We start from the raw sequence: 112,671 nt of genomic DNA on the forward strand, positions 1-112,671 counted from the left end.
CTGAAATGGCGGCGGCTCGATCCCTGTCTCTATCCAAGGCCCTGAGTTCTCGAATGGAACGCCCTATTCGCAACACAAGCGTGAGGCCACAACCCGCCACCAAGAACGGGATCCCCCCATGCCACACGGCAAGGCCAAACTGAGCCAAGAGACAGCCCAAGCCAATCCAGGCCAAGCGATCCGTTTGCCCACAGGGACCCACCGATTGCACGCTGCCACCAGCCACCAAGCCCAACAGCCCAAACATCTGTACCCAACTGGTTAAGAGCAATAACGCCAACATCCAGGTGGGATCCCCGTGGGGCCACAGAGCCAAGATGATCAACAGATCTGTAAATTCTCCTGGCAAGCGGTTCAGGTAAGCACCAAGCTTCGAGGTTTTGCCAAACTCCTCTGCCACCAATCCATCCAGAGTGTTGATCACCATGCGCCCTAGAATACACAGCAGCGCCCCCATCCACCACCCCTGCCAAAGGCAGTAGGCAGCCCCCAACCCTGGCCCAAACGCCAGCACTGACAAAGCATTGGGGGAGAGATTCTGCAATCCCGGCATCCGGCGCAACAGCCGCCGCAACAGGTACTTAGTTTGGTAAAGGCCAAGATCAGGCTTGACGGAGGGGGAGGTCATGGGAGTTCTCCACTGAGGAAAGGGTTGAAGGTAAAACAGAATCCGCTTGGATTAGGCCAATTCTTGCTGCAGCCGCGCCAACAGAGGCTCCACATCCATGCCCGCATAGGCTTCAAAAAAATGGATCTGCAGGGATCCCCCAGGTCGCCAAAAACGTCGCCCTACCGGCCAAGCCCGCTCCGTACCTTCTAAGCGCACCGGCACGATTCGCCAGCCGGTTCGTACCAGCAACTTCAGCAACCCCACCTGTACTTCAGTGCGCTTGCGACTGCCACTGGGGTAGAAGAGAATCCAATTCTTTTGGGGGGCCTGGAGCCGTTCGTACCAGGAGCGCAGGGAGGTTTTCTGTTCTCGGTCGAACGCTACCGCCTGACACAACAAGGAAGCCGCCAAAGCTCGATCCAAACGGTTAAAAAAGTAGTCTTGCGCCGCCAGCACCACCACCCGCTGCCGTTCACGGCCAGGCAAAGCTGCCAAGAGAGTCAACGTATCCAGGTGAGAGCGATGATTGGCCACCAACGCCACCCGATCCCCGGTGGGGATCCGCCCCGTCACCTGTAGCCGATAGTTGAGGCGCAACAAGAGTACCCCCAACCAGCGGCCCAACCAGCGGCAATTTTCCCAGGTGATATCGGGCACTCTCGGATACCGCCCCAACCGCTTTACCAGGGGCTCCCCTACATCCGGCAGAGGGGAATATTGAAATTTCATGGCCGCCTCCACTGTGTCGAGAGGATCCCTAAAGACCAGAGTCTTTCTGGGATCCCTACCGCTATTGCTATCACGCCGAGCCGGAAACAACCTGTGAGCGGAGGACAGTCGCCAAACTGGTCAGGGGGTGTAGATTATCGTTTTTGTTGCCGGAGCTTGCGCAATTCTTCTTCCACCTCCAGTTGATGAAATTGTTTTTCCAAATCATCCCAGGTATCGTTGGACTTCCCCCAGTTGCCAAAACCAAAATCCTGGCTGTTGGAACTTTGGGCTTGGGTGGCTTTCACCTCTTGTAGCTTGGTCTTCACCTCTTGGCGACGCTGTCGAATTTGCGGCAGCAATGCCTCCATTTGTTGGATTTTCTCTTTCAGGGTTTTCATCTGGTTCCACAACTGGCTGCCTTTTTGCAGCAGTTCTGCCTCTCGCCTTTGGGCTCCTTGGGCCAGATCCGGACGATTGGCCCGTTGGGCTTTTTCAATGCGGAAGTGCCAGGTTTTAATTTCTTCTCCCAGGTTGAGAATGCTCTTTTGCAGAGCTTGTTCTTGGGCGTGGCTCTCTTGTAGCAGTCGCAGAGTATCGGACTCCTGCTGACGAAGCTGCTCTTCTAAGGCTTGTAGCTCGATTTCGGGGTGGGCCCTGAGAAATTCCTCCAAACGGGTTTCCAAAAATCGGATTAGATCGTCGAATAGTCCCATTGGCGGATCCCTTTGCCCCTGCCCTCAGTTGCGTTCAGGGTAGCCTAAGCTGGCTCCTTCCAGATAGATCTACCCCATAGATCTATCCCGATTCGAACAAACTTTATTGGGGATCCCTGTACCCCTCTCAACCCAACAAACGCCCATCTCCAACCCGAATAATGCGCTGGGCGGCCTGGGCCACTTCAATGCCGTGGGTGACCATGGCGATCGTCATCCCCTGCCGGTGCAGGTCGGCGAAAATGTTCAGCACCTCTTGGCTGGTATGGCTATCCAGAGCACCCGTCGGTTCATCCGCCAGAAGTAGGCGCGGGTGATTCACAATGGCGCGAGCGATAGCCACCCGCTGCTGTTGACCCCCGGAGAGTTGGGCCGGACGCTGATGCAGTTTGCTCCCTAACCCCACCTGTTCTAGAGCTTGCGTGGCCCGCTGCCGTTGCTCTGGTTCTGGGATGCCGCTATAAGCCAGGGGCAGCATTACATTTTCCAGGGCAGTTAAGACGGGGAGCAGATGAAACTGCTGAAAGACAAAGCCAATTTTTTGATTGCGAATTTGCGCCAGCTCCTGATCCGACAGGGTAGATACCTCCACCCCATCCAGCCAGTAGCGGCCAGAACTGGGCTGATCCAAACAACCGATCAGGTTCATCAGGGTGGATTTGCCCGAGCCCGATGGCCCCATAATGGCGCAATATTCCCCAGGCTCGATCACCAAGTCGATATCGTAAAGGGCTTGGAAACTGCCCTCTGGCAGCAGATAGATCTTATTCACCCCGACCATCTGCACAACGGGGGAGCGGATTTCACGGCGGGCGGGGGCGGAGAGTTCGGTGAGGCGCTCTAGGGATCCCACAGATCCAGCTCGACCGTTTGCGAAGTGTTCTTGCTCAAACATGGTTGCCTTCGCTGTTTGGCCCATTCTAGCGTTGGGGTTATTTCCCGCCGCTGCGCTTTTGTTCCGGAAGCAGCTAACCGGAAGAGTAGATCTCCTCAGGCTGATGGTAGGGACAGGTTCCCTGGGGATCCACCCTTAAGCGGTAGAGAGGAGAGCGTTCTTGATCGCAGCGAAAGGCTGGGGTTTGGGAGGTCAAGATCTGGCGGGCAAAGCGGCAACTCTGGCATTTCATGCCACTTTTTGCAGAGCTTTTTGCAGAGATAGAAGAGCCGGCTGGGCGCGGCACGGATGTTCCTCCTGGGGGGGATGGGGTCTCTGCCGGACGAATCAATTCCCGGGGCGAAAGACCGCGTAGCACCAGTTCGGATCCCTGCCAACGGGCTTCCACTAAGCCGGTATCGGCCCAGGCCAGCCAACGGGGATCCTCGAGCAGCTGGGCGGGCAAACGCACCTGCACCCCGGCAATCGAGCGAGCAGCGGTGTGATCCTGCCACACTTCTTCCACCTCCCCTTCGTAACGCACCGCCGGATCCCCGATCTCAGCAGAAGTGCTGCTCTTGAGATTAGCCAGATCAGCTCCCTTGAGCGGGGTTTGCAGGCGTCCATCCGGAAACTCCAGCCCATGTCCAGGCTGCGGGCAATGGACATGGTAGCGGTTGCACAGCTCCGGTAGATCCGCCAAATCCTGGGCCTGCTTAGGGCTGCCGTGGATCAGGACCAAATGTTGCGGTCGAAAGGTATGAATGATCTGGGTGAGGTGCCCGACATCGTTGTGGCTGTGCCAGGTCATGGATTCCACTTGGATGCGGGAACGCAACAAAGCGGGCCAACGCTCAAACGGGGTGGCCAGTTCCACCTCCGGCAGTTGCACCAGCAAACAGGAGCGCTGCGGTTGCGCCAACAGTCTCGACCAGATCGGCTCCCAAGACTCTGGCCCAGCATCGGCATCGCACAGCAACAAGCCCTGCGGCAGAGGATCCGCCTCCGTCAGGGGCTGTACCTGAGGTTGCAGGCGCAATTCCCAAAACAAAGGCTGGTAGGTGGCAAAATTTTGCACCGGCTCCGGCATCTGGGGGAGCAACCGTTCGTAGAGATCACAGCCTGCGGCCAACCCTGGAGCCACCCACACCATCAGCTCCTTCGGGGATTGGGTAAAGCGGTGATGGGCCTTCAACAGAAAGATCAGCTCCTGCCCTAACCCCAACACAGGCAGAGGAAGTAACACCGTTTGCCCCGCTTCCAGAGCACTGAGCAGCCGCTCCACCAAACGATTTTCCAGGTGGCGACGGGCGGGATGCCGGGTGGCCCCTAGCGAGGCTTCCATCAGCAGCAGATCCGGCTGCCAATGGCGCAATGCCGTCAAATCGAAGCCAGGGGCAAAACGGGTGGAAGCCAACGAACAGTCGCCGCTATAAACACAGGTTTGGGCGGGGGTAGTTTGGGTATTTTGCAACAGCGTCGCTGCTGCCCCCGGCAGGTGTCCTGCGGAAAAAAAAGTGAGCATCAGATGGGGCAAAATTTCCCGCGCCTGGCCGAGGGGCAGAGCTCGAAAGGGGGGGAAACGCACTTCGCGGTCATAACCGAGCCATATCCCACGCTCCCACAGCCCCGTGGCCAAATGGGCCGTAACTGGAGTGGCATAAAGGGGTACTTGCGGGTAGCGACGATGAAAGACAGGCAGACCCTGCAAATGGTCAAAATGGGCATGGCTACAGATGACAGCATCCGGGATCCCTGGCAAGGCTTTCAGGAGAACCGAGCCGGGCAACCCGCAATCTAGTAACACACGATGGGATCCCAGCTCTAACCAATAGGCACAACCCTGCTGGTGGGGATCCGTACCCAGCGGGATCAGTCGAAGGGGGGGGCGTTCTGGCTCCACAGTTGTGTTGTTCTTAATCTACGAGACCACACTCAAACCCAGCAAGCGATGCCAGGAATTCTGGCTAGGGATCCCCTTCGGTACCAACAGGTGTGTCGCCCTCAAGAGTCGATCTACCCATACTTCAGCATAGCTTTTGCTACCCGACCGTTTCCATGACGACAATACAGCCCTTTCATCTCGCACAGGGTACATCTCGCTACGCACCATCACCTGATTACTCTCTGTCCAGGGCACAAGCATTGGAGTAAGCAACCCGCGTAAGCTGTCGTGCAGGATTGCAGCAGCCAAGTTGTGAAGATTTTTGGAAGATTACGAGATCTGCTTCTGATGGGGGAACTTGCAGGGATCCCTGTAGTCGTGAGTAGTTTAGACTGTTTCACCTGTTCTTTCAGAGACGCGGTATGACCTTATTGAAACGACGGAAAACCTTGCTTGGCCTAGCCCTAGGTTCTGTAGCGGCGGCTGGGGTATGGTTGGAGCCCAGTTGGGTACAGGCTCAAGCCCGTGAAACCCTCACCATGGGCACCTCCCCCGACTACCCTCCCTATGAGTACTACGACACCTCCAGCGGCCAAGAGCAGATTGTGGGTTTTGATATCGATATTGCCAACTACATTGCCGAAGAACTGGGTTTTAACCTGCGGGTTGTGGGTATGGATTTCAGCGGCCTCATCCCTGCTTTACAAGCCAATCGGGTCGATTTTGTTATGGCGGGGATGACCCCCACCGAAGAACGCAAACAAAACGTCGATTTCTCGGATGTCTATTTCGTGGCCCAAAACACGATCATCGCCAGGGCCGGCAGCAACCTTGCCACCCCTGCCGATCTGGCCGGCAAGCGAGTTGGAGTGCAGTTGGGCACCATTCAAGAGGAAGAAGCCAAAGGGTATGCGGAAGCGGATCCCAGCATCGATGTGCGCTCTCTGAATAAAATTGGCGAAATTATTCAGGAGATCAAAGCGGGCCGTTTGGATGCCGCCATCATCGAAGATACGGTAGCGGCTGGGTTTGCCGCTTCTAACCCTGATTTGGAGTTCAATGTCATTCCAGAAGCGGATCCGGATGCCCCGCGGGGTTCGGCCATTGCCTTTCCAAAGGGATCCCCTCGCGTGGCCGACTTCAACCGCGTTTTGGCGGGGATGGAAGCCAGCGGCAAAATGGATGAACTAATCCTGAAATGGTTTGGGGAAGATTCTCCGGCGTTGGCAGCCGAGTAGGGAGCTGCCAGATCAAAACGCTCTTCCGGTTTCATCAGAACGGAGAGAGGTTTGGCCAAAAGTAGCAATCAACACGGTAATCTTTAGGGACTTCCTTAGGATGATGCGGGGCTGTTTTGCCTTTGTCCTGGGGAGTCCCTTTGGATGTTTAGGGGCGAGTCGGTTGAGGAAAAAGAGGGGTAAGACTGTGTGGGAAGCTACTTTTCCAGGTTCTGAGGTTTGAGATGAATCTCGATTTTTCTCAAATCCAGGGGGATATCCCGTTTATCGTGGCCGGGATCCGTGTCACCCTGCAATTTACGCTTTTGTCGGTGATCTTCGGCTTTGCTTGGGGGACGGTTCTCTCTCTGTTCAAGATCTCCAACATCCCCCCTCTGCGTTGGTTTGCGGTGGCCTATACCTCGGTTTTTCGCGGTACACCCCTGATTTTGCAGCTCACCTTGATTTACTTTGCTACGCCGCAACTGCTTAACTACGACATTTCTCCCCTGCAAGCTGGGGTGCTCACCTTCAGCCTCAACTCCGGCGCTTACACCTCCGAAACCATTCGCGGCGGCATTTTGGCTGTAGACAGGGGGCAATGGGATGCGGCGGCCTCGCTGGGTGTGCCCTACCGCCAGATGATGTTGGATCTGATTTTTCCACAAGCCCTGAAAAACATTCTTCCGGCCCTCGTGAATGAAAGTATTGCGCTGCTCAAAGATTCGGCCTTGGTTTCGGTGATCAGCGTCACGGATGTGATGCGGCGGGCGCAAATCGTGGCAGCAGGCAAGTTTCTTTATTTTGAACCTTTGATTGTGGCTGGGATCATCTACTATCTGCTGGTGATCAGCCTGACCTGGGTTGCCCAACAGTTTGAACGGAGGTTACGGGCCAGTGATTAAAGTTCAGGATCTCCACAAAAAATTTGGTGCTTTGCACGTGCTCAAGGGCATTAGCACCGAAATTCCCTTGGGATCCGTAGTGGCGATCATCGGCCCTTCAGGTTGCGGAAAATCTACCTTTTTGCGCTGTATCAATCGGTTAGAAGTGCCTACCTCCGGCCACATTACCATTAATGGTACCGATATCACGGATCCCAGTACCGACATCCTCAAGGTGCGGCAGCGGGTGGGCATGGTTTTCCAGCACTTCAACATCTTTCCCCACATGACGGTGTTGCAAAACCTTATCTATGCCCCCCTGAAGGTGAAGAAAGTTCCCAAGGATCAAGCCCTAGCCAAAGCACATGAATTGCTGGATCGAGTGGGCCTCTCGGACAAAGCCGATGTCTATCCTTCCCGGCTCTCAGGGGGACAAAAGCAACGGGTGGCGATTGCCCGCTCCCTGGCTATGGAACCGCAAGTGATGCTCTTCGATGAACCTACGTCAGCTTTGGATCCGGAGATGGTACGGGAGGTATTGGATGTGATGAAATCCTTGGCTCAGTCTCACATGACGATGGCCATCGTCACCCATGAGATGGGGTTTGCCCGTGAGGTGGCGGATCGCATTTGTTTCTTCGACAGTGGCCTTTTGGTGGAAGATGCCCCCCCGGCAGAGTTCTTCAGCAACCCCCAGAGCGAACGGGCCAAGCAGTTCCTGGAAAAAATGCTCTAAGTGAAACTGTTCTGGGTATAACTGTTCTGGAGTGCTAATCCTCTGTCAAGCTCGAGACCGGGTCTGCAACCTCTTCAGGGGGGGTGGCCGCTCTTCTGCGGGAGAATTGCAACCTAGCAAAATCGTGATCGTCGGGGCGCACCGTCAGGATCAACAGGTTGTAAACCGCCCAAAGCAAGCCAAGTACAAACCCAGCCCAAGCGGGATCCCAAGAGCCCAAAAGACGAACGGATCCCACCCCGATGGCCAAGAGGGTGAGCAGAATGGCCAAGGCTTGCGGCCCTAACGACAATTGTGACGGCTTTTCTGGATCGGGGATCACCCCTTGCAGCGATTGCACCAGAGCCTGAATGGACTGAAAAAACTGGCTGCCCGTCTGTCGTTCCGACTGCCAAGCGGCTCTCCAAAGAGAGGGAGGGAAAGCAAGGAACCAACTGAAACGACCCAGTAACACATAGGGTAAGAACCACGCGAAGAATTCTCCGTCAAATGCAGGTACAGGTGTCCAGCCTGTCCACAGATAAGCTATCGGCACCGCCAGATAGGCGATCTCCGCCACCCCGCCCGCGCCCCAGAGGGTCAGCCATAGGTATTGAAACTGCTGCTGCTGGCTGGTTTGCCCTCTCCAAAAGGGGTTTTCCTTGAGGGCAGAAAACAAAGCCAAGAGAGCAATGCGTCGATTGCGCAGGGGTAGTAGAGCTCCTGTCACCTGGGTTTCTCTCACCAAATGGGATACCCACCCCTGCCGATGAAGCTGACACCCCAATCGCACCGGTTTGCAAGAGTCTAGGTCGGGGATCCCTTCCAGGGCTTGCCGCCGTATTAAGCAGCCGGATCCCAACAATGGTGCTGCCTGGTAACCTCGGGATCCCACTGCCAAAACCTGCTGCAACGGGTGAACAGCCCTTGGCTGGCCGAGGGTGCGCAGCATCACCTGTACAAAGCCCGTGCGGTTGGCGATGGGAGCACGCTCCGGTGAGTCGTAAAAGAGAGGCAAGGCTTGAAACAGCAAGCTTGGATCGGGAAACTGGCCCGGATCCAAGAGCAGAAAATAGTCTCCTTTTACCCGCCCCAACTGCAGAACGTAGGCCAAGGGATCCACCGCTGGATTTGGACAAGCCCAATACTCGCAGGGAACAGCCCGAGCTACCTTGGCCATCGCCTCATCTTCGGCCAGATCGACCACGTGAACGAACAGCCGATCCCACGGGTAATTCAGGCGCAGAGCTGCCAGTGCCGTTTGTCGAGTTGCCTCCACAGAATCCCAGCGGCGCATCACCAGCACATCCACCCGCGGCATCTGGAAGAATGCTTGTTGAAACACCTCTGGCACAGGCAGATGACTTAACTGATGGAGAAAGCGACTCAAGAAAAAAGCAACAGCCGCTAACCAGACGAACAGCTCCGCACACCAAAAGAGAAAGGATCCGAAACCCGTCAATCCTGCCGTTAGCCGCCAAAAGAGATACATCACCCCAGCAATGAGGTGAAGCAGACCTACAGAACGAAACAGATGCACCCGCATCGGCCCCAAATCTCGCACAATCCTGTTGTACTGACCTGCTTGACCTGTAGAGATTCCCACTCCCACTTTTTTGGTTCAGCACTGGGGACAGGAGATACCCAGGAGATACTTCATTCTGAAGTATCTCCACATGACCTGAAACATAACCTGAAACAGAGGAAAACCACCTCCCCCACAGCTCACTCAACAGCAGCCTCAGCCGGATAGACGCTGACTTTCTGCCGACGCTTGCCGTAGCGCTCAAAGGTAACAATGCCACTCACCACAGAAAACAGAGTGTCATCCCCACCGATGCGTACATTGGTTCCAGGGTGAAACTTGGTTCCCCGCTGCCGCACCAAAATATGGCCAGGATGAACCAGCTCACCCCCGTAGCGCTTTACCCCTAGCCGTTTGGCATTGGAGTCACGACCGTTGCGGGTACTGCCTGTTCCTTTCTTGTGAGCCATAATGCCTCCTAATGCAACTGTGTCTTACAGGTTCACTGGAAATCAGAGGAAATTAAACGAAATCAACATCGTGTGTGCGAAGTCTGGAGCTCATTCCCCATCCTCAGGGATCCCTGCTACTTCCCCTTCCACAGAGGTTGTCGGTTCTGCCGTGGGTTCTTCCGTCGCCAAAGAAACCCCATTCAGCTCAATAGACTCGATCAACACCCGGGTCAGTTCTTGCCGATGTCCCTTTTTCTTGCGGGTCTTTTTTTTCGGCTTCATTTTGTAAACGATGACTTTGGTGCCGCGCCGATGGTGCAAGATCCGAGCTTTGACAACTGCCTCCGAGACATAGGGATGTCCCAAAGTCACCTGCCCCTCATGGTTCACCAGCAACACCTGAGACAAATCCAAAGCGCTATCTTCGTCAGTCTCGGGTAAGCGCTCTATATCGTAAAAACGCCCTGGCTCAACCCAAAGCTGCTTGCCACCGGTTTCGACAATCGCATAAGTCATGGTTTCTCCTCGCCGTACAGGTGCCCACTTGCGGGTCTTGGAACCTGATCCGAGCGTTTACAGCGATCTCTAATGCTAACGGAAAGGTGGATGCCCTGTCACTCCATCTTTGGTTTTTGGACAGCCACCAAGCTGCGCTAAGCTGTGGAGGTTAGTTAGCCCACTTGAGTCATGGATGCAGCTGAAATTGCCGCTTTGAAAGACCGCATCAAACTGATCCGGGAGCGCCGACCGACGGTGGCTAAGCTTTTGGAAAAACCCAATCTGGGTAGTTTGCGCGTGGATGTCAACCAAGCCCTAGAAGAGATTGACGAGTTGCTCTATGAGTTCGACCAAACCTTCGGCGCTGAAAGCTAGCCGTTGATGAGCTGTTGCAGTTGCGCCAGTACCTCAGCGCTATGACGAGAGGGATGCACGATGGGGTCAATCTCCCGCAGGATCCCTTCTCGGTCAATTAAGAATGTGTTGCGCAGGGCCACATCCCCCATCCACGAGCCATAGGCTTGGCTAACCTGACCATTTGGATCCGACAGCAATGGGAACTGTAGTCCCTCTGCCGAACAGAACCGTTCGTGGGAGTCTACCGAGTCGGCACTGATGCCCACAATTTGTGCCCCCATCGCCCGGAACTTGGGCAGATCCTGCTGAAAGCGGCGGGCTTCGATGGTGCAACCTGAGGTGAAATCGCGGGGGTAAAAGTACAAAACTACCCAGTCTCCCCGAAAATCTGCCAGATGACGTAACCGCCCCGTTTGATCCGCCAACTCGAACTCGGGTGCAGGGAAGCCGATTTGAGGCAAAGGGGTGGTTCCCCACTGAGCCCAGGCAGGTTGAACAACACCGAGACCCACGAGCAACCCAACAAGGCTCAACCACCGCCAAATCATGCGCCACCCTTTGACTATCACCTGAACACCTCTTTGGGGAATCTTCTATCTAGTTTACATAACTTTACGATGTTGATTCAGGACAGCCACTTACAGAGCAACAATTGGGGGGACACCCCCAGCCACCGCCACAGTCGGTCGGTGCGCTCGATCGGGGTGTAACGAAGTTGGGAATACAGTTGCCGGGCGGGAAGATTGTCTTCTAAAACGTGCAGATGTAAACGGCGATAGCCCCACACCTGAACCACCCCTTCAGCGCTGAGCAAAAGCTGACGAGCTATCCCTCGCCGCCGCCAACGGGGCAATACCGCCAAATTGGAAAGGTAAGGGTACTTCCCATGGGCCATGACTCGCAGGGAGATTTCTACGATGCCCACCACACGGGATCCGACCGAAGCCGCCAAACAGCAGTAGTAGGGATCCCTTGAGCCCAGACGCAAGCGCAAATCCTCGCGAATGCCCAGCTTGCGAATTCGGTAGATCCAGCGTTGCAGCCCTTGGGGTGGATGGAAAACCTGAGTGAGCACCTCCGCCAACGGCTCCAAATCACTCGGTGCAGCCGGATAAACCACAAGAGAAGGTAACACAGACTGGGAAGAGGCACTCAATCATCAACCCTATGCATCTTCTTATTCTCGCAAACAACCCGCCAACAATCCCACAAACAATTAAGTGGCGACAATCCAAACGGGGCCGCCACTTGCTTGATAGACTTTGACCAGTCTGAGATTATCAATAGAACTCAAACTCAAGGAGAAAAACCTCCCGACATGATGCGAACTAACCGCATCCAGGTTTTATTTAGTTTTTCTAGCCCGGAACTGCTCCAAATGATCCAAATGAATTGGCTCAACTATTTAGCCGATAAACAATAGTCTGGCGAACTCAGTCTCTGGCCTAATGCTTATGAGCACTGGTTTCTGATGCCAGAAGCCAAGATCTAAGGCTTACGATGAACTCTCTAAATCGCTAACGTGACAGGCTGAGCCATCGATGCGATAGATATCATCTGTGATCGGTTGGTAACCGACCTCGACCAGATCTGACTTGGCAGGAGTAAACACGCGGATAATTGCTCTAGCAATCTTTGAGAGAAAGGCAAACATAGAAACCTCCTCAAGACGAGAGTGGAACCATGAATTGCTAAAGCCCGCAGCTCTTAACCACACTGAACACAGATCCCGATTCACCAGAGTCTGCAGGTTGAGGGCACCTGAACCCGATCATGGGCTTCCCAATTGTTAATCGATCATGAATGGAGACTCGAAATAGTCGCTTGAGTTTACTGAACTGGCACAACCGCTTGTCATCGCTTGTCAGCTATAGAATGGAGCGATCTCTTGTCCAAAGCGGCTCACTGCAACAAACCCCGCTGCTATCTGATTTAACTCCCATGTCCTATTTACAGGAAAACCTGTGCAAGTACCAGATGCCCTGGTTGGCGAGACAGTCACGTTCTGGAAAAGTCTGTCGTAGTAACGGATCGGAAGTTTGGATCAAAGCGTTGGCCGACAGAGAATTTTGGATTTGACCAAAGCGCAGAGTGATGTCTCGCGTTTGAAATGAAGCTGAGATATTATCCCCCTTCCTTGAATCACCACATCTCTACTTTAACCTGCGGCTAACCTCTGTACAACGCCTGGCAACTGTTCTTAATAAGCCAGATCATTCCTTTAATTTGCCTTTTTATCTTGTTTCATTTAGAGGTTTCATCTCCTTTTAAGGTGAGACAAAGCTGTTTTGCCCAGCAAAAGTAGCCTGTTTTCCTTGGGGAAAACAAGCCGACTGCAACACAAATTTGAGCAAAATACAGGAGCCTTCTTAACCTCTTCCTTGGCCCTAGATGACTTGCTAGATGACTTATCCGCTAGAAGATAACTAGAAGATGTCTTTGCACTTGTCTTTGTATTTATCTTAGGAAATGAGTCCCCTCCCCTGTCCAGCCCGGAGGTTAAGAAAACCTTAATTCCGTTGCCGTGAGCGCAGAATCAGTAAGGAAAAATAGGGTGGTTGGTAATCGGCGAGCCCCTCTAGGGTGGGAAAAAGAGCTTGTTGAGGCCATCCGGCCCAAACCACTAAGCTTGCCTGATCTAGCCAGGACTTTTCTGCGAGCCACTGCCAAACCTGCGGGTAAACAGGGGCCACTTTCATGAGCACCACCACCTCTGCCCAGGCGCACGCCTGCTCCAAGTCGCTGAGGGCAAACATGGCAGGCAAAATCGCCAATTTCTCGGATCCCATCACCAATGGGGATCCCAACAGGGCGGCGGCAGCTAGAGGAGAAGATACCCCTGGAATCGCCTGAACAGATAAGTTCGGGATCCGCTCTCGCAGGGCCTGGGCGACATAGGCGAAGGTGCTGTAGAGGCCGACATCCCCCGCACAGACAAAAGCGACATCTTCTCCTTGTTCTAGGGGTGGGGCCAGTTGCTCGGCAGCAGCCATCCAGGCAGCTTGTAACTGAGCCGAGTGGGTGACAAAGGGCAGGTGGAGGGAGAGCAGGGTTTGTTCCGGTTGCAGCCATGAGCGAACAATTTGAAAAGCTAGGCCCGGCTGACCGGCGGCACCTTGCGGGCAGGCCAACCATTTCACGGAGCGGAGGAGTTTGGCTCCTTTAACCGTAAGCCAATCGGGATCCCCAGCTCCAGCGCTAATGCCCCAAAAAGTTCCCAGTCCCATCCCCGCTTCAACAACCTAAGGGAATAGCAAACTTAGGCAGGCTCTGCATTGTCGGTGCCTGCTGCGGTCAGGTGGTCTAGGGCTTCTTGTAGAGAGCTGCGCAACGAGAGGAACTTCTCCAATCGCACCAGTTTCACGGTTTGGGTGACGCGGGCATTACTCACCACCTGGAAAATACCGGAGTGGCTCTGCACTAGCTTGGCCAACTGTACCAAAGCACCCACACCGGAGCTATCCACAAAGTCGATCCCTGTCAAATCCAAGATGATGTTGGGGGATCCCTCTTCCAAATACTTGGTGACGACTTTACGAAAGATGGGTTCAGAAAAGGCATCCAGAAGGCCGGTCAGGTGAAAGACCTGGCAGTTTTCCAGTGCTTCGTGGCTGCCGCGTAAACTGACCGTTAAAGACAGTGGTTCCGGAATGGCTCTTCTCCTTTTAATAATCTCGACAGAGGGGTACGCTCTGGATCCCGGCTGTGCAGGCCGGATCTCCGGCGTGGTGATAGCTTAACATCCTGCTTCACCTAAATTATCGCCACAAGTGGCATTCTGTTTTCCCTTCGGCCCCGTGGCAAGCCCAGAGTCCTTGAGTAGGATGGGAGCAACTTGTGTTGCGCAACAGTAACACAGATAGAGTTGCCGGATTGGAATAGAGACCTTATGTAGGATCCCCGTGTGAGGAGGGGCGAGCCGTTGGGTGAAGATCAGTGGGATAAGGACGTGCAGCAGCGACGACTCAACCTAACTTGGGTGGGGGCAGGTTTGGGTCTTGGCCTGACGGCGGCTTCTTTCGGGGCGGTGTGGGGTGCCAGTGCTTACATCCAAGGGCAGTTGTTGCCTCAGGTAGAAGAGACCTTATCGCAGGCGTTGCGGCGACAGGTGGAGTTGGGGGAGGTCACCTTCCTCGCCCCTTGGCAGGTGAGCTTGGGAGAAAGCCGGATTGAGCATTTGGCCACGATAGGTTCCATCGACCTCAGCCCTGATTTCTGGACTTGGGTACAAACGGGGGAATGGGTGCTGAACCTCACCCTTGATCAACCGCAACTGCTGATGATGGAAACCTTGGATCGCGGTTGGGCGGATATTCAGTTTCAACTGCCGCAGCCTGAGGGGGAGGGATCCCTGCCCATTCAGGGCTTGAATGTTCATCTGCGGCGGGGATCTCTGACGGCCATCCCGTTGGTGGGGGAACGGCGACAGTTTGATCAACTGCAGGCCCAGGCGCAGATTTGGTTGGCCGGGGAGCCGCAAGCTCCAGCAGAGCAAAAGGACTCCGTCCCGCTGCCGCCAACGGGAGGGCGAGCCAGTTTCCAGCTTTCCGCAAGATTGCAATCGCCGGATACTTCGGGCGGCCATCCGGTACGCCTTAGGGGGGTGGCGGATTTTCCCCAGGCTTCCGGTTCGGTTTGGGTTTCATCTCGGAGTGTACCGCTGGATTTGCTGCCCAGCCTCTTACCCCAGGTGCCTCTAACCGATGTGCAAGGGAATGCCGGTTTGGAGTTGGAGGTGGCTTGGGGTCGGGATCAACCGCTAGACCTGACAGGACAAGCTCGCCTGCAACAGGCCCGCCTTGGGCTGGAGATGTTGCCTCATCCTTTTGAGGAAGTGAGTGGTTCTGTCCGGTTTACTTTGCAAGGACTGGATCTGGAGCAGGTGAGCGGTACCTTCGGCCAACTGCCCTTCCGGGATCTGAATGGCCCGATTCGCTTCGGTGCTGAAGGGTTCGATTTACGGGCAGACCTTCCCCAGGCCAGCTTGGCGCAGGTACAACAAACTTTCGATTTTGACCTGCCCGTGGATGTGGAGGCGGTGCTGGGGGGATCCCTGACGGTGGGGGGATCCCTGACGCAGCCAGAAATCCGGGGTCAGCTTCAGGCGCAGGCTCCTGGGCGGGTGGATCGGATCCCGTTGCCGCAGTACGGTTTGGATTTTCGGTTTGCCAACCAGACTTTAGCCTTTGAGCGGATCGACTTGGCAGCTGCTGGTGGACGCATTCAAGGTTCCGGTCAGCTCCAACTAGGCCTGCGTCCCGCTGACGCGAAGGGATCCCGACTGGAGGGCTTGTTTCAACTTCAGGTGAGGGGGGCGGATGCCGAGCAGGTGGTGGGCTGGTATGGGGGCAGCTTGCCGCGCTCGGTGGGGCAGGTGTCCGGGCAGGTGGAGGTGGCTCTGATGGGATCCCAGCCACGGATCCAAGGGACTTGGGAGGCCACCGGGGGAGAGATTGCTGGCACGGGGCAAGTGCAGATTCTGCGTGCCCTGGAACCTGGGGCACTGCCGGATACCCGCGGCTGGGTGGTGGAGATTCCGCAGGCGATGTTAAGGCTGGGGGAGGGGCAGGCAGCACTGTCGGGGCAGTGGGCGCAGGGGCAAATTCAGGCGCAAGTGGCTCCGCAAAATCTCCCCTTGTCTTTCTTCAACCCAGAGTTGGCAGGATCTCTCTCGGGGGATATTACGGCTCAGGTGAACACGGCTGAAATAACGGCATCGAGTGTCTTGGCGGCATTGCGGGCAGAAGGATCTGTAGCCCTTTCTCAACCTCTAGGCGACATCAAGGGGCAGGTGGCCTGGGATGGATCCGGCTTGGTGATTGAGCGCGGAGAAGCGCTGGGGCTGGCAACAGTGCAAGGGCGGATCCCGGTGGATCCCGAAACCCTCCAGGTGGGATCCCTAGATTTGGCTGTGCAGGCAGATGAGGTTTCGCTGGCTCAGATCCCGGGTGTACCCGACCCGGTGCAGGGGGTTCTGCAGGGTTCCGGTCGAGTACAGGGATCCCTGGATGATTTGCAGGTGCAGGGGGATGCTCAGCTACGGGGCCTGACTCTGGGGGGGATCGGCTTTGAGGATATGGCGGGGCCTTTTCGCTGGTCTAGGCAAGGGACAGAGGTGGCTTTGCAGGGGCAAAGAGACCAGTTGGCGCTGAGTTTGGATCCCCAGTTTCAACCGCTGCAGTTCCGGGTGCGCCGGGGAGAAGCGGAGGCAATCGGTCAGCGACAGGAAGACCTTCTGCAGGTAGGGGTGAACCAGTTGCCCTTGCCCCTGGTGGCTGGGTGGGTGGCAGAAGGGCCTTTGGCCAGCTTGGAAGGGATCCTCAGCGGCGATCTGGCCATCAACCTCAGGAATCGCGCTGTACAAGGGCGAGCCTCCGTCGCGGATCTGCGCTTAGCAGGCATTGAGGCGCAAGGGTTCTCTCTGGATTTCGACTATCGGGTGGATCGCCTTACCGTCACTCAAGCGCGGTTGGATTTGTTCGAGAGCACCTACACCGCTAGCGGTACGCTGCGTCTGCCGGAAGCCCCCCTCCTGGCCCGCTTGGATCCCAGCCGCGAAACCCCTGTGCCTCAGATCGAACTGCAGATCAGTACCACCCAAGGCCGCCTGGAAGATATCATCTCCACCTTTAAGTGGCGGCAATGGAGCGATCTGACCCGCCGCGGCTTCCAGTTACCCCCCCTGCGTCCTGCGTCGGTGTTGGAGAGCGAACCGGTAGGTTTACCAGAACACCCTCTGGTGGAGCAGTTACAGTACTATGCTCAGGTTTTGGCCACCCACCTGGAAACCTTGGCCAGCCGCATGGATCCCTTGATTCCGCCCCCCAGCAGCTTGCGGGGTGAATTCCAGGCCAGTGTCACCCTTGCCGGTGGGCTCAACCAGCCCAGTGTCAGCTTTCAACTGGATGGACAGAATTGGCAAGCGGAAGAGTTTGGGATAGAGAACCTCACCGCTAGCGGCAGTTTTGCCGATGGGGCCGTGATGTTGGAGCCGCTGCTGTTGCGCAGTGGAGAACGGCAGGCCAGCTTCTCCGGCACTTTGGGCCTGAACGAACAGTCGGGATCCCTGCAAATTCAGGGCTTGCCCCTGACCTTGGTGGATCGCTTCTTGCCGGATGAGCTGGAGCTAGAGGGGGATCTGAACCTAGATGTGGAATTGGCGGGTAACCTGCGGGATCCCCATGCCACCGGATCCCTGACGGTGTTGAATGCCCAGATCAACCGGGTGCCGCTGCGGGAGGTAGGGGGCCAATTTGACTACAATCAAGGGCAGTTGCGCTTCAATAGCACCCTCTTGGCCAATGGGGACGAGCCAATCCGCATGGTTGGTTTTGTGCCCTACACCCTCCCCTTTGCTGAGGTTCGGGCCGAATCCGATCAGATCGATCTCACTTTACAAGCCCAAAATGGCGGTCTGCGGCTGATCAACCTCTTCACCGATCAAGTGCACTGGGAAGGGGGACAAAGCCAACTGGAGCTGGCTATCCAGGGCACTTTGCGAGAACCCAGCCTGCGGGGAAATCTCAGCGTCAGCGAAGGGATCCTCAGCTTTGCCGCCCTACCGGAGCCGATCACCAATCTGACGGGGCAAATCGCCTTCAATCTGAACCAACTGGAGGTGCAAGAGCTAAGTGGACAATTCAGCCAGGGATCCCTCCTGGTTAATGGCATTTTGCCCACCAACTCCCGCGGGGCGCTGCAATCGGGGGAAGGGTTCCAACCCTTGAGCTTGCAATTGCAAGGGATCAACCTTACCTTGCCCAATCTCTACAGGGGTCACCTGGAAGGGGAAGTGGTGGTGGCGGGCTTGCTGTTGCAACCTCTGATCGAGGGCCGCTTGCAAGTATCGGAGGGGATTGTGGATGTTAGTCCCCGCAATGGTGCTACCCCAGAAGGGATCCCGTCGGATCCACCCACCTGGCAGCCCCGCCTGAATGGGCTGGAACTGGCCTTGGGATCCGGTATTCAAATTCTGCGTCGCAATCTATTTGAATTCAACGCCTCTGGCAACCTACGCCTTTTCGGCACCCCCCAAGATTTGCGCCCGGCGGGCACCATCACCCTGGAGCGAGGCCGGGTCGCCTTACCCATCGCCGCCTTTCGCTTGGATCGCTCCCGACCCAACATGGCTGTCTTTGATTTGGATAATGGGTTGGATCCCTTCTTGGATCTGCGCTTAGTGACTCAGGCGACCGAGGTTTACCGTTTCCCGCAGGATATCTCCCCCTTCGACAACAACCGCAACGTATTGGGATCCCAGCAGAGCATCGATATTTTTGCCACGGTGAATGGCCGGGCCAGCGAGCTAGGCGAAGCGGATCCCCGCAATGGCATTTTGGCCCTCTCCAGTAGCCCCAGTCGCTCGCCAGAAGAGATCGTCGCCCTCCTGGGGGGAACGGCTTTGGCCCGTCTGAATGCGGAAGTGGGGGTGGCGGGCTTGGCGGGAACCGCGCTTCTGAACGACCTGCAAGAAGCCTTGGGTGATACCTTAGGTCTGGATGAAATTCGCCTCAGCCCTGTCCCCCAAATCGATACTCGCGCTCCCAATCGCTCTTCGGTGGGGCTGGCTCTAGAAGTAGCCAAAGATCTTGGCTCCACCATGTCCGTATCGGTGCAGCGGAACCTGACGGATCCCTTCCAGCCCACCCGCTACAGCACCCGCTATCGACTGAATGAGCAAACCCTCACCCGTGCCAGTACAGATCTAGAGGGCAACAATGTCATTTCTGTAGAATTTGAGACCCGCTTCTAATAAGGATCCTTCCCTGGGCCTGACCATTCAAGGCTAGAATGCAAACCGACTCTAAGTTTTGTAACGACCGTGGGATCAGGGATCCCTGGTGCGGTTTCACCTGTTGAAACTTAAGGGGTGAATCCCCAGGGTTGGACAGAACACTGAGTCAGTGACCGGAAGATCGAGGAATGGTGATGATGGTACTGGGTTGGGGATTAAGCCTACTGGGTCTGGCGCTGCTGAGCGGGATCGGCCTCTATCTGCTCAGTGCCCGCCCCTACCAATCGGCGGATTCGGTGGCCAACTCCTACGACCAATGGACCGAAGACGGCATTCTGGAGTTTTACTGGGGAGAACACATTCATCTGGGCCACTATGGATCCCCGCCGCAACCCAAAGACTTCTTGGAGGCTAAAGCAGATTTTGTCCACGAGATGGTGCGCTGGGCTGGATTGGATCAGCTGCCCGCTGGAACACGGGTGTTGGATGTGGGCTGTGGGATCGGGGGTAGCAGCCGCATTCTGGCCCGTGACTATGGCTTTTCGGTGACCGGGATCACGATCAGCCCCCAGCAGGTGAAACGGGCGCAAGAGCTCACCCCCCCAGGGTTGGATGTGCAGTTTTTGGTGGAAGATGCCCTGGCTATGTCTTTCCCAGACGGTAGTTTTGATGTGGTTTGGTCGATCGAAGCCGGCCCCCACATGCCAGACAAGGCTCTATTTGCCAGAGAGCTGTTACGGGTGCTCAAACCGGGCGGCATTCTGGCCGTGGCGGATTGGAACCAACGGGATGACCGACAACAGCCTCTGAACGGATGGGAACGTCTGGTGATGCGACAGCTGTTGGATCAGTGGTCTCATCCAGCTTTTGCCAGCATTGAAGGCTTTGCAGAACTGTTAGCTGCAACCGGATGGGTGGCAGGTGAGGTGATCACCGCCGATTGGACAGAACCGACATTGCCCTCCTGGCTGGACTCGATTTGGCAAGGGATCCGGCGGCCCCAGGGTTTTCTGCGCTATGGCTTGGCGGGATTCCTGAAATCTGTTCGGGAAGTACCCACGTTGTTGCTGATGCGCTTGGCCTTTGGAGTCGGCCTGTGCCGGTTTGGCATGTTTCGAGCAGTGCGGGCCAAGGCCTCTCCCCATTCCCAGGCAAACTCTGCCAGCTTGGCAACCCCCCTCTAAGAAATCCCCGGCATCTTTCCCGACAGTACCCCCATGCACTCCAAAACTTCCCATCGTCTTCTGGTCTGTACCACCTTCGGCTCTACCTGGGTCAATGGCCAGCGACAGGGCAAAAGCCGGGGGGAAACACTTTGGGATCATCTGCAAACCCAGCTGGATTGCCTTGACCCGGCCATTCAGATACATCCGGTGGAGTGCATGAGTGCCTGTAGCCACGCCTGTGTCATCGCCTTGGCTGCCCCACAGAAAACCACCTACGTGTTTGGGGATCTCTCCCTTGAGGACGATGAGAGCATTTTCGCTACAGCAGCCCTCTACGCCAGCAAAACCGACGGCATCCTGCCCTGGGCGGATCGCCCACACTCAAAAAGGGGGTTATTGCCCGCATCCCGGCCCTGGGTTAAAAGCCTGGACACCCAGAGCTGGATACCTAGAAACGATGCCGCGGATCCCGGCTTAACGGTTTTCCGAGTAAGGGATCCCGTTTTTACTGCAGGTAGGGGGTTACATCTTCCCCCTGCTCAGCCAGAAATGACAAAGCCCGAAACCGTAAGCCCGCCACTTGGTCGTACAGGGGGTTGAGCTTGCACATGGGAGGAATGTGCATAACTTTGTGGCCAAATAGCACTACATCTCGCTCAAAGGGACACTGAGCAGGGATCCACTGACAAACCAAGTGAGCTAAATGGGGATCCCGGATTTTAAAGTTGTCGATCATGGTTCGAATCGGTCGTAACGGGGCCTGCAACCAGTCACGTAGGCGAACCGTCGACTTGAGGCGCAAAGAAGTCATGGAAACAGTCAGCTCCTGAGGAGCTTTGCGAGCACGTTGCAAGGAAATTGTTGTGGAACCCATAGGTCTTCACCTCACACCCTGAAGGAGCACCACTCCTTCTGAATTGGCTAGTCGCTACGTAAAGAATCGATAGATCTCTGTATCAAGGGAAACATTGATTACATCCCCTCTCTTAGTTTGCCCCTCCCAATCGAAAACTGGCTTGTGTAAAACAAAATCTCCGACCAATGTTGTAGAGCTACACATTTTGTCTTCAAAAGTTAATATGTAACGATAACTACAAAAACCTCCTGAGGCGCTCGGTTGTCGGGACTTTGTCTGGGGAGATGTGTCGGTACGTTACCCTCCCTATTCCTGTTATAGAATTTACCGCTGGCTTCAAGCCAGGGGGATCCTCGCAGTTGAGGTTACAGCCTTTTCCAGCAATACATACTACAGCCGATGCAGGCCAACCCCTTGTCCGACAAAAATTTCTTCTTGACCTTGTGTCGTGCCTGAGGTTGGAAAAGGCTGTACCTTGACTCGCTTAGGAAGGAATTTTCTCTTGATCAAAGTTGGTTTACTACAGTCGTTACGGAGCATAACGATTGTCCAATTCCACCGAAGGGGCGTTCTAGAATTCCAAGGGAGATTCCAGTCGGGATCCCAGTTCTACCCCCTTGCTTGGGAGCCTCCCCATGAAATTGGCCTATTGGATGTATGCTGGCCCTGCCCACATCGGCACCCTCAGGGTGGCCAGCTCCTTCAAAAACGTTCATAGCATCATGCATGCTCCCCTCGGAGATGACTATTTCAATGTGATGCGTTCCATGCTGGAGCGGGAGCGAGACTTTACCCCTGTTACTACCAGTGTGGTTGACCGGCATGTGTTGGCGCGGGGATCCGACGAAAAAGTCATCAACAACATCACCCGCAAAGATGGTGAAGAACAGCCGGATTTGATCGTTCTCACCCCCACCTGTACCTCCAGCATCTTGCAGGAAGATTTGAACCACTTCGTCCAGCAGGCCCAGTTGGTCAGTCGCTCCGATGTGTTGCTAGCGGATGTGAACCATTACCGTGTCAACGAATTGCAGGCAGCGGATCGCACTCTCAAGCAGATTGTCGAGTTCTACATCACCAAAGCCCGCAAAAATGGGGAACTAAGCGACTCTCCTTTCAAGACTGAACGCCCCTCCTGCAATATTCTTGGCATTTCCAGCCTTGGGTTTCACAATGCCCACGACCTGCGAGAGCTGAAAGTGTTGCTGCGGGATCTCGGCATTGACCTCAACCTGGTGATCCCGGAAGGGGCCAGCGTGCATGAGCTCAAACACCTCGGGCGGGCCTGGTTTAATGTAGTGCCCTATCGCGAACTGGGGCCACTGGCGGCTCATTACCTACAAGAACAATTTGGCACCCCGTTTATTGATACTTGCCCGATGGGAGTCGTGGAAACCGCCCGCTTCATTCGCCAGGCACAAAAAATCCTAAATGAGCAAGGGATCCTGGTCGATTATGAACCCTACATTCAGGAGCAAACCCTGCATGTTTCTCAGGCCGCTTGGTTCTCTCGATCCATCGACTGTCAGAATCTAACCGGCAAAAAAGCGGTGGTCTTCGGGGATTCCACCCACGCTGCGGCGATCACCAAAATTTTGGCCCGTGAGATGGGGATCCATGTGGTTTGGGCGGGTAGCTATTGCACCTACGATGCCGAGTGGTTCCAAGCGGAAGTTGGCGAGTATTGTGACCAGATTCTGATGACCGATGATCACACTCGCGTTGGGGATGCCATTGCCCAAGCAGAACCGGCGGCAATTTTTGGTACTCAGATGGAACGCCATGTTGGCAAGCGTTTGCGCACCCCTTGTGGCGTTATCTCAGCCCCTATTCATGTGCAGGATTTCCCGATTGGCTACAAACCCTTTTTGGGCTATGAAGGCACCAACCAGATTGCCGACTTAATTTACAACTCCTTTACCCTCGGCATGGAGGATCACCTACTGGAGATCTTTGGTGGCCACGATACCAAAGAAGTAATCCACAAGGGCCTAAGTGCCGATTCCGACATCAACTGGACTCGAGAAGCCCAGATGGAGCTGAACAAGGTACCCGGTTTTGTGCGGGGTAAGGTGAAACGCAACACCGAGAAATTTGCCCGTGAACGGGGTTTGACCGAGATCAGCGTGGAAGTGATGTACGCTGCCAAAGAGGCTGCCGGGGCCTAATTGGTGCGCACCACTACCCGCACGGGATCTGACAGACTTACCACAGGCGGATTGCTATAGCTGCTGCCTACCTGCAAAAAAACCGTGAAGGAAGCAGGCAAACTCGGCTGCTGAGTGGGCTCCTGCGGCAGAAGACTGACACCGTTGCTGCTGCTCGACCCACAGCCAGCCAAAATCAGGCCTAATCCTAACCCAATTGCGAGCTTACTCATCATTAACCTCACTATTAACTTCACTGCAAAACCACTTGAAAACCGATTGACCCACTCACCCCCGCCGGGATCCCATCGGGCAGAGTCACCACCACCGCTCCGTTGCGATTGGTTCCCTGACAAGCGGCAGGAACGGGTTGCCCAGCCGGGATGAACTGTGTTGTGAAATCTCGGCTGGCCACCCCAGCGATTATCACTTGGGTACTCGCCTGCAGCGGCAGTTGCGGTGAGCTGAAGGCCAGTCCCTCCGGCACCAGCACACACACTTGCACCGGAACCCGAATTGGCCCACCCAAGTTGCGAAAATCAAAGACTACCCCCCGCAACTGGTTGGCCTGCACCTCCAAAGTCGGGATCCCCTCTTGCCGGGTTTCTTGCACAATCAACCGGGCAGGATCCCAAACCAAACGACCCGCCGGGGGACGGTTGGGGGATTCTGGGGTCGGGGTGGGAGTTGGTTCAGGGGTCGGGGTAGCTGTGGGTGTCGGGGTGGGAGTTGGTTCAGGGGTCGGGGTAGCTGTGGGCGTCGGTGTCGGGATTGGCGTGGGTGTGGGCTCGGGTGTCGGGGTGGGAGTTGGTTCAGGGGTCGGGGTAGCTGTGGGCGTCGGTGTCGGCTCGGGTTCTGTCAGAGCACTTTCAAAGGCCCCGATATCGCAGGTGGTGCTAGCCGGCTGGGGACGAGTCACCCCTCTTTGGTCGAGGTTATTGATAGGGGCTGCTGCACAGATACCAGGGTCTGCGGCCTCTAGGGCGGGGCTATTGGCTACCAAGGCCAGGGTCAGAACCGGTGTTCCCGGCAGAACCCCAGCAAAGATCGTGGTGCCATTGGCAGCTAGGGTGGTCTGCAGAACCGTGGAAATAGCCCCAGTTGGCACAATGTTCCCTGCCACGGGGCAACCACCAGCATTGCCACTGACGCCAAAGACATTCTTGCTGCCGCTGATGCTGCCGGAACATTCTTCATTGCCGGCAGAACCCGTGTTGCCAGCGATAATACTGTTGTTCACCGTCGCTGCGGTAACGGCACGGATCCCGCCGCCGCCGAAGTTTGCGCTATTGCCACTCAGGGTGCTGTTGCTCACCGTTGCGGTATTGGCACGGATCCCGCCGCCATCGAAGTTTGCGCTATTGCCACTCAGGGTGCTGTTGCTCACCGTCGCGGTAACGGCAAAGATCCCGCCGCCATAACTGCCTGCGCTATTGCCACTCAGGGTGCTGTTGCTCACCGTCGCGGTAACGGCAATGATCCCGCCGCCATCGAAGTTTGCGCTATTGCCACTCAGGGTGCTGTTGCTCACCGTCGCGGTAACGGCAATGATCCCGCCGCCATCGTCTCCTGCGCTATTGCCACTCAGGGTGCTGTTGCTCACCGTTGCGGTATAGGCACGGATCCCGCCGCCATCGTCTCCTGCGCTATTGCCACTCAGGGTGCTGTTGCTCACCGTTGCGGTATAGGCATAGATCCCGCCGCCATCGTCTCCTGCGCTATTGCCACTCAGGGTGCTGTTGCTCACCGTTGCGGTATAGGCATAGATCCCGCCGCCCACGTCTCCTGCGCTATTGCCACTCAGGGTGCTGTTGCTCACCGTCAGGGTGGTGCCGCTACCTGCCCGGATGCCACCACCGTCGCCAGCAGTGTTTCCATTGCTGATGGTCAGTCCCTCAATCTCTACACTGAGGTTATTCCCAATATCAAACACCCGAACTAAATTATTCCCACTTACCTCTAGGTCGGTTGCTCCTGGCCCGTCAATCACCACATCTTCAGTAATCGTCGGTAAGGCAGTGACCAGGGTAATGATTCCTGTGACGCTGAAATCGATGGTGTCAACAGTAGGAAGAGAATCCCCTGCTGTGCAGCCTTGCACTGCGGCATTGGTATTGGCCGCTTCGATGGCATCCCGCAGCGTACACTGCCCGGCTACAGAGCCTTGATCCAGGCTGTTCACCGTGATCGTTGCCGCCTCTGCCATTCCCGCCCACAGCACCAGTGTCGCCAGCGGGGATCCAAGCAGGAGCAACATTTTCCACCATCTGGCTAGCTGTCGCCGGTGAGACAGGGCTGGCCTGCCCGCAGAGAAAATCATTAGAACCACTCCTCACTCAGGGTTAAAATTTGGCAAAACTTTGCTGCCGCAACGTTTCACTGCCTCAAGATGAAGAGCATCTCTAGGTTTGTATTTCACAAGGAGCAACAAACTTGCCGTTTCAATTTGAACCTGAGGTGCAAAATATCAACAATTGGCTCATTTGGCAACCGGCACCCTCGACATGGATACCTCGCTCTGTCACGGCTACCCTTTTCCAGCATTATCTGAGGCAGCAGATTCAGGTCAATCCCTTGTCCATAAGGTTTTTTGCGTAGCTCAAGGGCCTGTGTGAAGCCGGAAAAGGCTGTCAGTCATCAAAGTTATTGGATTGTCATTTGATTGTGTTCCCCCCATTCTTGTTATGCAAACCGCTGCCCCCCCCCGACCTACCCTGCTCACGATTACCCCCATTTGGAAAGATGGGATCCTCTATGGCTGTGGTCTGTTGGGATTGGGGCTGCTCATGCTCCACACCAGCGGGGAGATGAATGCAGCAACTGCGCCAGTATCGGGCTGGTTTTTGCCGGCGGTTTTGCTGGCCACCCTGCTTGGGGGAATGGGGTGTTGGGGCTTGGGCCGACGGGGGCAGGGCTGGGGGCCTCCCTTGCTGATTTTGTTGTTGGGGCTGGTACTGACGCAAACCTTGCTGGTGGGCTATCGGGTACCACCGGGGTTGATGCCAACCCCAACGCGGGTAGTACGGGCAATGTGGATGGCGCGGGCTGCCCTAATGCGGGATGCGGTGCAAACTTTTGTTCGACAAGCGTTGGTGGGGTTTGGCCTGGGGGTGGGATCCGGGCTATTGCTGGGGGGGATCTTGGCTCGTTTTCAGAAGATCGAGCAAGGAGTTTTGCCCTATTTGGCGGCCCTCTCTAGCATTCCCATCCCGGCTTTGGCCCCGGTGATGGTGGGGGCTTTTGGCATCGACTGGCCTTCAAAGGCAGCAGTGGTTGCGGTGGTGGTGCTGTTTCCGGTGGTAATCAACACGGTGCGAGGGTTGCGTTCGGTGGATGCGAGCCAATTGGATTTGATGCGCTCTTACGGAGCCAGTGCTGGGCAAGTGTTTTGGCAGGTGCGGATCCCGCAGGCTTTGCCCTATGTGTTTAATGCCCTGAAGTTGGCGATGACGCTGGCGATGATCGGGGCGATTGTCGGGGAATTTTTTGCAGCACCAGGATTTGGCCTGGGGTTTCGCATCAAGATCGAGGCGGCCCGCTTTAATTTCGACATTGTTTGGGCCGCGATCCTTTATGCCACTGTCATCAGCACCCTGGCCTATGGGTTGATTTTAAGGATCGAAAAGCGCCTTACCTTTTGGCACAGTTCCATTCGCTCTGAGGGGCATTGACGCTTCTGGTGACTCCCGCTCTACAACGTGGCGGGGCTTGTCCACACCAAAAGGGCGATCACCCCATCCCAAGCCAACAAAAGCAGAGCAAAAAAGCCCAAAAGCGCATACATCCAAGGCTGTACATAGGGGCGCAGGCTATCCACTTGTATTCCGGTGTGGCGCTGAACTTCAGCCAACAGACGCTTGAACCCAGCTACCCGCATGGGCAACAGCACACAATCTCCAGCTTGAGTGACCCAGTAGTAAACTACCCCCCCCTGACTGGTGGATCTCGGCTCTATCCGTTCCACATCAGACCACTGCACTTGCCATTCTTGCCGCAAAAAAGCAGGCACCCAAGCGGGATAAGTGGCTCGCATTCCCTGGTCATCTACATTGACTTGTTGACTGAGGGATCCTAGTAGCAAGCCCCACCCTATCAGCAGCGCCACCAGCAGGGATCCCACCCAAACGGGATCCGCCTGTCGGGAGAGCAACATGGGCAGTGGCAGCACCAAAGCCCAATAGAGCGCTTGAATGGTATAGCGAATTAACGGGGATAGAGGAAAGCCCATGGCCGAGGGAGAAAGCTGCCTTTGCTAGCTTAGCCAACCCGAGTAGACCTGTTGTGGAAGCTGAGGGTTGATCGCCAGGCATACCCCGGATCAACCCCGCAAAAGAACCCAGCACGGATGTCGAGCAGGTTTGCTCATACCCGATGGGATGCCTGAGTTAAGTTGGTTGGGCAGCAGCTCTTTATCTATTCTCCGTCGGGATCCAAATTTCCTTTCTGATTTTCTGATACTTCATCTGATACCCCACTTGGACATCCCACCATGACCACCTTTTACCGCGCCACTGTTCAAGCCGGTGCCCGCACCCTGCCCGGCCATTACTATGTCTCTCCCAGTCGTTTTGAGGCGGAGATCGAGCAGATTTTTTATCGAGAATGGTTCTGCGTGGGGCGCAGCGCCGATCTGGCTCAGCCGGGGGATTTCTTGCAGGTACAGGTACTGGGCGAAAGTCTGATTTTGGTGCGGGATCCCCAAGCTCAGGCCCATGCCTTTTTTAATCACTGTCGCCATCGCGGCACCCGTCTGTGTAGCGAACCGCAAGGGCATTTTTCGGATGGGATCCCCTGCCCCTATCATGCCTGGCGATATGGGTTGGATGGACATCTGTTGGCGGCCCCACAAATGCAGGAGGTGGAAGATTTTCGTCGGGAAGACTATCCCCTCCACTCAGCCGCCCTGGTGGAATGGGAGGGATTTATCTGGGTGAATCTCAGCCGCGATCCCCAACCTTTTAGCGAGACTTTTGCCCCGTTACAGAGGCGCTTTCGGGAATGGAACTTGTCCGCTTTGCGACGAGGATACCGCATCGAATACGACATTCACGCCAATTGGAAATTGCTGTTTGAGAACTATTCGGAGTGCTACCATTGCCCCCTGATTCATCCGGAATTGGCCCGTCTTTCTCCAGCCCGCAGCGGACGGAATGACCTGATGGAAGGCCCTTTTTTGGGGGGGTACATGTTGCTCAACCCGGATGTCACCAGCCTGAATATGAGCGGCCAACGCACCTTGCCCCTGATCTCCACTGTGGAGGATGAGAACCAAAAGCGGGCCTACTACTACACCCTCATGCCCAACCTGTTCTTGAGCTTGCAGCCCGATTACGTCATGACCCATACCCTTTGGCCTCAAGGGCCGGATCGGACGCGATTGGTCTGTGATTGGCTGTTTGAACCGGAGACTTTGGCCCAAGAACACTTTGATCCGAGCGAGGTGATCGAACTGTGGGATCGCACCAACCGACAAGACTGGCACCTCTGTGAGCTGACCCAGCAAGGGGTGGGATCCCGTGCCTACGAGGCCGGACCCCTCTCTCATGCGGAGGGGTTGATCCAAGCTTTTGGGCGGGAGTATCGCCGCCAGATGCAGGAGTAGCCCATCCCTCTTGAGGGTAAAGCAGCGTACAGTGTTGGCACACGGCTACCTATGTCGATCTTTTGGGGAGGTATCGGATGACCCATAGCAGCTACCAAGATGGCATCGAAGCGGTTCAAGCTGGGGACTTCCAGGCGGCCATTCAAGCGTTTCGGCAGGTGCTCGCCTCCGACCCCACCCACACCGAAGCTCGCTACAACCTGGCCTGGGTACTGGGCATGAGCGGTTATCTGGATCCTGCTCTGGCGGAGCTCGAAGCGGTTTTGGCAGCAGATCCCAACCACCCAGAAGCCCACTACAACCGGGGGGCACTCCTTTTGCAAAAAGCCCAGTTGGAAGCGGGTATGGATGGGCAAATGGATATCCCCACCCTGCAGCAGGCGGAAGCAGCCTTTCAGGCGGTGATGCGGTTGGATCCCTCCGATCAACGGGCCTATGCCTTTCTCAACTTGGTGAAACGGGCCATTCGCAATTACCAGAAGGACTCTGCAGCGGCATCTAACCCATCTAACCGTAGTGTTCCGTAAACCCTTTCACCAGCGCCTCTATCGGAGCAATGCTGGGATCCCCTAGCTCGCCTTCTGCTTCTTGAGAGACCTGCTGCACCACTTCGGGGGGAAGCTGAAGCTTAGCCACCAACTGCTGGAAGGCATCCAACTCTTCCAGATTCACCACAGGTTCTTCCGGGCTGCGGGCACTGGCGGCAATCACCAGATAGCCCAACTTGAGGATCATACGCTTTTCGGCCTCATCGCTAATCTTGGGCAACACTTCATCCAACGGGATCCGCTGGACAAAGTACTCCCGGATTTGTTTGGCCAAGCTAGCCTGCTGACTGGGATCCGGAGCAAAATGTTGGGACAGTTGCTGGGCCATCAGCTCCACTTCGTCAACCTCTAGGGCACCATCTGACCAGGCCATGGCCGTGACGGCTCGTAAGAGATTCATTTGTTTGGGGGTAATGCCGGGCGGGGGGGGAGTGGGCATTGCATCCTCCTGAAAAGCTCACCTGCCAGTGTAGGAGGGGATCCCTGCCGGTGCTCATTAAATTTGTTGTCTAGTGGGGGCTGGTGGTGTCCTTGCTTCTGAAGACTCCGTGCTACCAGTCGGATGGGCTCTGGCATAGGGTGGGCATCTCAGCATACGATGGAAAGCTGAATACCTGATGGTTGCAGAAAACTCCATACGCGGTCTGTCCCTAACAGCCTTGGAGAGGTGTCCGAGCGGTTTAAGGAAGCAGTCTTGAAAACTGTCGTGGTTCACGCCACCGTGGGTTCGAATCCCACCCTCTCCGTATCATTCGTTGTGGCTTACGACGCTTTTTTTCTGGCCAGATTGGAGGTTCCCAAGGCCTCACCCCAGAGATGGGATCCGCTGCAAATCAGATGAGCCCCCATCTATTCTAAGGGCATCTCCGCTTGAGAAAGCGCTACCGCGAGATCCATAGGATTAAAACGGTTCATCGCTATAGGTAACCCCTCTCGTAGGCAGCACTCTACAGCTTCGACAGCCGTATTCAACACCTGCTCCAATACCTCCTTCTCCTGCGGGCTAAACCCTCCTAACACATGCCCGACCACATCTTTCGAGCCCTTAGGTTTACCAACTCCCAGGCGCAGCCGCGGGAAGGATTCACCCCCCAGGTGCTGAATTAGCGACTTCATGCCGTTGTGCCCCCCGGCAGAACCGGATCCCCGCAAGCGCAAGCGCCCCAAAGGCAGATCCATATCGTCATACAGAATCAGCACCGAGTCGGGATCCAATTTGTACCAATCCAAGACTGCTCTGACCGATTGGCCGGAACGATTCATATAGGTTTCGGGTTTGAGTAGGCGTCGCTTTCCCCCTAAGGCAAACCCTTCGCCATAGATCCCTTGAAATCGTTTTTCCGTAGCTAAGGGGATCCCCCAGCGTTGTGCCAGCCGATCCACCACCATAAAGCCGCAGTTGTGGCGCGTGTCCGCGTATTGAGCACCAGGGTTGCCCAAGCCAACGATGAGTTGTGGGGCAACCGACTCTGTAGAAGTGGGATTGACCTGGGTCACAGATTTCCTCCCGTCCTCGGGCTAAAGTGAGGCATCAGTGTTATTTTTGTTGCTTCGCACGGTTCAGAAACCTAACTAAGCTGGGTAGGGCCACAGTGAGGCTCCCTGCATCGGCGCCATTGACTCCACTGCCGTTCTATTGTGAACCGATTCTGACCAGAGAACTAGTCATGCACAGCCTGCACACCAATCCGAGTATTCACCCCAGCGGAACCGAGGCGGAGCCACTAGGAGCCAGCGGCGGGAATGCGCTGCACATGAGCCATCGCCTGATCCAAGTGGGCATTGCCCTCTCTTCCGAAACGGATTTGGGGCGGCTGCTGGAGCTAATCGTGCAACAGGCCAAAGAACTGACCCGTTGTGATGGCGGTAGCCTTTTCATCCGCGAGGGAGAAGAACTGCGCTTTTTTGTGGTCAGCCGCAATGAAGATCTGCGGGATCTGCGGATGCCTTTGAGCCCTTCCAGCATTGCTGGCTATGTGGTGCTGACGGGGGAAAGTCTGAATTTGCCCGATGTTTACGAGTTGCCCCCCCACTTGCCCTACGCTTTTAACCGCCAGGTGGATCAACAAACCGGATATCGCACCCGCTCTCTGCTCACTGTGCCGATGCGGGATCCCTCAGGGCAGGTGATCGGGGCTTTGCAGCTGTTGAACCGCCTCAAACCCAATCACCCCAACCCTTTGGAGCCCGGCCAAGTGGCGGAGTGGAGCCAGCCCTTTTCTGGCCTAGAGGCCAGTGTAGCGGAATCTCTGGCTTCACAGGCGGCGGTGGCCTATCAAAACGTACAATTGCGCGAAGAACTGAAATCCGCCCATTTTGAGACGATCTTCTGCTTATCTCTAGCGGCGGAATACCGGGATCAAGATACCTCTTTTCACCTGAAGCGGATGAGCAACTACTCCCGCATCATCGCCAAACATTTGGGTCTTTCTAGCCGTGAGCAAGAGCTGATTTTCTATGCCAGCCCCATGCACGATGTCGGCAAAATCGGGATCCCGGATGCCATTTTGCTCAAGCCAGGTCGCTTTACCCCGGAAGAACGGCTGATCATGAACCGACATCCGGAAATTGGCTACGAAATTCTCAGCAAATCCGATTCGGAACTGATGAAAAAAAGCGCCATTATCGCTCTCACCCACCACGAGAAGTTCGATGGCAGCGGCTATCCGCGTGGGCTGAAGGGAGAAGACATTCCCCTGGAAGGGCGGATTGTTGCCTTGGCAGATGTATTCGATGCCTTGGCTAGCCGTCGCCCCTACAAAGAAGCCTGGGACTTAGTGGATATTTTTCAGTTGGTGGAAGAAAGTACGGGCAGCCATTTTGATCCACAAGTGGTGGCGGCTTTTGACCGAGGCCGCAGCGAAATTCTGGAGATCTACCATCGCTATCAAGAGCACAGCTGAGAATTCCAGCGTTTTGTTTTCCGAGCCTTGAAGAAGAACCCCTGAAGCTGGTTTTCCGCCAAATGTCGTAGCCAGATAGCTCCAAGGCAAGGCAAACTGAAGGTGTTGGCTCATCCGTACTGGACTGACCAATAAATGTGTTGCCCTACACATTATATATCCAATGGATGCAGAGGATCCCTGCAATGGCTGCCCTGATCAATCCCCCGACTCTGTCTGTCAATGCCAAGCTGCGCGATCTGAGTTTGATCGATTTTCAGGTCAGCGAGTCTACCCCCTGTGAAAACATCGTCCGTCGCCTAGAGGACGACAGCAGCCTTTCGGGGGTGATCGTGGTGGATAGTCTGTCGCGGGTGCAGGGGATGTTGACTCGCCGCGCCATTTTGGAGTGGATGCTCAGCAAACCCTACGGGCTGGATGTCTTTCTGAAGCGACCCATCAGCTCCATGGTGGAGTTTCATCAGCGGGGGTTTTTGCTGCTGCCTGGAGATAGCGATGTGATCGAGGCGGCCAGCCGGGCTTTCCAAAGGCCGGAAGAAACCATCTACGACCCGGTGGTGGTGCAACTGGGATCCCATGAATACCGCCTCTTGGATGTGCCTGTGTTGTTGGTCGCACAAGCCCAAGTGCATCTGGCCACCCAGCAGAAACTGCGGGAACAGCAGCAGGAAATGCAGTTGGTGTTGGTGGCCCTCGAACAGGAAAAAAATCGTAGCCTGCAATATGCCCAGGATCTGGAGCGGCAAAAAGCCGAGATCCTCAGCCAAAATCTGGCCCTAGAGGTAGAACGTCGCCAAGCCCAGGAACGTTCGGAAGAGTTGGCCCGCCTCAATGCCCGCATTCTTGAAATTAGCGCGGTGCTCTCCGAAAAAGGCCAATCCACCTTTGCCGCTACCTTCGAGGGAGTAGAAGCCGTCCGCAGTCTCACGGGAGAGATCACCGCCAGCAGTCAGGAATTGTCCCGCGAGCTGAGAGAGATTGGCACCATCGTCGATTTGATCGTAGAAGTGGCCGGGTATATTCGCCTACTCTCCTTTAATGCCGCTGTAGAGGCCAATCGCAGCAGCAGCAGTGTCGGCGGGTTTGGGGCCATTGCGCAGGAAATTCGCAAATTGGCGGGGCGTACCACCGAAGCCAGCAACCGCATTCGCAGCCTGGCAGAGCGCATTCAACGCAAGAGCCAATCAACGCTGCAGTCGGCCCAGGCAAGCTCTGAGGTAGTGCAGTCTCTCTATCAGCAGGCCCAGTCAGCCCAGTCAGCTCTAGAGCAGTTACAAACCTTGTTGGAACGAGCCCAGGATTAGCCTTTGGCAATACGGAAGCCCTGCTGAAGGCGGCAATAGGCCTGAAAATCAGCTTGTGATCAACCTTTTTCGTTAAGCGGATCCACCCAACGGCCATCGGCTTTGATCAGCTCGATCAGCTCTTTCACCCCATCCGCCTCCGGTACCTTTTTCACCTCTTCTTTGCCGCGGTAGAGGGAGATGAAGCCAGGATTTTTGCCAACGTAGCCATAGTCGGCATCGGCCATTTCTCCGGGGCCATTGACGATGCAGCCCATCACCGCAATATCCAGACCCACCAGATGCTGGGTGGCGGCGCGAACCTTGTGCAGCACCTCCTCTAGGTTGAACAGCGTCCGACCACAGGAAGGGCAAGCCACATACTCCACCATCGTTTTGCGCAGGTTCAGGGCCTGCAAAATGCTGTAGGCAACTGGAATCTCTTTTTCCGGCGCTTCTGTCAGAGAAACGCGAATGGTATCGCCAATCCCTTCGGCCAAGAGGGTGCCGATCCCCACCGCCGACTTGATCCGGCCATACTCCCCATCGCCCGCCTCGGTCACCCCCAGGTGGAAGGGATAGTTCAAGCCGAGAGAGTCAAAACGCTGGGCCGCTAGACGATAGGCCGCCAGCATCACCTGCGGACGAGAAGCCTTAAAAGAGAGAACCAAATTGTGAAAGTCTTGTTCTGCGCAGAGCTGGGCAAATTCTAGGGCCGATTCCACCATGCCCTCGGGTGTATCTCCGTAGGTGAACAGCATGCGCTCCGCCAGGGATCCGTGGTTGACCCCGATGCGCATCGCTTTGTTCTGATCTTTAAGGGTTTGCACCAAGGGGGTGAAGGTTTCGCGGATCTTGTTGCGGATGGCCTCAAATTCAGCTTGGGTGTATTCGGTGCGACCGGGCTGAGGTTTTTCAAAGACAAACAGGCCCGGATTGATGCGCACCTTATCGACGTATTTGGAGACTTCCAGCGCAATTTTGACGCCATTGTGATGGACATCCGCCACCAAGGGCACCGGCTTGTAGGTTTGGCGCAACTTGTCCCGAATCGTTTCCATCGCTTTGGCGTGAGCCATGCTTGGGGTGGTCACCCGCACAATTTCGGATCCGGCTTCGTGCAGACGGCGGATCCCGGCTACAGCCGCTTCGATGTCGAGGGTATCTTCGTTGATCATGGATTGCACCACCACTGGGTGCTGACTGCCAATCAACACATCGGCTACCGCCACAGTTCGAGTCGGGCGACGGGGGTAAACAGGTTCTGGGTAAGGCTGCTGAGCAGAGGCGATGGGCCGATCCAGGGTTTGCATGGCTTGCTTGGGGCTAAGAAGGGCTACTCTAGCTTGATTGTAGGCGGAAATTGCCGCAGAGCCGGGCGGGAGGTGCTGTCATAAAACCCTGTCACGAAACCCTGAATATCTCCGCCCGATCTCCTTTTTGGCTGGCCTCTTTATCCAATTCGGCGGGATCCCAAATGATGTGGTGATGTCCATCACTGGCGGTTCGCGGGATGGGGCATAGCCTGTACAGAAGGGGAAAGATTCCTGCCCAGACAGCGGCACTTTTACCCATCCATATTTTGGAGTGTCAGGGGTATGGTTAGGGTCTGTCAAGGATTGGGGGTGGTGGGGGTGTTGCTCGGATCCCTGGCGCTATGGGAGTTGGGGGGATTGGCTCAAGGAGGGGCGGTGGACTGTCCACTTCAGATCCGGTCTGCTGCAGAATTGGCGAATCTGTCTTGGGGGGTGAAAGACCAGGCTGCTAGGGGCTTCGACTCAGCTCGGGATAAGCACTGAGGGGTTCAACGCCGATTATTTCGACGGGATCCCCAATTTTTAGCCCTTTGCCCGCCTCTGTTCTCGGGATCCAGGTATTCAGCCCGAGGCGATAAAAGTGATCAAAACGGCTAAGTTCAGCCCACTTGGGCAAGGTTTTCTGCCGCTGAGTGATGAAGTGCTTTTGAAAGCCGAGATAGGAAGCGCCCGTGATCGGATCGCGGGTGGGCACCACACAGCGGGCACAGGGGTTGATACCCAACAGCTCCACCTCACCGATGCGAAAGCGCACCACCTGATCCGCCTGGGCAAAGAGGTGATCTTCCCAAAAGGGCAGACATTCGGACACCTCAATATTCATGCGAAACCGCTGCCGCAGTTCCTCGGAGGCAAGTCCGGGGAACCAGTTGGCCACTGCTTCCAGGGTGGGAGTGCTGATCAGGGTGGGTCCACTGGCGTAAGGATCATCCGGAAAACCCGTAATGGGATCCTCTAGAATCTGCACCGGAAAACCCAACCAGTTGCTCAGCCAAGTTTGCAGAGGATCCCGCTCCTGTTGCAGATCAAACTGCGCCGCCTGTCCATTCCCCCACAACTGTACCAACCGCAGCCCCGGATCAAATTGGGCTCGCAAGCGATGGAGTTGCGGGTGGCGTTTGCCGTGGACTCGTTTCCCTTGAGCATCCACTAGGGCATAGCGCCGATCCCCCACAAGAGCACCCAATGGCGTCAGGCTCACCTCCGGCAACGATACCCCATCTAAGGACTTGATCGGGTAGATGATTAACTCAGCAACATCGGGCATGATCTGGTTGACCCAATCGGGATCCCCTTTGCTTCAGCCATCAGCTTCGGTGGGGTAGTCGGTGAAGGGTTGGCTGCGGATGAAATCCTTGGGGCTGACATTTTCTACAAACTTGCGAAATGCTTCTCGTTCCTCTTCGTCGGCATCTTGGTTCATGGGAATGGAGGCTTCCGCGATCACCTCTTCGACCGTCCAGATGGGGACATGAGCCCGCAGGGCAATGGCAATGGCATCGCTGGGACGGCAATCAATCTCTTGTTTTTTCTCGCCGCTTAGAGTAGTGAGCACCGCATAAAACGTGTTGTCCAGCAGGGCGTGAATAACCACTCGCTCTAGGGTAATCCCCCAAGTCTCCCAAGAGTTGAGCAGTAGATCGTGGGTCATGGGGCGGAGGGGCTTTTGGTCATCTAGGGCTTGCAAAATGGCATTAGCTTCAGCTTTACCCACCCAAATGGGCAGAGCACGACGCTCACTGCTGTCGCGCAGGATGACAATGGGGTTCTGGTTGACGGCATCGACTGCGATCCCAGCCACATGCATCTCGATCATGAGCAATTGCCTCCAGCCATTAGCCTGATCGTATCTACGGGTGTCAAAGTTTGGCAACACACCATGCATCTACTCCGTAGCCCGACTTCGGTAGCAGTGCTCGGCGGTACGAGCGAAAGCCGCAGCCTGACCCAAGCCCTCAGCCAACAAGGGATCCCTTGGCTCGTGACAGCTACCACGGCAGGCGCAAGAGAACTGTATCAGGATTTGCCGGGTCAGGTGATCATCACCCGATTTTCGCCGCAGTCTTTGGGGCAATTTCTTCGAGAACACGGGATCCGGGTGGTGGTGGATGCCTCTCACCCTTTTGCCCAGGAGATCTCGCAACAGGCCATTCAGGTGACAGCTCAACTGGGGATCCCCTACCTGCGCTACGAACGCCCACCTGTTGAATTGGATCCCTGGGTACAGGTGGTGCCGGACTGGCAGGGGGTACTGACAGATGCGGTGCTGGTGGGGCGGCGGGTGCTGCTACTGGTGGGGGTGAAGGCTTTGCCGCTGTTTTTGCCCTGGCGGGATCGCTGCCAACTGTGGGCGCGCGTCTTGCCAGAATCGGTATCCCGAGCTGTTCAAGCTGGGATCCCTGTCGAACGGGTGATCGGGATGCGCTTGCCCCTCAGTTTTGAGCAAGAATTACAGCTTTGGCAGCAGTTACCCATCGAAGTGGCGATCAGCAAGGCTTCTGGAGAAGCCGGCGGGCTGAGGATCAAACAAGCGGTGGCCAAAACCCTCGGGATCCCGTTGTGGGTGATCCAGCGGCCCCCTCTGGACTATCCCTGGTGCAGTGAGGATCTGGCAGAGGTGATCCAGGAATGTCAAAGGTTGCTGAGGGATGCCTAATGTGAGGTCTACAGCTTCTGTTACAGCTCATATGGGCCAATCTCTTGCCTGACGGAGATTTTGGGCAGCCTAAGAACCGCTGTGAAGTTGGGGAAAGCTGTATCCAATAGCATAGTGGGTTGCCCCACTAGCGCATTTCTGCCGTCCGCACGGGGATCCCTTACAGACTGGGGCTAGCTGTAGTGGTGCGGCGGATCGGTTGCCCATTCAGAGTATTCCCTTCTACCGTTTTCACCCAGCCTTGCCCCGGCACGAATTGATACTGCACATCCGTATCAGAGCCCCCGAGCAGCTCCCCTTCGCCATTGAACACACGGGTTTTCAGCCGCCTTTGTCCTGGCCCGGTTGGTGTGCCACTAGACTCAGTGGTCAAGCTCTGGCCGCGAGCGTTATGGAGTTGCCCGGTACGCTGCCAGCCCTCTCCTGGTTGACCTTTGATAATAGCCGAGCTGCTGCCCACAGTTTCCCCTGCCGCATTTTGCACCGTGGTGTTGCCCTGTCGTTGCCAACCCTCGTCGGTGCGGATGGTGGTGTGCTGATGGTTTATGTGCCAGTTCTGACCTTGCTCGGTGGTGATTTGGCCGGCATATTCCCCTTCCACCCCCTGACCTGGAATAAATTGCCGCGATCCCTGACCCGAATAAGTACCACTGCCGGATCCCCCATTTGACCCAGTGCGGGTGTAGCTGCCGGAATGGGAGAAGGAGCCGGGGCCTGTGGAGGTGCGCTCGCCGCTAATATTCAGGGATCCAGCCGGTTGTGTGGTGGTGATGCGGGTGCGCTGACGGGGTTGAGCCCGGGCAGAGGAAGCAAGACTCAGCACCATCAAGAGGGCAGCAACCAGCAATAGACGGAAGTTAGCATTTTTCATTTTTTAGAGTCTCCCCGGATGGCCGTAAACAATTCCCCATCTTCTACTCCATCAGACTTGGACTCCACCCCGAAGGTTCAATCAATACGTCGGCACGGGATTCCAGAGTTATAACCTGCTCTTAATGTTGCTGCTGTAGCCTCAGACTTGGCTTTAATTTACCCGAATGCATTTTTCTATGAATACCCGCCGTACCTTCTTGGCTGTTGCAGCTGGCTTAGTGGCCGCCTCTGGGGCTGCTTTCTGGGCTGCCGACAGCTTTGCTCAGTCCCCTGCCGATGTAAAAGTTTGGATTGCCTTCACCGACAATCGTCTTGATTGGGCCCGCGAAAAAGCGGCTGAATTTAACAAACAGTTTCCCCAGTACAACGTTACGGTTGAAGGCTACGGCAACTACGAAGAAATTCAGCAAGCTACCGACCTAGCGATCCAACAGAATGCAGCTCCTTCTGTGGTGCAATGGTTTGAGGTGGGCACTCAACGGGCGCGCGATTTTGGCTATTTCAAGTCCATTGCCGATGCTTTGGGCGAACGCACGGAAGTGAACGGGATCCCGGTGAATTTCGATGACTTCATTCAGCCGGTGGTGAGCTATTACACCCTGGAAGGGGAGTTCACCTCCATGCCCTGGAACAGCTCCAGCCCTATCCTCTACTCCAACACCGGCATTCTGGAAAAAGCTGGCATCGATACGCCACCTGCCACTTGGCAAGAAGTGGAAGCTGCCTGTGAAAAAATCATGGCTCTTCCGGATGCCCCGCAAGGCTGCATCACCTGGCCCAACCATGGTTGGTTCTACGAGCAGTGGATGGCCCAACAAAATGCTGTCCTCGCCAACAATGAGAATGGCCGAGCTGCTCGCGCCACTGAGCTTTTCCTCGATTCTGAGCCTTCTGTCGCTATTGCCTCTTGGTGGCAGAGCATGGAAGACAAAGGCTACTACGTCTACAGCGGTCGGCAACGGGATTGGGCCGCCACCGAGCAAGCGATTCAAACCGGCACCGTCGCCATGGCGATCACCAGCAGTGCTGACGCCGCCAACATCACCAACGCCGCCAAAGAAAACAACATTGATATCGTCACCACCCGCATGCCCTACAACGCCGAAACCGGCTGGACAGGCAACCTGATTGGGGGAGCGAGCCTTTGGCTGGTGAAGGATCTCCCTACGGAGGTGGAAGATGGGGCGCTGTCCTTCATGCTGTGGCTGAACAACACCGAAAACGCTGCCGAGTGGCACCAGGTGACTGGTTACTTGCCGATTCGGGAAAGCTCGGTGGAATTGCTGGAGTCTCAAGGCTGGTTTGAAGAAAACCCCAACTTCTACACTGCTAGTGACCAAATCAACAACTCCACCGTAACCACCGCTACCCGTGGTGCCCTACTGGGATCCTTCCCCCAAACCCGCGATGTGATCACCCAAACCATGGAAAATCTGATGCTCCAGGGTGGGGATCCGGCCCAAGCCATGGCCCAAGCCAACCAGCAGGCCAATCAACTGCTGGCAGAGTACAACTCCCTCTACAACTAACCTGAGAGGGCTACTTTTGGGTTATTGAATCCAGGTATGGGGGTGGGTGGTGGCCTGCCCCTTTCTTGGTTTTTGTCATCCTAGGTTGTGGGCCACATCAGAGAAAGACTTGAGAAGAACTAAGGGAGAAAGCCATGTTGGGGCTCATCCAAATACTGGTGCCGCTGTTGGCGGGGTTGATTGGGGCCGTTTGGGTAGGATCCCGTTTTCGGCTCATGCAGCGCTCCGGAATGGTAGGGGCTATTTTGGGGGGTCTGGCGGGGGGCTTGGGATCCCTGATTTTCATGGCACCGCTAGATTTTTGTACCTTTGAGCCGGAACGCAACCTGATCGATGCGGTGTTTGGGGTGGGGTTGGTGCTGGTGGGGATGGCCATCCCGCTAGGGCCGCTGCTGGGGTGGACACGACAGGCATATCACCGCCACCTGGGCATGAAGAACACAGTCCCCCAGCAAAAGGGCATTTTTAAGCAGTGGTGGCTGGCCTGGTTATTTCTGCTGCCCACCCTCACCATTTTGGTGCTGTTTCTGTATTACCCGGGGCTAGATACCTTCCGCCTCTCCACGCTTCTCACCTTTGTGGGGGCACCGCGTACCCGCTTTGTCTGTGTGGATAATTTCACCGGCCTGCTGACGGATTCCACCTATCTGCGCAGTATTGGTATTACCTTCGCCATTTCTGCTGCCATTATTATCTTCGGTTTGGCGGGATCCCTTTTGATTGCTACGCTGGCTTATCAGCCCATTCGAGGAGCCGCGATTTATCGCATTCTGTTGATCTGGCCCTACGCCATTTCTCCGGCGGTGGCTGGGATCATCTTTTTTATTATGTTTAACCCCTTGGGGGGAGTAGCTAACTATTTGCTGGGGTTGGTGGGGATCCCGCGCTTAAATTGGCTGAGTGACCCCAATTTAGCTCCTTGGGTAGTAATTTTTGCCAGTATCTGGAAGCAGATGGGCTACAATATTTTGTTTTACATTGCTGGATTACAAAACTTGCCCAAGGATCTACAAGAAGCAGCTGCCATCGATGGGGCAGGGGCCTTTCGCCGCTTTCTGGCAATTACCGTACCTTTGTTATCTCCGATCACCTTTTTCTTGGTGATCACCAATATGACCTATGCTTTCTTTGATATTTTTGGCACCATTGATCTGCTCACTGCCGGTGGCCCTTCGGGATCCACGTCGGTGTTGATCTATGAGATTTACAAGATCGGGGTATCTTCGGGTAATCTGGGCAAAGCAGCGGCCCAATCGATTGTGCTGTTTTTGATGGTGGTGGGTCTTACCCTGATTCAATTCCGCACCACAGAGCGCAATGTCACCTATGGGGGATAAACCCTCGACAAAGCACCCCTTTTAGAATGGGGAATGCTACTCAGGGATTCCGAATGAACCTCACCACAAGACCGACTCCCTTGCTGCAAGGGCTATGGGCAGGGTTGCTGCTAGCCCTCCTGCTCTGGCTAGGGGGATCCCCGGCTTGGAGCCAAACTCGTCTCAACCTCAGCAATGCCAATTTGCAAGGGCAGGATTTTTCTGGCCAGGACTTGCGGGGCAGTAGTTTTGTCAGCGCCAATCTACACGGGGTGGATCTGCACGGTGCCAATTTGTCGGGGGTGGCCTTAACCAAAGCAGACCTAACGGAGGCCAACCTATCGGATGTGGATCTGAGCAATGCCTTGCTGGATCTGGCCAATTTGGCAGGAGCCGATCTGCGGGGAGCCAACCTCAGCGGCACGATCACCGCCCGTGCGGTTTGGCAGGGGGCGGATATCACAGGGGCGGATTTCAGCGAAGCCTATGTGGATCGGGCGGCGCAGCGGCAGTTGTGTGAACGGGCCAGTGGATCCCATCCGGTCACCGGCGTGGATACCCGTGAGAGTTTGGGCTGCCGGTGAAGAACCTAGCTCAAATCCATTCCACCCAGATCTCGTCTGCTACATTCAGGCCCAAAGTCTGGCTGGCATTGCCTTGATTTTGGGCGATCTCTAGCCAACCGGAGCTACCCACCACGGCCATCAGTTCTCCCACAGAGCCACTGGCAAAGGTAGGAGCAGCAGGGATCCGGGTTCCTTTGGCCCAAACACTCCAGCTACGTCCCTTCAAGAGCTGCTCGGGCAAGGTGCTAATGCAGTTACCAAAGTGATCGACGGCTTGGATCACAGCTTGGTATCCGCCCGGAAGGAGCTTGGGTTCCGGCCAGTCCAGCCTCGTCAATTCCGCCGGGTTGAGGGGATCCCCCAGTTCCGACAAAGGGATCCCGTTGGCCAAGTGGGCAGCGGCTGGGGCAAAAATATCCCGCCCGTGAAAGGTGCGGCTGGGCTCAGGGGTGCGCCAGTAGCAGGAGTTGTTGAGCTCAATAGCTCTGAGAGCGGGGAAGTGAGCCAAAATGCCGCCGAAGAGGCCATTATCGGGGCCAACCAGATAGCCCTGTGCTGTTTGCAGGGCAATGCCACGCCGCGCACTTCCCACCCCCGGATCCACCACCGCCAACTGAATGGTTCCTTGCGGCAGGTAAGGATAGGCCGTCATCAGAGCAAAGCGAGCCGCCGCCACATCCTGGGGTGGGATCCCATGGGTGAGATCGATCAGCCGAACCTGGGGGGCAATGGCGTAGATCACCCCTTTCATGATGCCGACATAGGGATCCCGAAGGCCAAAATCCGTCAGTAAGCTAATCCATGCCATATAGGTTGATGCGGGCGATGGCATCTCAAGTGGCCTCTCTCGGATCCCTTACCGATACCGATCGAGCGAGCTTGACATCCTCTCCCCGCGAATCGAGGAAATGGGCTACTACAGGCTACTGCCGAGAGGCCAGAGCCAGTTCAGGACGCTTGTACACCTGCCCCAAGCGACTCAACTGCTGCACCAGCAAGCTCAAGAACAAGCCCACATCCGTCACGATCCCCACCGATTCCAAAGATCCCCGATCCGCAAGCTTGGTTACCACCGCCGGGTTGATATCTACACAGATCAGCTTCACCCCCGCCGGAGTCATATTCCCGGCCCCAATCGAGTGCAACATGCTGGAGAGCATCAGCACCATATCTGCTCCCTGGATCAGGCGGGCATAGTCCTGCTGCGCTTTTACCAGATCCATCTCCGTATCCGGCAGCGGCCCATCATCCCGAATCGACCCTGCCAGGGAAAAGGGCACTTGAGCACGAATGCACTCATAAAACACGCCTCCGGTAATTGCCCCTGCTTCCACTGCTGCCTGGATATTGCCGTGCTTGCGGATGAGGTTGATGGTTTTCAGGTGATGCTTGTGGCCCCCCTTGACGGCATTGCCCCGCACCAGATCCACCCCTAGTGAGGTGCCATACAGGTTTTGCTCTAGGTCGTGTACGGCAATGGCATTGCCGCCCAAGAGCGCCTGCACATAACCCTCCCGAATCAGGCTGGCCAAATGGGATCCCCCGCCTGTATGAATCACCACCGGCCCCGCCACCACCACCGTTTTGCCACCCCGCTCTTTGATTTGGCGCAGTTCCCAGGCAATCTGTTCCACCAGGATTTCCACCCGTCGCTCGCTGGATACCCCGGATCCCATGAAGGTAAATTCCTGGGATCCCCGTTCTTTGCTAGCTTGGCGCAGGGTACGGATCCCTTCCACCCCCGAGACCACCGCATCCCCCACCTGCAAATCTCGGATCAGCGTGCAGTAAGCTTCGGATCCTCTCACCACGATCACCCCATCCATGCGCTGCCGTCGCACCGGAATCCACTCACCAGCCACCCGCACTTCAGTGGGATAGATGGTGGTGACATAAAAGTCATCCGGAGCCACCCCAGCTTTCTGTACCTGCTCTAGGCGGGCATTCTGATGACTTTGCTCCGGCAACTGAGCTCCCCGCTCGATCAAGGCACTGAGGATGGTATCGAGCATTTCCTCGGTAGGAGCAGAAACCGATAACTCCACAGTTGAAGTGCTTTGCCGGGTTTCCCCCAGATGGAACTTGAGGATCTGGAAGCTGCCGCCATTTTCCACGATGCAATCGATGGCGTTGGTGAGCAGAGCGCTATCCACCAAATGCCCCTGGAGGGTTACGGTTCGGCTCAATACGGTAGCAACCGGATCTGTCTGGGGGGCAACGGCTTCGTTGAGGCGCAGCGTCAAACATTTGGCTGCCCCACCCGCCTTTAAAAATTCCGTCAGCTCCGTCTGCACCACCGAAAACCCCCGCTCCTGCAGCGTGGCCTCCAGCTCTGGGCTGACTCGATTCACCAGAATCGTGCCATTTACATCCACGGCATTACAAGCAAAGTGGATGGCATCCGCCTCTTGGATAGGGATCCGTTTTTCGGGGGGCACCCGCATCTCGATCAAGCGGTTGGAGTAAGCATCAAAAGCCGCCGGATAGTAGAGCAAATATCCTTCCGAAAGCGGGCAAAAGCAGGTGTCCAGGTGATAGAACCTCTCATCCACCAGCCGCAGAGACAGGACTTCAATTTCCAGCCATTTGGCCAGGTATGGGTGAGATTCCAGCATGGAGCGGAAGCCATAGCCCGCCCACAGCCAGCGCCCCGCTCGATCCAACAAGGCATCGCCCGCCCCCTCAAAAGCCAGTGCCGGCGGCAATTCGTAGACCCTGTACCCCTGCCCCTCAAACCAAGCCTTGAAATAGGGTTGTTCCCCCTGCCGTTCCGGGTGATAAAAGCGGCTCAGCACCACGGTAGATCCGAGAATTAAGCCCGCATTGGCGGTAAAGACCATATCCGGCCACCCCTGAACGGGATCCACCAATTGAACTTTGGCCCGCTGTGAGAGTTGTTGGTACAAAGCCTGCCACTGCTGCACCGCCCGTTCCCGCGAGGATCGATGCACATTCCCCACCATCCAGGGGTTGATCACATAGTCCACCTCGTAATGATCGGGTGGGCACATCAAATACTGAATTAGACTAGACATAAAGACCAACTATCCCAGTGATCCGCAGCAGGGCATCCCCTAGATTAGCAGTTGATGTCGGCAGCGTCCTCAGCGGTTAGAGGCTCTCTTTGACCAGTTCCGGCTCCGGCTGACCTGGGTCGGCAATATTGGGCAGTTCCAGGCAGTACCCCGCCCCATAAACCGTTTTGATGTATTGCGGATGGCGAGGATCTGGCTCCAGCTTGGTACGCAGGTGGCGGATGTGGACGCGAATGGTTTCGATGTCATCGTCCGGTTCGTAGCCCCACACCTCCTGCAAAATCTCGCTGGGAGAAACCGTCTGGCCGTGGCGCTGCATCAAGCAATGGAGCAGATCAAACTCCAAGTGGGTGAGCTTAATGGTTTTGCCGAACCACAACACCTCGAAGCGCTCTGGCACCAGGGTGAGTGGCCCGTAGCTGAGGATTTCGCTGTGCTTGGCCGTCTGCGGGATCCGATCCGAGCGGCGTAACAAAGCCCGTACCCGCACCAGCAGCTCTTGTACCTCGAAGGGCTTGGTCAGGTAATCATCTGCGCCAGCATTAAAGCCCTCAATCTTATCTTGGGTTTGCCCAAGGGCAGTGAGCATCAACACCGGGATCTCGCTGGTACGTTCTTCCCGGCGCAAGCGCTGACAAATGGTCAGGCCATCCACTTGGGGCAACATCAGATCAAGGATGATCAGATCGGGGAGCACTTGCAAGGCCATCGCCTGTCCGCGTACCCCATCGCTAGCCTTCACCACTTCGTAGCCCGCCAACTCCAGGTTGATGCGCAGGATATCTAGAATAGAAGGGTCATCTTCAATGACGAGTATGCGAGCCATAGGTCAGATTGCAGCCCAAACTGCGGATAAAGCGTTTTGTTAAATATCCTGACAAGAAGTCCAAAGCTTTACGACTCAAAGTTTACTTAATTTTACCCCTATTGCAAATCTCCTGCCGAAAAGGCCGAGATCCAGGGAGCTTTTGTGTTGGCCTATACCCAGATTTTCCTCTCCCAAAGAGGGTTATGGCAGTAAGGCCACTGTTTTTCTTGCGGTTTACACGACTTGCAGGTGGGTTTGCTTCTGATCTGGAGGTCTTGTCCATTCACCCTGAGTCAGGGTGCTCTGACTCAGGCTTGGGCTTGGCTAAGATCATAGGAGGATCATAGGATCATCGCCGTTGCGAGGTTTGTGTATGGCTGCGTCAAGCCAAGTCAAAGCCTATGTGGCCTGCTGGATACAGTTGGGCAAAGCGGTGATGTGCGAGTCTCCTGGCGGCAGTGAGCGCATCCAACCTCAGTCCGTACTCAGCTTGGGATCCCTAAGCCAGGAATTTCACCTCAGTTGGCATCGCGTGAGTCTGGATCCCTGGCATTGTCACCTGGAAGGAACCCATGAGTCTTTGGGGCAGTTACTCAGCCCTGCCTGGGAGATCGGTTCCTGTAGTCGTTGCGGTTTACCCATACCTCTGCCGGCTACCACAGCGACTGCTATCGGGCCTTGTCCCTGCTTTGATCTGAAGGGATGGCCGAATTCAACAACCGTGCCTCCCCGTATACAGGATGAGCAGTTTTTACAAGTGGCTGGGTTGAGATCTATGCATCAGCGCCTCATGGATCGAGACAGAATGCTGGACAAGCAAGATAGATAGGTCGCTCCTAAAGGCTTTGAGAATATGAGTTTCCCTTCGTTCCATCTGGCCCGATCTCTACCCCACTGGTTTTAGCCTCCCTAGGTTGCAGATCTCATCTTTTCAAGTTTCTGTTGTAAATTTTCAAGGCGGGATTGGAAGATCTGTTCAATTTCATTCGCTAGGTTCTGTTGCTCAATAGACAGAACCTCAGGATATTGCCCTGGTGTAGCCTGGAAACGTTGGAGCTGACGATCAAAGTGGTTCCCTGGGTATCGAATGTGCTCTACAGTTTCATTTTCAATCCACGTAAAGAAAAAGAAAGAAGACAACAGTTTTGCAAAGACTTGATCTTCCAAACTATAGGTGAATTGCCTAAATGCCATCTCTTCTGGGAACCCACCGATAAAATCAAAGGCTTCGCGACGAAGGCATAAGTTGATTACACAAGTATTGCTTACGGCTTTTTGCCAGTAGAGATGAAGCTGTTCAGATAGATGAATCCCAGTCTTCACAATCATTGGATAGGGTCGACAAGGCCAATAGGTATCTTGTCCTGTCTGAACAGTCAGAGGTGTATTTAGTGTTTTCCAGCACTGAAGAATATGCTCTTTGAAATAGAGGTCATCATCATCGCAGAAGAATAAGGCCTTAGAACTCGTAGCGTTGGCACCGGTGTTGCGGGCTGCAGCTTGACCACGATTTTCAGAATGTCGAAGAAGTGCAACGTATGACTTTCCTTTCGACCAGTTTTCTAAATGGGAATAAGTATCATCCGTTGAAGCATCGTCGACCAAAATAATTTGGCCGTCTACTTGGCTCGCATAACAATAGTTCTCACGAAAATAATGTAAGCTGGCTTCTATGCTCTTTAGGGTGCGCTCCACGATCGGCCATCCACGTCGGCTGGAGTTAAATATCGGAACCACTACAGCAAAGGAATGAATAATAGGTTCTCTGTTGGGCTTTCGCCCAATCAGGGCAAGGTTTTGACTCCCTTGAAAGATTGCCCTCTGCTCGACGTGATTTGTTAAGGACTGACTGAGTTCCTGGAATAGGCTCTGCCAGTCTCCCATAGAAGGCTGCCTGTAGAGTTGATGGGTTGGGTACCAGGGGCTATCTTTTCGTTCCCTCAGCCAACGCCAATCAGGGCTGTAGGAAAGCAAAAGCCATACGGGCTTACCCAGTGCTCCGGCTAGATGCCCAACAGAAGTATCGACTGTAATGATCAAGTCTAGCTGTTGGATCAGACAGGCCGTATCAGCAAAATCTTGAATGTGAGGGGCCAGATCAAAAACTTCTCCTTCAGGCAATGTCTTCAGCTCTGACTCTTTTGGCCCTTTCTGTAAACTATAAAAACGCACTCCAGGGATCCCTAACAGAGGCTGAAAATGTTCTAACTTTGTAGAACGGAAGCGATCCCCTTTGTGATCCGGGTTGCCTGCCCATACGATTCCTACCTTTAGCACGGGATCCCCTTCAGCAAGCAAAGGATCCAACTCCTCTAGCTTTAATGTTTTGTCTTTAGGAACTTGCAGATAAGGGGTATGGGTAGGGATGGTTTCTAAGGTCGTACCCAAAAGATGGGGAAGACTCAGGAATGGAGCATGAACATCAAATTCTGGTAGAGGTTTGCCCCGAGCGATAAGTTGAGCAATGCCTGGGATCCCCTGGAATAGCTCTACTAAAACCTCTTGGCATTCCACGATTACTCTTCCGCCCATCTCAGCAACTTGGGGTACATAGCGGATGAACTGTATCGTATCTCCCAGTCCTTGTTCTGCATAGAGCAAGATGGTTTTCCCCGTCAGATCAGACCCATCCCAAAGGGGTTGAGCAAAAGTTCGGGGTGGGATCCCTTCTTGCTTCCAGCGCCATTCATATTCCGCAAAGCCTTGCTTGAGATCCCCCGAAGACAATAAGGCTAAAGAGCGGTTCCAAGGGGCGGAAACACAGTTGGGATCGAGAGCAAAAGCCTGTTCAAAACAAGCAATAGCCGGTAAAAGATTGCCTTGGCTGTGGTAAGCAACTCCAAGGACATTGTAGGCATCTGCATAGTCACTCTTAAGAGCAATGGCTCGTCGCAAGTGAGTAATGGCTTCTTCAACACGGTTTAAGCTCCACAGCACTACCCCAGCATTTTGGTGGGCTTGCGGAAACTCAGGCCGCAGGCGAATTGCCTCTTGGTAGTGGTGAAGGGCTTCTTGTAGATTGTTTTGAGCAAACAGAGCCACGGCCAAATTGTTGTGGGCATCCGCATGATTGGGATCTTGGGCAAGAGCAGCCCGGTAGGCGGCGATCACCTCCTCTAGGTTGGTTTTGGCATTGGCATGATCCGGCTTGAGGGTGAGGGCTTTTTGATAGTGTTGGATAGCTACACTCTGCCGACCTTGTTCCCACAGGGCAACCCCCAAGTTGTTCAGGGCATCTACATGACGGCTATTTAGCTTCAGCGCTTGGCGATAGTGGTCTATGGCCGCATCTAGGTCGGATAAACGCCGATAAGCGCTCCCTAAATTGTTGAGGGCATCCGCATAATGGGGCTTCAGCTTCAGCGCTTCCCGATAATGACGAATGGCTTGATCAATTTGGCCAAGATCCTGCAGGGCATTGCCCAGATTGTTGTAGGTCTCTGGTGCTTGGGGCTTAAAGATCAACGAGCGCTGCAAATAGCTAACTGCCTGAGAGGGATCCCCTTGTTGCCGGGCAATCATGCCCAATAGGCAGAGCACGTCGGCATGGTGAGGCTGCACCCGCAAAACCTGCTGCAAGCGTTCTTTGGCCGTTGATAGGTCTCCTGCTTGGTAAGAGCGGATCCCTTCCGTCAGAACAGCCGAAAGGTCTGAAGTTTCATGACTCATTAACCTCGTCGCCCCTTTCACTTGTTATATTCAAATTATATTCAGGACAAAACCTGTGAAGCTTTTGTCTGCCTTCAATTTAGATCTACATGGCTCTTCTGGCTTTATGGGGATACTACTGAGAAGCCATTAGTGCTAAGGGTTAGTGATAGGGTTGCGTTGCACTGTGTCAACTCCTGACAAGGGAAGGAACTTAGAGATGGAAATAAGCTGACTCCAACTACATTGATATCTAGATATCTGAAATATCTAATCAAAGTCTACGGTCGTTGTTAAGGTACTGGTATTGTTGAAAGGATTCACATCTCCAGCTAGGTTTACTGTGACCGTATTCACAAAGGTTCCTGTTGTAGCAAAGGTTCCTGTAACCTCGAAGAAGATGAAATCAAGGGAGCTAAGGGTACCAAAATTACAGGTCAGGATACCTATACCTGTCAAGGTACAGCGAGGATCCGAGACACTGAAAGCTGAGAATTCAGGGGGGAAGGAATCTGTGAGGGTAACCCCTGAGGTGGTGGAAATAGGTTGATTATTAAAGACGGTGAAAGAGTAAGTGTAAAGCCCTGGCTCGACAAATAGCTCGCCAAACTTATTAACACCAACATCTTGCCCAAAGGTGATGGTTGTGAAATCAATATCGGAGACAGAAGTGGTTTGGTCAGAATCTACCGTCACTGTGTTGGTTAATGTAGAAGGCACAGGGAAGTCAGGCTCGCAGCCGTTCCGTGCTTCTGGGGAATCAATCAGCCCAATACATCTATCCACCTCAGAAGGGAAAGGGACAGCAGCAACGATCTGCAGAGTTAGGGTTGCATCAGGAGCGAGTTCTCCGATCGAGCAAACCACTACATCTGGCCCAGAACTACTGAGGGTACAAGCCGAGTCAGAAGCAGAGATAAATTCCAATTCTGGTGGAAGGGTATCTGTAAGAACGACCCCGGTAGCTGTGCCATCTCCAGTATTGGTAACAGTAATCGAATAGGTGAGAGTTCCTGAAAGAGAATTAAAGAACTCAAAGTCGCTGATAGCGTTGATGCCATCTGTTTTGGAGACCGTGAGATCAACGGTCGTCTCAGGGGGCGGCGGTGGCGGCGGTGGCGGCGGTGGCGGCGGTGGTGGCGGTGGCGGTACGGGAGTGGGAGTGGGCAGAGGAAGCTCCTCGAGCTCCGTCTCGATCGTGCCGTTGCGGGTAACAATCCGTAGAAGCCCAGCGTTAGGGCCAGGAAACAGCAACACCTGTAACCGACAGTCTGGAGGCGTTCCGATCACGAGGAAAGACTGAACTGACTGCCCATTGAAGTTAATGGCAGTCGTATCACAGAGATTTTCTCCCTCGATGAGCAATTGCAAGCCGTTTGGCGTAAGACTAGCGGTAATATCGGTGATAGCAGGGGGTGTGGGGCCACTAACCCGATCAATGCGAAAATTACGCTGAACGGTGTAGCTGAATCCTGCTTGATCAAAAAAAGTAATCTTAAGGGTGTAGTTACGCCCTAGAGCTAGGTCGAAGCTCAAATCAGGGCCACCAGGGCTGCAAGAACCTCCGGGCACTGTTGCAGGGGTACATCCAATTTCTGAAGCAGAGAAACTTTGCTGGAACGGAAGACCCAATGCGCGACCAATGGGTTCAGGAACTGTTATTTCAACTTGAAGGGCCAGCTCAGGTTTCAATCCGTTTTCAAAAGCGATTACACTTCTCTGAAAAAGGCGCTGGAAAAGGAGAGTTGTAGGAACAACTCGTGTGCCGTTGGGGAAGCCCGAAACAGCAGCCTCGATACTGGCCTGAGTAGAGGTGGAAAAACTCGAGGGTTTGGGAGGTGTTTGAGTTGGAGAAGGTGTTACGGGGTTAAAAGATGTTGTACTTGTACTATCACCACCGCAGCCGACGAAGGACGAGCTGAGGAGAAAGAGCAGGATCACCAGTGGAATCTGCCTGAACGAGAGCAAAAACTTCAAGAGCACTCGTGTAATCATCACCTAGCCCTCACCCAGCCTAAACGCGTACATCTCTGGATTGAACCACATATTTATTCAAGAAGCAACTGGGCTAGGTCGACTATTTTCACTTCTAGTGTTGCTTGCACAAGGAGTAACCAATGGACGTCACCTCATCCCTAGAGGCATCCGGGCTGTCTCCGGGCTTGTTGGAAGAGGATTAGTAAGGATTACAGAGTTATTTCAGAGTGAAGTTTTTTTGTGTCTATATCTTGTATTCTTGGTATTCTTGCTTTGCAAAAAAGTCTTACAGCCTTTTCCGACTTCACACAGGCCCTTGAGTTAGGCAAAAAACCTAATGGAGCAAGGGATTGACCTGAATCTGCTGTATCAGACAACGCTGGAAAAGGCTGTAATGCTAATCCGTCACCAGCACCCTCTCGGTCACCATGGCACTTTGCCCCAGCCGGTCGAAAGCCCGCAAACTGAGCAGGTAGGATCCGGGCACCAAGCTCAGGGGAGGACGGATGCTGAAACGGGTTGTACAAGAAACTTCACCAGAAATGCAATTTACTTCAGCCGCGGATAGGGTTTGGGCCGCGATGCCTGACCAAGTGACCTGAAAGGCTAGCTCTGCCGGGATCCGCCCCGGTACCGACACCGAAATCCCAAGTTCCAAGAAGCCGTTCCGACTCACTGCAGAAGGGATGTCACTATAATTTGGATCCCGGTTTCATCTGCACACTCAGTCTCACCACCGACGATCTCAGTATAGGAGGGGTGAGCAGTAGCCTTAGCGTCAGTCAGGGAAAAGATTAAAGATTCACCCTATATGTAGTGCCAAGCTGGATATTCACCAAGGCCATCTGCTACAGTGAGGCCCATGACCTGTTGAGCGGCCTGGCTATGGAAGAGGAGTTGAAAGCCTTGCGAGCGCGTGTGCGCAACCTAGAGCGATCCTTGGCGGAATCTGAGGCGTTATCGTTGCAGCAGATTGAGTGTACCCATCGCCTGGAACATCAACTGTTTGAAGCCCAAGCCCAAATCAACGAACGGGATCGAGCCCTGCAAGCGTGTCAGCAGGAACAGTCTCTTTTGGCACAACGGCCCACTCCTGAAGCTTTTCAGCTGCAGCAACAGCATATCGAAGAACTGCAAAACCTGCTGTGGGAAATGGAGCGTCGCCCCACCCTGGAGCATTATCAGATCTTGCAACAACAGCTACAAACCAGCCAAACCGAAATCGAGATGCTCAAGTCCGAGCTACAAAGGCGGGTGGATCCAGCCCGCTTTTACCAGCTACAACAAGAACTTCTGGAGCTGAAACAACACGCCGGCCAGCTCAGTGAGTATGCTGTCAAATTACCGCAAGTGCAGCTTTTGCAAGCCCAAACCCAGCTACGCCTGCAGGAACTAGAAGCGGAAAAAGGGCAATTGCAAGCCCAGATCCAGGAGCTGGCAAGTCGGCCCTCTACCCAAGAGTTGACCGCTCTGCGAGAAGAGCTAGAAGCCAGTCACCGTCAAGCAGAAGCTGAATGGCAACATCTGAAAACCACCTTGGAACACGAAAGAGCACAAATGGAAGCGGATCTCAATACCCACCAACAGCGCATTCGAGAATTGGAGGAACGCCCCACCCTGGATCAATGGGCGCGGTTGCAGTCGGAGCTGGATCGCTTACGCCAACAAGCCTCTTTTGCCAAGGCAGAGCGGACTACTCTACTGGAGGAGTTGCAGCAGAGTCAACAACAGCAGGCGGCGCAAGCTCAGCAGATCGCAACCCTTGCATCGGAGCTTGAGGCTCTACGGCAACATCCATCCCCAGATCTGGCCGCAGCTCATGCGGAACAGTCGGAACGGATTCTGGCCCTAGCGGGTGAACTTCAGACGCTAACTGCCGAACTTGACACCCTGCGAACGGAGCGTGACCAGTTGATCCAGGAACTCGCGCAACGCCCGACGATGGCCCAATGGGAAGAGGTTCGGCACCAGTTGCTGGAACTTCTACAACGCCCGACTCGGGAAAGCTACGAAGAGGCCCAACGGGGTCGGGAAGTGGCCGAGGCCCATCATTTGGTGAGCCAGAAGCAAATCGACAAGTTGCAACAGCAGGTGATGCTTCTCAAGACCGAGTGTGTCCAAGCCCATGCCTATGCGCAAACCCAGGAGAAAGAGGTGGCTTTGCTACAGCAGCTCAAACAGGAGCTAGAAGATCGACTGGCTAATTTAGGTCAGCCAGCGGATCCCTCTGTTTCACCGGCTCCGGAAGCTGTTGAACCCAAATCGGTATCTCGTCTGAGCTGGGATCTGATTCATCCTGAAGAAGTAGCCCCAAAACCAGTGGTCGCGGCGGTGAAATCAACTGTGAGCCAACCCATGACCTGGAGAACCCCTACCGGAACACCCGCCACAGGGATCCCTCCCCTAACTCTGGAGGAGCGAGAAGACCGGGCCGAAAAACTGCTGAAACGCTCTGCTTTGGTGACTGGTGCTGGACAACGGGCTGTGGTGGAAGCGGGTGGCCGTACCTCCCGTAGCCGCATTGAGCTGCCAGCTTTTGTGCAGCGTCGCTCTTACTGAGCCTTCCATTCTTTGGGATCCAACGGTTCTCCAGCCTGAAAACGGGGCCAAGCCCAGCGCAGCAGGGATCCCATTTGGGCATGAAATCGAGCGGGGGCAAATTGTAGGGCATGGGTGCGAATCCGCTCGGGATCCCATTCCTGTCGGTCGGCTTGGCGCAGCCCTTCTACCAAGGCATCGACCCTGGCCTCTGGGATGTGGAGCCCGGTTTGACCATGGATCACCGTCTCTTGGGTGCCACCACGGTTGAGGGCAATGACAGGGCGGCCACAGGCTTGCACCTCCACAGGCACGAGACCAAAATCCTCTACCCAGGGAAACAGAAGCGTGCGGCAGTTCGCGAACAGCTCCTGCAGACGAGCTTGCGGTTGATAGGGCAAAAATTCCACCGCTGGCCCCGCCAACTGCTTGAGCCGAGGCAACTCAGGCCCTTCTCCCACAATCAGCAAGCGGCGGCCCAACTGTTCACAGGCGGCGATGGCCAGATCCACCCGCTTATAGGGCACCAGTCGGCCTGCCACCAGGTCATAGTCGGCGCTGGGATCCGCAACCGGATGGAACCCCTCCAACGGCACCGGCGGATGGATAACGACTGCATCGCGGCGGTAGGTTTTGTAGAGGCGGCGGCGAATGTGCCAGGAGTTGGCGATTAATAAATCTGGGCGCTGGGCAGCCAAAACATCCCATTGGCGCAGCCGGTGTAAAAGCCATTGGCTAACGGCATAAGCCGGTCGGATCCCCGATCCACCGCCGCGCAACCCTCCCCGCTCCAGATACAGCTCCCGATTTTCCCAGAGGTAACGAGTCGGGCTGTGAATATAGCTGAGATGGAGGGTGGAATCCCCCGTCAGGATCCCTTTGGCAAAGGCATGGCTACTGGAGATAACACAGTCATACCCTGAGAAGTCAAAGCTCTCGTAGGCCAGGGGCATCCAGGGCAGAAGGTACTTGAGGCGGGCATGGTAATCTCGGCGTAGCACCCCCAAGCGTTTGGCCCAACTTTGCAAAAAGGAGGTGCAGATCTCCAACTCCTGCCAGGCAGGGGGCATGGTGTGAGCCGAGAAGAGGCTGGTGTAAAGAGGGGCTTGTGGGGCAAAGACTGCCAGCTCCTGCACCACTTTCTCTGAGCCACCCGGCTGGATCAGATACTCATGTACTAGGGCGATGCGCTGCGGCAAACCCGAATCCCTGCTCTTGGGAGCGAAGTGGGTCATGGCGAGGGATCCCCCTGAGAGAGCAGTAGCCTCAGGATTTGACAGGGCGGCGTTTTTTGCCGATCGGGCCACTCACCTGTTTGGCTTTCTCGTCGATACGCTCGTTGATGTAGTCGTAAATCTCTCGGAAACGAGGTAGGGCACGCATCTCTAGGCGGCTACCATCCTTGAGGGTGAGAACCATGTCTCCCCAGGCTCCCAAACCACGGGGAACAGTGACGACCTTGGCAATTTCGCTGTAGATGACATCAGAACGCTCCTTGCCCCCCCACCCTCCGATGACGGTGATGCGGCGACTGGTGATGCGATAGTGCACCCAAAGTTTGCGCACCAAAGCCCCGACAAATAAAGGCAAGCCGACGAGCGTGGCTCCAATGAAGGAGTTCATCACCAGGTCGCCACTATGAGGGCCGCCCTCAAAAAACACATCCTCTTGCACAGCCATGCTGAGCCTTACCCGACTGATCACGATGTTAACGATCTTAAACGTTTTCTCAGTTTTCCCCAACTGTTTCAGGGTTTGATGGGGGGTCGTGGTTGGACCAGCTTCTGAATGGCTCGCACTGAGCAGTAGGTAGCCCAGACCAAGTGACCCAATAACAGCAGCACAACCCCAGCAACCGCCAGTGCCCCGATATTGCCTAACCAGCGCCAGCCTTCCAAACCTGTTAACGCTACCAAGGCCCAGGAGGCGGGGTGTAACATTCCCCCCAAGAGGAGAATTTGCGAAAAGAGATGTCCAGCTGCCAAGCGGGATCCCAGCACCACCAGCGCCAGTCCGCCGCCAATGTTGATCAACCCCATGTTGCCGAGAAAGGCGTAGCAGATGTGCCAGGCATACTTTTGTTTGGGGACTTCCTGCCAAGAGACAAAACGCTGCTCTGCTTCTGGAACAGGTTCTGTCAAGGCTGTCAATTCATCAGCGGGGTAGGCTGGGGTCAGAGGAGCAGAAGCAGGAAGCAACGGCTGAACTTGGCTGAGCAGTAGCCCGAGGGCAATGGCAGCCAAAAGCATCACCAGGCCCGCCCTCACATTCAGCTTGCCAGGGATGATCAGCCTAGGGTGAGTCAACATCGCCGCCCCTTCATACTTAATGATCTCTCAATGATCTAACGATCCGCCTCAGCCTATCCCGTCTCTGCATAAATCCTCCTTCACCTCGCGTTAGCAGGTGAAGGATTCATCCTCTGGAGATCCCCTACTCAATCACCACATTCTTCGGGCCACCATTCACATCCGGGCGCCCCTGATTAAAATTTGCCAGGAACGTATCGGAATCCTTGAGACTGAAGACGAGCTTCTTGCAGGGCAGTTGTAGCCCCACCGGCCCCAATAATGGGATGAACAGCAGTTTTTCTTCCAACAGCGGAATGGCCACCACCCCCTGCGTGCTGGTTACCGGGCCGACGATTCCTTGAAAATCGGTGCGTACCCCCAATCCGTAGTACCAGGGCCAGGGGAACCGCTCCCCTTGCCCCAATTCACTGAGGGAGAACGTTTCGTTGAACAGGCTGCCCGCCCGCACGATCAACTTGTCTTGCAGCAGATCGACATAGGCCGATTCGCCACTCACCCCAAACAAAGAAAGCGGCAAACTGGCTAAAGGATTGGAGTCAATGGCCATGTAATAGCGCATGGGAAGTCTCCGAGGTCAGAAAAAGGATGACCAGGTAAGCTACAGCCTCCCAGCCTTGCCAATTATAAAGAATCCCCCGCTCGGGTTTTGGACGGTGCCGGGCTCTCAGTCTTGAATTTGGGCTGAACTGACCCCGACCCATAGGGATCCCTTCCACCATTCGGGAGTTGAGCAGGTATGATGGGTTGCTTGGAAAGCCCTTTTGTGCAGGTCGGGAGGAGAACAGGATGGATCTGCGATCCCTAATTCGCTTGGTGCCCGATTTCCCCAAACCTGGGATCCTCTTCCGGGATATGACTCCCCTTTTGCAGGATCCGACAGGCTTCCGGGTGGCGATCGAACGCCTAGCTGCTGGCACCGCCAGCATGGGATCCCTCGATTACATTGTCGGTATCGAGTCCCGCGGCTTTATTTTGGGTGCGGCTCTAGCTCAGCATTTGGGCTTGGGGTTTGTCCCCGTCCGCAAACCTGGCAAACTGCCGCCGCCGGTTCTCAGTCAAAGCTACAGCCTCGAGTACGGCCAAGACCAGCTGCAACTGCACGCCCACGCCCTGCGCCCCGGAGAACGGGTGTTGATTGTGGATGATCTGATCGCCACCGGCGGTACCGCGGTTGCCACCGCCGAATTGATCGCCCAAACAGGTGCCGTAGTGGGAGGGTTCGCGTTTTTAATCGAGCTGGCCTTTTTGCCCGGTTGTAAAGCCCTGCCCCAAGGGATCCCAACCCATGTGTTGATGGTGGAAGAATAGGAGTAGATCCCGTTCAAGAGCCTGCCACAATGGATCCAGAGCGCTTCGGATCCCCCATGAGCCTGTCTTCTACCCAACCCCGCCTCAACTCGGAACAGTACCGGCAACTGTTGGTGCGCGATGGCGAACGCCGCTTCCGCGAGTGGCACAATGCCTTCCTCAACTACCAGAAGCAGTTTTTACGTGAAATGAAGCAACTGCGCCCCAGTTCTCCCCTTAGCCGTTAATGCCCACCGCCTTGCACCCCACTCCAGTGGCCTGCGAGCCAGATCCCTCCCTCCGGCAAGAAACCCTGGAACTGCTGGAGTGGCCCCGTCTCTGTCAGCATTTGGCCACTTTTGCCGCCACAACACTGGGCCGCCGCGCCTGTTTAGAACTGGATCCCTGGCTGAGCCGAGCCCAGAGCGAAGAACGCTTGGAGCAAACCGAAGAGGCCATCCGTCTCGATCAAACTCAAGCCGGAGGGCTATCCCTAGAGGGGATCCACGATTTGCTCTCAGCCTTGGAGCGAGCCGAACGGGGTGGCACCCTGTCGGGCGAAGAGCTGATCCAGATCGCCACCACCCTAGGAACGGCCCGCCGGATTCGCCGCCTTATCGATGCCGATGATCATTTGCCGCGCCTGCAAGAATGGGTCAGCACCCTGCGCACCTACCCAGACTTGGAACAGGAGATCTTTCGCTGCCTGGAAGATCACGGTGAAGTGCGAGATAGCGCCAGCCCCAGTTTGGCCGATCTACGCCGCCAACAACGTCAGCAGCGCAGCCACCTTCAAGAACGGTTGCAGCAGTTGATGAATCAATACCCGCAAGCCCTGCAGGATACCCTGATCAGCCAGCGGCAGGGACGGTTTGTACTGATGGTAAAGGCTACCCACCGCGATGTGATCCGAGGCGTAGTTCACGACAGCTCCGCCAGTGGGGCCACCCTTTATGTAGAACCCTATGGGATCGTAGAGCTGGGCAATCGGCTGCGACAAACCCAGGCCCAAGCTCAAGCAGAAGAAGAACGGATCTTGGCGGCCCTGTCTGCTCAGGTGGGATCCGTCGTCTCCGACTTGGAACAGTTACAGGCGCTGATGGTGGGGTTGGATGTGGCCTTAGCCCGTGGCCGCTACAGCTTATGGCTAGAAGGAAATCGTCCCCAGTTTGTCTCTGGGGGGGTGCGATTGCGCCGCGTTCAGCATCCCCTGCTGCTTTGGCAAACCCGTACAGAAGGAAACGAGTCTGCGGTGATCCCGATTGACTTCACCCTGTCTGCACAGGTTCGCACCGTCGTCATCACCGGCCCCAACACTGGCGGCAAAACCGTTGCCCTGAAAACCTTGGGTCTCCTGGTGCTCATGGCCAAGGCAGGGATCTTCTTGCCCGCTCAGGATCCGCCGGAACTGCCTTGGTTCGACTGGGTTTATGCCGATATTGGCGATGAACAATCTCTACAGCAAAGCCTCTCCACCTTTTCTGGGCATATCCGCCGCATCAGCCGCATGGTGCAGGCAATTAATTCCACCTCAGAATCTGCCCTGGTCTTGCTGGATGAAGTGGGGGCAGGTACGGATCCTACAGAAGGGGCCGCTCTGGCTGCCGGCCTCCTGGAATATCTCTCGGAAAAGGCTCTGCTCACTCTGGCCACCACTCACTACGGCGAGCTGAAGGCTCTGAAATATCAACACCCCGGCTTTGAAAATGCCTCGGTGGAGTTTGATGAGACCACCCTCGCTCCCACCTATCGCCTGCTTTGGGGGATCCCGGGCCGCTCCAATGCCCTGACCATTGCCCAACGGCTGCACTTGGATCCTGAGATCCTGGGACGGGCCAAGCAGCGTTTGCAAGGGGAAAGCCAAGTGGATAGGGTGATCGCTGGGCTAGAAGGGCAACGGGCGGAACTGGAAGCCCGCGCCACCCAAGTGGGATCCCTGCACCGAGAGCTGGAAACCCTGCACCGTCAGATGCAGCAACGCAGCCGCCAAATGGCTGAGCGGGAAGCCCAGCTTGAGCAAAAACAAACCCAAGGGATCCAAACCCTTTTAGCTGCTGCCCGAGAAGAAGTGGCCGCTGCCATCCGCAAGCTGCAACAGGGGGATGCCCCCCAGCAAATCACCGCCAAGCTGGATGAAATCCGGGAGCGCTATTCTCCGCCGCCGCCTGTGGAAACAGAATTTGTGCCGGAAATTGGGGATCGGGTGCGCTTGCGGGGTCTGGGGCAAACGGGAGAGGTGATCGCCGTTGAAGAAGATGTGTTCGTGGTGCGCAGCGGCATTTTGAAATTTACAGTGCCGCGTGGACAACTGGATCCCATCGATGAGCATCAGGCCAAACAGCGCCAACGTCCCAAAGCGCCACCTCTAGCCCCCTCTACTTCAGCTCCCCTCAACATTCGCACCCGCCAAAATACCCTCGATCTGCGGGGGAAAACCACAGTCGACGCAGAGGTACTCCTAGAGCAACATTTTGCCCAAGCTCCTCCTGGCCCGGTCTGGATCATTCACGGCCATGGCACGGGTCGCCTACGCGCCGGGGTACAAGCCTATTTGCAGGAGCATCCCCGGGTACAGGGTTTTGCGGCTGCCGAAGCCCAGGATGGGGGTGCGGGGGTGACGGTAGCGCAGTTACGGTGATCTCTACCTGCTGCCTTTTCTGTCCGCTCTGTGAATGTTTCACAGTTCTATAACAGTTGCAAAAAGTAGATAAGATACCTGGAAAAAAGGACTTTCCTACTTTTCAGAAAAATTGCCGTTCCGTGGAGTACAAAATCTCCAGCTGGAGACTCTCAGGAACCGCCAGAATCACTGGGTAACTAGGGATTGGCAGGACGAGCCAAAGACTGGATGTACTCGAGAGAGGAGCGAGAGGGAATAAAGGCGATCTTTTGCACATCCGCTTGGGCATCGGGAGCCAACATGCGCTCCACCACAATTGCCAAAGAGGTGACTTCAATCTGAGTTTGCTGGACTACGTCGGGGTTTTGCGCTGCCGCCCGATCCAAAGCCCCCCTGAGGTCGTTGCGGTCGAAGAAGAAGGGCACGACTTCATAGCCATCCTGTTCGATGGTGAGTAAGCCTTCCCCAGAGCGGCCATAGAAGAGGGGCACGCCAATCGCTTCGGGGGGCACATCTTGGCCGGTTTGCTGCAGCACTTGCTTAGCAGCTTCTACATCTGAAGAACGAGGCACCACCTCGAAGAGCAGATCCCCATTTTTGGCTCGCTCTTCTTCCGACTTTTCGTAGGCATATCCCAACGAGAGGGGTACCACTCGAGCTTGACCAGCCACCTCTGGGTTACTGGTCTTTACCTGCTGCAAAACCTGTTGGGCCTGAGCTTGATCCAACCAAAATGAAGCCACTTGTATCGTGCGGCCTTCCCGATCCACATTGGCCACAACGGGGGTGCCATCCTGAGACACAATCGCAAAAACCGGCACCAAATTCAGCCGCTCCGCCACCTCCTGGCGACTCATGGGGCCAGCCGGCGCTGCTTGAGCCAACAAATAACTCTCTTGGGCCAGAACCGGAGCCACGTTTACACCGCCCCAAGCGATGCCCATCAGGATCCCGGCTATACCACCCGCCTGAGCTGCTCGGCGCAAAAAGGATGCCATAGGCGCTACTACAAGCACTACATTGCAGCACATCACTCTCATCTCAACTCCCGGCATTCTGCCTTGTTCTGGTCACTATGGGGTCAGATCCCTGGGCACTAGCGTTTAAGGCTTTCGGCCTGCTGACTCAACTCAGTCGACGCTAGCAATGCGGCACACTCCCGGTGTTAGGGATCCAGGTCGGTCATGGCTGACAACAACCCCGGCACACCTATCTTGATGAGCGCTCTTGAACCACCCTAGAAGCCAAGGTTAAAACATCTGCTTGGCCACTGTCGAGGGGTAAAGCCCCTGTTTGGGGTGGGGATCCCGCATCACCCATACTATATACGGAGTAGCCCAAAACCGATCCACGCTAAATGCAGATTTCAATTGAGATCCAAGGCCACGAGGAGGGATCCGGATCCCTTAGACGAACACCATCGGTTTATGGCGGATTTTCTCAAAAGCTGCTGCATCAAAACAGTAGAGGGTTGCCGGTCGGCCTGCTCCCTGAGTACTCTTCTGGCCGGTATTGCGCAAAATGCCCAACTTGAGTAAGCGAGCCCGAAAATTGGAGTAGTCGGAGAAGCTCTCCCCCAAAACGGTGCCGTAGAGTTGATAAACCTCCCCCAAGGTGAAGGTGCTGGGCAAGATGTCGAAAGCAATCGGGCTATACTCCAGCTTGGCGCAAAGGCGACGGCGGGCGTAGCGACAAATTTCTTCGTGGTCAAAAGCCAAAGGCGGAACTTGATCGGCAGGATACCAGGCGATGCCCTCCACTCCATCCGCCAACAGTTGGGCATCCTGGAAACGCACCAGAGCGAAGTAGCTGACGGACAAATAGCGTACCCCGTAGCCATCGGCAGCTTCGCGGGGATCCCGTTCTGGCCCGCCAAAGGTATAGAGTTGCTCTAAGTAGAGATTCTCAACACGGATTTTTTCCGCCAGGATGCGATAGGCTGCCGCCTCTAGGGATTCTGCACGGCGCACCAGAGTGCCCGGCAAGGCCCAACAACCACGAAAAGGCTCCTCCCGCCGCCGCACCAACAGCACCAGCAGGCGATTCTGTTCCGTATCGATAGAGAAAATGACCGCATCTACCCCAACTCGGAACTCCGCCAGGCTGCTCCGCTCCTCTGGCATGCTCCCCATGACGCGGGATCCCTGCATAGACTGGCCCTGATCCTCCACCAACAGCCTACCCAGTTTGCTGCCGGATGGGGATCTGTAGGCTTGATTCTGTTCAACGCCAGTCCACCCTAGAGCACTTCAAGCTCGTGACAACTCCCGACACCCATCTTTATCTTTAAATTAAGTAAACACAATTCAGATGGACAATTCAGATAGAGTGCGGGCTAGGAACGGCCTGCGGTCTACCCGTCGATGAGCTAACTGATTGCGCTTTTCCCGCAATGACTGGGTAACCTTGCTACGATGAGGATCCCTTTAGCAACAAGACGAGACTTCAACTATGGCCCTGCGCAACAATCACCTTGCCATTGACAACGACGAGCTGATGCGTCGGGTGGAAAATCTAATCAATGCCTCCAAAAACCGCTATCGCATTACTGTGATCGTGGCCAACCGTGCCAAGCAGCGCCGCTATGAAGCTCCTGACGATATGGAAGATGGCTGGATGAAGCCGATCCGCCGTGCGGTAATCGAAATGTCGGACGAGCTGACTGCACCCGAAATTATTGGCGACGAATAAGGGCAAATAAATAAATAAGGATTTAAGAACCAAGGACAAGCTACCCAACCTCAAGCCATGCCTGAGGGGATCCTAGGGGATCCTAGTTGCGATGGGATCCCTCCATCAAGCTCTCGGAAGAGGGTTTGTCTTCTACGGGCTCGTATGGGCTAGTACGGGCGCGAAGCTGCGATTCCATCAGGTGCAGCAGCCGTTGGGTTTCTTCTGAGCTGAGGCCTTGAATGTGCATCTGCAGGGGGTGGCGGAACCCCAAGGTTTGCTGGGGAAAGGGGATCTGGATCCCAGCTTGGTCAAAGGCATGTTTGAGGCGACGACGGTACTCCCGCGCCACTTTCCACTGCTGTAGGGGTTGCACCTTAATCCAGATGCGCAGGGTTATCCCCCGTTCCCCCAGGTGATCGACGCCGTGCATCTCTGGCAGATCCAAAATTTTCTCTCGCCAAACGGGCTCTCGGTACATCTCCAGGGCTACCCGCTCGGTGATGTATATCGCTTGCTCCAGATCATTTTCGTAGGCGATCACAATGGCCAGATCCACCCGTGACCACCCGTTGGAGAGGTTTTCTACCACCCGAATCGCACTGTTGGGGATAGAGATCAAGGTGCCTTCAGTGTTGCGCAATTGGGTCAGCCGGAGATCCATGTGTTCCACCAAGCCACCCCGCCCATCCACCACGATCACATCCCCTTCGGCAAACTGATCCTCCACCAAAATCAATAGGCCATTGATGATGTCTTTAATGAGATCCTGCGCCGCCAGGGAAATGCCCAAGCCGATAAAGCCAAGGCTAGCCACCAGGGGGCCAATATTTACCCCCACCAGAGCCAGCCCCACCAGGGATCCCACCAAAACCAGGGTGGTGGCCGTGATCCCTTTCGAGACCCCGGCAAAGGTGCTGAGGCGTTTGCTGAGGCGATAGGTGGGGGTTGTGGGGGCATTTTGCCACTGTTCCTGGCGCAGAGCCGCGAAGAGATTATCCAGCACCAGGCCACTCAGCCAAACACTGCCGTAGGTGGCCAAGCCCACCCCCGCCAGCCGCAATAGGGGACCCCGCAGAGAAATGAGAAAAAAAGTTTGTAAAGCCCGAGTTTGTGGGAATAGGCCCAAGCTTACTCCCACGCCACCCATCCAGACGCCAAGTTGAACCAAGCGCAGCAGACGAATTTGCAGCTCTAAGTAGGATTCCTGCCGTTTGCGCTGGGCCTGTTGTTCCAAAAGGATCGGATCCACACCCAGTTGATCTTCCTCCTGAAGGCGTTCCTGAACTTCGGCCTGAATAGCACTGTATTCCGCCTGTAATGCATCCCGTTGTTGGGTGAGGCGCTGGCGTTCCCGCTTACATAACTGCCCCATGCCCCAAACCGCCACCAGGAGCCCGAGGGCAATCAATCCCTGCCGGCGCAAAAACTGGGGCTGCCGCTCCTGCTGCGAGGTGCGTAGAGCCTGCTCAACAATGTTGGCCACCTGTTCTGCCCAATCGATGGCCTGAGTTCCCTGCAGTTGGGCATCGAGGGAGGTGACCGTGAGCAGATATTGTCCGTTGACCTGAACCACCGGCTGGTTGGTCTGGGCATCGATGGCCACCGATACCTCCAGAGTGTCCAGATCCAGAGGCATGGCAGCCAGGCGACGCAAGGTTTGTTCGATGGAGCGGATCCGCTGCGACACCGGCGGGGTACTACCGGGATCCCCCTGTGGAGCAGTCACCAAAAACAGACGCCGACCATCCAACGTGACTGCTCCGGTTTGAACGGAGGAGGTCGGCAGGCTAAGCGCTTGCCGTAACTCTTCGATGGCATCCACCGTATTCAGCAAAGGCAGGTTGGGCAGCGAGGTGCTGTTAGTGGCGGGGGCTTCCTGTCCCCAGGTGGGTGGGGCCGCCAAGACGATGCCCAGGAGCGATAGCCAAAGCAGGGATCCCGTTCTCCCAAGCTTTGGCCTGTGCGGATGGCGTTGGTGATGCGGCATGAGCCGAATCTCAGTCGAGGAAGAAAAAAGCGATGCCCAGGATGGTGTAGGTGGCCAGAAGTAACAACCCCTCCAACCAGTTGGACCGTCCATCGCTGCTGACGGAATTGATCAACAAGACCGAGACGGCGATCGCCACCAATTCCACCATGCCGAAGTTAAAATTCATCGGTTGATGGAGCACATCCCCTGCCAGCACAAGTAAAGGCGCCACAAACAGGGCAATTTGCATCGTCGAACCGAGAGCCACTGAGAAGGATAGATCCATCTTGTCTTTCATGGCCACCGTTACCGCCGTCGCATGTTCTGCGGCATTGCCGATAATCGGCAGCAGGATCACCCCCATGAATAGGGGCGTGACGTGAAAGTGCTCCAGGGTGCTCTCCAGGGTGCCCACCAGCAGCTCAGACTCCACCGCCACCAGCACCGTCAACCCCAGCAGAGCCAGCAGCCAAGGCCACACCCCGACTTGCTCTGGAGGCGCTGTCAACACCTGGGGAATGGATCCCTGAGCTTGCAACACCGGATTGGGGGCAAGGCGGTCGGCGGCTTCATCTTCGGCGGCCTCCGCTTCGTGAATGCTATAGAGGTAGCTGTGGGTTTTCAGGGAGAACAGCAACGTCAACCCATACACCCCGATCAACACCAAGGCCACCGCCGTAGAGAGTTCCTGAATCGATAGCTCCCCCAAGGTGACATCGGCATAGGTAACCACGCTGGGCAAGATCAAGGCCACCACCGCCAGGTTCATCACGGAAGCATTCATGCGCGCCACTTCCGGACGAAAGCTCTGCTCCCGAAACTTAATGCCCCCCAAAAACATGGCCAAGCCCGCTACCAAGAGCAGGTTACCGATGATCGAGCCGGTAATCGAAGCCTTGACCACATCTACTAACCCGGCCCGCAGCGCCACCAACCCGATGATCAACTCCGTGGCATTGCCAAAGGTGGCATTCATCAGTCCCCCGATGGTGGGTCCTGTGAGGGCGGCAACCTCTTCGGTGGCTTGACCCATAAACTTCGCTAGGGCCACCACCGCCAAAGCGGCACAAACAAAAACCAGATTGGGATCCCAACCTTGGAAATGCCCAACCCAAGACAAAGGGATCCCGGCCAATAACAGAATCATCAAGTTGTTCAAACCTTTCTGCCAACCTTCAGCAGAACGATCGGGAGAAACCAGCGGATTTGCATCAGCAAGGGTCATAGTCGCACAAGGGGGGAGAAAAAACGTGGAGCCAACAGAGGCTATTAGGAGGAGAACTGCCCAACCCCAGCGTCTCCAGACGATCAGTAGGGCACCCCCAAAAGTCTAGCGGTTGTGAGGAGGGGTTGAATAGGTGCCGGGAGCTACGGAGAGATGACATGGGTGCGTTCTAGCTGACGGGCGATCTCGGCCCCCAGTTGATCCGATAACCGTCGCGGATCGGTGATTTTTAGAACGCTGCTGCCCTCCACCTCGAAGGGAAAAGATCCCGCTACTCCATCACGGGGCATTTGCACCAATAGCAACTGCTCGGGGCGCTTTGATTGCAGAGCATAACCCAACTCCAGACACACCTGCGGGCTGGGCAACGGGCGGCCATGACCATTCACCTGTACAGGCGTGACATCAGCCACCACCAGCAGGGCATGCTTGAGCTTGCGAATCAGGGCGGCATCGATGAGCAGGGGTTCCGCCTCAGCTAGGGGGGATCCCTCCAACTGGAGGGGGATGCTGAGCTTGTGTTTGCGGTTCAGGGTATCCACTACCGCCTGGAGGGTGCGCTGTAGGATGTTGCTGGATTCGGGGTAGTCCAATTGGCCGCAAAAGTAGATCGTCGGCTCCGTCATGCTCAGGGCGGCGCGTTTGTTAAAGTAGATCTCGCGGCTGATCAAATCCAAGTTAGAGATGCTGTAGGCACCGCTGCCCTCGATGTAAAACTCCACCAACTCCCCTTCCAGGTAGCGCTGCCACCAAAGGGAGGTTTTCACCTGCTCCACATCATCGAGAAAATCGGCTCGCATGGCTGTTTTGAGCAAGCCGGTGCGACTCAGACGCAGATCAGGGCTTTTCTGCTGAACTTGGGAGGCGGATAGAACGGAGTCCAAATACCAGGCTTTCAGGACAATGATCGCCATGGGATCCCTCTGAGTTTAGCCTCAAAGGTACCTGATTTTTTCGGAGAGCGTTATACCCCATTCAACCCAACTGAAGCGCCAGATCCAGCAGTCGATGGGCCATGATCGATTTTGTACAAGGAAGGATTGTTTCAATGTTTCCGCAGCGCGGGATCCAATAGCCCTGGTTATGAAGGCTTCCAAATCCACTGTCCGGTAGATCGATTGGGTTGGCCACGATGGCATCCAGTCCTTTCTGGTGCAGTTTGGCTTGAGCGGGCGGTAAAGGATCCCCCGTTTGCGCAGCAAAGCCAATGATGCGTTGATCGGGGTGTTTGCTCTGGCTTAAAGTCCCCACGAGATCGGGGATCTGTTCCAAGGGCAGCATCTCCGGCAACTGCGCTTTCGGTAACTTTCCCGCATAGGGCTGAGAGGGTCTCACATCTCCAACGGCAGCAGCCATCCAAAGCATATCCACCTGCGGGAAGAGGGTACTTAATGTGTTCTCCAATTGGGCAGCGGTCTCTACAGCAAGGGCTTGAATGCCGAATGGTTCCGGCTGAAATGGGATCCCGAGCGGCCCATGTACCATGGTCACGCTTGCCCCCCGACAGGCGGCCGCCACAGCTAAAGCGATTCCCATCCGACCACTGGCAGGGTTGCCGATAAACCGCACCGCATCGATCGGTTCTCGGGTACCGCCGGCACTAACCAAAACCCGTTTGCCCTGCCAGTCCCGTTGCCCCTTTGTCCACACCAAGGCCAGCGCATATTCCTGCAATGCTTCGGGCTCCAACATGCGTCCTTCCCCCACAGCATCACAGGCCAAACGCCCACTAACGGTCGGTAAGGCCCAAAAGCGGGGATCCCGCTGTAATAGCTGCCAATTCTGAGCTACAGCCTGAGCCCGCCACATTTGAGTATTCATGGCTGGAGCCACCGCCACCGGACACTGGGAAGCCAGCACTACATTGGTGAGCAGATTGTCTGCAAGGCCATGAGTCAATTTACTTAATGTATTGGCCGATAGTGGGGCGATCAAAATGGCTTCTGCCCATTCTCCCAACTCGATGTGCAGAGGACGGCCCCGTGTTGATTGCCAAAACTCCACGTCGGTCAGAGTCGGTTGTCGGGACAAAGCCGCAAAGGTGAGGGGAGAAACAAATTTTTCTGCTGCCGCCGTTAGAACCACTTTCACCTCTGCTCCCTGTTGGACCAACCCAGAGACTAAGGCACAGGTTTTGTAGGCAGCAATTCCCCCACTTACCCCGATGAGGAGGCGCCGACTTGACCAAAAGGGATCCATGCAGAGTTGACAACAAAACAATCTTGATTCCAGTTTCCCTGTTTTTGTTCGATTCCGCCGCTAGAATCCGAATCTATAGGCTAGAGATACTTTGGTCTGCATACACGACGTTGCCGAGAACATTACCTTTGTCCTGCATGGGTTGTCCATCCACCTGACGACAAACCGCTCTTCTCAACTGACGTGAAAGTTTCAGCACAGACAATCACCAACGATGTCATCAGGGAAGTCAATTTCCACTGCTGTTTTGCGCACTCTATTCGCTGGCCAAAATCAGATCAGTGAACTTATTTCATTGGATAAGAACAGGTTTGATCGAAACTCTATTGCAAGTTCTGTTTCTTTCTGGCTACACTAACTGTTGTCCTCAAATCATCTTGATATGTCTTGATATGGCTACAACCACCAAAGCAAAACCGCTGACCGGACAAGAACTCCTCGATAAGGTGACTTCGATGGAGAACGTGGATCGCAAAGAAAAGGCTCGTGCCTGTGGTTATGTCACCTACACCAAGAATGGCCAAGAGCGTGTGAATTTGATGCAGTTTAACAATGCCCTGCTCAAGGCTGTCGGTGTCGATCTGGATGCTAGCGATGAAAATGGATCTCGGGGTCGCGCACCCACCTTCCGTGTGTCAGTTCATAAGAATGGCAACCTACTGATTGGCGCTGCCTACACCAAGAAGATGGGGCTCAAGCCCGGTGATGAGTTCGAGATTAAGTTGGGCCACCACAACATCAAACTAGAGCGCCTCGACTAATCTCTTAATCTCTCTTCGTTTGTCGGTTCAGGCTCTCCATGGCCGAGAGCCCACTCCAGGTAAGGTTTTACTCCCAATCTTCTGTTTTCCTGAGAGTGTCGGAGGGGCAAGTAGCTCCCCAGGTTAGTTTTCTTAACCAAGGGATCTCTGGTGGATAGGGATCCCTAATGATTCGTATCAACAAGCAGATTGGCTGCTATGCAGTTCGTTATCCTGAGAGCAGATGAATTTGGGCTGTGGCGATGAGTAATCGGACATTTCAGAACCTTTCTCGCCATTGGCGACGGTGGCGAACTTGGGTGGGGCTATTGTTGCTGGGGGTGGTTTTCGTTGGGATCAAGTCTTTTTCCCCTGTTTGGTCCCAAAACGAGTCTCCTTTGCAGTGGGTTTCTTCTCAGCCCACCCCTGAACAACGGGATGTCTATGTGGATGGGGTGATTCGGTTGCAATTTAATCAGCCCTTGGATACCAATCTGCGCCGTTTGGTCGCAGATCTGGATCCCCCGGCACCGGTGATTTTTGATGTGCAAGGGAATGAGCTATTGCTGAAATCTCGGGATCCCTTGAACTTTAGTACCGATTATACCCTCACAGTTTCTCCTCAGGAAGGGTTGCCCCTAGAGCAGGCGATACGGCTACCCTTTCGCACTGAGCCGGAATTCACCTATGAAAAAGATATCAAGCCGCTATTGGAAGCCAGTTGTGTGGGCTGTCATCAACCCGCTGGGCGTCAACGTACCCAATTGTTAGACAGCTACGAAGCAACTTTGGCCTATGTGACACCGGGAGATGCCAACAGCGAATTGCTCAATCCTCGCTGGACGGGCCGTCATGCCACTATCCTGAATGTGAATAACCCCAACCGCCCCCAACCCCGAGGTGGATCCCCTGAAATTGCCTACATTCAAGCCCGCGGACTGCCCTTGTCCCGTCTTGGCTTCTGGACACCGGAAGAAGTGGAGATTGTCCGCACCTGGATTGTGCAGGATGGGGCCCCCCAGACCAGCGCTCGTGTGCAGGCGGGTGAGTAGATAAAAGACCTATGAAAGAGTCTTTGAAGTGAAAGCAAAAGGCGAAAGACCGACATCTGAAAGACATCTGAAGTACAAAAGTAAAAATAAAACAACAAATAAGATCCTCAAAACACCAACAGACCCCCTCGGATCTGTTCTGGAGCCCCATAGCTATGACCGCTTCGCAACCTTTGGCCACCGTCATTCAGGGATCCCTGAGCCGCGGACTGGAAGCTCGCCTCAACCCTGGCATTTCGGTGGAAGATCTGCGGGTGGGTAAGTTTATGGTCATTCAAGGACAACGGAACCGCTTCTTCGGCCTGCTCACGGATGTCACCCTTGAGGTCAGCAACAGCCAGATCTTGATCAACCCACCTCGCCCGGAAGAGGTGCTGCTGCGGGAAGTTTTGGCCGGTACCAGCACCTATGGCATCATCGCCCTCACCCCGATGTTGATGTTGGTGCCACGGGAGACCGAAGTAGAACGGGAGTATTCTCTGGCCAATCCAGACTTGGCAGAACCTCAAACGGCCCCTACCCCTGCCAGCATGGAACTGTTGCCCGTCAAAACGGTACCGGCCCATTTCTCACAGGTATACGAGGCGCGGGAGCTGGATTTTCGCACCGTATTCGGTTGGGAAGAAGATCCGAATCGGCGCAACTTTGCCATTGGCCAGCCGATCGACATGCCCGTCCCCATCTGTCTGGATCTGGATCGCTGGGTGGAGCGCAGCAACGGCATTTTTGGTAAATCTGGCACCGGCAAATCTTTTCTAACTCGCTTGATCCTCTCGGGCATCATTCGCAAACGGGCGGCAGTGAACCTAATCTTCGATATGCACTCAGAATATGGCTGGGAGGCAGCCACCGAAGGGAAGCAATTCAACACCGTCAAAGGCTTGCGACAACTGTTCCCTGGTCAAGTGCAAATCTATACCTTGGATCCCGATTCCACCCAGCGGCGGGGGGTGCGTGATGCTCAGGAACTCTACATTGCCTACAACCAAATCGATGTAGAAGATCTGGCGCTACTGGCGGGAGAGTTGAACCTGTCGGAAGCCAGCCTAGAAAATGCCATCATCCTACGCAACGAGTTTGGCCGCGATTGGATCAGCCGTCTGTTGAGCCTCTCCAACACCGAGATTCAAGAGTTTTGCGAGCAGAAAATGGGCAATAAAGCTTCGATGATGGCTCTGCAACGCAAGCTAACCCGCCTCGATGACCTGAAATACATCCGCAACAGCCTGCCCCACAACTACATCGGCCAAATCCTGGATGCCCTCAGTCGTGGTATTCATGTGGTGATCGAGTTCGGATCCCAGTCCAACTTGCTCTCCTACATGTTGGCCACCAACGTGATCACCCGCCGTATTCACCAAGCTTATGTTCATCAGGCGGAGCGGTACCTGCAATCCAAAAATCCCCTCGATAAACCGCGCCAGCTCTGTATCACCATCGAAGAGGCGCACCGTTTTTTGGATCCCCGCGCAGCCAAGCAAACCATTTTCGGCACCATTGCCCGCGAGATGCGCAAATATTTTGTTACTCTGCTGGTGGTAGATCAGCGCCCCTCCAGTATCGACAGCGAAGTGATGTCGCAACTGGGCACCCGTATCACTGCCCTGCTCAATGATGACAAAGATATCGAAGCGGTCTTCACGGGGGTAGCGGGTAGCCAAAACTTAAAAACCGTGCTGGCCAAGCTGGACTCCAAACAACAAGCCCTCCTCCTCGGCCATGCTGTCCCCATGCCGGTGGTGGTGCAGACCCGTCCTTATGATCAGCAGTTTTATGTTGAGATTGCCGATCCCGATTGGTCGCAGGCTTCGGATGCGGAGGTGCTCCTGGCGGCACAACAAGCTAAGGCAGATTTGGGGTTGTAGCGAGTTATCTCAGCAGCAGGGTCGAGTCCTAGGGGATCAACACCACCTTCCCCTGCACCAACCGTTGGCTGAGGTAGTAGTGAGCATCGGCTGCAGCTCCTAGGGGAAAGATTTTGTCTACCACCACCTGCAATTTGCCCCCATCCACCAAAGCCGCCACCTGCTCCAAAATCCATCGTTGATGGGCCAGGGCGGTAGGGAGATTCATCAGTTGCGGGGTGAGCATAAGGGTAAATTGAATGTCTAAGTTGCGCTGGCGGGCCACTTTCCAGGGGGTATCTGGAGCTGGTTCGAGGAGGGTACAGAGGCGGCCATAAGGACGCAGAGCCTGAAAGGTTTGGCCGAGGGTGGCGTCGCCGACGGTATCAAGGGCAAAATCAACCCCTTGACCCGCCGTCCAGTCAAGCACTGCCTCCACCCAGTTGTCTGTCTTGTAGAGGATAGTTAAGGTGGCACCTAGCCGTTCTACAAATTGGGCCTTGGCCCTAGAGCCAACGGTGGTGGCTACAGCCGCCCCCAATTGCCGTGCCAGTTGAATTGCCAAATGCCCTACCCCTCCTGCGCCGGCGTGAATCAGGAGGGTCTTGGGAGTGGCTTTGGGGAATGCAGGGTTGCCCCGATCGCCCAGAGCTTCCCAAGCGGTGATGACTGCTAAGGGTAAGGCTGCGGCCTGAACGAAGGACAAAGACTTGGGTTTGTGGGCAAGGGCTATTTCGGGAGCAACCGTGTACTCAGCGTAACAGCCGCCCCGATCCCCTAGGCCACCGTAGCAAAAGTACACTTCGTCTCCCACCTGAAATTGCCGTACTGCCGAACCCACAGCAACCACTACCCCGGCTCCATCACACCCCAGGATCGCCAGCCCCCGATCCGGGTAAAAGGTGCCTCGCTGCCGCAACTTGGTATCAATGGGGTTGACACTGGCGGCCCGCAGTTGGATTTTTACCTCGTTAGGAGCCTCAATCTCAGGCTCCGGCAGATCCCGCAGAACCAATACTTCTGGATCGCCGAATTCTTTGATGACAATGGCTTTCATGTACCTTCAGGGGACTCTTGAAGAGGTTAGCAAATGGTTCGGTTGATAGGAACCCTCTTGTCGCTTGACCAATGCACAAACGCAAATAATGCACAAATACAGTGCGGGGCTAGGAACGACCTGCGCTCTACCGGTTGATTCAGCTCCAAAAAGGCGTTGACTGTGATCTGGATCCTGGCCAGTTGGCCCCCTTTGCTCTATGACGGGGATATCCATTGCGGAGCCCTACTGCTATGCGTTTTGCTACTTTGCCCCCCCTCAGTCTGGGTCTAATCGCCAGCTGCCTGCTGTTCGGCCAACCTTCCACATTGGCCCAATCTTTTTATAATCCTTTATAATCCGATCCCGCTCAGGGCTGGAGAAGCCGTCGAGTCTGCCTTAACTCCAGAAGACATTCCTACCGGCGAGGTTGGGGCTTTTCACCGCGACTACTGCATCCGGGTAGAGTCGGGCACTTATCTGGCCATAGAGCTGTCTTCCGAGGATTTCGACACGGTGGTGCGGCTGCTCGGCTCGGATGGCAGCCTATTGGGAGAAAATGATGATGCCAACTACGAAACTACCAACTCGATTTTGGTTAGCCGCGTGGAGCCGGGCCAAGACTACACCATTCGGGTGGGCAGCTATGGGGAAGTCGGGGCGGGGCGTTTTCAGTTGAAGGTGATCCCGCTGCGCCCGGTGGACTAGCCTAGACGAAGGCTTGGGCTGTGAGCCCATCAGCCGTTGGCTGAGCATTCCCTAGCGTTCACTGATCAAGAGAAGAGTAAAGAGAAAAGCTCTGATGTTGAACCTGCGTCGCTGGATCCTGGTTGTTTTGAGTGTGTGTCTCTGGGTGGGGGGGTGCTCTGCTTCCCATTCGCAGCAGCCCCTTTTGCTTGCGGATCCGCCGGCGGTAGCCACCTTTGCGGGGGGCTGTTTTTGGTGCATGGAGCCGCCCTTCGATAAGCTACCGGGAGTTTTGAGCACCACCTCCGGCTACATGGGAGGGCATACCCCGGATCCCACCTACCCAGAGGTCTCTCGAGGCAATACCGGCCATTACGAGGTGGTGCAGGTGGCTTACGACCCTGAGGTGGTCACCTATCCAGAGCTGTTGCAGGTGTTTTGGCGTAATGTGGATCCCTTCGATGCGTCAGGGCAATTTTGTGACAAAGGAGATCAATACCGCTCTGCCATTTTTGTAGGCAATGAAGCCGAGCGAGAGTGGGCCGAAACCTCTAAAGCTGCTCTAGAAAGTCGTTTTTCAGAGCCGATTGTTACAGCGGTGTTGCCGGCAGCCACCTTTTACCCCGCCGAAGATTACCACCAAGACTATTACCTGAAAAATCCGCATCGTTATCAGTTCTATCGCTACGCTTGTGGGCGGGATCGGCGCTTGGTAGAAGTCTGGGGCCAGGTGCGCCAGGAGCCGGTGCACAAGGATGAGTCCCACGAGATTGTGGATTGATTGCTGAGAGTTGATCGCTTAGCGTGTCTGCGTGAGCCGCACCCCTGGGAAATAGTGGTTGAGAATGTGTTGGGCTGTATAGCCCTGCTCAGCTATACCACGGGATCCCCACTGACACAGGCCGACCCCATGCCCTGCCCCCCGATAGGTGAAAGAGTACTGACGGGATCCCTCTGGAGGTTGTTCTAATGTAAAGCGATTGCTGGGGAGGATCCCCCACCCCAGGGTTTGGCCAAGACGCAATCCAAAGGTTTGCCCATCCCAAATGCGGGATCCAACGCGAATGCGCAGGGGTCGACCCCAGGGATCCGATTGCACCACCTGGAGATCTGAACTGCCCAGAGCTTGTTCTAGATCCGTCGCAGTGACCTGGACGGTGTAGGGGCCATAAAAGGGAGAATCTCGGCACCACTCACAGACGACCCCCTGCAGATAGGGGTGGGCGGGTGGGGCAAAAATATCCTGGTTGGCGCTGGTGTGGCCGCCGCAGGTGGAGTGGAACAGAGCGGCGATCGGTTGCCCATCCCTCGGATCGATCAGGATCTGTCCTTGGGTTGAGCGAACGGCGGCAGTGGTGGCGGCAGTTTCGTAGGTGAGGCCCCCATAGACCTGATCGGCGGTGGAGTCGCGGAGACGGGATCCCTCGGGAAGATCCACTCCTAGCCTGGGTTGCAGATAGGGAAGCGCCAACGTGCGGGCGAGAATCGCCTGTGCTTGTAGAGCGGCAGCCGGCCAGTCGGGGGGCATTTCGCTGGGCACCAAACCCCACAGGTATTCCTCCAGTTCTACCCAGTTGATCAGACGCATCTGGTCAGCAGCCTCAGGACGGATCTGCAGCAAACCCCGATAGCGCTGCCGTTCCCCGCTTGGGGAACGTAATTCTCCCCCCTGTAACCAAAGGGATCCCTGATAGCGACGCGGTTGCCCCGGCCCCGTTAAAAAAAGCTGCTGGTGATGGACATGCAGCCGCCAAGTTCCACCGGGAAAAGGTTGTCGCTCCAAAACAAAAGGCCCGGTCAATTCCAGGGTGGTCAGAGGATCCCTTCCCAAACGGCTGAACAGATCCACCGGCACCCAACCCCGCAGATTCACACGTCCTGGTGAAGTTTCAGCCTCAGCGGTTGGGGTGGAGATTGCCCACAGGGATCCCAGCACCATAATCCCAAGCTGTCGTCGGCGCATCGGCATGGATCTCCTGTGCATCCTCCCAATTTCTTCCCATAGCACATTACAGCCTTTATTTAGCATTATCTGATATGGCAGATTCAGGTCAATCCCTTGCCCCATAAAGTTTTTTGCCTAGCTCAAGAGCCTATGCGAAGCCGAAAAAGTGTATCCTGAAGCACATTAATTGACAGGATAAAAAATAAAAAAAGCCCCTTCAGGGGCCAAGCAAAAACGAGCCTGAGAAGAGAGCTTTAAGCCTTGGACTTGAGCTTCTCAGCCTTCTCAATCGCCTCCTCGATACTGCCTACTAAGTAAAAGGCTTGCTCCGGCAGACTATCCAATTCCCCAGACAAAATGCGTTGGAAACCCTTGATAGTATCTTCTAATTTCACATATTTTCCGGGAGAGCCGGTGAACACTTCCGCCACGAAGAAGGGCTGTGACAGGAAGCGCTCGATGCGGCGGGCCCGTGCCACCACCAATTTGTCATCTTCCGAGAGTTCATCCAGACCCAAGATGGCGATGATGTCTTGCAGCTCTTTGTAGCGTTGCAGAGTTTGTTTCACCGCTTGGGCTGTGGTGTAGTGCTCCTCCCCGACAATATCCGCTTGCAGAATGGTGGAAGCGGAATCGAGGGGATCCACCGCCGGATAGATGCCTTTGGCCGCCAAGCCGCGAGAAAGCACTACGGTGGAATCCAGGTGGGCAAAGGTCGTGGCCGGAGCCGGATCCGTCAAGTCATCGGCGGGCACATACACCGCCTGCACTGAGGTGATAGATCCCTGTTTGGTGGAGGTGATGCGCTCTTGCAGGTTGCCCATTTCAGTGGCCAGAGTGGGCTGGTAGCCCACCGCAGAAGGCATCCGACCCAGCAGAGCCGACACTTCCGATCCAGCTTGCACAAATCGGAAGATGTTGTCGATGAACAACAGCACATCCTGTTTGTTGGTGTCGCGGAAGTACTCCGCCATGGTCAGAGCCGTCAGCCCCACCCGCATGCGGGCACCAGGAGGCTCGTTCATCTGGCCGTAGACAAGAGCCACTTTGTCGAGCACACCGGATTCTTTCATTTCGTTGTAGAGGTCGTTCCCCTCACGGGTGCGTTCCCCCACACCTGCAAAGACCGATAGGCCGGAGTGCTCTTCGGCAATGTTGTGGATCAACTCCTGGATGAGTACGGTTTTGCCCACCCCGGCACCGCCAAATAGACCCACCTTACCGCCCTTTTTGAAGGGGGCGAGCAGGTCGATCACCTTGATCCCGGTTTCAAAAGGTTCGGGTTTGATGGTTAGATCGACAAATTCCGGCGCATCCCGGTGAATGGGCGAGAACTCTTGCGCCTGCACAGCCTCCCCCTGATCGACGGGATCCCCCAACACGTTGAAGATGCGACCCAGAGTGGGTTGCCCAACCGGCACGCTAATGGCAGAACCTGTGTCCACCACCTGCATCCCCCGCACCAGGCCGTCGGTGGAAGACATGGCCACGGCACGCACGCGATTATCTCCCAAAAGCTGCTGTACCTCGAAGGTGACGTTGATCTGAAGGCCGCTTTCGGTTGTCCCCTCCACCTTGAGGGCATTGTAAATCTCGGGCAGTTTGCCGCTGGGAAACTCGGCATCAATCACAGGCCCAATGACCTGAGTAACATAGCCGATATTGGTGGCAGTAGCGGTGGCAGTAACCATTGTTGAGGCTCAGCTCCTTATCTTATGTGCTCAGTGATGTCGGGTGTGAGAATTGAATGGAACGGAGGGATCCCACCAAGAGCAGCCGGATCCCGGCAGCGAAACCCAGCTTGCTTGAATGTCTGCCCTAAGAACTCCGTTTCGCTATTACGATCAGCCTACCACTCCCTGTAACCATCTGTAATATCCCTCCTTTGCGGGAATTGGGCTAGGGATCCCTTCTTGCTGCGGAGCAGCTCTTGAATATCTCGAATGTTGCCCATCACAGCGGTATGTCACCCAATTCCGAGGGCAATTCCGGGATCCCGGCTTCGGCGTATGCTGGAAAGGAAAGATTTCTTCACACTTACGGACGGAGCGGATTGTGACAGCCCTTTCGATGGCCCCAACCTTACCTCAGACCCAGCCGGCGGCGGTGGAACTGCAATCGGTATGGAAACGCTTTGGGGAGCAGGTTGCCGTTCAAGACCTGAGTTTACGGATCCCACAGGGAGAAGTGTTCGGGTTGCTAGGGCCAAATGGAGCCGGGAAATCGACCACCATCCGTATGCTGACCAGCCTCACCCGACCCAGCCAGGGATCCATTCAGGTGGGGGGCTACGACGTGGTACGGGATCCCTTGCTTGTCCGGCAACAGATCGGGGTGGTATTGCAACCAATCACTCTAGAGGCGGAGCTGAGCGTTTGGGAAAACCTAGAGTTTCATGCCCGAATGCACCACATCCCCAACCCGGAGCGGCAACAGCGCATTGACCAGTGGCTGGAGTATGTGCGCCTGGCGGATCGGCGACAGGACAAGGTGAGAACCCTTTCCGGGGGTATGAAACGCCGCTTACAAGTGGCCAGGGCCCTGTTGCATCGACCGCAAATTTTGTTTTTGGATGAGCCTACTGTCGGGTTGGATCCGCAGGCACGGCGGCTACTGTGGGAGATCATGCGGAATTTGAACCAGCAGGGGATGACCTTGTTGGTGACCACCCACTATATGGAAGAAGCAGAAGAACTGTGTGACCGCATCGGCATTATGGAGGGCGGGCGGTTGATCGAATTGGGCAGCCCAGCCCAGTTGCGAGCCAAACATGGGGAAGCCCTACTGGTGCGTTCCCGTCCCGGACTCGAGGCCGACTACACCTTTTTCCCCAGCTTGGCCGAAGCCCAAAGGCAGTTGGAGTTAGAACCCGACAAAACCGGCCTGATGGTACGTCCTGCCAACTTAGAGGATATCTTCGTGCGGCTGACGGGCCGTCGCCTGGATTAGTTCTTTTCCCCCACCCACCCCTCCCCGGAAGGGGGTTCAAACTTGTAGCCCACCCCACGCACGGTGCGAACCAACTCCGGTTTGCTGGTATCCGTTTCTAGTTTCTTGCGGATCTGACCGATGTGAACATCTACCACCCGTTCATCCCCCTCGTGGTTGAAGTCCCACACCTCCTGAATTAACTCAGCCCGTCGCCAAACCCGGCCCGGATGTCGGGCCAGAGCGTAGAGCAGGTCAAATTCCAACGCAGTCAAGTTGATCGGGCGCTGATTTCGGGTCACTTCTCGCGTTTCGGGGTCGATCACCAAAGAGGCGAAGGTCAACATCGGCGCGCTGGCAATCTCGGTTTTTAGCCGTTGTCGCCGCAAAATAGCTTGCACTCGCGCTTGTAATTCTGGCAAGCTGAAAGGCTTGGTCAGATAGTCATCTGCCCCCAACTGGAAACCCTGCAATTTGTCGGCAGCACTGACCCGGCTGGTCAGCATCAGCACGTACACGCCAGTTTCTTTTTGCATTTGCTGACAGAGGTCGTAACCGCTCACATCCGGCAAATTCAGATCCAAAATCACCAAAATCGGTTGGAAGGAGCGCAACCGTTGTAAGCCTTCCGCCCCGGTAACTGCCACCTCGACCGAATACCCCTGCCGCTGCAAATACCGCTGTAACAGTACACAGATGCTGGGATCATCATCAATGATGAGGATACGTGACATGGCGACTTGGGACTCTCGGGGTGGGCAACATGGGTGTGGTCTTGGGCAAGGGCTCACGGGCAGCAATTCTAGGATTGAAAGCCCCCTGATCCAGCTTGCTCATGGGAGAAGAGAAAGCGGCAAACCGCGCAAACTCAACCGGAATCTCTGCTGGAATGGATGGTAAACCCAAGCGATTTACTTAGATTATTTCAGGTTTTACCATTGCATCACATAAGGAGTTTATCCCTGCTGGAGCACTCTTTGCTCTCCGTAAATTAACGGAGGCTGGTTCCAAAATCGGGGCATCATTCTACTAGGTTGCCCGGAATCAAGGGGAAGGGTAAGGTGGGAGGGATCCGAAAAAGGGATCCCATGCCAGTAGGTGGGCCAAGCGGCGGGGGGTGTCAGGCTGGATCCCGGCGGTTCAGATCGAGGGTAAAAAATTGAGAGTGGCAGGGCGGCGCTTCATTCCAGAGGCTTATGTACGATCCTAATGAAGTCTTTCGCAAAGATATCCAGTTGGCCCTCTTCACCTGGGGGGTTCTGGAATTGGCCTGTTTTGTGATCATCCCGCTGACGGGAGCCTACGAGTTTTCGCAGGTGGAGGGTTGGCTGTGGCCCTCTCTAGTGTTGGGGCCGGTGGGGGCGGTGGTGGTGGCCTTCTGTTCCAAGGTTGTGCTGGCCGCCAATAACATCCCGGATCCCAAGAAGAAAAAAGCCCAGCGACAGGTGGCGCAGGTGTTCAGCTTCTTTGGCTTTTTAGGCTTGGCGTTGCCCTTGATCCTGGCCGGCTGGGTGTTTGGGCGGGAAATTTTGACCACGGACTGGCAGAATAAATTCACCAACGAGTGAGTTCAATACCTATCTCACCGCCCAAATTGATGATGCTCTCCCGAATGCAGGCGGTGCAATCCCCCATGATCCCGCTAGTGGCGGAGTTGATCCGTCAGCACCCTGGCACTATTTCTCTCGGACAGGGGATCGCCTACTACGGCCCACCCCAAGAAGCCCTAGAGCAAATCCCAGAGTTTCTCTCCCAGCCTAGCAATCACCAGTATCAACCGGTACACGGGATCCCCTCACTCATCGAGGCCATCGAAAAGAAGCTGTGCCAGGAGGATGGCTACCAAACGGGGTCGGGGCGGCGCGTGGTGGTGACAGCGGGCAGCAATATGGGCTTTCTCAATGCAGTGCTGGCCATTACCCAGCCCGGAGATGAGATCCTCCTGCAAACCCCCTATTACTTCAACCACGAAATGGCGGTGACGATGGCGGGGTGTCGGGCCGTCTGTGTGCCTACGGACGTAAACTACCAGTTGCAGCCTGAGCAAATTGAGGCGGCCCTGACAGAGCGAACGCGGGGGATCGTCACTATTTCTCCCAACAATCCCACTGGGGTGGTGTATCCGCCTACCGATCTCAAGGCCGTCAACCACCTGTGCCGAGAGCGCGGTCTCTACCACATTCACGACCAAGCCTACGAGTACTTCCTTTACGATGGGATCCCCCCTTTTTCTTTGGTGAGTGTGCCGGAAGGCAACCACCACACGATCTCTCTGTTTTCCCTGTCCAAGTCCTATGGGTTTGCTGGCTGGCGCATCGGCTATATGGTGATCCCGGAGGCGCTATTTATGCCGATCCTGAAGATCCAGGACACCAATTTGATCTGTCCGCCGGTGATCTCTCAATACGCGGCTTTGGGGGCGTTACAAGTGGGATCCGCCTATTGTCGGGAACGGCTGGAATCTCTGGTGGCGGTGCGTCAGGTGGCTCTATCTGCTTTTCAAACCTTGGGAGAACGGGTGCAGATCCCCACCGCACAGGGAGCCTTTTACTTTTTGCTGCGTCTGAAAACCGATTGGCCGGCCATGGCGGTGGTGGAGCACCTGATCCGTGAGCATCGGGTGGCGGTGATCCCCGGGGATACCTTTGGGTTGAAGTCGGGAGAAGGAATCTGTTATGTCCGGGTTGCCTATGGGGCGCTGGATCAGACTAGGGCGGCGGAAGGGATTGGCCGCTTGGTAGAGGGTCTGAAGCACCTGTTGGGCTAGTGGGGGATCCCTAGAGAGTGGGATCCGAGGATGTTATAAATTGGGATGCAAGCCCTTCAGCGCTCCTCAGTCCCGGTTGCCAAACTGGAGTCAGCGCTATGCCCGTCGGTGGCTTGAGAGCCTATCGATAGGTGTCTCTGGTGTGTTTCTGGATGGTCGAGGTGAAGAACCCATGTACCCGAACGAGACGACTTCTCAACCTGAGGTGAGTCGCCAGAATGTTGGACAGTCCGTGTCTACCCCGGCTGTGCAGAGGATGAACCGGGATCCCAGATTGCGGTCGGCGGCTTCTTCTCTCCATGAGTCCCCATGGGTACAGGATTTGGATGACGAATCTTTGGATCGCTACCCCATGCGCGGTCGTTCTTCTCCTTCTTCCGGCGGTTTTCCCTTTGGTACTTTGATGGTAGCCAGTGTTTCGGTCGGGGCTTTGGCTGCTTTGGGTTGGCAGGTTTGGCAGATTGTATTGCCGATGCTGGAGCCACCTTCCGTACCTCAGTTTCAACAGGCAGTGCGGTTGGATCCCTTGCCCAGTCCAGTCAGTTTGCCCACGGATATCCCTGTCACTGAGGGGCCTGCCGCAGGCAGGATTGACCCTGAGGGGTTTCCCCCCGGTAGTCGAGGCCGGGTGATCGAGCCGATTGGGCTGGCCATTCGCAGTCAACCTGCCGCTGAGGGTGCCTATCAGGGGGGGATCGTGGTGGGGGAAACCGTGACCGTGCTGGAGTACAGTGCTGATGGCCTTTGGCAACGGGTACGGCGAGAGCTGAATGGACAGGAGGGTTGGGTACGAGCTGGCAACCTGGGCCCAGTTGCAGATTCTGGAGCGGTGGCCACTGTCACTCCCCCGCAGGATCCCACAGTTGAGTTGACGCCTTTGCCGACTCGCCCCCCTGTCGTGGCAACCGTTACATCCGGCGGACAAGGGCGGGTGATCGAGCCGATTGGGCTGGCTTTGCGAGCCTCTCCGGAGGCGGAGGGGGCCTATATCGGCGGTGTGCCCATGAACGAGGTGGTGACGGTGCTGGGCTTGAGCGAAGATGGCCGTTGGCAGCGCATTCGTCGTCAGGATGGTCAAGAAGGTTGGGTACGGGCCGGAAACTTGGCCCAGGAATAAGGCCAGTGCAGAGATTGAACGGCAGGGATCGGGATCTCGCTCATTTTTTTGCCTGAGATGCCCCGGCAGGGGATTGTGACCCAGGAATGCCTGTGTTTCGGTAGAACAGTACCGCAATAGGGCGACGTGTGAAGCACAGTTCATTTGGGTTGGGCCGTTCACCCTGGGATCCCTTGGGGAACAGGCTGACTTTGTTGGTTCTGATGGTAGGGCTGGGATCCACCCTGATTGCTTGTCGCCAGAATCCTGATTCCATGGCTGGAGGACCTGAGGCTGAAACAGGCTCTCAATCCACCCTTTCAGTAGCGGCAGAGACAGGCACCCTGGAATTATGGGCCAACGGCGAGGCGTTCATTCGGGAGGGCTTTGTCTCCAAAGATGGCTGGGCACTGAGTTTCGACCAGGTGTACGTGACGCTGGCGGAGATCACGGCCTACCAAGCGGATCCCCCCTTTGAGCCAGAATCCGAGGCAGCCTTGCAAGCGCAAACCCAAGTGGGTCTACCCGGCCCAATCACCGTCAACTTGGTCAGCACCCCTGAAGAACGGGCCTTGCTGGGATCCCTAGACGTCCCCCCTGGTCACTACAATGCCTTCTCTTGGCGGATGGTTCCCGCTGTTGCTGGGCCGGCCACGGGCTATTCCCTCTGGATTCAGGGATCCGCTCAACCTCAGGAGGGAGAACCCGGCGACGCAATAGATTTTGTACTTAAATTCCCGCAAGAACTGGCCTTTACCTGTGGCGAGTATATCGGTGAAGACCGCAAAGGGTTCGTTACCCCCAACTCAATAGCCGATTTAGAGGCCACGTTCCACTTCGACCATCTGTTCGGAGATGGGGAATTGCCTCCTGAAGACAGCTTGAATCAATCGGCGCTGGGATTTGCTCCTTTTGCGGCTTTGGCCGTTGGGGGATCCCTGGAAATGGATTGGGCCAGCCTGCAGGAGAATCTCAGCCCAGCCGAAGCCGACCAAGTGGTGGAGATCTTGAGGGAATTGGGCCATGTCGGGGAAGGGCACTGCCGCCAGACCACAGCCCGCCCCTAGCCCCCACCAGAACCATCCGGAAAACCAGTCAACCGCTCAAACAAACACTTGCCATGTACCCACTCTCCTTGTCGCGCCAGCAGTATGTAGCGCCAGCCCACCGAATGGGCTTTTCTGGAAGGTTAAAACTGGCTCTGGGGTTGATCGGTCTCAGTCTGCTGATTGCCAGGGTGGCCTCGGCACATGGGGTGGAAGCGTCTTATCGGGCCATCCCAACCTTTCAAATCAAGGCCCGCTATGATACCGGCGAACCGATGGGATCTGCTCAGGTAACCGTGTTTGCGCCCACGGATCCTGCCACGCCTTGGCAAGAGGGGCAAACCAATGCCGCCGGGCAGTTTGTCTTGCAACCGGATCCCCAACTCAGCGGCCTTTGGCAGGTGAGGATTCGACAGGCTGGGCATGGGGTGTTGCTGAATGTGCCGGTGGGAGAGGATGCCGCCATAGCAGCCGGGGTCAGCAGTTCCCCATCCTTTGGGCCATTGCAACGGGGGGTAATGGCAGCCTGTGTGATCTGGGGTTGCTTAGCTACTGCTTTGTTTTTCTCTACACCGCGTCGGGAAACCCAGCCTAGCCGCTCAGCGTTCACCGCACCTGTTCTGGAGCACGACTAACCATGCACATCAGTGACGGCATTTTGCCCCTACCGCTTTGGCTGGGGGGCTACGGCATCACCACACTCCTGACTGGTTACAGCTTGCGGGTTGGCCAGCGGGGATCCCGTTTCATGCCGGAGTCCGATCCCCGCCGGCAGTTACCGAAAGCATCTTTGCTCACGGCGGCTTTTTTTGTCGCCTCCTCCATTCACCTCCCTATCCCTCCCGCCAGCGTCCATTTCTTGTTGAATGGGTTGGTGGGTTCGCTGCTAGGGCCATTGGCCTATCCTGCCATTGTGGTGGGTTTGTTTTTTCAGGTGGTGGCCTTTGGGCACGGTGGGCTCACGACTTTGGGGATCAATGCCGCAATCATGGGAATCCCTGCTTGGTTGGCGGGGGGTCTCTTTCGGATTGGGCGTCGAGTGCTGGGTACAGGGATGGCCGCCTTTTGGGCGGGGGTTGTGGGGGCGGGGTTGGCGGTGCTGCTGTTTTACGGGGTGGTGATCGCCGGTTTATCCGGTTCGCCCCTGCTAGCTACCGAAGCAGAACGGCTGACCACCGGAACTTTGGTTTTGGCTCACATCCCCGTCATTGTCTTAGAGGGATTGTTCACCAGTTGGGTGCTGCTGTTTCTACAGCGGGTGCAGCCAGATCTTTTGGCCGACTCTTTGCCTCAGCCCTCCTGGGCAACAACTAACCCGCAATCCACCCCAGTAGAGCCGGCCCTCAGTCCCAGCGGGTATGGGAAAGGGTGAAGTGGGGGGATCCCTGACTGCCAAAACTTCAGCCAAAACACCTTCCTGGATCCATCGCTGGCGACCCCTTCCCAAGCTACTGGGGTTGCTGGCGTTGATGGTGGCTTTTGCTGCGATTCAGCGCTTGGCTTTGCTGCCGGTGATCGGGGTTGTGGCAGTGGGGTTGTGGGGGATCTCGGGATTGCCCTGGCGCTTGTGGCTGAGGCGGCTGGCGGGGCCGGGGGTACTGGTGACTGGGTTGATCCTGGTGCTGCCCTTTTGGTTGGGAGAAACCGTCATTTGGCGCTGGGGAGCCCTGGCGGTGCGCTGGGAGGGAATCGCGATAGTGCTGCGGATGGGGGGCCGCTTGGGGGCCATTTTCACCCTCAGCCTGTTGCTGCTAGAAACCACCCCCCTTACGGAGTTACTGGCGGCTGTACGGCGGTTGGGGATCCCGGATTTACTCTTGGAGCTGGCCTGGCTGACCTATCGCTATCTCCAGGAGCTGGGATCCCAATGGCAGCAAATGCGACGGGCAGCCCAATTGCGGGGCTGGCGACCGGGGGGATCCCTGAGGCGAGATCTCCCCTTCCTGGCTTCTTTGCTGGGGACTTTGCTGGTGCGCAGCTACGAGCGCTCTGAGCGCGTTTACCAAGCTTTGCGGTTGCGGGGTTATGGGCAGGGTGCCCCGTTGGTTTCTTCTGCAGGGGATCCCGCGCAGGCATATACCTCTGTAGCACTCAGTTGGGGCGCAACCGGGCTAGCTCTGGGCATCGCAGGACTCCTGCTTGGGTTGGGATTGGTTTGAAGGGATCCCCCATTGACCCAATATGAACCCGGCTGATGCCCGCAATCAGCGCACGGAAATTCCCCTGGTGCGGGTAGATCAGCCTAATCCCGACCCAAAATCCGGTACACCTGATCTCCTATGCTGGAAGCAAAGGGATCCCGTCTGAGGTGTAAAGGTGGATTGGGGCAGCCTGTTCTGGATTTTTTTGATCTTCAGCTCTTTGCAACCCTTGTTCAATCGCCGTGCCCAGGAGTTCCGTCGTTTGATGGCGATTCGCGAGCTAGAGCGAAAACGGGGCAGCCGGGTGATTTTGCTGATCCACCGCCAGGAGTCGATCAGTTTTCTGGGGATCCCGGTTTCCCGCTACATCAGCATCGAAGACTCCGAACAGGTGTTACGGGCGATTCGGCTTACCCCACCGAATACCCCGATTGATTTGATTTTGCACACCCCCGGCGGCTTGGTATTGGCCACCGAACAAATTGCCCGTGCCCTGATTCGTCACCCGGCCAAAGTGACGGTGTTTGTGCCCCATTACGCCATGTCGGGGGGAACGATGTTGGCGCTGGCCTCCGATGAAATTGTCATGGATGCCAATGCGGTACTCGGGCCGGTGGATCCGCAGTTGGGGGGCTATGCCGCCGCCAGTATCCTGCAGGTGTTGGCGGATAAACCTATTGCCGAAATCGACGACCAAACGCTGATTTTGGGGGATCTGGCCCGTAAAGCAATGGGGCAGGTGCAGAACTTCGTACGCGATCTCCTCAAGGATGATGTGCCCAAACGCAAAATTGATCCTGAACGGGTTGAACCCCTGATTCAAGCATTGACTAGCGGACAAGTCACCCACGATTACCCGATCACCGCCGAAGAAGCACAAGGGTTGGGCTTGCCCATTTCTACCGACTTGCCACCCCAGATCTATGCCCTGATGGATTTGTATCCTCAGGCTGCTCTGGGTCGTCCTTCGGTGCAGTACATTCCAACTCCCTACGATCCGCGTCCGGCAATGCCCAGTGGCGGAGCGGGTTCGGGGTTAGCGTGAACTGTTGGCATAAGCCTCCATCGCCTCAGCCCGTAAGCCCTTGGCCCGTCGGAATAACTCCTGCCCCGTATGCAAATGGCGGTCGTCGAAGTTAAGGGGGAAAAAATTCAGCTCCTCTAGCGCATCTTCCAAGTGGTTGAGGGCGTAGTAGAGACGAGAAGCCACCCCCCCCAGGCTGCTGGGATTGGGAATGCGGCGAAAAATTTGCTGAGCTTGGGCCAACTTCTGACCGCACTCCTCCAGGTAAACAACAAAGGCATCCAGCAAATCGGGATCGAAGGGATCCGCCGCCAACGCATTCAACTGGGGTTTTAAGGAGGACAACAATGGCCCCAAAACCCGATTCAGGGGAGTATAGACCTGCCGAATCCAGACTTCGCGGGCAGTGGCCTCATGGCTAACCGTTTCCCTAGAGGATCCCGTCGGCTGGGGGCGAGATGAAGCACTCGGGGGTTGCAATTGGTGGTCATACTCGCGACGGGATTGCGGATCTTTGAGCACCGTATAGGCAGCATTGATCTGGCGGATGCGCTCGGAGGTGGCGCAGTCTTTTTTGGCCAGCAGACTGTCGGGATGATGGTGCTTGACCAAATGACGATAGGCACGTTTAATCTCAGCCGCCGTGGCCAGCGCCGAGACCCCCAAAATGTCGTAATGGGATCCCACCTCAGACCCACTGCCCATGATCCTGCTTTTTCCTGAAAAGAAACTCCCACATTGTACCTGGAGCCTAGAATGAAGGTGAGTTTTCCGGTGCTGCTCCATGTCTTCTTCCCCACAGGGATCCCCCAATCCCCTCAATGCGCTCTTGGGAGCCTCCATCGCCGCCGGCCTGGGCTACGGATTTTTTCAACTGCTGCTCTCGATGTTGGCTAAGTTGCCGCCAGTGGACTGGGAGGGCAGCTCTTTAGCACGTGGGATCAGCATTTTGGTGCGCTACCTGTTGGTGGGCTCGGTTTCCCTGATCACCTTCATGTTTGCCATGGTGGGGCTGGGGTTGGCGGCCTATGGTGTGCAGCTACTGGGAGAGCGGCTGAGGGACAGCTTGCGACGGGCGGGCTGAAGACAGCAGCGACAGGCGGAGCTGTGGTAGAGTAGGCAAATATAACGAATACGTTTCAGGAGTTCTCCGAGCATGTCTGCAGCAGTAGATATTGCTGATGCCACCTTCGAAACAGAGGTGCTAGGCAGCAGCATTCCGGTTCTGGTGGATTTTTGGGCTCCTTGGTGTGGCCCCTGCCGGATGGTGGCTCCTGTGGTGCAGGAAATTGCTGAGCAGTATGTCGGCAAAGTCAAGGTCGTGAAGATCAACACTGACGAGAACCCTCAAACCGCCAGTCAGTACGGGATTCGCAGCATTCCCACCCTGATGCTGTTCAAGGATGGCCAGAAAGTGGATGTCGTGGTGGGCGCCGTTCCCAAAGCTACTCTGACGACTATTTTGGAAAAACACTTCGACGCACCTGCCGAGGCCTAAAGCCGAAATCGGGACGATGGGCTCGGGTATGTCAGGATGTAACGTTTGGGTTCTAGGGCGGAACCTGGTTAATATTCTGCTTAGAGAACCCACTAAAGTAGACTACAGAGAACTCTGGATCCTAGTTTGACCGATTCCCTTTCCTCCCTCCTGCAAGAGATTCTTGCCGATGCCGAATTTTGTCTGAAGCAGTCGGGTTCTCATCCCAATCGCACGGCTTGGATACGCATTATCCAGTCTCTGCAGCGCATGGGATCCTTAGAGCTGAGTCGTTTGGATGCCAAGATCCTGGCGGCTACCCTAGAGGATCTGGAGCAGGGGTTTGCGGCCTTCCAAAACTACACCCACCAACGCAAGATCACCGTCTTCGGCTCAGCCCGCCTAGAGCCGGAGAGCCCTGAATATCGTCAGGCCCAGATGTTTGCCCACTGCATTAGCCAGCGGGGATTTATGGTCATGACCGGTGGTGGCGGCGGCATCATGGAAGCAGGCAATCTCGGTGCAGGCCTAGAAAACTCCTTCGGGCTGAACATCCAGCTCCCGTTTGAGCAAATGGCCAATCCGGTGATTGCCGCCAGTGATCGGGTGATTAACTTCAAGTATTTCTTTTCTCGCAAGCTCTTTTTTGTCAAAGAGACCGATGCGGTGGTGCTCTTCCCCGGTGGCTTTGGCACTCAGGATGAAGCTTTTGAATGCCTGACCCTGATGCAAACGGGCAAAACTAAGTTGATGCCTTTGATCCTGGTGGATAAAACGGGTGGGCGCTACTGGAAGGAATGGGATGAATACGTGCGAGAGCATCTGCTCAGTCGTGGATTGATCAGCCCAGAGGATCTGTATCTCTATACCCTCACAGACGATGTGGGGGATGCCTGTCAGCAAATCACCGACTTCTATCGCATTTTTCATAGCAACCGCTATGTGCGGGAACTGTTGGTGTTGCGGTTGAATACAAAACTCTCGGCCCAGGCTCTAGAAACCTTGAATGAAGAGTTTGCCGATATTCTCGACTCCGGCCAGATCCTGCAAACCCAAGCCCTCCCAGAAGAAGCCGAAGAAGATATCGCCCACCTGCCACGATTGGTGATGCACTTTAACCAGCGCAACTTCGGGCGATTGTGGCAAATGGTACGCCGCATCAATCGGCTCCACCCACAGCACCCTGAGCATCTGCAAATGCGCCCCAATCAAAAATAAGACTCACCCCGCACCTGCCAAGGGATCCCGATGGGCCAGCTCTTTGTGAAAATTTGTGGGATCACCCGCCCAGACCAAGCAGAAGCAATCGCGGCACTGGGGGTGAGTGCCCTTGGGTTTATTGCGGTGCCCAATACCCCCCGCTATTTGCCCCCATCGGCAATGGCTGGGTGGGTGGGATCCCTACCCGTTGTGAGGGTGGGAGTCTTTTTGGATCAAGAGCCCCACACCATCGCCACCTGGGTAGAAGTCACGGGCCTCACGGCTGTTCAGTTGCATGGGCAAGAATCCCCACAAGATTGCCACCGATTGGGAGAATTGCTCCCCGGGATCCCTCGCATCAAAGCGCTGCGCATTCGCCATCTTTCTGATCTGGAAAAGTCGGCGGCCTACGTGGGCTGTGTGGAAACCCTATTGCTGGATGCCTATCACCCCCAACGGGCGGGTGGCACCGGCCAAACCCTCAATTGGCAGGAACTCGCTCATGGATCCCTGCCGTTGCCCTGGCTCTTGGCGGGGGGATTAAACCCGGACAACATTGGCCTAGCCCTGAGCCAAGTGACCCCCAGTGGCATCGATCTCTCCAGTGGGGTAGAGTCCAAACCGGGAGACAAAGATCTGGGGAAAGTAGAGCGCCTACTCCAGCACATCCGTTCCCAGGGGTGGGCAGTGGCTGCCTCTCTGCCCCACCCAAAACTGTCGGGATCCCTATTGCAATGACCCTATTGCAATGAATCGAGCTCCAGGCCCGGCTCAAACATCTGTTCCTTCACTTCCCCGAACCGTCCCATCACCCCAAGATCGCGGTTATTGAAGGTCACTAGCACCCCGCCCGCATTGCCAGTACGCAACACGATCGATTGCTCTGCTTCCCAGTTCAGCTCCGCCCCCGGCTGCAACGTGGCCTCAAACACCGTCTGTCCGTCGGCAATCACCCGTAACCAGGAGGGGTGCTCCACCACCCGAATATCCAACCGCACCGGCTTTTGCCCGATTCCACCGGAGTAGGCTTCCAAAACCTCCGGGAATACCCCTTGGATGCGTGTCCATTGGTCGAGAGTAGGAAACAGTTGCCGGGTGGTCAGAGGTGGTTGCGTCGGAGGCAGAGAGACAGGGGAAGGGTTGGATTCCCCACGACCGATATTACCGATATTTTGCAGACCGATGACCCAGCGGCTGAAGGGATTGCCCGTACCCTCTAGCAGAGCGGATAACCCCCCCACCGCCAATACGATCAGCACGACATAAGCCGCCCAGAGGTGCAGCGGGCGCAGGGCAAAAGTAGGCCGGTCACTAGCGGTGGCAAGGGGCGCTGGGGGATGGGGTGCTTTGGTGAATAGAAGCGGAAAAGCTTGCCGAGAGAGGGTTTCGCCATCCAAGCCCAAATAGTCTGCATAGCGCTTCAAAAACCCTTGGGCGTAGACCGGCTCTGGCAACCGGCTCAAATCCGCCTGTTCCAGGGCCTGCAGATATTGTGTGCGAATGAAGGTATCGTTGGCTACTTCCGTCAACGTCAGACCTCTTGCCTCCCGTGTTTGCCGCAACAGGGATCCTAGGGCTTCCAAAGAGTATGCTGAATCTCGCATCGCTAGGCTACCTACAGAAGAAAGGGGGCCCTTGTGAAGATCATGCATCGTGTTCAGAGACATGACGAGACAAAAAAGAGGTGACCTAAAGAACAGCTGATCAGCGCCATGGGAACGGGGCGAGCAAAGCTTGAACCTGATGAGGCTCCAATTGACGAAACTGACCGGGCTTAAGGTTCCCCAACCGCAGCGAGCCGATGGCTTCTCGATGTAAAGTCAGCACCGGATGCCCGAGACGCTCTGCCACCCGCCGAATTTGCCGATTGCGCCCCTCGAACAAAACCACCTTCAGCCAGGAACCCTCAGGAGTGCTCCTTCTGTAAAAACTGGGGGCAGAGCTACGCTCCACCTCCGCTGGCAGGGTGGTATACCCCTCTAAGTCTACTCCGTCTCGCCAATATTGCAGGGTGGTCTGGCTGGGCTGCCCCTGAACCTGTACCCGATAGGTTTTGGGCAAATGGTAGCGCGGATGGGTCAATTTCAAAGTTAGGTTGCCATCATCACTCAGGAGCAGCGCCCCACTGCTGTCTGCATCCAATCGACCCACAGGATACAGGCGGATTTGGCTATGCCAAGGTTCGGGAAGTAAGTCCAGCACGGTCTTGCGTCCCAAGGGATCCGCACAGGTGGACAATACCCCCACTGGCTTGTGGAGGAGTAAAACATGGCGAACGGGATCCCGGGAAAAAGAGATCACCTGTCCGTCCACTTCGATGCGATCCCGATCGGGGTCAGCTTTGCAGCCCAGCTCCGTGACCACTTCCCCGTTGACCCGAATGCGACCGGCCACCATCCAGGCTTCCACTTGGCGACGGGAGGCCAATCCCTGCTGAGCTAACAGTTTCTGAAGCCGTTGTGGTTCTGCCATCGGCGTTTGGGCAGCGAAAGAAGGGGGAGCACTAAGCAGCAGAGCCCTCAGGGTTGGAGAGCAAATCGCCACCAGGACTGGGGGCCAATAGCAACATTTCCGGCTGTGACTCTGGCCCATCCCCTAAAAAAGAATAGCTGAGACCACAATCAAACTCTTCCGCCAGCCGACAGACTTCCTTAAGATCTCCCACCGACCAAATGCTCCAACTGCTGCGAATCTGGTCATCCACCCACACTTCCACACGATTGCCCTCGATGTGAATGATGCGCTTGGGGTTGGCTTCTGAAGGGCGGCCCATTGCCTTTGTGTCAGGAGATTCTTGCCCTAAGGCCCCCAGAGCGGTCATCAACTGCGGTAGAGCCAGTAAAAGGTGCTGAGCGGCTTGCTGCGGCTGCCCTTTTAAGCAGGAGACCAAAGCTTCCGCAACACTCTGATTGAGGGCCTGTAGAGCTTGCAGTGGGGTAGCACCTGCTAGAGAGGGATCCGGTTGTAGTGGACTTTGGACATCCATGAAAAGGCATGAACAGCTTCTTTAGAGCTTCTTAAGCCTAGCAAATCCAAAAACTTTTCGGTCACTAAACAGGCAAGAAATTCTCTCTAAAGTGTGAAAAAACCTTGCTTCTGAGGTATCTGCATGATTATCAAGCAAGGGTTCTCCTCGTCTATTCAGTTGGCAAGGTAGAGTCATTTCCCCTCATTGATCCATTTCCACTTCCTGCAAAGCAGGCTGACGCTTAGCGCAGATCTCCCGAAATTGGCGCAATTATTGGTTGCTCAACTCGTCTTCGTCGCCCCCTGTTGTGTTCTCAACTTCAGGTTGGGATCCCTCCGGGTTGGCCTCAGAGTCCCGTTTCAGTCGGCTAAGCAAAGACAAAACTCGGGCGCCCCGCTCCAAAGAGCGATCCTGCAAAAACACCAAGACCGGTACCCGACGCAGGCTAAGGCGATGGCCAATTTCCCGCCGCACGAAGGGAGTGGCGGCTTCTAGTCCCTGCATGGTTTGTTGCTGCGCCGTTTCATCCCCATAGATACTGACGAAGATGCGGGCGTTTTGTAGGTCATTGGACACCTCGACATCGACAACGCTGACCATGCCTGCCCCGACGCGGTCGTCTTTGATCTGCGATAGCAGGATTTGGCTGACCTCTCGCTTGATCAACTCCGCTACTCGCGCCACCCGTCGCCCTGTCGCCATTTTTGTATCCCTGAGTTACTATCGTCTGCAAACCTGCTCTGGCCCGCCGCCGATCCTCGCCAACTCGGCCACAGGAACAGTAGCGGATGCTACGAGCATCTCTTCCTTCCACCTTTATTCTGGTTCAATGTCCATCTTGCATTGAGTATGAATACCTAACGCCATCGATGGATGGGTGGAGACGTGATGATCAATACGCCAGAGGCGCTGCGGCGCTCCTTTGAGCAGTTCATGCTAAACGTGACGGAGCCGCTGGATCCGTTGATCTCCCTGAAGCTGACTCAACTTGTGGTGATGCTGGGGGATACGGCTTACGCGATGGGATATAGCGATGGCCAGCAAAAGCCGGATGATCGCTGTCGTCATTGTCCCAGCCGAGTGTTCGACAGTCTAGAGCTTTAATAGGGTTCTTTACAAAACGGCTCCTCTGCTGCTGGCGGAGCCTCAATTGCTGCCCTGACCCCACCTGGGGTTGAGTTGAAAGGATCTGGGGAAACCAGGCAAGATGGGATCCCATTCTTTGGCACCCCATGACGCCCCCTGTCCTGATTTGGCATCGTCGTGATCTGCGCGTGGAAGATAATGCCGCTCTGCATGAGGGGGCTCGGCACAGCCTGCAGGTGGTGCCCGTCTTCATTTTCGACCGGCAGATCCTGGAAAGAGCGGATACGGCACCAGCGCGGGTGGCGTTTTTGCTGGAAGCTTTACAGCGGCTGCAGGAGCGCTACAGCCAGTTAGGGCTCACCCTGGTTTGGCGGATGGGGGATCCCTTGGCGGAACTGCGGAACCTAGCGGCAGACCTTGGGGCTAAGGCGGTGTTTTGGAATGCGGATGTGGAGCCCTTTGCGCTGCAACGGGACAGTCGAGTACGGGCCGGGTTGGCGGAAGCCGGGATCCAGAGCTTTTCTGACCAGGATATGTTGCTGCACGGGCCGGGGGAAGTGTTGACCCAGGCGGGGGATCCCTACTCGGTGTTCACGCCCTTCTGGCGCAACTGGTCGAGCTTGCCCAAGCCGGCGCCCTACCCGATCCCCAAGGGGTTACAACCGATCCCCTCCCTCAGCTTTCAACCCCTACCGGCCCTGGCGGATTTGGGGTTTGTCTGTGAACAGCGGATCCCGGCGGCGGGGGAAGCAGCAGCCCAGGCGCTTCTGGAAAACTTTTGCGATAATCTGCGCATTTTGGATTACGAACGCTCCCGCAATTTCCCGGCTGAAGACGGCACTTCCCGGCTCAGCCCCCATCTGCGCTGGGGGACTGTGGGCATTCGTCAGGTGTGGCAGGCCACGCTGGAGGTGGAAGCAGAGGTGCGCAGCGAAGAAGCAGAAGCCAGTCTACAAACTTGGCGGCAGGAGTTGTGCTGGCGGGAGTTTTACAAGCATGTCTTGGCCCACTGGCCCCATGTGGAAACCGGCGCCTACCGCAAAGTCTTTGATGACCTGGAATGGGACAATCGGCGGGATAGGTTTCAAGCCTGGTGTGCCGGGCAGACGGGCTACCCAATCGTGGATGCGGCGATGCGCCAACTGAACGAGACCGGCTGGATGCACAACCGCTGCCGCATGATCGTGGCCAACTTTCTGACCAAAGATTTGCTGATTGACTGGCGCTGGGGGGAGCTGTATTTCATGCAAAAGCTGGTGGATGGGGATCTGGCGGCCAATAACGGCGGTTGGCAGTGGAGTGCCAGTGTCGGGACGGATCCCAAGCCTCTGCGCATCTTTAACCCCGCCACCCAAGCTGCTCGCTACGATCCCGAAGGGGAGTACATCCGTCGCTATGTGCCGGAACTGGCCGGGTTGGATACGCCCGCTTTGTTGTGGGTGGGCGATGACAAAAAGGGAGCCTGGGCTTTACGGGAACGGCGGGCCTGCCGCTATCCGGATCCGATCGTGGATCACAAGGTGCAGCAGCAGGAGTTCAAACGGCGTTATCAGGCGGTGCAACGTTGATCCCAAGCTGAGATCAAGTAGCTGAGGATGTCCTTTTGGGTTTGTCTGAAGGACTTCTGGAGAATGGCTGCCACTGCCGCCGCAGTTCTCCCAGCTTCTGCTGCCAACGCCGCAATTCTCCCGCTTCCAAGGGGATCCCGCCGAAGCGAATTTCCATGTAGCGCTGCAAGAAGTGGATAGCCAACTGAGCTTGCGGCAAATCGGAGTGGCACAGTTGCTCCACCCGTTGCTCTGGCCCCAGGTGCTCCGGGATCCCTACCGCTGTCGAGATATCCCGCAGTTGCAAATACAGCCTTGAAATCGCCTGTTGTCGTTGGCGTGGCTTGGGCCAAGCCGCAGGGCTCCAACGCATCAGGGCAAAGGCCATCCCCGGCAACAGGATCCCAACCATCCAGGTGGGCCATTGCGGAGGTGGATGCCACAGAGATCCCATCAACGTGCCATTGCCAGCCGTGGCCAACAGGATCCACCCCCCATCCCGCCAGCGCAGCGCCTGATAACGGCGTCGGTAGCCCCAATAGGCCGTGGCTCCGGCGATCAAGACTACACCTAGCACGGGTAGCCCATTTTGCTGCAACGTCTGCCAGAAGGCAGCCAGACCCCCCCGGAAGGCCGCACCCACATCTTCTCGGTCTTGGGAAACGGCGACGGTGCTGGCGATCTCCTGAATCTGCCGCCAGATCTGCTGCTGGGTAAATAGGTCGTACTGAATCACGTACTTAAACCAGCGGAAGCGCAGGCTGTCGTAGAAATCCTGAAGCGGATCCCACCAGGTTTCCCGCAAGCTGACATTGGCCTCGGGTGGCGTGGCATCGAAGGTGACCCACCCATAGGGGCCAAAGGGGATCTCCGTCCAGGAATGGGCATCGGCATTGCGCACCGCCAGATAATTCTCCTGGGCCACCCATCTCCCCCCTAAAAAGCCATTAACAGTACGGGCAGGGATGCCGACGCTGCGGGCCAACACTGTCAGAGCCGTGGCGAAGTATTCACAATGGCCCCGTCGATGGGTAAACAAAAAGGCATCCAGGGGCGGCTCAGCCCGTGGATCTGGTAGATCCAGAGAGTAGGCGTAGTTGTCCAGTAGATAATCCTTCAAGGCGGTCACTTTGCCCAGATCATCCGAGATCCCGCTGGTGATCTCTGCTGCCAACGCGGGAATACGCGGATCCAGATCCTCTGGCAACTGCAGATAGGCTGCTTGCTGAACAGGATCGAGAGCGCTCAACAAATCCGCATGACTGAGCTGTTGCAGGCGGGGGCCGAAACGGGTGGGGATCCGACTCAGAGCCCGGTAGAGATAGGGGATCTGTCTGGGCAACGAATGGCCAACATCCCCGGTTTCGCTCAAGCTCAGGCGGCGATTTTGCCGTTGCCATTCCTGACGCACCGTAGTGGCTCCACCCCGATCCAGCCACTCCACCTCCACGATCGGGGCCACCCCAAACACCGTGTTAGTGGCCAGCGGCTCCAGGTAGATCAACTGTTCCAAGGGGAAAAAGCTCAACCCCGCTGCCGTCGGGATCAGGCTAGAAGCGGAAAGATCAAACACCCCCGCTGCATTTAAGGGAATGGATGTGGATCTATCCAGCGTGCGCGACCAAGCCAGCCCGTCGTAGCGATCGAAGCTGATCCCCCGCCAGTAGAGGGTATCCACCTGGGGGGGCACCCCCGCCGGGAACTCCACCCGCATCACCACGGTGTTGTCGGTTTTGAGGGTGCCAAACCCACCCAGACTCACCTCTTCTGCAAACCCGGTGGTCATGACCGGCGAACGGGATTGTTGGCCCAAGATCCCTAAACTGACCCGCGGAAACAAGAAAAACAAAGCCACCGAGAGAACCACCGCCACCAAAGCCAGGGATCCGAGAAAGCCCAAAAAGTTGAGGTCGATGCCACGGGTTTGGCTGGCAGCCTGTGGGTGAACTTCGGTTTGCAAGCGCAAATGGTAGAGGGTGAGATTGACAAGCCCCACCCCCACATAGACCAAAAACAGCAACCCAAAACTGACATCCTCATTGAACAACGTGGCAATGGCCATCAACAGCAACGACAACACCGCCAACTGGATATGATCCGCCGCCCGTTCCCGCTGAAACAGCTTGGCCCCGGTGAGATAGAGCACCAACCCCAGCGCCCCATCGGAAGCCTGCACAATGCCAAACAGCACCAGCGCCGCCAAACTGAGCAGCACACTCACCGTCAGGGGCATCCACAGCGGGGCATAGCGAGCAAAGTCGAGCCGTGGCGGCTCCCAAAACCAACTGCAAACTCCAGCCGCCCAACAGAGGCCGATCACCAGCGGCGACAAAGCCTGATCCCCCAAACACAGGGCAATAAAGGCTATACCTACCAGCAGGTAAGCAAAGACTTTTTGAACAGAGTGCAGCGTCCAGGTCACATCGGCCCTCGCGGTCTACCTTCAGCATAGCTACAGCTCTTGTGCGGGTTTTCTACAACAATGCTTGTGTCCCTGACCCTAGAATCCCCCTCCCCAATCTTCTGGATCCCAAGAATTCACCCGGCAGGTGCTCTCTCCTGCGCAAGATGTCACCCAAGCCCAGCGTTAAAATCGTTAAGATTTCTTCATCCGCTCTGTCCTGGCGGGTTTTACCCTGGCGTTATGCCTACGGCACGCTGCGCGAAAAGGTGGTGAGATGTCCAGTCAGAACGAGATTCATGTGGTGGGGGCGCGGCAGCACAACCTTAAGGATGTGAACCTGCGGATCCCACGCAATCGCTTGGTGGTGTTCACGGGGGTCTCGGGATCCGGAAAATCCTCCCTAGCTTTCGATACCATCTTCGCGGAGGGGCAGCGGCGCTATGTGGAGTCCCTCAGCGCCTATGCACGGCAATTTTTAGGGCAACTGGACAAGCCGGATGTGGATCGCATCGAGGGGCTGAGCCCGGCCATTTCCATCGATCAAAAATCCACCAGCCATAACCCTCGCTCCACCGTCGGTACCGTCACCGAAATCTACGACTACCTGCGTCTGCTCTATGGCCGGGCCGGGATCCCCCACTGCCCCCACTGTGACCGGGGCATTGCTCCCCAAACAGTGGATCAGATTGTAGATCAGATCATGACCCTGCCGGATCGTACCCGCTTTCAGTTGCTCTCGCCGGTGGTGAAGGGAAAAAAGGGCACCCATGCCGGGTTGTTGCAAAGCCTTAGTCATCAGGGGTTTGTGCGGGTACGAGTGGATGGTCAAGTACGGGATCTGAGCGAGGAGATCACTCTAGCCAAGAACAAAGCCCATGACATTGAAATTGTGGTGGATCGGTTGGTGAAGGGGCCGGATCTGGCGGAGCGCTTGACGGATTCTCTAGCCACCTGTCTGCGGCAGTCGGAAGGGATCGCCGTGGTGGAACTGATGCCCCGGCAGGAAGAGCAGGAGCAGCTTTTGCAAAAAGTGGCGGAAGCAGCAGGGCAATACCTGAACGGCAAACCGACAGAGCTGATCTTCTCGGAAAAATTCGCCTGCCCGGAACACGGCTCGGTCATGGATGAGTTATCGCCGCGGTTATTTTCTTTTAACTCGCCGATTGGGGCCTGTCCCACCTGTCATGGCTTGGGGTTCGAACCTACCTTTGATCCCGATCTGGTGGTGCCGGATCCGAGGTTGCCCCTTTACGCCGCCATTGCCCCCTGGGCGGAACGGGATAACCCCTACTATCTGGCCCTGCTGGTAGGGGCGGCCAATGCCTTTGGTTTTGAAATCAGCACCCGCTGGTGTGAACTCACCCCCGAGCAGCAGCACATAGTTCTCTACGGCTCCGACCAGGAGATCTACATCGAAGCGGAATCCCAGTATCGAGCTGGCGGGAAAGGCTACTACCGCCGCTATGAAGGGGTGATCCCCCAGTTGCAGCGGCATTACCAGGAAACCACCTCGGAAACCTATCGACAAAAACTGGAAGCCTATCTTACCAACCGACCCTGTTCCGCCTGTCATGGATCCCGTCTCAAGCCCGAAGCCCTGGCGGTGCGCATTGGAGGTTACCGCATCACGGATCTCACAGAGATCTCCATCAGCGACTGCCTACACCGCCTGGAAACCCTGAAGCTCACTCCCCGGCAGGCGCAAATTGGCGAGTTGGTGTTGCGAGAGATCAAGGCCCGGTTGCAGTTTTTGGTGGATGTAGGCCTCGATTACCTGACGTTAGCCCGTCCGGCCATGACCCTGTCCGGCGGCGAAGCGCAACGGATCCGGCTGGCCACCCAAATCGGCTCCGGTTTGACGGGGGTGCTGTACGTGCTGGATGAACCCTCCATCGGCCTACACCAGCGGGATAACGAGCGCCTGTTAAACACTCTCTTCCGCCTACGGGACTTGGATAACACCCTGATCGTGGTGGAGCACGACGAAGAAACCATCCGCGCGGCGGATCACATCGTAGATATTGGCCCAGGGGCGGGTGTGCACGGCGGCGAAGTAGTGGTTCAAGGATCCCTGGCAGACATTATGGCTTCAGAACGCTCCATCACTGGGGCTTATTTGTCGGGGCGAGTGCAGATTCCTACCCCAGCGCAGCGACGAGCTGGCAAAGCAGTTTCTCTGAAGCTGACGGATGCCCACAAAAACAACCTCAAGCACATCGATGTAGAGATCCCTCTGGGTAAGTTGGTGTGTGTAACGGGAGTCTCCGGATCCGGCAAATCTACCCTGATCAACGAGCTGCTCTACCCTGCCCTGCAACACCATCTAGGCCAGAAGGTGCCCAAACCGGCGGAAATGGGAGAACTCAAGGGCATTGAACACATCGACAAAGTGATCGTTATCGATCAATCCCCAATTGGCCGTACCCCCCGTTCCAACCCCGCCACCTACACCGGCCTGTTCGACCCGATCCGGCAAACTTTCGCTCAAACCCTGGATGCCAAGGCCAAGGGCTATCAATCGGGGCATTTTTCCTTCAATGTCAAGGGAGGGCGCTGCGAAGCCTGCAAGGGCCAGGGGGTGAACGTCATTGAAATGAACTTTTTGCCGGATGTGTATGTTACCTGCGATGTGTGCGGGGGCACCCGCTACAGCCGCGAGACCCTGCAGGTGAAGTACAAGGGCAAAAACATTTCGGAAGTGCTAAACATGACTGTCGGAGAAGGGGTGGACTTTTTCAGTGCCTTGCCCCCAGCAGCGAAGATCCTCCAAACCCTGGCGGATGTAGGCCTGGACTACATCAAGCTGGGCCAACCGGCTCCCACCCTCTCCGGCGGGGAAGCGCAGCGGGTAAAACTGGCCTCGGAACTGGCCCGCCGCTCCACGGGCAAAACCCTCTATCTGCTGGATGAGCCTTCTACGGGCTTGTCTTTTTACGATGTGCACAAGCTCTTAAATGTGATGCAACGCTTGGTGGATACCGGCAACACGGTGCTGGTCATCGAGCACAATTTGGATATTCTGCGTTGTGCCGACTGGATGATCGACCTGGGGCCAGAAGGGGGTAACCGCGGTGGGCAGATCATCGCCGTGGGCACTCCAGAACAGGTGGCAGAACAGCCCGGATCCCATACGGGGCGATATCTACAGCAGGTGCTGCGACAACATCCTCCTGCTTCTGCTTGAGGAGTCAGGGGATACCGACCTAGCCCGCCCTTGATTTTTTCCAAGACCCTAGCTCACCGGAGCCTGCGCACACCCCTGATGTTTGCAGTGGTTTTTCTAGCAGAAAGGCCGGCTCACGTTGAAAACCAAAACCCTGCTTGGAGCAAGTCAGCAGAGAAGGCTAGAATCCCTTACTATATGGATGCTCTCCAGCCGCTCCCTTATCCGTACCGATCCAACATGTACACCATTTCCGAGTTTGATCGCCTGATCCAGTTTCTCCCGGTGGAGATCCGTCCTGAAGTTCAGATCGAGATCGGTACTCCCGACCAATCTCGGATTGTGCAGCCCCTGTGGCGCTTCCCCTGGCAAAAGTATTCTCGCTTCGCTATTGACCTCAGCCGCTGGCAGAAGTTGAGCAGCGACCAGCAGAAGATCTATTTTTTGCGCGAGGCGGTGATGGCCACTGAGCTGGCGCTTGGGGATAACTGGTCGGCGTTGCTGCTGTATCCGGCGTTGATCGGCGCGGGCAGTATGGGCATTTTGGTGGAGCTACAGATGGGGGACAACCTCGGCATTGGCTTGGCGGCAGGATTGGCGGCTTCGGCGGTGTTTTTGCTGCGCAAAGCGGAAAAAGGACAAAAACCTCAGGTGACTGCCGACGAGTTCACGGTGCGCTACGCCTCCCAGAATGGCTATACCTCCGAGCAAGCCGCTTCCATTTTGCTGAGCGCGCTGCAACAGGTGGCAGTAATGGAAGATCGGGTTAAAAACGACTATGACACCACGATGCGCCGCCGCAACCTGGAGTTTCTTGCTCAGCGGGGCCTGGGTACCGGGGCCTTAACCATCAACCCTAAGTACCGCAACAAAGGCCAAGGCTCTAATCCCAACCCCAATCCGTACCAACGCTGAAGCTCCGTTTCGGACAGATCAAGCCATGCGCAGCTCCCCTTGTACCTCCAGACGGGTATAGGGGCCGATGGAAAGAAACCGTTCCCCCAACATTTCAGCCGCTGCCGGTTGAATCCAGCCCATGCTCTGTAGCAGGTGTAGGGCTAGGGCATATTTGGCTCGTGCCGCTCCATCTTGCACTTTGATGGCCAAACCCATGCCTTCTCCAACCCGGCCAATACACTGGATCCCTTCCGCGCCGGACTTGCTGACCAGCTCCCCCTGGGTGGCTCGCATCAGCTCGGTATCGAAGCGCCCACTGCCAGCCACCATTTCTGGCTGATGGGTCATGGCCCGTGCTACTGATTCCAAATCCGCCCGCTCTCCGGCCGTCAGTTGGGCGAAGAGGGAAGCCATTTGGTTGAGTTGGAGCTGGTAGGTGGGCACACCGCAGTCATCCCGAGCACATAAAAACTCTTCTGAAGGCATTTGCAGCAGTTCCGCCAGCTTGGCCCGCACTAGGGCTTGTACTGGATGTTGCCGCTGAGCGTAGTCCTGCAAGGTCCAGTTTTGGGTGCGGCTGGCCATGAGCATGCCCGCATGTTTGCCGGAGCAGTTATGACAGAGGGGGCTGGGCTTCTCCGGTGGAGTGGGGCAGCTCAACAGTTCTGGGGCCAGATCGGCTCGCCACAGCATGCCGAACACCTGCCGCGCGTGGGCCATGGTGCCCTGATGGGATCCGCACATGATGGCAATATCTTTTTCGCTCAGACGATAGCGCTCTCGAATGCCGGTGGAGAGCATCGCCAGGGCTTGAAAGGGCTTGAGGGCGGAACGGGCGAAAACGGAGGTGGTGCTACTGCCGGCCATGGCTAGGGAGCGTCCACGGCTATCGGCCACAACGGCTTGGCAATGATGGATAGATTCGGTCAAGCCCTCCCGCAGCACATGGATCAACAGTTCGGGGGCGGCGGAACGATTCTCAAATGACATGAAATCCTAAGGAAGGGCTGATTGAGCCGGAAAACGAGGTGTGCACCATCCAAATCATACGCGAGGAGTTGCCGTGATCTTCCAGAATGGAACAGTCCCGTTTGGATCCCAAATCCTGGCCATGTCCTTATTCCCACTGGTGTTTTTGGTTTGCCACGGCAGCCGGGATCCCGATTATCAGCAGGCTTTGGCAGATTTATGGGCACGGGTACGGCAGCGGATCCCGTTTACGGTGGAGCTGGCTCAGCTAGAAGGGCAGCCTCTGAGCTTGGCAGAACAAATCCATCAGCGGTTGCAGGCTCGCCTGCCCCGGGGCGTGGGGTGGTCGCCCGGAAAGGTGGTGTTGCTGTCGTTGTTTATGGGGGAGGGATCCCATGTGGAGGAGGATTTACCCGCTGCTCTAGAGCAGGTACAGGCCCAATGGCCCCAGTTGAAGCTGCTGTTGACGCCGCCGATTGGCCAACATCCGGCCTTTATCGACCTCCTGGCCGCTCGGATTCGTACCGCTTCTGAACGGGCGGACGCTTGGATTGTGCTCGGTCATGGCAGTCGTTTGCCGGGGTTTGCCGCCCAGTTACAGGCCGGGATCCAACAATTGGAACAGCACTTGCCCGGAATCCCGGTGTATGGGGCCTTTGCCGCTCAACCTCCCAACCTAGAAGCCGCTGTGATTCATTGTCTGCGCCGCAGCCAACATCACCTGCGGGTACTGCCCTTTTTTTTGTTTCCGGGTGGGCTGCTACACACTCTCCAATCCCAGGCTCAACAACTGCAACGGGAATGGCCTCTGCTACAGATTCACGTGGAGCCGCCCCTCTGGCAAGATCCCCAAGTGATGGAAGCCATAATGGATACTCTCCAAACCGTTTGTCCGGCGCTAGAATAAGGCTTCTGTTGCCAGAACTTCCTCATCACAGCAGAACAGGTATTCTCCACAAGGTGCGGTGCGTTAGGATCCAGCGCACAAGGATTCAAAAAACCCTATGGGCAAGGTGTATTTGGTGGGGGCAGGGCCTGGGGATCCGGGGTTGCTGACGGTGAAGGGGAAAGCGCTGCTGGCCCACGCGGATGTGGTGATTTATGATGCCCTGGTGGGATCCCCGATTTTGGACTTGATCCCGCCTAGCGCCGAACGGGTCTATGCCGGCAAAAACTGCGGTGCCCACACGCTGCCACAGGAGCAAATTACAGCCCTGCTGATTGAAAAGGCCCAGACTGCCGCAGTGGTGGTTCGGCTGAAGGGCGGGGATCCCTTTGTGTTTGGGCGGGGGGGCGAAGAGATGTTGGCCCTGGTGCAAGCGGGGATTGCGGTGGAGGTGGTGCCGGGGATTACGGCAGGAATTGCAGCTAGTGCCTATGCCGGGATCCCCTTGACCCATCGGGACTTCAGCTCTTCAGTGGCTTTTGTCACCGGGCACGAAGCAGCGGGGAAATATCGTCCTGAGGTGAATTGGCGGGCTTTGGCAGGGGCGGTGGAAACGCTGGTGGTGTACATGGGCATGCACAATCTGAACCATATCGCAGCGGAACTGTTGGTGGGGGGCAAAGCTCCGGATACCCCCGTAGCCCTGATCCGCTGGGGCACGACTCCGCAGCAAGAAATTCATCTGGCCCGTTTGGATCAGTTGCAGAGGCAGCCTCCTGAGGTAGCTCCCCCGGCTGTGGTGGTGATTGGGGAAGTGGTTAATTTGGCCGCCGTTCTGCCCTCCTTCCTCCCTTTAGCCCCACAAGAACCCTGATGCACGCCTTCTTTCGTAAACTGGCTGCCCTCTTTTCCACCTACTACGCCTACATGCTGGAGTATCGGGCCGAGTTGATCCTCTGGGTGCTGGCGGGATCCCTGCCTTTGATCATGATGGGGGTGTGGAGCGAGGCGGCCCAATCGGGAGACTTTTCTCTCTCTTCGTTAGAGTTCATCCGCTACTTTTTGACGGTGTTCATCGTGCGGCAGTTCACCATCGTCTGGGTGATCTGGGAGTTTGAACGGGAGGTGGTGGAAGGTAAGCTATCGCCGCGCCTGTTACAACCGATGGATCCGATGTGGCACTACGTTGCTAGCCATGTGGTGGAACGCATAGCCCGCCTGCCCTTTACCCTACTTTTGATTGGCCTGTTTTTTGCGCTGTACCCACGCGCTTTCTGGATCCCGTCGCTGGCGCAGGTGGGGCTGGGATCCCTGGCGGTGCTGATGGCTTTTACGCTGCGTTTTTTAATGCAATATACTCTAGCACTGCTGGCCTTTTGGGTAGAACGGGTGACGGCGGTGGAGCAATTCCACTTTTTGGTGTATCTCTTTCTCTCGGGTGTGATCGCGCCGCTGGCGGTTTTCCCCCCGCTATTGCGGGAGATCGTCTCCTGGACTCCCTTCCCCTACCTGGTTCATTTTCCCGCCAGCCTTTGGGTGGAGATCCCAGTGGATATTGGGCGCAGCTTTGGAACTGGATTGGCCTGGATTGGCTTTTTTGGGGTTGTGAATCGCTGGCTGTGGCGAAAAGGTTTACAACAGTACTCGGGGATGGGCGCTTGAACGACCTAGAGCTGGATTTGGGGTATAAGATCTTTATCTAGATATCTTTTCGGTAGCTCCCCTCCACAGCCACTGTGGGCCCAGCAAGACAGCCTCGGATTCAGTCACTATCATGTGGCCAGGATCCATACCTGAGTCTTATCACGCTTAGCAGATAACATCCTCCCTTTTTCCGCGACAGCTTCCCCTTTGAGTCAGCAATGAAGCGTGTACTGGTCGTAGATGACGATCCCCTATCACTCAAGGTGCTGAGCCGCCACCTCACTCAGCATGGCTATCGGGTGTGCACGGGTGCTTCAGGTGTGGAGGGCTTGCGCCTGTTTGCCCAGGAGCAGCCGGATGTGGTGGTTTCGGATGTAGTGATGCCGGAAATGGACGGTTTTGAATTCTGTCGGCAACTGCGCCAGCAGCGGGGCGGCGAACTCGTCCCCTTTATTTTCCTCTCCTCACGGGGGGAGGTGGATGACCGGGTTCAGGGCTATGAGTGGGGGGCGGATGACTACATCATCAAACCTTTTGAGCCGCTGGAATTGGTGGCCAAAATCGAAGCACAAATTGAACGTTCCCGCCGCACCCAATCGGAAATTTTGCGCCTGATCCAACAGCAACCGCAGGCAAAACCGGAAGTGGTGGCCCCACGCCCGACTCCGGCTGAGCTACCCCTGACCGCTGCCGAAGAACGGGTGTTTCGGGAGGTGATTCGCGGCTCCACCAACAAGCAAATTGGCGAGAAACTGTTCATCAGCCCGCGCACGGTGCAAACCCACTTGACCAATATTTTGAGCAAGCTCTCTCTAGAAAACCGCTCGCAGTTGGTTCGTTTTGCCTATGAGCGGGGCTACAGTGCCGAAGAGGAACCGGCGGAGTAGGCCGGGAGTAGGCCGAGAATCGACTGAGCAGGGATCCCTTTCAGGCCAGATGCAGCTTCAAAACAGCCCGCGGCGCCTTCCGCACTCGACAGGGGATCCGCTCCTTGCCCAACCGGGTAAAGGCCTCATAGCGGTGACAGCCGGAAAATCCGTAATATTCCCCTTCCACCTCTAGAACCTCAATCGGTTCTTGCAGGCCAATTTCATCGATGGAAGCCATCAGCGCCTGCACCTTATCGGGATCCGTTTGACGCGGCAACGGACGACGAATTTGGGCAAGGGGAATTTCTCGAATCTGAGCCATGTTGGGCTTTCTCCTGAGCCAAGATCAGTTTCTTAATCATACTCGTTATGACTTTGACTTACAATTATTTGGGGATGGGGATGGATTCTCAGGTCAGGGCATGGCAGGATAACACCATTCGCAGTTGCACCCCTTCACCACCCCTTTGCTCAGGAGCCAACACGGTCATGTGGCAAGCCCTCAAAGCCCTATGGGGAAAGATCGCTGGTCAGGCCCCCCCAGTTCCCCCTACCTCCTCGACGCGCAAGCCTGTCCCTCCGCCATCCTCTCAACCCAAGCAGTCTCCTAGCAAAGATCTCTCCACCCGCGCTACGACACCCGTTCCACAACCTGCTCCCAAAGCGGCTACCTCCACCTCCGGTCGGGATCCCTTGTCGAAATTGGATGAAGTTGCCAGCAAACCCCCCACTGCCCCCAGTAAAGCTTGGGATGCCTTTGCCACTATTAGTACCGCTGCCGATACCCAGAAAGAAGAATCTTCTGGGTTGGAATCGGGTAAGCCTACTGAAGATACCACCGATGACTTTCTGCAAAGGCTCGTCGGCAAGCGCCCTGCCCCGACAGCAGAAACGGCCACACCCGAACCGGAGCCTGTAGCGGAAATCCTCGAACCGCAAGCGCCAGAGGATGAGGATAGATCCGCACCAGAATCTGTCTCTGAATCCCCTGATCCTGAGATCACTCTGAACATTTCTATCCCAACTGGGGGAGCTCCAAAAACAGCTTCAGAGTCTTCTGAGGCTGTGGTTATTCCCCCTGTTCAGCCAGCGGAAAACCCGGCCAACTCACAGGGCGAAGAGTTTCCCAAGGCTGTGCAGTCCCCCATCCATCCAGCTCGACCCACTCCTACGGCCGAGAGCATCAACAGCTTCGGGGCCAAAAGCGATATCGGATCTCGTATTTCTAGCATGGCCTCCTCCATCAGCAGCAGTCGGGCTGTGAGCTCCATTTCCATTGCCCGACTTCGCCAACCGGAATAAAGAGGGATCCCTCTAGCTTCAAAAAAACTCCAGACAAAAAAAGGCGCATCCCCATCTGGAGAACGCCTGTCTAACCATTGTCCAGACTCAAAGGAGAAAAGGAGTTCCCCTAGAGCAAAGTAGGATCCTTTGGGCCTTGGCATCCTCAACGGATGAAATTCAGCAGTTCCTTGGGTGAGGCCAGCAGGTCAATTGCCACAAAGAAAATCTGATTCTCCGGGTTCAGCAAAAATCGCCAAGCCACATTCATGCCGACATTGCCACCAAACCAGGGGGTCTGCACTTTTCCAGTCACCTTGATTTGGGTATAACCATCTTCGGCAGGCTCAGATACTCCCCGCTCCGGCAGGAGTTTTAAGTTCTGGCACTCTTCCCGGAAGAAGCGCAAAATTGCCTCGGTGCCAACAATCGGGCGTTGGAAAGGTGGCTGTAGGGCTCCATCTGGAGTGAACAGCTTGATCAGAGCCTCAAAATCATTGGCATTGAGGTTGTCCATGTAGTTCAGAATGGTGGGGTTGGTGATCCCTTCGATGGCAACCTTGGTGCGCTCTGACATGGATTTGGGAGGCGCCACGGGTTCACTGACGCGATTAAACTGGCCCAACTTGGCGGGGTCGTAGCCCATGTCCACTACTGCATTGCGCAAAATCGTGATCTGCTGGCCGGAATCAGCCGCTTGAATAGCTTGCAGCACAGCAGAAGCATTGGCGGAGAGGCGATACCCTTCCGGGATGGGAGCAACGATCCCTTCCTCCATCCACTTGCCCAACTGGTACCAGAACCCCAACTTGACGTTTGGCGACCAGATAGCATAAGTACGACAAATAGGAGTATCAGCGCGGTTGGCCAAGTCGCACATGGCCTGGGTTTGCTCCCGGAAGGACATTTTTCGGAACTCTTCAAGGGTGCGCTCGGCTAAGACCATGCTGGCTGCGCCAGGAGCAGCAATGGTGATGGTTTTGCCCATTTCCAGGTATGCAAACCAGATCAAGGCCAGTTGGTCTTCTGCACTGAGCTGGTTAAACCGGGCTATGGTTGCAGGGACAACATCCGCAGCAAGGGTCTCCGGAAAGATGGTGCGAGCGGTCTCTACGTTGTAAGGCATAGTTCTGTCCTATCGGTAAGGGGCTTCAAACGTTCAAGCTCCATTCCTCACCTTACCGTTAGTTACGAGAAATGTAAAAAAGTGTAAATCAACTGAGGGATCCCTATTCTCACATGCGGGCCAAAGCGGTGATTTTGGCCAGTTTGTCGCGGCTGAGGCCCTCGAGATCTCCTAAGTGCAGCCAGCCCTCCCGTAGCAACCCCGCGAACACAAAAATTAAGCTCGGGTAGCTATAGTCATACTTGCCGTCAATTTCGTGGCGACGGGCGCTGAGAAAGTCGTGCAGCCGCCAGAGATCTTCTAGGCGGGTGATGGAACCAGCCTTGGCCCGTACATCCTGAATCAGGGTGGAAGTTTCGCGGTGGTAGGCGTTCTTAAAGGCAGCTTGAGCAATTTGCTGTTCGGTGGTTGACCAATCGTGCGCGTTCATGAGCGATGCAAAGGCATAGTTTATTAAAAAGGATTTACATAGATTAACATCGATTCATATTCTAATTCCAGGGTTCCCCTTTAAGGGTTCTCCCCGGCAGCCCGTTTTTGCAAAGTGAGCAACAAAGCCTGCCATTCCACGGGATCCCGGTAGACCGAGAGCAGATCCTCCATCAAGCCCGCATCTTCTTCGATGTCCTGTCTGGCCCAGGCGGAAGGCGTAGTCCCAAAGTCTCGCTGTACAGTTTTGGGATCCCTGCGGGTTTCGCGATCCAAGGTTTTCACCCGGATACGTCGCAGCAGATAGATCGCCTCATCCAAAAGTGCCTGTAGGGGTTTACCCTCTTCTGCAGCAATGGCTTGCAATTGGTCAAGAGGTGAGAGGGACTGCGTTTCCATTCTGATCTCCAAAGGATCCCCACGCCAGGATCATACCCAGTTCCAGGGGGCAACCTGCGGGTCATTTCTGGCATACAACTCTTGGATTTGTCTGTGATATGTTGTGGCCCCAGAGGCATTCAGGCCGGATCCTTGCGACAAACTTGTTACACAAACTTGTTACAAAAGAGCCAGGGGCCGTTCTCCGACCCAAAGCTACAAGTTTCTATTCCTTTTGTATGGATCCTTATCTGAAATCTCCAGCCCTGCTCGGTTTTGCTTTGGATGCTATGTCTGAGCCGATCCCTCCTCGTCGCCGTGCCCTAGAGCACCTTCTGAACCGACTAGGGTTCAAGGATTCTGCTTTGCTAGAGCAACTGCGCTGGGATCTGCTGGATCAAGCTCTCATTCACCCTTCTCTGGATAGCCAGCGAAACAATGATCGTCTGGAGTTGTTGGGGGATTCTGTCCTACGGATTTTGGCCACTGAATTCTTGTTTGAGTCTTACCCGGAGTTGTCGGTGGGAGAGTTGACCGCTATTCGCTCCGATTTGATTAGCGACGCTCATTTGTCAGAACTGGCGGATCTACATGGCTTAGAGCACTACCTGGAGTTAGGCTCTAGCTCCCAAAAAGATCTAGCCGGGCGGGATCGCCGATTGGCGGATGCCTTCGAGGCGCTATTGGGATCCTTTTACCTCAGTTGGGGTATCTATACCCTGCCTAGCCTCCATCCCTGGTTGGATCCCTATTTACGCCAGCGCGTGGAGCAGTGGTTTCAAGATCCGACCCGGCGCAACCCGAAAGCGGCTTTACAGGAACTCACCCAACGCCTTTGGGGTGACCTGCCAGAATATCGCCTAGTGGCTGCGGAAGACCATCCACCCCATTTCACCATGGAGGTTTGGGGACATGGGCAATGCTGGGGTCGAGGTGAGGGCCGCTCGAAAAAGGCTGCTGAAATGGCTGCTGCTGCTGAAGCCTACGGACACTTGCAGTCGGAGGAAGCATGAGGCGCACAAAAGCAGAGAACCTGCGTTATGAACTGGCCAGTTGGTTGTTTTTGGTGGGGAGCAGCCTGTTTGGGGTGAGCGAGTTGATGAACCTAGGGGCGGATATGAAGGTCATCCAAACTCTGCTGGGGGTGGTGGCCAGTTTGCTGTTTACGCTAGGCAGTGGGCTATTTGTGCTCGATGCGCGGCAGCGCTGAGTCATCAGGGTTGCTCTCCAACTGAGCCAAGTACTGGTGGATCAGAGTCAGAATCTTCAGAATTTATAGACCCACTGGCCGGACATCACACATGAAGGGTTCATGAAGGGTTCATGTCTTCTGAGCGGGAAGACCGGGCATCAGGGCCAGATCGTTCCTCATCAGACCCAACGGAGCGGGGGCGAACAGAAGACTCCGGCTCGCTGACACGATCGGTCAGGGGAATGGCTTGCCGAGTGACCGAAAAAGAACGGTTGGTCGCTGGGGATGGGGATCCCAGTCTGGGGTTGCTGATGGAGTTAACATTGGCGGAAGTCTCGCTGGAAAACGTTCGCCAAGCCGCCCGTACCCCTGCCCAAACGCTACGGGCATTGACTTGGGCTCCACGGGCTTGAGTGCGTGCCCCTTCGATGGAGCGGTTTACCTGCTTCACCACCTGCCCGGCTCCTTTCACCCCTTCATCGAGGCTATCGGCAATCTCGCTCACCTCTAGGCTGGTCAGGCGCAGGGCCTCAAGGGTCGGGGGCAATTCCCGCAGCAGTGTGTCAAAAAAACGCTCCACACTTTGGGCAGCTCGACCCAGTTGGATAACGGCAGGCAGCAGAGTAATCACCACCGCCAAAATGCCCACCGCCACCAGACCTACCGAGAGGCCCAGCCAAAATACCGGATCGGTCATCGCGCTTCTTCCTCCCGATCCTGCCTTTCTAAGTCCACTTCATCCACAGCTAAGGTGCGCAGGTTTTGGGCTTGAGTGAGTTCTTGCCGCTTTTGCACCATTGCTTCTTTGCCCACGGCCACCGCCTGTTGCAGTCGCAACAACGCTTCATCCAAACTTTTTTGGGCAGAGTCGAGCAGCTTTTCTGACTGGTACTGCAAGCTGCTGGTCACATCCTCTGCCACCTCTGGCAGCGCCTCTGCCGATTTCTTGAGCAGTCGCCGCGTTTCCCGTCCGCTGCGGGGGGCCAAGAGCAAGCCAATGGCAGTTCCTACAGCTGTGCCCAACAACAGCCCACCGATAAATGCACCAGTACGGTTTTCAGCCATGCCTTCCCAGAGTTGAATTGGATACGGGTGGCCCCGAAACCAGACTACCTCAGATCCCTGCCAATCTTCTGCTGCCCGCTTCTAGAGAATCCGCAGCGGATCCACATCCAGGCTGATTCGGATCCCTTGGGGGGGATGGCCAATCGCTTTGTGAAGCTGCGCACCGATGGCTTGGCGATCCCAAACGCGCTCGGGAGTCTGCTTCAGCAAAATCTGCCAACGATAGCGCCCACTAACTCGCTCCACCTGGGCTGGCCCCGGCCCCAATACCTCCGCTGGGATCCCCTGCAGACGTTCGGCCACCTGAGTACAGTAGTGCTCCAGAGCCTCCAGGCGGGTGCTGCTCAGGCGCATTAAAATCAGGGCTCGATAAGGAGGATAGCCCCCTTCCTGCCGCTGCTTCAGTTCTGCCCGCAAAAAGCCCTCGTAATCCTGGGCCAGCACCGCCGCCAAAATTGGGTGCTCCGGCAAGTAAGTTTGGATGATCGCCTGTCCGGGCAGGGATCCCCGCCCCGCCCGCCCCGCCACCTGGGTGAGCAGTTGAAAGCTGCGCTCGCCGGCCCGATAGTCCGCCTGATGCAGCAGGCCATCGGCAGCTATCACCCCCACCAAGGTCACCTGCGGAATGTCCAAACCTTTGGTGAGCATTTGGGTGCCCACTAGCACCTGCGCCGCGCCGCGCCGGAACTGCTCCAACAAATCCCGGTGGGATCCCTTGCGACGGGTGGCATCGCTGTCGTAGCGCAACACCGAGAGATCCGGCCAACACTGCTGCAACACCTCCACCACTTTTTGGGTGCCACTACCGAAGTGCTTCAGATAGGGGGATCCACACTCCGGACACTGCTGGGGATGGGGCCGACGATCGCCGCAATAGTGGCAGCGCAGATCTTGCCCGAGCTGGTGGAAGGTCAGAGAAACATCGCAATGCTGACAGGTGAGGGCTACCCCACAACTGCGACAGAGCACGAAGGTACTGTGGCCTCGCCTTGGCACAAACAGAATCGCCTGTTCTTTTTTATCCAGGACTTGCTGCAAAGCCTGATGTAGACGACGGCTGAGGACGGTACGATTCCCCGCCGCCAGCTCTTGGCGCATATCCACCAGTTCCAGTTGCGGGAGGGTGGCCGGGATCCCCTGTTGCGGGATACGCTCTGGCAAGGGGAGGCGGATCCACCGCTGGGGAGCCTGTAGATGGGCAGCATAGGTTTCCACCGCAGGGGTAGCGCTGCCCAACACCAATGGACAACCCGCCAACTCAGCCCGCCACTCGGCCACCTGACGGGCGTGGTAGCAGGGCTGTGGTTGCTCCTGCTTGAAGCTATCGTCGTGCTCTTCATCCAAAACAATCAGGCCCAGCTTCGAGAGAGGGACAAATACCGCCGAGCGGGTGCCGATCACCACCTGAGGTTCAGGGCTGAGCATCTGCCGCCAGGTGTCGTAGCGTTCCCCCTCCGATAGCCCGCTGTGATAGGCCCAGACCCGAGCTCCCAAGCGCGCCCGAAACCGATCCATCAGTTGGGGGGTAAGGCCGATCTCAGGCACCAATACCAACGC

109 protein-coding genes, 1 tRNA gene and 1 pseudogene (2 of these 111 running past the window's edge) are annotated in these 112,671 nt (G+C 55.9%); 54 read left to right on the plus strand and 57 right to left on the minus strand.

The features are described from left to right. The 5 genes from L1047_RS15180 to L1047_RS15200 form a co-directional block, all read right to left on the minus strand. Nucleotides 1–628, minus strand: partial view of a CDP-alcohol phosphatidyltransferase family protein gene (locus L1047_RS15180; RefSeq protein WP_235279843.1) — the 5' portion only. It extends 11 nt beyond the left edge of the window; the window shows 628 of its 639 coding nt (coding positions 1–628); it begins with the start codon at nt 626–628; its stop codon lies off the left edge, out of view. Nucleotides 629–679: 51 nt separating this feature from the next. Then, on the minus strand, nt 680–1,339 hold the full coding sequence (locus L1047_RS15185) for a lysophospholipid acyltransferase family protein (RefSeq protein ID WP_235279844.1): 660 nt from the start codon (nt 1,337–1,339) through the stop codon (nt 680–682). 134 nt (nt 1,340–1,473) lie between these two features. Then, the gene (locus L1047_RS15190) at nt 1,474–2,034 is read right to left on the minus strand and encodes a TIGR04376 family protein (RefSeq protein ID WP_235279845.1); all 561 of its coding nucleotides are present in this window, start codon (nt 2,032–2,034) and stop codon (nt 1,474–1,476) included. Nucleotides 2,035–2,161: 127 nt separating this feature from the next. Then, complete coding sequence (locus L1047_RS15195; protein WP_328286086.1) at nt 2,162–2,929, minus strand: ABC transporter ATP-binding protein; 768 nt, start codon at nt 2,927–2,929, stop codon at nt 2,162–2,164. A gap of 73 nt (nt 2,930–3,002) precedes the next feature. Then, on the minus strand, nt 3,003–4,811 hold the full coding sequence (locus tag L1047_RS15200) for an MBL fold metallo-hydrolase (protein WP_235279846.1): 1,809 nt from the start codon (nt 4,809–4,811) through the stop codon (nt 3,003–3,005). Between the two features lie 404 nt (nt 4,812–5,215). Between L1047_RS15200 and L1047_RS15205 the strand changes: the two genes are divergently transcribed. The 3 genes from L1047_RS15205 to L1047_RS15215 all read left to right on the plus strand — a co-directional run bounded on the left by L1047_RS15205 (nt 5,216) and on the right by L1047_RS15215 (nt 7,630). After that, nucleotides 5,216–6,031, plus strand: a complete 816-nt coding sequence (locus L1047_RS15205) for a transporter substrate-binding domain-containing protein (RefSeq protein ID WP_235279847.1) — start codon at nt 5,216–5,218, stop codon at nt 6,029–6,031. A gap of 224 nt (nt 6,032–6,255) precedes the next feature. Then, nucleotides 6,256–6,915, plus strand: a complete 660-nt coding sequence (locus tag L1047_RS15210) for an amino acid ABC transporter permease (protein WP_235279848.1) — start codon at nt 6,256–6,258, stop codon at nt 6,913–6,915. After that, nucleotides 6,908–7,630 carry an amino acid ABC transporter ATP-binding protein gene (locus L1047_RS15215; RefSeq protein ID WP_235279849.1) on the plus strand — a complete coding sequence of 241 codons (723 nt, stop codon included), beginning with the start codon at nt 6,908–6,910 and terminating at the stop codon, nt 7,628–7,630. The genes L1047_RS15210 and L1047_RS15215 overlap by 8 nt, the downstream gene beginning before the upstream one ends. Nucleotides 7,631–7,664: 34 nt before the next feature. Here L1047_RS15215 and L1047_RS15220 read toward each other — a convergent pair whose 3' ends face one another. From L1047_RS15220 to rplU, 3 genes are all read right to left on the minus strand, one after another. After that, complete coding sequence (locus L1047_RS15220; RefSeq protein WP_235279850.1) at nt 7,665–9,215, minus strand: glycosyltransferase family 2 protein; 1,551 nt, start codon at nt 9,213–9,215, stop codon at nt 7,665–7,667. A 119-nt stretch (nt 9,216–9,334) separates the two neighbouring features. Next, nucleotides 9,335–9,604 (minus strand): 50S ribosomal protein L27, encoded by a 270-nt coding sequence (gene rpmA / locus L1047_RS15225; protein WP_235279851.1) that lies wholly within the window; start codon nt 9,602–9,604, stop codon nt 9,335–9,337. Nucleotides 9,605–9,694: 90 nt separating this feature from the next. After that, nucleotides 9,695–10,102, minus strand: coding sequence for a 50S ribosomal protein L21 (gene rplU / locus L1047_RS15230; RefSeq protein ID WP_235279852.1), 408 nt, complete (start codon nt 10,100–10,102; stop codon nt 9,695–9,697). Between the two features lie 171 nt (nt 10,103–10,273). Between rplU and L1047_RS15235 the strand changes: the two genes are divergently transcribed. After that, nucleotides 10,274–10,459 carry a hypothetical protein gene (locus L1047_RS15235; RefSeq protein ID WP_235279853.1) on the plus strand — a complete coding sequence of 62 codons (186 nt, stop codon included), beginning with the start codon at nt 10,274–10,276 and terminating at the stop codon, nt 10,457–10,459. On the opposite strand, the gene L1047_RS15240 is transcribed toward L1047_RS15235, so the two are convergent. From L1047_RS15240 to L1047_RS15255, 4 genes are all read right to left on the minus strand, one after another. Next, nucleotides 10,456–10,989 (minus strand): peroxiredoxin, encoded by a 534-nt coding sequence (locus L1047_RS15240; RefSeq protein WP_235279854.1) that lies wholly within the window; start codon nt 10,987–10,989, stop codon nt 10,456–10,458. The two genes, L1047_RS15235 and L1047_RS15240, sit on opposite strands and share 4 nt — an antisense overlap. A 77-nt stretch (nt 10,990–11,066) precedes the next feature. Beyond that, a complete protein-coding gene (locus L1047_RS15245; protein WP_235279855.1) occupies nt 11,067–11,597 on the minus strand; it encodes a GNAT family N-acetyltransferase in 531 nt (176 codons plus the stop codon). 1,354 nt (nt 11,598–12,951) lie between these two features. Beyond that, on the minus strand, nt 12,952–13,668 hold the full coding sequence (locus L1047_RS15250; protein ID WP_235279856.1) for a precorrin-2 C(20)-methyltransferase: 717 nt from the start codon (nt 13,666–13,668) through the stop codon (nt 12,952–12,954). Between the two features lie 32 nt (nt 13,669–13,700). Continuing rightward, nucleotides 13,701–14,174, minus strand: a complete 474-nt coding sequence (locus L1047_RS15255) for an STAS domain-containing protein (RefSeq protein WP_443081738.1) — start codon at nt 14,172–14,174, stop codon at nt 13,701–13,703. 216 nt (nt 14,175–14,390) lie between these two features. Here L1047_RS15255 and L1047_RS15260 point away from each other — a divergent pair, with 216 nt between their 5' ends. The 3 genes from L1047_RS15260 (at nt 14,391) to L1047_RS15270 (ending at nt 20,941) form a co-directional block, all read left to right on the plus strand. Further along, nucleotides 14,391–19,193, plus strand: a complete 4,803-nt coding sequence (locus L1047_RS15260) for a translocation/assembly module TamB domain-containing protein (protein WP_235279857.1) — start codon at nt 14,391–14,393, stop codon at nt 19,191–19,193. A gap of 176 nt (nt 19,194–19,369) precedes the next feature. Continuing rightward, a complete protein-coding gene (locus tag L1047_RS15265) occupies nt 19,370–20,359 on the plus strand; it encodes a methyltransferase domain-containing protein (protein ID WP_235280099.1) in 990 nt (329 codons plus the stop codon). Between the two features lie 33 nt (nt 20,360–20,392). Next, on the plus strand, nt 20,393–20,941 hold the full coding sequence (locus L1047_RS15270; RefSeq protein WP_235279858.1) for a DUF1636 family protein: 549 nt from the start codon (nt 20,393–20,395) through the stop codon (nt 20,939–20,941). Here the strand turns inward: L1047_RS15270 and L1047_RS15275 are convergent. Beyond that, nucleotides 20,847–21,215, minus strand: coding sequence for a Mo-dependent nitrogenase C-terminal domain-containing protein (locus tag L1047_RS15275; protein WP_235279859.1), 369 nt, complete (start codon nt 21,213–21,215; stop codon nt 20,847–20,849). The two genes, L1047_RS15270 and L1047_RS15275, sit on opposite strands and share 95 nt — an antisense overlap. Nucleotides 21,216–21,832: 617 nt before the next feature. Here L1047_RS15275 and bchB point away from each other — a divergent pair. Continuing rightward, nucleotides 21,833–23,365: a ferredoxin:protochlorophyllide reductase (ATP-dependent) subunit B gene (bchB, locus tag L1047_RS15280; protein ID WP_235279860.1), complete on the plus strand. Its 1,533-nt coding sequence runs from the start codon at nt 21,833–21,835 to the stop codon at nt 23,363–23,365. Here the strand turns inward: bchB and L1047_RS15285 are convergent. Continuing rightward, nucleotides 23,362–23,577 (minus strand): hypothetical protein, encoded by a 216-nt coding sequence (locus tag L1047_RS15285; protein WP_235279861.1) that lies wholly within the window; start codon nt 23,575–23,577, stop codon nt 23,362–23,364. The genes bchB and L1047_RS15285 overlap by 4 nt on opposite strands. Nucleotides 23,578–23,597: 20 nt before the next feature. After that, a complete protein-coding gene (locus L1047_RS15290) occupies nt 23,598–25,601 on the minus strand; it encodes a choice-of-anchor Q domain-containing protein (protein ID WP_235279862.1) in 2,004 nt (667 codons plus the stop codon). 427 nt (nt 25,602–26,028) lie between these two features. Between L1047_RS15290 and L1047_RS15295 the strand changes: the two genes are divergently transcribed. Beyond that, a complete protein-coding gene (locus tag L1047_RS15295; protein WP_235279863.1) occupies nt 26,029–27,015 on the plus strand; it encodes an ABC transporter permease in 987 nt (328 codons plus the stop codon). A gap of 20 nt (nt 27,016–27,035) precedes the next feature. On the opposite strand, the gene L1047_RS15300 is transcribed toward L1047_RS15295, so the two are convergent. Then, on the minus strand, nt 27,036–27,572 hold the full coding sequence (locus L1047_RS15300) for a hypothetical protein (protein WP_235279864.1): 537 nt from the start codon (nt 27,570–27,572) through the stop codon (nt 27,036–27,038). A 261-nt stretch (nt 27,573–27,833) separates the two neighbouring features. Between L1047_RS15300 and L1047_RS15305 the strand changes: the two genes are divergently transcribed. Together L1047_RS15305 and L1047_RS15310 are read left to right on the plus strand one after the other, a co-directional pair. Next, nucleotides 27,834–28,946, plus strand: coding sequence for an aromatic ring-hydroxylating oxygenase subunit alpha (locus tag L1047_RS15305; RefSeq protein ID WP_235279865.1), 1,113 nt, complete (start codon nt 27,834–27,836; stop codon nt 28,944–28,946). A gap of 77 nt (nt 28,947–29,023) precedes the next feature. Then, entirely contained in the window at nt 29,024–29,473 is a 450-nt protein-coding gene (locus tag L1047_RS15310) for a tetratricopeptide repeat protein (protein WP_235279866.1), read from the plus strand. On the opposite strand, the gene L1047_RS15315 is transcribed toward L1047_RS15310, so the two are convergent. Next, complete coding sequence (locus L1047_RS15315) at nt 29,454–29,933, minus strand: tellurite resistance TerB family protein (protein ID WP_235279867.1); 480 nt, start codon at nt 29,931–29,933, stop codon at nt 29,454–29,456. The two genes, L1047_RS15310 and L1047_RS15315, sit on opposite strands and share 20 nt — an antisense overlap. 222 nt (nt 29,934–30,155) lie before the next feature. Here L1047_RS15315 and L1047_RS15320 point away from each other — a divergent pair. Beyond that, nucleotides 30,156–30,240, plus strand: a tRNA-Ser gene (locus L1047_RS15320). Between the two features lie 103 nt (nt 30,241–30,343). On the opposite strand, the gene pth is transcribed toward L1047_RS15320, so the two are convergent. Then, complete coding sequence (pth, locus tag L1047_RS15325) at nt 30,344–30,991, minus strand: aminoacyl-tRNA hydrolase (RefSeq protein ID WP_235279868.1); 648 nt, start codon at nt 30,989–30,991, stop codon at nt 30,344–30,346. 170 nt (nt 30,992–31,161) lie between these two features. Between pth and L1047_RS15330 the strand changes: the two genes are divergently transcribed. Together L1047_RS15330 and L1047_RS15335 are read left to right on the plus strand one after the other, a co-directional pair. Beyond that, the gene (locus L1047_RS15330; protein WP_235279869.1) at nt 31,162–32,397 is read left to right on the plus strand and encodes an HD domain-containing phosphohydrolase; all 1,236 of its coding nucleotides are present in this window, start codon (nt 31,162–31,164) and stop codon (nt 32,395–32,397) included. A 185-nt stretch (nt 32,398–32,582) separates the two neighbouring features. Further along, on the plus strand, nt 32,583–33,701 hold the full coding sequence (locus L1047_RS15335) for a methyl-accepting chemotaxis protein (RefSeq protein ID WP_235279870.1): 1,119 nt from the start codon (nt 32,583–32,585) through the stop codon (nt 33,699–33,701). Between the two features lie 59 nt (nt 33,702–33,760). Here L1047_RS15335 and ispG read toward each other — a convergent pair whose 3' ends face one another. Beyond that, nucleotides 33,761–34,993 carry a (E)-4-hydroxy-3-methylbut-2-enyl-diphosphate synthase gene (gene ispG / locus L1047_RS15340; protein WP_235279871.1) on the minus strand — a complete coding sequence of 411 codons (1,233 nt, stop codon included), beginning with the start codon at nt 34,991–34,993 and terminating at the stop codon, nt 33,761–33,763. Nucleotides 34,994–35,278: 285 nt separating this feature from the next. Between ispG and L1047_RS15345 the strand changes: the two genes are divergently transcribed. Further along, the gene (locus tag L1047_RS15345; protein ID WP_235279872.1) at nt 35,279–35,479 is read left to right on the plus strand and encodes a hypothetical protein; all 201 of its coding nucleotides are present in this window, start codon (nt 35,279–35,281) and stop codon (nt 35,477–35,479) included. On the opposite strand, the gene L1047_RS15350 is transcribed toward L1047_RS15345, so the two are convergent. Further along, nucleotides 35,445–36,263 carry an MOSC domain-containing protein gene (locus L1047_RS15350; protein ID WP_235279873.1) on the minus strand — a complete coding sequence of 273 codons (819 nt, stop codon included), beginning with the start codon at nt 36,261–36,263 and terminating at the stop codon, nt 35,445–35,447. The two genes, L1047_RS15345 and L1047_RS15350, sit on opposite strands and share 35 nt — an antisense overlap. A 33-nt stretch (nt 36,264–36,296) precedes the next feature. After that, nucleotides 36,297–36,812, minus strand: a complete 516-nt coding sequence (locus L1047_RS15355; RefSeq protein ID WP_235279874.1) for a bifunctional nuclease family protein — start codon at nt 36,810–36,812, stop codon at nt 36,297–36,299. On the opposite strand from L1047_RS15355, the gene L1047_RS15360 reads away from it, so the two are divergent. Next, nucleotides 36,798–37,652: a cobalt-precorrin-6A reductase gene (locus tag L1047_RS15360; RefSeq protein ID WP_235279875.1), complete on the plus strand. Its 855-nt coding sequence runs from the start codon at nt 36,798–36,800 to the stop codon at nt 37,650–37,652. The two genes, L1047_RS15355 and L1047_RS15360, sit on opposite strands and share 15 nt — an antisense overlap. A 160-nt stretch (nt 37,653–37,812) precedes the next feature. On the opposite strand, the gene L1047_RS15365 is transcribed toward L1047_RS15360, so the two are convergent. Beyond that, nucleotides 37,813–38,523, minus strand: a complete 711-nt coding sequence (locus L1047_RS15365) for a hypothetical protein (RefSeq protein WP_235279876.1) — start codon at nt 38,521–38,523, stop codon at nt 37,813–37,815. Nucleotides 38,524–38,701: 178 nt separating this feature from the next. Between L1047_RS15365 and L1047_RS15370 the strand changes: the two genes are divergently transcribed. The 3 genes from L1047_RS15370 (at nt 38,702) to L1047_RS15380 (ending at nt 41,954) form a co-directional block, all read left to right on the plus strand. Then, the gene (locus L1047_RS15370; protein WP_235279877.1) at nt 38,702–40,054 is read left to right on the plus strand and encodes an extracellular solute-binding protein; all 1,353 of its coding nucleotides are present in this window, start codon (nt 38,702–38,704) and stop codon (nt 40,052–40,054) included. A 134-nt stretch (nt 40,055–40,188) separates the two neighbouring features. After that, complete coding sequence (locus L1047_RS15375; RefSeq protein WP_235279878.1) at nt 40,189–41,391, plus strand: carbohydrate ABC transporter permease; 1,203 nt, start codon at nt 40,189–40,191, stop codon at nt 41,389–41,391. A 53-nt stretch (nt 41,392–41,444) separates the two neighbouring features. Further along, the gene (locus L1047_RS15380; RefSeq protein WP_235279879.1) at nt 41,445–41,954 is read left to right on the plus strand and encodes a pentapeptide repeat-containing protein; all 510 of its coding nucleotides are present in this window, start codon (nt 41,445–41,447) and stop codon (nt 41,952–41,954) included. Between the two features lie 10 nt (nt 41,955–41,964). On the opposite strand, the gene L1047_RS15385 is transcribed toward L1047_RS15380, so the two are convergent. From L1047_RS15385 to L1047_RS15395, 3 genes are all read right to left on the minus strand, one after another. After that, on the minus strand, nt 41,965–42,744 hold the full coding sequence (locus L1047_RS15385; RefSeq protein ID WP_235279880.1) for an SAM hydrolase/SAM-dependent halogenase family protein: 780 nt from the start codon (nt 42,742–42,744) through the stop codon (nt 41,965–41,967). Nucleotides 42,745–42,859: 115 nt separating this feature from the next. Further along, nucleotides 42,860–44,971: a bifunctional arginine dihydrolase/ornithine cyclodeaminase gene (gene argZ / locus L1047_RS15390; protein ID WP_235279881.1), complete on the minus strand. Its 2,112-nt coding sequence runs from the start codon at nt 44,969–44,971 to the stop codon at nt 42,860–42,862. 76 nt (nt 44,972–45,047) lie between these two features. Beyond that, complete coding sequence (locus L1047_RS15395; RefSeq protein WP_235279882.1) at nt 45,048–45,797, minus strand: response regulator transcription factor; 750 nt, start codon at nt 45,795–45,797, stop codon at nt 45,048–45,050. 355 nt (nt 45,798–46,152) lie between these two features. Here L1047_RS15395 and L1047_RS15400 point away from each other — a divergent pair, with 355 nt between their 5' ends. After that, a complete protein-coding gene (locus L1047_RS15400) occupies nt 46,153–46,608 on the plus strand; it encodes a hypothetical protein (protein WP_235279883.1) in 456 nt (151 codons plus the stop codon). 80 nt (nt 46,609–46,688) lie between these two features. On the opposite strand, the gene L1047_RS15405 is transcribed toward L1047_RS15400, so the two are convergent. The 3 genes from L1047_RS15405 to L1047_RS15420 form a co-directional block, all read right to left on the minus strand. Continuing rightward, the gene (locus tag L1047_RS15405) at nt 46,689–49,448 is read right to left on the minus strand and encodes a tetratricopeptide repeat protein (RefSeq protein ID WP_443081734.1); all 2,760 of its coding nucleotides are present in this window, start codon (nt 49,446–49,448) and stop codon (nt 46,689–46,691) included. A 249-nt stretch (nt 49,449–49,697) separates the two neighbouring features. Next, nucleotides 49,698–51,422: a DUF11 domain-containing protein gene (locus L1047_RS15415; RefSeq protein WP_235279886.1), complete on the minus strand. Its 1,725-nt coding sequence runs from the start codon at nt 51,420–51,422 to the stop codon at nt 49,698–49,700. A 379-nt stretch (nt 51,423–51,801) separates the two neighbouring features. Next, a complete protein-coding gene (locus L1047_RS15420) occupies nt 51,802–52,062 on the minus strand; it encodes a hypothetical protein (RefSeq protein WP_235279887.1) in 261 nt (86 codons plus the stop codon). 227 nt (nt 52,063–52,289) lie between these two features. Between L1047_RS15420 and L1047_RS15425 the strand changes: the two genes are divergently transcribed. Beyond that, nucleotides 52,290–53,963 carry a hypothetical protein gene (locus L1047_RS15425; protein WP_235279888.1) on the plus strand — a complete coding sequence of 558 codons (1,674 nt, stop codon included), beginning with the start codon at nt 52,290–52,292 and terminating at the stop codon, nt 53,961–53,963. On the opposite strand, the gene L1047_RS15430 is transcribed toward L1047_RS15425, so the two are convergent. From L1047_RS15430 to L1047_RS15445, 4 genes are all read right to left on the minus strand, one after another. After that, the gene (locus tag L1047_RS15430; protein ID WP_235279890.1) at nt 53,957–55,177 is read right to left on the minus strand and encodes a glycosyltransferase; all 1,221 of its coding nucleotides are present in this window, start codon (nt 55,175–55,177) and stop codon (nt 53,957–53,959) included. The genes L1047_RS15425 and L1047_RS15430 overlap by 7 nt on opposite strands. Nucleotides 55,178–55,208: 31 nt before the next feature. After that, complete coding sequence (locus L1047_RS15435) at nt 55,209–55,622, minus strand: PH domain-containing protein (RefSeq protein WP_235279892.1); 414 nt, start codon at nt 55,620–55,622, stop codon at nt 55,209–55,211. Nucleotides 55,623–55,690: 68 nt separating this feature from the next. Next, a complete protein-coding gene (locus L1047_RS15440; protein ID WP_235279894.1) occupies nt 55,691–56,251 on the minus strand; it encodes a hypothetical protein in 561 nt (186 codons plus the stop codon). 124 nt (nt 56,252–56,375) lie between these two features. Then, entirely contained in the window at nt 56,376–56,813 is a 438-nt protein-coding gene (locus L1047_RS15445; RefSeq protein WP_235279896.1) for a hypothetical protein, read from the minus strand. Nucleotides 56,814–57,040: 227 nt separating this feature from the next. Here L1047_RS15445 and L1047_RS15450 point away from each other — a divergent pair, with 227 nt between their 5' ends. From L1047_RS15450 to L1047_RS15460, 3 genes are read left to right on the plus strand one after another with little or no spacing between them, the layout of a single operon-like run. Continuing rightward, nucleotides 57,041–57,562 carry an adenine phosphoribosyltransferase gene (locus L1047_RS15450; protein WP_235279897.1) on the plus strand — a complete coding sequence of 174 codons (522 nt, stop codon included), beginning with the start codon at nt 57,041–57,043 and terminating at the stop codon, nt 57,560–57,562. Nucleotides 57,563–57,591: 29 nt separating this feature from the next. After that, nucleotides 57,592–57,789, plus strand: a complete 198-nt coding sequence (locus L1047_RS15455) for a hypothetical protein (RefSeq protein ID WP_235279899.1) — start codon at nt 57,592–57,594, stop codon at nt 57,787–57,789. Continuing rightward, nucleotides 57,789–60,179 (plus strand): endonuclease MutS2, encoded by a 2,391-nt coding sequence (locus L1047_RS15460; RefSeq protein WP_235279901.1) that lies wholly within the window; start codon nt 57,789–57,791, stop codon nt 60,177–60,179. The genes L1047_RS15455 and L1047_RS15460 overlap by 1 nt, the downstream gene beginning before the upstream one ends. 179 nt (nt 60,180–60,358) lie before the next feature. Here the strand turns inward: L1047_RS15460 and L1047_RS15465 are convergent, their stop codons facing one another. Both L1047_RS15465 and L1047_RS15470 read right to left on the minus strand, forming a co-directional pair. Beyond that, a complete protein-coding gene (locus L1047_RS15465) occupies nt 60,359–61,159 on the minus strand; it encodes a Tic22 family protein (RefSeq protein ID WP_235279902.1) in 801 nt (266 codons plus the stop codon). A gap of 408 nt (nt 61,160–61,567) precedes the next feature. After that, on the minus strand, nt 61,568–62,293 hold the full coding sequence (locus tag L1047_RS15470) for an NUDIX hydrolase (protein ID WP_235279904.1): 726 nt from the start codon (nt 62,291–62,293) through the stop codon (nt 61,568–61,570). Between the two features lie 319 nt (nt 62,294–62,612). Here L1047_RS15470 and L1047_RS15475 point away from each other — a divergent pair, with 319 nt between their 5' ends. Next, complete coding sequence (locus L1047_RS15475; RefSeq protein WP_235279906.1) at nt 62,613–62,852, plus strand: DNA-directed RNA polymerase subunit omega; 240 nt, start codon at nt 62,613–62,615, stop codon at nt 62,850–62,852. Between the two features lie 82 nt (nt 62,853–62,934). Here L1047_RS15475 and L1047_RS15480 read toward each other — a convergent pair whose 3' ends face one another. From L1047_RS15480 to coaBC, 4 genes are all read right to left on the minus strand, one after another. Then, entirely contained in the window at nt 62,935–64,821 is a 1,887-nt protein-coding gene (locus tag L1047_RS15480; protein ID WP_235279908.1) for a mechanosensitive ion channel family protein, read from the minus strand. A gap of 10 nt (nt 64,822–64,831) precedes the next feature. Beyond that, complete coding sequence (gene cax, locus L1047_RS15485; RefSeq protein ID WP_235280100.1) at nt 64,832–65,950, minus strand: calcium/proton exchanger; 1,119 nt, start codon at nt 65,948–65,950, stop codon at nt 64,832–64,834. A 221-nt stretch (nt 65,951–66,171) separates the two neighbouring features. Then, nucleotides 66,172–66,942 (minus strand): hypothetical protein, encoded by a 771-nt coding sequence (locus L1047_RS15490; protein ID WP_235279909.1) that lies wholly within the window; start codon nt 66,940–66,942, stop codon nt 66,172–66,174. Nucleotides 66,943–67,003: 61 nt separating this feature from the next. Further along, entirely contained in the window at nt 67,004–68,227 is a 1,224-nt protein-coding gene (gene coaBC, locus L1047_RS15495; RefSeq protein WP_235279911.1) for a bifunctional phosphopantothenoylcysteine decarboxylase/phosphopantothenate--cysteine ligase CoaBC, read from the minus strand. Nucleotides 68,228–68,619: 392 nt separating this feature from the next. Here coaBC and L1047_RS15500 point away from each other — a divergent pair, with 392 nt between their 5' ends. The 3 genes from L1047_RS15500 to L1047_RS15510 all read left to right on the plus strand — a co-directional run bounded on the left by L1047_RS15500 (nt 68,620) and on the right by L1047_RS15510 (nt 71,884). Beyond that, nucleotides 68,620–68,988 (plus strand): AbrB family transcriptional regulator, encoded by a 369-nt coding sequence (locus L1047_RS15500; protein WP_235279913.1) that lies wholly within the window; start codon nt 68,620–68,622, stop codon nt 68,986–68,988. 242 nt (nt 68,989–69,230) lie between these two features. Further along, a complete protein-coding gene (locus L1047_RS15505) occupies nt 69,231–70,019 on the plus strand; it encodes an Ig-like domain-containing protein (RefSeq protein WP_235279915.1) in 789 nt (262 codons plus the stop codon). Between the two features lie 155 nt (nt 70,020–70,174). Further along, complete coding sequence (locus L1047_RS15510; RefSeq protein ID WP_235279917.1) at nt 70,175–71,884, plus strand: helicase HerA domain-containing protein; 1,710 nt, start codon at nt 70,175–70,177, stop codon at nt 71,882–71,884. 28 nt (nt 71,885–71,912) lie between these two features. Here L1047_RS15510 and L1047_RS15515 read toward each other — a convergent pair whose 3' ends face one another. Next, nucleotides 71,913–72,920 carry a zinc-binding dehydrogenase gene (locus L1047_RS15515; RefSeq protein WP_235279919.1) on the minus strand — a complete coding sequence of 336 codons (1,008 nt, stop codon included), beginning with the start codon at nt 72,918–72,920 and terminating at the stop codon, nt 71,913–71,915. Nucleotides 72,921–73,415: 495 nt separating this feature from the next. Here L1047_RS15515 and L1047_RS15520 point away from each other — a divergent pair, with 495 nt between their 5' ends. Both L1047_RS15520 and msrA read left to right on the plus strand, forming a co-directional pair. After that, nucleotides 73,416–73,607, plus strand: a complete 192-nt coding sequence (locus L1047_RS15520; protein ID WP_235279920.1) for a hypothetical protein — start codon at nt 73,416–73,418, stop codon at nt 73,605–73,607. Nucleotides 73,608–73,701: 94 nt separating this feature from the next. Further along, the gene (gene msrA / locus L1047_RS15525) at nt 73,702–74,367 is read left to right on the plus strand and encodes a peptide-methionine (S)-S-oxide reductase MsrA (RefSeq protein ID WP_235279922.1); all 666 of its coding nucleotides are present in this window, start codon (nt 73,702–73,704) and stop codon (nt 74,365–74,367) included. A gap of 18 nt (nt 74,368–74,385) precedes the next feature. Here msrA and L1047_RS15530 read toward each other — a convergent pair whose 3' ends face one another. Together L1047_RS15530 and atpD are read right to left on the minus strand one after the other, a co-directional pair. Next, the gene (locus tag L1047_RS15530) at nt 74,386–75,555 is read right to left on the minus strand and encodes a SpoIID/LytB domain-containing protein (RefSeq protein WP_235279924.1); all 1,170 of its coding nucleotides are present in this window, start codon (nt 75,553–75,555) and stop codon (nt 74,386–74,388) included. A 230-nt stretch (nt 75,556–75,785) separates the two neighbouring features. Next, nucleotides 75,786–77,222: a F0F1 ATP synthase subunit beta gene (gene atpD / locus L1047_RS15535; RefSeq protein WP_235279925.1), complete on the minus strand. Its 1,437-nt coding sequence runs from the start codon at nt 77,220–77,222 to the stop codon at nt 75,786–75,788. Nucleotides 77,223–77,586: 364 nt separating this feature from the next. Here atpD and L1047_RS15540 point away from each other — a divergent pair, with 364 nt between their 5' ends. Beyond that, nucleotides 77,587–78,480 (plus strand): ABC transporter ATP-binding protein, encoded by an 894-nt coding sequence (locus L1047_RS15540; RefSeq protein WP_443081735.1) that lies wholly within the window; start codon nt 77,587–77,589, stop codon nt 78,478–78,480. Here the strand turns inward: L1047_RS15540 and L1047_RS15545 are convergent. After that, nucleotides 78,477–79,193 carry a response regulator transcription factor gene (locus L1047_RS15545; RefSeq protein ID WP_235279927.1) on the minus strand — a complete coding sequence of 239 codons (717 nt, stop codon included), beginning with the start codon at nt 79,191–79,193 and terminating at the stop codon, nt 78,477–78,479. The genes L1047_RS15540 and L1047_RS15545 overlap by 4 nt on opposite strands. A gap of 462 nt (nt 79,194–79,655) precedes the next feature. Here L1047_RS15545 and L1047_RS15550 point away from each other — a divergent pair, with 462 nt between their 5' ends. From L1047_RS15550 to L1047_RS15585, 8 genes are all read left to right on the plus strand, one after another. Continuing rightward, complete coding sequence (locus L1047_RS15550; RefSeq protein ID WP_235279928.1) at nt 79,656–80,027, plus strand: hypothetical protein; 372 nt, start codon at nt 79,656–79,658, stop codon at nt 80,025–80,027. Nucleotides 80,028–80,071: 44 nt separating this feature from the next. Further along, nucleotides 80,072–81,226 carry a pyridoxal phosphate-dependent aminotransferase gene (locus L1047_RS15555; RefSeq protein WP_235279930.1) on the plus strand — a complete coding sequence of 385 codons (1,155 nt, stop codon included), beginning with the start codon at nt 80,072–80,074 and terminating at the stop codon, nt 81,224–81,226. Between the two features lie 172 nt (nt 81,227–81,398). Beyond that, nucleotides 81,399–82,343, plus strand: a complete 945-nt coding sequence (locus tag L1047_RS15560; RefSeq protein ID WP_235279932.1) for an SH3 domain-containing protein — start codon at nt 81,399–81,401, stop codon at nt 82,341–82,343. 191 nt (nt 82,344–82,534) lie between these two features. Next, on the plus strand, nt 82,535–83,389 hold the full coding sequence (locus L1047_RS15565) for a DUF4382 domain-containing protein (protein ID WP_235279934.1): 855 nt from the start codon (nt 82,535–82,537) through the stop codon (nt 83,387–83,389). Nucleotides 83,390–83,442: 53 nt separating this feature from the next. Beyond that, nucleotides 83,443–84,003: a hypothetical protein gene (locus tag L1047_RS15570; protein WP_235279935.1), complete on the plus strand. Its 561-nt coding sequence runs from the start codon at nt 83,443–83,445 to the stop codon at nt 84,001–84,003. A 2-nt stretch (nt 84,004–84,005) separates the two neighbouring features. Next, nucleotides 84,006–84,740, plus strand: a complete 735-nt coding sequence (cbiM, locus tag L1047_RS15575) for a cobalt transporter CbiM (protein WP_235279937.1) — start codon at nt 84,006–84,008, stop codon at nt 84,738–84,740. After that, a complete protein-coding gene (cbiQ, locus tag L1047_RS15580) occupies nt 84,727–85,527 on the plus strand; it encodes a cobalt ECF transporter T component CbiQ (RefSeq protein WP_235279938.1) in 801 nt (266 codons plus the stop codon). The genes cbiM and cbiQ overlap by 14 nt, the downstream gene beginning before the upstream one ends. A gap of 157 nt (nt 85,528–85,684) precedes the next feature. Continuing rightward, nucleotides 85,685–86,554 carry an SDH family Clp fold serine proteinase gene (locus L1047_RS15585; RefSeq protein WP_235279940.1) on the plus strand — a complete coding sequence of 290 codons (870 nt, stop codon included), beginning with the start codon at nt 85,685–85,687 and terminating at the stop codon, nt 86,552–86,554. Here L1047_RS15585 and L1047_RS15590 read toward each other — a convergent pair. Further along, entirely contained in the window at nt 86,546–87,238 is a 693-nt protein-coding gene (locus L1047_RS15590) for a J domain-containing protein (RefSeq protein ID WP_235279942.1), read from the minus strand. The genes L1047_RS15585 and L1047_RS15590 overlap by 9 nt on opposite strands. Nucleotides 87,239–87,317: 79 nt before the next feature. Here L1047_RS15590 and L1047_RS15595 point away from each other — a divergent pair, with 79 nt between their 5' ends. From L1047_RS15595 to L1047_RS15610, 4 genes are all read left to right on the plus strand, one after another. Further along, on the plus strand, nt 87,318–87,617 hold the full coding sequence (locus tag L1047_RS15595) for a DUF3082 domain-containing protein (RefSeq protein WP_235279944.1): 300 nt from the start codon (nt 87,318–87,320) through the stop codon (nt 87,615–87,617). Between the two features lie 72 nt (nt 87,618–87,689). After that, nucleotides 87,690–88,031 (plus strand): thioredoxin, encoded by a 342-nt coding sequence (gene trxA / locus L1047_RS15600; RefSeq protein WP_235279946.1) that lies wholly within the window; start codon nt 87,690–87,692, stop codon nt 88,029–88,031. Between the two features lie 126 nt (nt 88,032–88,157). Further along, nucleotides 88,158–89,228: an LOG family protein gene (locus L1047_RS15605; RefSeq protein WP_235279947.1), complete on the plus strand. Its 1,071-nt coding sequence runs from the start codon at nt 88,158–88,160 to the stop codon at nt 89,226–89,228. Nucleotides 89,229–89,258: 30 nt separating this feature from the next. Beyond that, nucleotides 89,259–89,948: a phosphoribosylanthranilate isomerase gene (locus tag L1047_RS15610; protein WP_235279949.1), complete on the plus strand. Its 690-nt coding sequence runs from the start codon at nt 89,259–89,261 to the stop codon at nt 89,946–89,948. A 2-nt stretch (nt 89,949–89,950) separates the two neighbouring features. Here L1047_RS15610 and L1047_RS16835 read toward each other — a convergent pair whose 3' ends face one another. The 5 genes and pseudogenes from L1047_RS16835 to rbfA form a co-directional block, all read right to left on the minus strand. Further along, a complete protein-coding gene (locus L1047_RS16835) occupies nt 89,951–90,469 on the minus strand; it encodes a DUF4115 domain-containing protein (protein WP_443081739.1) in 519 nt (172 codons plus the stop codon). A 180-nt stretch (nt 90,470–90,649) separates the two neighbouring features. Beyond that, a pseudogene (locus tag L1047_RS16840) lies at nt 90,650–90,877 on the minus strand (helix-turn-helix domain-containing protein); the annotation flags it as partial. 37 nt (nt 90,878–90,914) lie between these two features. Then, entirely contained in the window at nt 90,915–91,682 is a 768-nt protein-coding gene (locus L1047_RS15620; RefSeq protein ID WP_235279953.1) for a pseudouridine synthase, read from the minus strand. Between the two features lie 31 nt (nt 91,683–91,713). After that, nucleotides 91,714–92,196 carry a hypothetical protein gene (locus tag L1047_RS15625; RefSeq protein ID WP_235279955.1) on the minus strand — a complete coding sequence of 161 codons (483 nt, stop codon included), beginning with the start codon at nt 92,194–92,196 and terminating at the stop codon, nt 91,714–91,716. Between the two features lie 252 nt (nt 92,197–92,448). Next, entirely contained in the window at nt 92,449–92,880 is a 432-nt protein-coding gene (rbfA, locus tag L1047_RS15630; RefSeq protein ID WP_235279957.1) for a 30S ribosome-binding factor RbfA, read from the minus strand. Nucleotides 92,881–93,066: 186 nt separating this feature from the next. On the opposite strand from rbfA, the gene L1047_RS15635 reads away from it, so the two are divergent. Together L1047_RS15635 and L1047_RS15640 are read left to right on the plus strand one after the other, a co-directional pair. After that, a complete protein-coding gene (locus L1047_RS15635) occupies nt 93,067–93,282 on the plus strand; it encodes a hypothetical protein (protein ID WP_235279959.1) in 216 nt (71 codons plus the stop codon). A gap of 128 nt (nt 93,283–93,410) precedes the next feature. Beyond that, nucleotides 93,411–94,832: a cryptochrome/photolyase family protein gene (locus tag L1047_RS15640; RefSeq protein ID WP_235279961.1), complete on the plus strand. Its 1,422-nt coding sequence runs from the start codon at nt 93,411–93,413 to the stop codon at nt 94,830–94,832. Between the two features lie 13 nt (nt 94,833–94,845). Here the strand turns inward: L1047_RS15640 and L1047_RS15645 are convergent, their stop codons facing one another. Then, nucleotides 94,846–97,233, minus strand: a complete 2,388-nt coding sequence (locus L1047_RS15645) for a transglutaminase family protein (RefSeq protein ID WP_235279963.1) — start codon at nt 97,231–97,233, stop codon at nt 94,846–94,848. Nucleotides 97,234–97,489: 256 nt separating this feature from the next. On the opposite strand from L1047_RS15645, the gene uvrA reads away from it, so the two are divergent. Together uvrA and L1047_RS15655 are read left to right on the plus strand one after the other, a co-directional pair. Then, nucleotides 97,490–100,399 carry an excinuclease ABC subunit UvrA gene (gene uvrA / locus L1047_RS15650; protein ID WP_235279965.1) on the plus strand — a complete coding sequence of 970 codons (2,910 nt, stop codon included), beginning with the start codon at nt 97,490–97,492 and terminating at the stop codon, nt 100,397–100,399. A gap of 219 nt (nt 100,400–100,618) precedes the next feature. Then, nucleotides 100,619–101,293 carry a DUF3318 domain-containing protein gene (locus L1047_RS15655; RefSeq protein WP_235279967.1) on the plus strand — a complete coding sequence of 225 codons (675 nt, stop codon included), beginning with the start codon at nt 100,619–100,621 and terminating at the stop codon, nt 101,291–101,293. Between the two features lie 18 nt (nt 101,294–101,311). Here the strand turns inward: L1047_RS15655 and L1047_RS15660 are convergent, their stop codons facing one another. Continuing rightward, complete coding sequence (locus L1047_RS15660) at nt 101,312–102,265, minus strand: asparaginase (protein WP_235279969.1); 954 nt, start codon at nt 102,263–102,265, stop codon at nt 101,312–101,314. A 121-nt stretch (nt 102,266–102,386) separates the two neighbouring features. Between L1047_RS15660 and L1047_RS15665 the strand changes: the two genes are divergently transcribed. From L1047_RS15665 to L1047_RS15680, 4 genes are all read left to right on the plus strand, one after another. Next, entirely contained in the window at nt 102,387–103,151 is a 765-nt protein-coding gene (locus L1047_RS15665; protein WP_235279971.1) for a sirohydrochlorin chelatase, read from the plus strand. Nucleotides 103,152–103,248: 97 nt separating this feature from the next. Beyond that, the gene (gene cobA, locus L1047_RS15670; RefSeq protein WP_235279973.1) at nt 103,249–104,004 is read left to right on the plus strand and encodes a uroporphyrinogen-III C-methyltransferase; all 756 of its coding nucleotides are present in this window, start codon (nt 103,249–103,251) and stop codon (nt 104,002–104,004) included. Beyond that, nucleotides 104,004–104,792 (plus strand): ABC transporter permease, encoded by a 789-nt coding sequence (locus L1047_RS15675; RefSeq protein WP_235279975.1) that lies wholly within the window; start codon nt 104,004–104,006, stop codon nt 104,790–104,792. The genes cobA and L1047_RS15675 overlap by 1 nt, the downstream gene beginning before the upstream one ends. Before the next feature lie 200 nt (nt 104,793–104,992). Continuing rightward, nucleotides 104,993–105,661 carry a response regulator transcription factor gene (locus L1047_RS15680; protein ID WP_235279977.1) on the plus strand — a complete coding sequence of 223 codons (669 nt, stop codon included), beginning with the start codon at nt 104,993–104,995 and terminating at the stop codon, nt 105,659–105,661. A 40-nt stretch (nt 105,662–105,701) separates the two neighbouring features. Here the strand turns inward: L1047_RS15680 and L1047_RS15685 are convergent, their stop codons facing one another. Beyond that, on the minus strand, nt 105,702–105,965 hold the full coding sequence (locus tag L1047_RS15685) for a sulfiredoxin (RefSeq protein WP_235279979.1): 264 nt from the start codon (nt 105,963–105,965) through the stop codon (nt 105,702–105,704). Nucleotides 105,966–106,045: 80 nt separating this feature from the next. Here L1047_RS15685 and L1047_RS15690 point away from each other — a divergent pair, with 80 nt between their 5' ends. Further along, a complete protein-coding gene (locus tag L1047_RS15690) occupies nt 106,046–106,945 on the plus strand; it encodes a hypothetical protein (protein WP_235279981.1) in 900 nt (299 codons plus the stop codon). Nucleotides 106,946–107,090: 145 nt separating this feature from the next. Here the strand turns inward: L1047_RS15690 and L1047_RS15695 are convergent, their stop codons facing one another. From L1047_RS15695 to L1047_RS15705, 3 genes are all read right to left on the minus strand, one after another. Beyond that, the gene (locus tag L1047_RS15695; protein ID WP_235279983.1) at nt 107,091–108,050 is read right to left on the minus strand and encodes an orange carotenoid-binding protein; all 960 of its coding nucleotides are present in this window, start codon (nt 108,048–108,050) and stop codon (nt 107,091–107,093) included. A 109-nt stretch (nt 108,051–108,159) separates the two neighbouring features. Continuing rightward, a complete protein-coding gene (locus tag L1047_RS15700) occupies nt 108,160–108,480 on the minus strand; it encodes a hypothetical protein (protein WP_235279985.1) in 321 nt (106 codons plus the stop codon). 80 nt (nt 108,481–108,560) lie between these two features. Then, nucleotides 108,561–108,878, minus strand: a complete 318-nt coding sequence (locus L1047_RS15705) for a hypothetical protein (RefSeq protein WP_235279987.1) — start codon at nt 108,876–108,878, stop codon at nt 108,561–108,563. A 269-nt stretch (nt 108,879–109,147) separates the two neighbouring features. Here L1047_RS15705 and rnc point away from each other — a divergent pair, with 269 nt between their 5' ends. Continuing rightward, on the plus strand, nt 109,148–109,870 hold the full coding sequence (gene rnc, locus L1047_RS15710; protein ID WP_235279989.1) for a ribonuclease III: 723 nt from the start codon (nt 109,148–109,150) through the stop codon (nt 109,868–109,870). After that, a complete protein-coding gene (locus L1047_RS15715) occupies nt 109,867–110,067 on the plus strand; it encodes a hypothetical protein (protein ID WP_235279990.1) in 201 nt (66 codons plus the stop codon). Before rnc ends, L1047_RS15715 begins: the two co-directional genes overlap by 4 nt. A 100-nt stretch (nt 110,068–110,167) precedes the next feature. On the opposite strand, the gene L1047_RS15720 is transcribed toward L1047_RS15715, so the two are convergent. The 3 genes from L1047_RS15720 to priA form a co-directional block, all read right to left on the minus strand. Beyond that, on the minus strand, nt 110,168–110,746 hold the full coding sequence (locus L1047_RS15720) for a hypothetical protein (RefSeq protein ID WP_235279992.1): 579 nt from the start codon (nt 110,744–110,746) through the stop codon (nt 110,168–110,170). Next, nucleotides 110,743–111,114 (minus strand): YtxH domain-containing protein, encoded by a 372-nt coding sequence (locus tag L1047_RS15725; protein ID WP_235279994.1) that lies wholly within the window; start codon nt 111,112–111,114, stop codon nt 110,743–110,745. Before L1047_RS15725 ends, L1047_RS15720 begins: the two co-directional genes overlap by 4 nt. Before the next feature lie 81 nt (nt 111,115–111,195). Next, nucleotides 111,196–112,671, minus strand: partial view of a primosomal protein N' gene (gene priA / locus L1047_RS15730; RefSeq protein WP_235279995.1) — the 3' portion only. It continues 960 nt past the right edge of the window; 1,476 of the gene's 2,436 nt are visible here — the last part of the coding sequence; the start codon falls outside the window, past its right edge — the gene reads right to left on this strand; it ends in the stop codon at nt 111,196–111,198.

This window comes from Synechococcus sp. Nb3U1 (genome assembly GCF_021533835.1).
Classification (GTDB): domain Bacteria; phylum Cyanobacteriota; class Cyanobacteriia; order Thermostichales; family Thermostichaceae; genus Thermostichus.

What these genes read in the sequence shown, in the direction of transcription:
- L1047_RS15185 (WP_235279844.1), bottom strand. Translation starts at nt 1,339, where the DNA reads ATGAAATTTCAATATTCCCCTCTGCCGGATGTAGGGGAGCCCCTGGTA.
- L1047_RS15190 (WP_235279845.1), bottom strand. Translation starts at nt 2,034, where the DNA reads ATGGGACTATTCGACGATCTAATCCGATTTTTGGAAACCCGTTTGGAG.
- L1047_RS15195 (WP_328286086.1), bottom strand. Translation starts at nt 2,929, where the DNA reads ATGTTTGAGCAAGAACACTTCGCAAACGGTCGAGCTGGATCTGTGGGA.
- L1047_RS15205 (WP_235279847.1), top strand. Translation starts at nt 5,216, where the DNA reads ATGACCTTATTGAAACGACGGAAAACCTTGCTTGGCCTAGCCCTAGGT.
- L1047_RS15210 (WP_235279848.1), top strand. Translation starts at nt 6,256, where the DNA reads ATGAATCTCGATTTTTCTCAAATCCAGGGGGATATCCCGTTTATCGTG.
- rpmA (WP_235279851.1), bottom strand. Translation starts at nt 9,604, where the DNA reads ATGGCTCACAAGAAAGGAACAGGCAGTACCCGCAACGGTCGTGACTCC.
- rplU (WP_235279852.1), bottom strand. Translation starts at nt 10,102, where the DNA reads ATGACTTATGCGATTGTCGAAACCGGTGGCAAGCAGCTTTGGGTTGAG.
- L1047_RS15235 (WP_235279853.1), top strand. Translation starts at nt 10,274, where the DNA reads ATGGATGCAGCTGAAATTGCCGCTTTGAAAGACCGCATCAAACTGATC.
- L1047_RS15240 (WP_235279854.1), bottom strand. Translation starts at nt 10,989, where the DNA reads ATGATTTGGCGGTGGTTGAGCCTTGTTGGGTTGCTCGTGGGTCTCGGT.
- L1047_RS15250 (WP_235279856.1), bottom strand. Translation starts at nt 13,668, where the DNA reads ATGGGACTGGGAACTTTTTGGGGCATTAGCGCTGGAGCTGGGGATCCC.
- L1047_RS15265 (WP_235280099.1), top strand. Translation starts at nt 19,370, where the DNA reads ATGATGGTACTGGGTTGGGGATTAAGCCTACTGGGTCTGGCGCTGCTG.
- L1047_RS15270 (WP_235279858.1), top strand. Translation starts at nt 20,393, where the DNA reads ATGCACTCCAAAACTTCCCATCGTCTTCTGGTCTGTACCACCTTCGGC.
- L1047_RS15275 (WP_235279859.1), bottom strand. Translation starts at nt 21,215, where the DNA reads ATGGGTTCCACAACAATTTCCTTGCAACGTGCTCGCAAAGCTCCTCAG.
- bchB (WP_235279860.1), top strand. Translation starts at nt 21,833, where the DNA reads ATGAAATTGGCCTATTGGATGTATGCTGGCCCTGCCCACATCGGCACC.
- L1047_RS15285 (WP_235279861.1), bottom strand. Translation starts at nt 23,577, where the DNA reads ATGAGTAAGCTCGCAATTGGGTTAGGATTAGGCCTGATTTTGGCTGGC.
- L1047_RS15290 (WP_235279862.1), bottom strand. Translation starts at nt 25,601, where the DNA reads ATGTTGCTCCTGCTTGGATCCCCGCTGGCGACACTGGTGCTGTGGGCG.
- L1047_RS15295 (WP_235279863.1), top strand. Translation starts at nt 26,029, where the DNA reads ATGCAAACCGCTGCCCCCCCCCGACCTACCCTGCTCACGATTACCCCC.
- L1047_RS15300 (WP_235279864.1), bottom strand. Translation starts at nt 27,572, where the DNA reads ATGGGCTTTCCTCTATCCCCGTTAATTCGCTATACCATTCAAGCGCTC.
- L1047_RS15305 (WP_235279865.1), top strand. Translation starts at nt 27,834, where the DNA reads ATGACCACCTTTTACCGCGCCACTGTTCAAGCCGGTGCCCGCACCCTG.
- L1047_RS15310 (WP_235279866.1), top strand. Translation starts at nt 29,024, where the DNA reads ATGACCCATAGCAGCTACCAAGATGGCATCGAAGCGGTTCAAGCTGGG.
- L1047_RS15315 (WP_235279867.1), bottom strand. Translation starts at nt 29,933, where the DNA reads ATGCCCACTCCCCCCCCGCCCGGCATTACCCCCAAACAAATGAATCTC.
- L1047_RS15330 (WP_235279869.1), top strand. Translation starts at nt 31,162, where the DNA reads ATGCACAGCCTGCACACCAATCCGAGTATTCACCCCAGCGGAACCGAG.
- L1047_RS15335 (WP_235279870.1), top strand. Translation starts at nt 32,583, where the DNA reads ATGGCTGCCCTGATCAATCCCCCGACTCTGTCTGTCAATGCCAAGCTG.
- ispG (WP_235279871.1), bottom strand. Translation starts at nt 34,993, where the DNA reads ATGCAAACCCTGGATCGGCCCATCGCCTCTGCTCAGCAGCCTTACCCA.
- L1047_RS15345 (WP_235279872.1), top strand. Translation starts at nt 35,279, where the DNA reads ATGGTTAGGGTCTGTCAAGGATTGGGGGTGGTGGGGGTGTTGCTCGGA.
- L1047_RS15350 (WP_235279873.1), bottom strand. Translation starts at nt 36,263, where the DNA reads ATGCCCGATGTTGCTGAGTTAATCATCTACCCGATCAAGTCCTTAGAT.
- L1047_RS15360 (WP_235279875.1), top strand. Translation starts at nt 36,798, where the DNA reads ATGCATCTCGATCATGAGCAATTGCCTCCAGCCATTAGCCTGATCGTA.
- L1047_RS15355 (WP_235279874.1), bottom strand. Translation starts at nt 36,812, where the DNA reads ATGATCGAGATGCATGTGGCTGGGATCGCAGTCGATGCCGTCAACCAG.
- L1047_RS15365 (WP_235279876.1), bottom strand. Translation starts at nt 38,523, where the DNA reads ATGAAAAATGCTAACTTCCGTCTATTGCTGGTTGCTGCCCTCTTGATG.
- L1047_RS15370 (WP_235279877.1), top strand. Translation starts at nt 38,702, where the DNA reads ATGAATACCCGCCGTACCTTCTTGGCTGTTGCAGCTGGCTTAGTGGCC.
- L1047_RS15375 (WP_235279878.1), top strand. Translation starts at nt 40,189, where the DNA reads ATGTTGGGGCTCATCCAAATACTGGTGCCGCTGTTGGCGGGGTTGATT.
- L1047_RS15380 (WP_235279879.1), top strand. Translation starts at nt 41,445, where the DNA reads ATGAACCTCACCACAAGACCGACTCCCTTGCTGCAAGGGCTATGGGCA.
- L1047_RS15385 (WP_235279880.1), bottom strand. Translation starts at nt 42,744, where the DNA reads ATGGCATGGATTAGCTTACTGACGGATTTTGGCCTTCGGGATCCCTAT.
- argZ (WP_235279881.1), bottom strand. Translation starts at nt 44,971, where the DNA reads ATGTCTAGTCTAATTCAGTATTTGATGTGCCCACCCGATCATTACGAG.
- L1047_RS15395 (WP_235279882.1), bottom strand. Translation starts at nt 45,797, where the DNA reads ATGGCTCGCATACTCGTCATTGAAGATGACCCTTCTATTCTAGATATC.
- L1047_RS15400 (WP_235279883.1), top strand. Translation starts at nt 46,153, where the DNA reads ATGGCTGCGTCAAGCCAAGTCAAAGCCTATGTGGCCTGCTGGATACAG.
- L1047_RS15405 (WP_443081734.1), bottom strand. Translation starts at nt 49,448, where the DNA reads ATGAGTCATGAAACTTCAGACCTTTCGGCTGTTCTGACGGAAGGGATC.
- L1047_RS15415 (WP_235279886.1), bottom strand. Translation starts at nt 51,422, where the DNA reads ATGATTACACGAGTGCTCTTGAAGTTTTTGCTCTCGTTCAGGCAGATT.
- L1047_RS15425 (WP_235279888.1), top strand. Translation starts at nt 52,290, where the DNA reads ATGGAAGAGGAGTTGAAAGCCTTGCGAGCGCGTGTGCGCAACCTAGAG.
- L1047_RS15430 (WP_235279890.1), bottom strand. Translation starts at nt 55,177, where the DNA reads ATGACCCACTTCGCTCCCAAGAGCAGGGATTCGGGTTTGCCGCAGCGC.
- L1047_RS15435 (WP_235279892.1), bottom strand. Translation starts at nt 55,622, where the DNA reads ATGGCTGTGCAAGAGGATGTGTTTTTTGAGGGCGGCCCTCATAGTGGC.
- L1047_RS15440 (WP_235279894.1), bottom strand. Translation starts at nt 56,251, where the DNA reads ATGTTGACTCACCCTAGGCTGATCATCCCTGGCAAGCTGAATGTGAGG.
- L1047_RS15445 (WP_235279896.1), bottom strand. Translation starts at nt 56,813, where the DNA reads ATGCGCTATTACATGGCCATTGACTCCAATCCTTTAGCCAGTTTGCCG.
- L1047_RS15450 (WP_235279897.1), top strand. Translation starts at nt 57,041, where the DNA reads ATGGATCTGCGATCCCTAATTCGCTTGGTGCCCGATTTCCCCAAACCT.
- L1047_RS15455 (WP_235279899.1), top strand. Translation starts at nt 57,592, where the DNA reads ATGGATCCAGAGCGCTTCGGATCCCCCATGAGCCTGTCTTCTACCCAA.
- L1047_RS15460 (WP_235279901.1), top strand. Translation starts at nt 57,789, where the DNA reads ATGCCCACCGCCTTGCACCCCACTCCAGTGGCCTGCGAGCCAGATCCC.
- L1047_RS15465 (WP_235279902.1), bottom strand. Translation starts at nt 61,159, where the DNA reads ATGGCATCCTTTTTGCGCCGAGCAGCTCAGGCGGGTGGTATAGCCGGG.
- L1047_RS15470 (WP_235279904.1), bottom strand. Translation starts at nt 62,293, where the DNA reads ATGGGGAGCATGCCAGAGGAGCGGAGCAGCCTGGCGGAGTTCCGAGTT.
- L1047_RS15475 (WP_235279906.1), top strand. Translation starts at nt 62,613, where the DNA reads ATGGCCCTGCGCAACAATCACCTTGCCATTGACAACGACGAGCTGATG.
- L1047_RS15480 (WP_235279908.1), bottom strand. Translation starts at nt 64,821, where the DNA reads ATGCCGCATCACCAACGCCATCCGCACAGGCCAAAGCTTGGGAGAACG.
- cax (WP_235280100.1), bottom strand. Translation starts at nt 65,950, where the DNA reads ATGATTCTGTTATTGGCCGGGATCCCTTTGTCTTGGGTTGGGCATTTC.
- L1047_RS15490 (WP_235279909.1), bottom strand. Translation starts at nt 66,942, where the DNA reads ATGGCGATCATTGTCCTGAAAGCCTGGTATTTGGACTCCGTTCTATCC.
- coaBC (WP_235279911.1), bottom strand. Translation starts at nt 68,227, where the DNA reads ATGGATCCCTTTTGGTCAAGTCGGCGCCTCCTCATCGGGGTAAGTGGG.
- L1047_RS15500 (WP_235279913.1), top strand. Translation starts at nt 68,620, where the DNA reads ATGGCTACAACCACCAAAGCAAAACCGCTGACCGGACAAGAACTCCTC.
- L1047_RS15505 (WP_235279915.1), top strand. Translation starts at nt 69,231, where the DNA reads ATGAGTAATCGGACATTTCAGAACCTTTCTCGCCATTGGCGACGGTGG.
- L1047_RS15510 (WP_235279917.1), top strand. Translation starts at nt 70,175, where the DNA reads ATGACCGCTTCGCAACCTTTGGCCACCGTCATTCAGGGATCCCTGAGC.
- L1047_RS15515 (WP_235279919.1), bottom strand. Translation starts at nt 72,920, where the DNA reads ATGAAAGCCATTGTCATCAAAGAATTCGGCGATCCAGAAGTATTGGTT.
- msrA (WP_235279922.1), top strand. Translation starts at nt 73,702, where the DNA reads ATGTTGAACCTGCGTCGCTGGATCCTGGTTGTTTTGAGTGTGTGTCTC.
- L1047_RS15530 (WP_235279924.1), bottom strand. Translation starts at nt 75,555, where the DNA reads ATGCCGATGCGCCGACGACAGCTTGGGATTATGGTGCTGGGATCCCTG.
- atpD (WP_235279925.1), bottom strand. Translation starts at nt 77,222, where the DNA reads ATGGTTACTGCCACCGCTACTGCCACCAATATCGGCTATGTTACTCAG.
- L1047_RS15545 (WP_235279927.1), bottom strand. Translation starts at nt 79,193, where the DNA reads ATGTCACGTATCCTCATCATTGATGATGATCCCAGCATCTGTGTACTG.
- L1047_RS15550 (WP_235279928.1), top strand. Translation starts at nt 79,656, where the DNA reads ATGTACGATCCTAATGAAGTCTTTCGCAAAGATATCCAGTTGGCCCTC.
- L1047_RS15555 (WP_235279930.1), top strand. Translation starts at nt 80,072, where the DNA reads ATGCAGGCGGTGCAATCCCCCATGATCCCGCTAGTGGCGGAGTTGATC.
- L1047_RS15560 (WP_235279932.1), top strand. Translation starts at nt 81,399, where the DNA reads ATGTACCCGAACGAGACGACTTCTCAACCTGAGGTGAGTCGCCAGAAT.
- L1047_RS15570 (WP_235279935.1), top strand. Translation starts at nt 83,443, where the DNA reads ATGTACCCACTCTCCTTGTCGCGCCAGCAGTATGTAGCGCCAGCCCAC.
- cbiM (WP_235279937.1), top strand. Translation starts at nt 84,006, where the DNA reads ATGCACATCAGTGACGGCATTTTGCCCCTACCGCTTTGGCTGGGGGGC.
- cbiQ (WP_235279938.1), top strand. Translation starts at nt 84,727, where the DNA reads ATGGGAAAGGGTGAAGTGGGGGGATCCCTGACTGCCAAAACTTCAGCC.
- L1047_RS15590 (WP_235279942.1), bottom strand. Translation starts at nt 87,238, where the DNA reads ATGGGCAGTGGGTCTGAGGTGGGATCCCATTACGACATTTTGGGGGTC.
- L1047_RS15595 (WP_235279944.1), top strand. Translation starts at nt 87,318, where the DNA reads ATGTCTTCTTCCCCACAGGGATCCCCCAATCCCCTCAATGCGCTCTTG.
- trxA (WP_235279946.1), top strand. Translation starts at nt 87,690, where the DNA reads ATGTCTGCAGCAGTAGATATTGCTGATGCCACCTTCGAAACAGAGGTG.
- L1047_RS15610 (WP_235279949.1), top strand. Translation starts at nt 89,259, where the DNA reads ATGGGCCAGCTCTTTGTGAAAATTTGTGGGATCACCCGCCCAGACCAA.
- L1047_RS15620 (WP_235279953.1), bottom strand. Translation starts at nt 91,682, where the DNA reads ATGGCAGAACCACAACGGCTTCAGAAACTGTTAGCTCAGCAGGGATTG.
- L1047_RS15625 (WP_235279955.1), bottom strand. Translation starts at nt 92,196, where the DNA reads ATGGATGTCCAAAGTCCACTACAACCGGATCCCTCTCTAGCAGGTGCT.
- rbfA (WP_235279957.1), bottom strand. Translation starts at nt 92,880, where the DNA reads ATGGCGACAGGGCGACGGGTGGCGCGAGTAGCGGAGTTGATCAAGCGA.
- L1047_RS15635 (WP_235279959.1), top strand. Translation starts at nt 93,067, where the DNA reads ATGATCAATACGCCAGAGGCGCTGCGGCGCTCCTTTGAGCAGTTCATG.
- L1047_RS15640 (WP_235279961.1), top strand. Translation starts at nt 93,411, where the DNA reads ATGACGCCCCCTGTCCTGATTTGGCATCGTCGTGATCTGCGCGTGGAA.
- uvrA (WP_235279965.1), top strand. Translation starts at nt 97,490, where the DNA reads ATGTCCAGTCAGAACGAGATTCATGTGGTGGGGGCGCGGCAGCACAAC.
- L1047_RS15655 (WP_235279967.1), top strand. Translation starts at nt 100,619, where the DNA reads ATGTACACCATTTCCGAGTTTGATCGCCTGATCCAGTTTCTCCCGGTG.
- L1047_RS15660 (WP_235279969.1), bottom strand. Translation starts at nt 102,265, where the DNA reads ATGTCATTTGAGAATCGTTCCGCCGCCCCCGAACTGTTGATCCATGTG.
- L1047_RS15665 (WP_235279971.1), top strand. Translation starts at nt 102,387, where the DNA reads ATGTCCTTATTCCCACTGGTGTTTTTGGTTTGCCACGGCAGCCGGGAT.
- cobA (WP_235279973.1), top strand. Translation starts at nt 103,249, where the DNA reads ATGGGCAAGGTGTATTTGGTGGGGGCAGGGCCTGGGGATCCGGGGTTG.
- L1047_RS15675 (WP_235279975.1), top strand. Translation starts at nt 104,004, where the DNA reads ATGCACGCCTTCTTTCGTAAACTGGCTGCCCTCTTTTCCACCTACTAC.
- L1047_RS15680 (WP_235279977.1), top strand. Translation starts at nt 104,993, where the DNA reads ATGAAGCGTGTACTGGTCGTAGATGACGATCCCCTATCACTCAAGGTG.
- L1047_RS15685 (WP_235279979.1), bottom strand. Translation starts at nt 105,965, where the DNA reads ATGGCTCAGATTCGAGAAATTCCCCTTGCCCAAATTCGTCGTCCGTTG.
- L1047_RS15690 (WP_235279981.1), top strand. Translation starts at nt 106,046, where the DNA reads ATGGATTCTCAGGTCAGGGCATGGCAGGATAACACCATTCGCAGTTGC.
- L1047_RS15695 (WP_235279983.1), bottom strand. Translation starts at nt 108,050, where the DNA reads ATGCCTTACAACGTAGAGACCGCTCGCACCATCTTTCCGGAGACCCTT.
- L1047_RS15700 (WP_235279985.1), bottom strand. Translation starts at nt 108,480, where the DNA reads ATGAACGCGCACGATTGGTCAACCACCGAACAGCAAATTGCTCAAGCT.
- L1047_RS15705 (WP_235279987.1), bottom strand. Translation starts at nt 108,878, where the DNA reads ATGGAAACGCAGTCCCTCTCACCTCTTGACCAATTGCAAGCCATTGCT.
- rnc (WP_235279989.1), top strand. Translation starts at nt 109,148, where the DNA reads ATGTCTGAGCCGATCCCTCCTCGTCGCCGTGCCCTAGAGCACCTTCTG.
- L1047_RS15715 (WP_235279990.1), top strand. Translation starts at nt 109,867, where the DNA reads ATGAGGCGCACAAAAGCAGAGAACCTGCGTTATGAACTGGCCAGTTGG.
- L1047_RS15720 (WP_235279992.1), bottom strand. Translation starts at nt 110,746, where the DNA reads ATGACCGATCCGGTATTTTGGCTGGGCCTCTCGGTAGGTCTGGTGGCG.
- L1047_RS15725 (WP_235279994.1), bottom strand. Translation starts at nt 111,114, where the DNA reads ATGGCTGAAAACCGTACTGGTGCATTTATCGGTGGGCTGTTGTTGGGC.